The sequence below is a fragment of the Pseudoalteromonas sp. B62 genome (genome assembly GCF_037162565.1).
GTDB lineage: Bacteria > Pseudomonadota > Gammaproteobacteria > Enterobacterales > Alteromonadaceae > Pseudoalteromonas > Pseudoalteromonas fuliginea.
Genome location: NZ_JARLVB010000002.1, coordinates 3,862,773 through 3,978,115, shown reverse-complemented (window position 1 = coordinate 3,978,115; position 115,343 = coordinate 3,862,773). Strand labels below are relative to the sequence as shown.

The 115,343-nt window shown below is 38.1% G+C and carries 91 protein-coding genes and 10 pseudogenes (2 of these 101 cut by a window edge); 61 read left to right on the top strand and 40 right to left on the bottom strand.

Features of this window, described 5'->3' with window-relative positions; all coding sequences use genetic code 11:
* The 3 genes from P4S71_RS22510 to P4S71_RS22500 form a co-directional block, all read left to right on the top strand.
* On the top strand, positions 1 to 467 hold the end of the coding sequence (locus P4S71_RS22510) for a DNA topoisomerase IB (protein WP_337151565.1). Its footprint begins 502 nt before the window's first position; 467 of the gene's 969 nt are visible here — the last part of the coding sequence; the start codon falls outside the window, past its left edge; the stop codon is at positions 465 to 467.
* Positions 468 to 685: 218 nt separating this feature from the next.
* Positions 686 to 2,011, top strand: a complete 1,326-nt coding sequence (locus P4S71_RS22505) for a L,D-transpeptidase family protein (protein WP_337151564.1) — start codon at positions 686 to 688, stop codon at positions 2,009 to 2,011.
* 11 nt (positions 2,012 to 2,022) lie between these two features.
* Positions 2,023 to 3,024, top strand: coding sequence for a D-Ala-D-Ala carboxypeptidase family metallohydrolase (locus P4S71_RS22500; protein ID WP_337151563.1), 1,002 nt, complete (start codon positions 2,023 to 2,025; stop codon positions 3,022 to 3,024).
* A 110-nt stretch (positions 3,025 to 3,134) separates the two neighbouring features.
* Here P4S71_RS22500 and P4S71_RS22495 read toward each other — a convergent pair whose 3' ends face one another.
* The 10 genes and pseudogenes from P4S71_RS22495 to P4S71_RS22450 form a co-directional block, all read right to left on the bottom strand.
* The gene (locus tag P4S71_RS22495; RefSeq protein ID WP_337151562.1) at positions 3,135 to 3,452 is read right to left on the bottom strand and encodes a hypothetical protein; all 318 of its coding nucleotides are present in this window, start codon (positions 3,450 to 3,452) and stop codon (positions 3,135 to 3,137) included.
* 88 nt (positions 3,453 to 3,540) lie between these two features.
* Entirely contained in the window at positions 3,541 to 4,905 is a 1,365-nt protein-coding gene (pelG, locus tag P4S71_RS22490) for an exopolysaccharide Pel transporter PelG (RefSeq protein ID WP_096793578.1), read from the bottom strand.
* Positions 4,893 to 6,409 (bottom strand): annotated as a pseudogene (gene pelF, locus P4S71_RS22485) (GT4 family glycosyltransferase PelF). The gene pelG and the pseudogene pelF overlap by 13 nt, the downstream one beginning before the upstream one ends.
* Positions 6,402 to 6,650, bottom strand: a complete 249-nt coding sequence (locus P4S71_RS22480) for a hypothetical protein (RefSeq protein ID WP_337151561.1) — start codon at positions 6,648 to 6,650, stop codon at positions 6,402 to 6,404. Before P4S71_RS22480 ends, pelF begins: the two are co-directional and overlap by 8 nt.
* On the bottom strand, positions 6,647 to 7,384 hold the full coding sequence (locus P4S71_RS22475; protein WP_337151560.1) for a HEAT repeat domain-containing protein: 738 nt from the start codon (positions 7,382 to 7,384) through the stop codon (positions 6,647 to 6,649). The genes P4S71_RS22480 and P4S71_RS22475 overlap by 4 nt, the downstream gene beginning before the upstream one ends.
* Complete coding sequence (locus P4S71_RS22470) at positions 7,377 to 8,024, bottom strand: PelD GGDEF domain-containing protein (protein WP_337151559.1); 648 nt, start codon at positions 8,022 to 8,024, stop codon at positions 7,377 to 7,379. The genes P4S71_RS22475 and P4S71_RS22470 overlap by 8 nt, the downstream gene beginning before the upstream one ends.
* Positions 8,021 to 8,677, bottom strand: a complete 657-nt coding sequence (locus P4S71_RS22465; protein WP_337120682.1) for a hypothetical protein — start codon at positions 8,675 to 8,677, stop codon at positions 8,021 to 8,023. The genes P4S71_RS22470 and P4S71_RS22465 overlap by 4 nt, the downstream gene beginning before the upstream one ends.
* Positions 8,674 to 9,189, bottom strand: coding sequence for a hypothetical protein (locus P4S71_RS22460; RefSeq protein ID WP_008134575.1), 516 nt, complete (start codon positions 9,187 to 9,189; stop codon positions 8,674 to 8,676). The genes P4S71_RS22465 and P4S71_RS22460 overlap by 4 nt, the downstream gene beginning before the upstream one ends.
* Positions 9,190 to 9,203: 14 nt before the next feature.
* Entirely contained in the window at positions 9,204 to 12,488 is a 3,285-nt protein-coding gene (locus P4S71_RS22455) for a tetratricopeptide repeat protein (protein ID WP_337151558.1), read from the bottom strand.
* The gene (locus P4S71_RS22450) at positions 12,488 to 15,196 is read right to left on the bottom strand and encodes an endo alpha-1,4 polygalactosaminidase (protein ID WP_337151557.1); all 2,709 of its coding nucleotides are present in this window, start codon (positions 15,194 to 15,196) and stop codon (positions 12,488 to 12,490) included. The genes P4S71_RS22455 and P4S71_RS22450 overlap by 1 nt, the downstream gene beginning before the upstream one ends.
* A 448-nt stretch (positions 15,197 to 15,644) precedes the next feature.
* Between P4S71_RS22450 and P4S71_RS22445 the strand changes: the two genes are divergently transcribed.
* From P4S71_RS22445 to P4S71_RS22425, 5 genes and pseudogenes are all read left to right on the top strand, one after another.
* The gene (locus P4S71_RS22445) at positions 15,645 to 17,312 is read left to right on the top strand and encodes a methyl-accepting chemotaxis protein (protein WP_337151556.1); all 1,668 of its coding nucleotides are present in this window, start codon (positions 15,645 to 15,647) and stop codon (positions 17,310 to 17,312) included.
* Positions 17,313 to 17,420: 108 nt separating this feature from the next.
* Positions 17,421 to 17,870, top strand: coding sequence for a MarR family winged helix-turn-helix transcriptional regulator (locus tag P4S71_RS22440; RefSeq protein WP_337151555.1), 450 nt, complete (start codon positions 17,421 to 17,423; stop codon positions 17,868 to 17,870).
* A 170-nt stretch (positions 17,871 to 18,040) separates the two neighbouring features.
* Positions 18,041 to 18,790 (top strand): RIO1 family regulatory kinase/ATPase domain-containing protein, encoded by a 750-nt coding sequence (locus tag P4S71_RS22435; protein WP_337151554.1) that lies wholly within the window; start codon positions 18,041 to 18,043, stop codon positions 18,788 to 18,790.
* Positions 18,791 to 19,082: 292 nt separating this feature from the next.
* A complete protein-coding gene (locus tag P4S71_RS22430; protein ID WP_008134566.1) occupies positions 19,083 to 20,435 on the top strand; it encodes a magnesium transporter in 1,353 nt (450 codons plus the stop codon).
* A gap of 22 nt (positions 20,436 to 20,457) precedes the next feature.
* Positions 20,458 to 21,519 (top strand): annotated as a pseudogene (locus tag P4S71_RS22425) (DUF21 domain-containing protein).
* 32 nt (positions 21,520 to 21,551) lie between these two features.
* Here the strand turns inward: P4S71_RS22425 and P4S71_RS22420 are convergent.
* A complete protein-coding gene (locus P4S71_RS22420; protein ID WP_008134564.1) occupies positions 21,552 to 22,157 on the bottom strand; it encodes a TIGR04211 family SH3 domain-containing protein in 606 nt (201 codons plus the stop codon).
* Positions 22,158 to 22,370: 213 nt separating this feature from the next.
* Between P4S71_RS22420 and P4S71_RS22415 the strand changes: the two genes are divergently transcribed.
* The 4 genes and pseudogenes from P4S71_RS22415 to P4S71_RS22400 all read left to right on the top strand — a co-directional run bounded on the left by P4S71_RS22415 (position 22,371) and on the right by P4S71_RS22400 (position 27,664).
* On the top strand, positions 22,371 to 23,894 hold the full coding sequence (locus P4S71_RS22415) for a CYTH and CHAD domain-containing protein (protein ID WP_008134563.1): 1,524 nt from the start codon (positions 22,371 to 22,373) through the stop codon (positions 23,892 to 23,894).
* Positions 23,891 to 24,561: pseudogene (locus tag P4S71_RS22410) on the top strand (START domain-containing protein). The gene P4S71_RS22415 and the pseudogene P4S71_RS22410 overlap by 4 nt, the downstream one beginning before the upstream one ends.
* A 78-nt stretch (positions 24,562 to 24,639) precedes the next feature.
* Positions 24,640 to 25,449, top strand: a complete 810-nt coding sequence (locus tag P4S71_RS22405) for a phosphate/phosphite/phosphonate ABC transporter substrate-binding protein (protein ID WP_007376105.1) — start codon at positions 24,640 to 24,642, stop codon at positions 25,447 to 25,449.
* Positions 25,436 to 27,664: an ATP-binding protein gene (locus tag P4S71_RS22400; RefSeq protein ID WP_337151553.1), complete on the top strand. Its 2,229-nt coding sequence runs from the start codon at positions 25,436 to 25,438 to the stop codon at positions 27,662 to 27,664. Before P4S71_RS22405 ends, P4S71_RS22400 begins: the two co-directional genes overlap by 14 nt.
* 37 nt (positions 27,665 to 27,701) lie before the next feature.
* Here P4S71_RS22400 and P4S71_RS22395 read toward each other — a convergent pair whose 3' ends face one another.
* A complete protein-coding gene (locus P4S71_RS22395; RefSeq protein ID WP_008134559.1) occupies positions 27,702 to 29,219 on the bottom strand; it encodes a S10 family peptidase in 1,518 nt (505 codons plus the stop codon).
* A 279-nt stretch (positions 29,220 to 29,498) separates the two neighbouring features.
* On the opposite strand from P4S71_RS22395, the pseudogene P4S71_RS22390 reads away from it, so the two are divergent.
* The 4 genes and pseudogenes from P4S71_RS22390 (at position 29,499) to mrcB (ending at position 35,010) form a co-directional block, all read left to right on the top strand.
* Positions 29,499 to 30,719 (top strand): annotated as a pseudogene (locus tag P4S71_RS22390) (response regulator).
* Positions 30,720 to 30,926: 207 nt separating this feature from the next.
* Positions 30,927 to 31,265: a P-II family nitrogen regulator gene (locus P4S71_RS22385; RefSeq protein ID WP_004587162.1), complete on the top strand. Its 339-nt coding sequence runs from the start codon at positions 30,927 to 30,929 to the stop codon at positions 31,263 to 31,265.
* 9 nt (positions 31,266 to 31,274) lie between these two features.
* Positions 31,275 to 32,504 carry an ammonium transporter gene (locus P4S71_RS22380; protein WP_337151552.1) on the top strand — a complete coding sequence of 410 codons (1,230 nt, stop codon included), beginning with the start codon at positions 31,275 to 31,277 and terminating at the stop codon, positions 32,502 to 32,504.
* Positions 32,505 to 32,668: 164 nt separating this feature from the next.
* Positions 32,669 to 35,010 (top strand): annotated as a pseudogene (gene mrcB / locus P4S71_RS22375) (penicillin-binding protein 1B).
* 66 nt (positions 35,011 to 35,076) lie between these two features.
* On the opposite strand, the gene P4S71_RS22370 reads toward mrcB, so the two are convergent.
* The 5 genes from P4S71_RS22370 to P4S71_RS22350 all read right to left on the bottom strand — a co-directional run bounded on the left by P4S71_RS22370 (position 35,077) and on the right by P4S71_RS22350 (position 41,728).
* Entirely contained in the window at positions 35,077 to 36,918 is a 1,842-nt protein-coding gene (locus tag P4S71_RS22370; protein WP_033023282.1) for a methyl-accepting chemotaxis protein, read from the bottom strand.
* A gap of 179 nt (positions 36,919 to 37,097) precedes the next feature.
* Positions 37,098 to 38,378, bottom strand: a complete 1,281-nt coding sequence (gene hemL, locus P4S71_RS22365; protein WP_008133947.1) for a glutamate-1-semialdehyde 2,1-aminomutase — start codon at positions 38,376 to 38,378, stop codon at positions 37,098 to 37,100.
* Positions 38,379 to 38,411: 33 nt separating this feature from the next.
* Positions 38,412 to 39,428 carry an aspartate carbamoyltransferase gene (locus tag P4S71_RS22360; RefSeq protein ID WP_007376115.1) on the bottom strand — a complete coding sequence of 339 codons (1,017 nt, stop codon included), beginning with the start codon at positions 39,426 to 39,428 and terminating at the stop codon, positions 38,412 to 38,414.
* A 167-nt stretch (positions 39,429 to 39,595) separates the two neighbouring features.
* Positions 39,596 to 40,030 (bottom strand): CopD family protein, encoded by a 435-nt coding sequence (locus tag P4S71_RS22355; protein ID WP_007376116.1) that lies wholly within the window; start codon positions 40,028 to 40,030, stop codon positions 39,596 to 39,598.
* A gap of 15 nt (positions 40,031 to 40,045) precedes the next feature.
* Positions 40,046 to 41,728, bottom strand: coding sequence for a chloride channel protein (locus P4S71_RS22350; RefSeq protein WP_007376117.1), 1,683 nt, complete (start codon positions 41,726 to 41,728; stop codon positions 40,046 to 40,048).
* Between the two features lie 475 nt (positions 41,729 to 42,203).
* On the opposite strand from P4S71_RS22350, the gene P4S71_RS22345 reads away from it, so the two are divergent.
* From P4S71_RS22345 to erpA, 3 genes are all read left to right on the top strand, one after another.
* The gene (locus P4S71_RS22345; RefSeq protein WP_337151550.1) at positions 42,204 to 45,242 is read left to right on the top strand and encodes a M4 family metallopeptidase; all 3,039 of its coding nucleotides are present in this window, start codon (positions 42,204 to 42,206) and stop codon (positions 45,240 to 45,242) included.
* 5 nt (positions 45,243 to 45,247) lie between these two features.
* Positions 45,248 to 48,481, top strand: a complete 3,234-nt coding sequence (locus P4S71_RS22340) for a PKD domain-containing protein (RefSeq protein ID WP_337151549.1) — start codon at positions 45,248 to 45,250, stop codon at positions 48,479 to 48,481.
* Between the two features lie 453 nt (positions 48,482 to 48,934).
* Entirely contained in the window at positions 48,935 to 49,273 is a 339-nt protein-coding gene (gene erpA / locus P4S71_RS22335; protein ID WP_007376119.1) for an iron-sulfur cluster insertion protein ErpA, read from the top strand.
* Positions 49,274 to 49,322: 49 nt separating this feature from the next.
* Here erpA and P4S71_RS22330 read toward each other — a convergent pair whose 3' ends face one another.
* Positions 49,323 to 49,511 (bottom strand): hypothetical protein, encoded by a 189-nt coding sequence (locus P4S71_RS22330; RefSeq protein WP_033014996.1) that lies wholly within the window; start codon positions 49,509 to 49,511, stop codon positions 49,323 to 49,325.
* Positions 49,512 to 49,923: 412 nt separating this feature from the next.
* On the opposite strand from P4S71_RS22330, the gene P4S71_RS22325 reads away from it, so the two are divergent.
* Positions 49,924 to 50,163: a helix-turn-helix domain-containing protein gene (locus P4S71_RS22325; protein ID WP_007376121.1), complete on the top strand. Its 240-nt coding sequence runs from the start codon at positions 49,924 to 49,926 to the stop codon at positions 50,161 to 50,163.
* Positions 50,164 to 50,241: 78 nt separating this feature from the next.
* On the opposite strand, the gene P4S71_RS22320 is transcribed toward P4S71_RS22325, so the two are convergent.
* The 4 genes from P4S71_RS22320 to P4S71_RS22305 are packed head-to-tail and all read right to left on the bottom strand — an operon-like array spanning position 50,242 to position 53,986.
* The gene (locus P4S71_RS22320; RefSeq protein ID WP_096793562.1) at positions 50,242 to 51,621 is read right to left on the bottom strand and encodes an AmpG family muropeptide MFS transporter; all 1,380 of its coding nucleotides are present in this window, start codon (positions 51,619 to 51,621) and stop codon (positions 50,242 to 50,244) included.
* A gap of 46 nt (positions 51,622 to 51,667) precedes the next feature.
* Complete coding sequence (locus tag P4S71_RS22315; protein ID WP_096793561.1) at positions 51,668 to 52,288, bottom strand: peptidylprolyl isomerase; 621 nt, start codon at positions 52,286 to 52,288, stop codon at positions 51,668 to 51,670.
* A 2-nt stretch (positions 52,289 to 52,290) separates the two neighbouring features.
* On the bottom strand, positions 52,291 to 52,845 hold the full coding sequence (locus P4S71_RS22310; protein WP_337120673.1) for a YajG family lipoprotein: 555 nt from the start codon (positions 52,843 to 52,845) through the stop codon (positions 52,291 to 52,293).
* A gap of 7 nt (positions 52,846 to 52,852) precedes the next feature.
* On the bottom strand, positions 52,853 to 53,986 hold the full coding sequence (locus tag P4S71_RS22305) for a methyltransferase (protein ID WP_096793559.1): 1,134 nt from the start codon (positions 53,984 to 53,986) through the stop codon (positions 52,853 to 52,855).
* Positions 53,987 to 54,027: 41 nt separating this feature from the next.
* Here P4S71_RS22305 and P4S71_RS22300 point away from each other — a divergent pair, with 41 nt between their 5' ends.
* The 19 genes and pseudogenes from P4S71_RS22300 (at position 54,028) to P4S71_RS22210 (ending at position 72,897) form a co-directional block, all read left to right on the top strand.
* Positions 54,028 to 54,636 carry an alpha-ketoglutarate-dependent dioxygenase AlkB family protein gene (locus tag P4S71_RS22300; RefSeq protein WP_096793558.1) on the top strand — a complete coding sequence of 203 codons (609 nt, stop codon included), beginning with the start codon at positions 54,028 to 54,030 and terminating at the stop codon, positions 54,634 to 54,636.
* Positions 54,637 to 54,699: 63 nt separating this feature from the next.
* On the top strand, positions 54,700 to 55,011 hold the full coding sequence (locus P4S71_RS22295) for a BolA family protein (protein WP_096794132.1): 312 nt from the start codon (positions 54,700 to 54,702) through the stop codon (positions 55,009 to 55,011).
* Between the two features lie 106 nt (positions 55,012 to 55,117).
* Positions 55,118 to 56,311 carry an enoyl-ACP reductase FabV gene (gene fabV, locus P4S71_RS22290; protein WP_337151548.1) on the top strand — a complete coding sequence of 398 codons (1,194 nt, stop codon included), beginning with the start codon at positions 55,118 to 55,120 and terminating at the stop codon, positions 56,309 to 56,311.
* Between the two features lie 374 nt (positions 56,312 to 56,685).
* A complete protein-coding gene (locus P4S71_RS22285) occupies positions 56,686 to 58,029 on the top strand; it encodes a Na(+)-translocating NADH-quinone reductase subunit A (RefSeq protein WP_007376130.1) in 1,344 nt (447 codons plus the stop codon).
* A 4-nt stretch (positions 58,030 to 58,033) separates the two neighbouring features.
* Positions 58,034 to 59,236 carry an NADH:ubiquinone reductase (Na(+)-transporting) subunit B gene (locus P4S71_RS22280; protein WP_007376131.1) on the top strand — a complete coding sequence of 401 codons (1,203 nt, stop codon included), beginning with the start codon at positions 58,034 to 58,036 and terminating at the stop codon, positions 59,234 to 59,236.
* A complete protein-coding gene (locus tag P4S71_RS22275) occupies positions 59,229 to 59,981 on the top strand; it encodes a Na(+)-translocating NADH-quinone reductase subunit C (RefSeq protein WP_337151547.1) in 753 nt (250 codons plus the stop codon). The genes P4S71_RS22280 and P4S71_RS22275 overlap by 8 nt, the downstream gene beginning before the upstream one ends.
* Positions 59,981 to 60,613 carry an NADH:ubiquinone reductase (Na(+)-transporting) subunit D gene (locus P4S71_RS22270; protein ID WP_007376133.1) on the top strand — a complete coding sequence of 211 codons (633 nt, stop codon included), beginning with the start codon at positions 59,981 to 59,983 and terminating at the stop codon, positions 60,611 to 60,613. The genes P4S71_RS22275 and P4S71_RS22270 overlap by 1 nt, the downstream gene beginning before the upstream one ends.
* Before the next feature lie 10 nt (positions 60,614 to 60,623).
* A complete protein-coding gene (gene nqrE, locus P4S71_RS22265) occupies positions 60,624 to 61,232 on the top strand; it encodes an NADH:ubiquinone reductase (Na(+)-transporting) subunit E (protein ID WP_007376134.1) in 609 nt (202 codons plus the stop codon).
* A gap of 18 nt (positions 61,233 to 61,250) precedes the next feature.
* Complete coding sequence (nqrF, locus tag P4S71_RS22260; protein WP_149606598.1) at positions 61,251 to 62,480, top strand: NADH:ubiquinone reductase (Na(+)-transporting) subunit F; 1,230 nt, start codon at positions 61,251 to 61,253, stop codon at positions 62,478 to 62,480.
* Positions 62,481 to 62,588: 108 nt separating this feature from the next.
* Positions 62,589 to 63,620, top strand: a complete 1,032-nt coding sequence (locus tag P4S71_RS22255) for an FAD:protein FMN transferase (RefSeq protein WP_337151546.1) — start codon at positions 62,589 to 62,591, stop codon at positions 63,618 to 63,620.
* A gap of 102 nt (positions 63,621 to 63,722) precedes the next feature.
* A pseudogene (nqrM, locus tag P4S71_RS22250) lies at positions 63,723 to 63,934 on the top strand ((Na+)-NQR maturation NqrM).
* Between the two features lie 1,354 nt (positions 63,935 to 65,288).
* Positions 65,289 to 65,708 (top strand): hypothetical protein, encoded by a 420-nt coding sequence (locus P4S71_RS22245; RefSeq protein ID WP_096793555.1) that lies wholly within the window; start codon positions 65,289 to 65,291, stop codon positions 65,706 to 65,708.
* A 318-nt stretch (positions 65,709 to 66,026) separates the two neighbouring features.
* A complete protein-coding gene (cyoA, locus tag P4S71_RS22240) occupies positions 66,027 to 66,986 on the top strand; it encodes a ubiquinol oxidase subunit II (RefSeq protein ID WP_337151545.1) in 960 nt (319 codons plus the stop codon).
* 2 nt (positions 66,987 to 66,988) lie between these two features.
* Complete coding sequence (gene cyoB / locus P4S71_RS22235; RefSeq protein ID WP_096793553.1) at positions 66,989 to 68,977, top strand: cytochrome o ubiquinol oxidase subunit I; 1,989 nt, start codon at positions 66,989 to 66,991, stop codon at positions 68,975 to 68,977.
* Positions 68,974 to 69,642, top strand: coding sequence for a cytochrome o ubiquinol oxidase subunit III (cyoC, locus tag P4S71_RS22230; protein WP_337151544.1), 669 nt, complete (start codon positions 68,974 to 68,976; stop codon positions 69,640 to 69,642). The genes cyoB and cyoC overlap by 4 nt, the downstream gene beginning before the upstream one ends.
* On the top strand, positions 69,642 to 69,998 hold the full coding sequence (gene cyoD, locus P4S71_RS22225; RefSeq protein ID WP_002958101.1) for a cytochrome o ubiquinol oxidase subunit IV: 357 nt from the start codon (positions 69,642 to 69,644) through the stop codon (positions 69,996 to 69,998). The genes cyoC and cyoD overlap by 1 nt, the downstream gene beginning before the upstream one ends.
* Positions 69,999 to 70,007: 9 nt before the next feature.
* Complete coding sequence (gene cyoE, locus P4S71_RS22220) at positions 70,008 to 70,892, top strand: heme o synthase (protein ID WP_007376142.1); 885 nt, start codon at positions 70,008 to 70,010, stop codon at positions 70,890 to 70,892.
* A 422-nt stretch (positions 70,893 to 71,314) separates the two neighbouring features.
* A complete protein-coding gene (locus P4S71_RS22215; RefSeq protein WP_337151543.1) occupies positions 71,315 to 72,364 on the top strand; it encodes an RICIN domain-containing protein in 1,050 nt (349 codons plus the stop codon).
* Positions 72,361 to 72,897 (top strand): pectate lyase family protein, encoded by a 537-nt coding sequence (locus P4S71_RS22210; RefSeq protein WP_337120668.1) that lies wholly within the window; start codon positions 72,361 to 72,363, stop codon positions 72,895 to 72,897. Before P4S71_RS22215 ends, P4S71_RS22210 begins: the two co-directional genes overlap by 4 nt.
* Positions 72,898 to 73,103: 206 nt before the next feature.
* On the opposite strand, the gene P4S71_RS22205 is transcribed toward P4S71_RS22210, so the two are convergent.
* On the bottom strand, positions 73,104 to 73,694 hold the full coding sequence (locus tag P4S71_RS22205; RefSeq protein WP_337120667.1) for an FMN-binding negative transcriptional regulator: 591 nt from the start codon (positions 73,692 to 73,694) through the stop codon (positions 73,104 to 73,106).
* Entirely contained in the window at positions 73,694 to 74,269 is a 576-nt protein-coding gene (locus tag P4S71_RS22200) for a GNAT family N-acetyltransferase (RefSeq protein ID WP_337151542.1), read from the bottom strand. The genes P4S71_RS22205 and P4S71_RS22200 overlap by 1 nt, the downstream gene beginning before the upstream one ends.
* Positions 74,270 to 74,375: 106 nt before the next feature.
* Between P4S71_RS22200 and pdxR the strand changes: the two genes are divergently transcribed.
* Positions 74,376 to 75,833 carry a MocR-like pyridoxine biosynthesis transcription factor PdxR gene (gene pdxR, locus P4S71_RS22195; protein ID WP_337151541.1) on the top strand — a complete coding sequence of 486 codons (1,458 nt, stop codon included), beginning with the start codon at positions 74,376 to 74,378 and terminating at the stop codon, positions 75,831 to 75,833.
* On the opposite strand, the pseudogene P4S71_RS22190 reads toward pdxR, so the two are convergent.
* Positions 75,834 to 76,501 (bottom strand): annotated as a pseudogene (locus tag P4S71_RS22190) (hypothetical protein).
* Between the two features lie 121 nt (positions 76,502 to 76,622).
* Positions 76,623 to 78,587 carry a phytase gene (locus tag P4S71_RS22185; protein ID WP_337151540.1) on the bottom strand — a complete coding sequence of 655 codons (1,965 nt, stop codon included), beginning with the start codon at positions 78,585 to 78,587 and terminating at the stop codon, positions 76,623 to 76,625.
* Between the two features lie 579 nt (positions 78,588 to 79,166).
* Between P4S71_RS22185 and P4S71_RS22180 the strand changes: the two genes are divergently transcribed.
* Genes P4S71_RS22180 through P4S71_RS22170 form a run of 3 tightly spaced genes read left to right on the top strand, consistent with a single transcriptional unit; the run spans position 79,167 to position 81,071 of the window.
* Positions 79,167 to 79,376 (top strand): hypothetical protein, encoded by a 210-nt coding sequence (locus P4S71_RS22180; protein ID WP_337151539.1) that lies wholly within the window; start codon positions 79,167 to 79,169, stop codon positions 79,374 to 79,376.
* Positions 79,334 to 80,086: a GGDEF domain-containing protein gene (locus P4S71_RS22175; protein WP_337151538.1), complete on the top strand. Its 753-nt coding sequence runs from the start codon at positions 79,334 to 79,336 to the stop codon at positions 80,084 to 80,086. The genes P4S71_RS22180 and P4S71_RS22175 overlap by 43 nt, the downstream gene beginning before the upstream one ends.
* Positions 80,070 to 81,071, top strand: coding sequence for a helix-turn-helix transcriptional regulator (locus tag P4S71_RS22170; RefSeq protein WP_096793546.1), 1,002 nt, complete (start codon positions 80,070 to 80,072; stop codon positions 81,069 to 81,071). Before P4S71_RS22175 ends, P4S71_RS22170 begins: the two co-directional genes overlap by 17 nt.
* A gap of 1 nt (position 81,072) precedes the next feature.
* On the opposite strand, the gene P4S71_RS22165 is transcribed toward P4S71_RS22170, so the two are convergent.
* The 4 genes and pseudogenes from P4S71_RS22165 to ettA all read right to left on the bottom strand — a co-directional run bounded on the left by P4S71_RS22165 (position 81,073) and on the right by ettA (position 84,795).
* Complete coding sequence (locus P4S71_RS22165) at positions 81,073 to 81,576, bottom strand: TlpA family protein disulfide reductase (RefSeq protein ID WP_149615289.1); 504 nt, start codon at positions 81,574 to 81,576, stop codon at positions 81,073 to 81,075.
* Between the two features lie 62 nt (positions 81,577 to 81,638).
* A pseudogene (locus P4S71_RS22160) lies at positions 81,639 to 82,545 on the bottom strand (histone deacetylase family protein).
* A gap of 56 nt (positions 82,546 to 82,601) precedes the next feature.
* A complete protein-coding gene (locus P4S71_RS22155; RefSeq protein ID WP_008133974.1) occupies positions 82,602 to 82,967 on the bottom strand; it encodes a PilZ domain-containing protein in 366 nt (121 codons plus the stop codon).
* A gap of 155 nt (positions 82,968 to 83,122) precedes the next feature.
* Positions 83,123 to 84,795 (bottom strand): annotated as a pseudogene (gene ettA, locus P4S71_RS22150) (energy-dependent translational throttle protein EttA).
* 377 nt (positions 84,796 to 85,172) lie between these two features.
* Between ettA and P4S71_RS22145 the strand changes: the two are divergent.
* From P4S71_RS22145 to metH, 4 genes and pseudogenes are all read left to right on the top strand, one after another.
* On the top strand, positions 85,173 to 85,829 hold the full coding sequence (locus P4S71_RS22145; RefSeq protein WP_337151537.1) for an outer membrane beta-barrel protein: 657 nt from the start codon (positions 85,173 to 85,175) through the stop codon (positions 85,827 to 85,829).
* A 181-nt stretch (positions 85,830 to 86,010) separates the two neighbouring features.
* Positions 86,011 to 86,846: pseudogene (locus tag P4S71_RS22140) on the top strand (homoserine O-succinyltransferase); the annotation flags it as partial.
* A 100-nt stretch (positions 86,847 to 86,946) separates the two neighbouring features.
* Complete coding sequence (locus P4S71_RS22135) at positions 86,947 to 88,020, top strand: homocysteine S-methyltransferase family protein (protein WP_008133982.1); 1,074 nt, start codon at positions 86,947 to 86,949, stop codon at positions 88,018 to 88,020.
* Between the two features lie 9 nt (positions 88,021 to 88,029).
* Positions 88,030 to 90,660, top strand: coding sequence for a methionine synthase (metH, locus tag P4S71_RS22130; RefSeq protein WP_096793542.1), 2,631 nt, complete (start codon positions 88,030 to 88,032; stop codon positions 90,658 to 90,660).
* A gap of 108 nt (positions 90,661 to 90,768) precedes the next feature.
* Here metH and P4S71_RS22125 read toward each other — a convergent pair whose 3' ends face one another.
* The 4 genes from P4S71_RS22125 to P4S71_RS22110 form a co-directional block, all read right to left on the bottom strand.
* Positions 90,769 to 91,023, bottom strand: a complete 255-nt coding sequence (locus P4S71_RS22125; protein WP_337151536.1) for a hypothetical protein — start codon at positions 91,021 to 91,023, stop codon at positions 90,769 to 90,771.
* A 55-nt stretch (positions 91,024 to 91,078) separates the two neighbouring features.
* Positions 91,079 to 92,461: a COR domain-containing protein gene (locus P4S71_RS22120; protein WP_337151535.1), complete on the bottom strand. Its 1,383-nt coding sequence runs from the start codon at positions 92,459 to 92,461 to the stop codon at positions 91,079 to 91,081.
* Positions 92,407 to 93,105, bottom strand: a complete 699-nt coding sequence (locus P4S71_RS22115) for an ADP-ribosylation factor-like protein (RefSeq protein WP_337151534.1) — start codon at positions 93,103 to 93,105, stop codon at positions 92,407 to 92,409. Before P4S71_RS22115 ends, P4S71_RS22120 begins: the two co-directional genes overlap by 55 nt.
* Before the next feature lie 1,098 nt (positions 93,106 to 94,203).
* A complete protein-coding gene (locus tag P4S71_RS22110; RefSeq protein ID WP_337151533.1) occupies positions 94,204 to 94,719 on the bottom strand; it encodes a hypothetical protein in 516 nt (171 codons plus the stop codon).
* 439 nt (positions 94,720 to 95,158) lie between these two features.
* Here P4S71_RS22110 and P4S71_RS22105 point away from each other — a divergent pair, with 439 nt between their 5' ends.
* Positions 95,159 to 95,353 (top strand): hypothetical protein, encoded by a 195-nt coding sequence (locus tag P4S71_RS22105; protein WP_157770547.1) that lies wholly within the window; start codon positions 95,159 to 95,161, stop codon positions 95,351 to 95,353.
* A gap of 157 nt (positions 95,354 to 95,510) precedes the next feature.
* Here P4S71_RS22105 and P4S71_RS22100 read toward each other — a convergent pair whose 3' ends face one another.
* Positions 95,511 to 96,143 (bottom strand): RpiB/LacA/LacB family sugar-phosphate isomerase, encoded by a 633-nt coding sequence (locus tag P4S71_RS22100; protein ID WP_007376162.1) that lies wholly within the window; start codon positions 96,141 to 96,143, stop codon positions 95,511 to 95,513.
* Between the two features lie 414 nt (positions 96,144 to 96,557).
* Here P4S71_RS22100 and P4S71_RS22095 point away from each other — a divergent pair, with 414 nt between their 5' ends.
* Positions 96,558 to 97,055 carry a (2Fe-2S)-binding protein gene (locus tag P4S71_RS22095; RefSeq protein ID WP_170072025.1) on the top strand — a complete coding sequence of 166 codons (498 nt, stop codon included), beginning with the start codon at positions 96,558 to 96,560 and terminating at the stop codon, positions 97,053 to 97,055.
* A complete protein-coding gene (locus P4S71_RS22090) occupies positions 97,052 to 99,313 on the top strand; it encodes a xanthine dehydrogenase family protein molybdopterin-binding subunit (RefSeq protein WP_096793538.1) in 2,262 nt (753 codons plus the stop codon). The genes P4S71_RS22095 and P4S71_RS22090 overlap by 4 nt, the downstream gene beginning before the upstream one ends.
* A 61-nt stretch (positions 99,314 to 99,374) precedes the next feature.
* Here P4S71_RS22090 and P4S71_RS22085 read toward each other — a convergent pair whose 3' ends face one another.
* On the bottom strand, positions 99,375 to 99,572 hold the full coding sequence (locus P4S71_RS22085) for a CsbD family protein (protein ID WP_008132353.1): 198 nt from the start codon (positions 99,570 to 99,572) through the stop codon (positions 99,375 to 99,377).
* A 285-nt stretch (positions 99,573 to 99,857) separates the two neighbouring features.
* On the opposite strand from P4S71_RS22085, the gene hrpB reads away from it, so the two are divergent.
* The 8 genes from hrpB to P4S71_RS22045 all read left to right on the top strand — a co-directional run bounded on the left by hrpB (position 99,858) and on the right by P4S71_RS22045 (position 109,937).
* A complete protein-coding gene (hrpB, locus tag P4S71_RS22080; RefSeq protein WP_337151532.1) occupies positions 99,858 to 102,233 on the top strand; it encodes an ATP-dependent helicase HrpB in 2,376 nt (791 codons plus the stop codon).
* Positions 102,234 to 102,417: 184 nt separating this feature from the next.
* Positions 102,418 to 103,872 carry a site-specific integrase gene (locus P4S71_RS22075; RefSeq protein ID WP_337151531.1) on the top strand — a complete coding sequence of 485 codons (1,455 nt, stop codon included), beginning with the start codon at positions 102,418 to 102,420 and terminating at the stop codon, positions 103,870 to 103,872.
* Positions 103,865 to 105,046 carry a hypothetical protein gene (locus tag P4S71_RS22070; protein ID WP_337151530.1) on the top strand — a complete coding sequence of 394 codons (1,182 nt, stop codon included), beginning with the start codon at positions 103,865 to 103,867 and terminating at the stop codon, positions 105,044 to 105,046. The genes P4S71_RS22075 and P4S71_RS22070 overlap by 8 nt, the downstream gene beginning before the upstream one ends.
* A 65-nt stretch (positions 105,047 to 105,111) precedes the next feature.
* Positions 105,112 to 105,708: a hypothetical protein gene (locus tag P4S71_RS22065; RefSeq protein ID WP_337151529.1), complete on the top strand. Its 597-nt coding sequence runs from the start codon at positions 105,112 to 105,114 to the stop codon at positions 105,706 to 105,708.
* Between the two features lie 84 nt (positions 105,709 to 105,792).
* Complete coding sequence (locus tag P4S71_RS22060; RefSeq protein WP_337151528.1) at positions 105,793 to 106,041, top strand: hypothetical protein; 249 nt, start codon at positions 105,793 to 105,795, stop codon at positions 106,039 to 106,041.
* Positions 106,017 to 107,879: a hypothetical protein gene (locus P4S71_RS22055; RefSeq protein WP_337151527.1), complete on the top strand. Its 1,863-nt coding sequence runs from the start codon at positions 106,017 to 106,019 to the stop codon at positions 107,877 to 107,879. The genes P4S71_RS22060 and P4S71_RS22055 overlap by 25 nt, the downstream gene beginning before the upstream one ends.
* Positions 107,880 to 107,908: 29 nt before the next feature.
* The gene (locus P4S71_RS22050) at positions 107,909 to 108,307 is read left to right on the top strand and encodes a hypothetical protein (RefSeq protein ID WP_076920000.1); all 399 of its coding nucleotides are present in this window, start codon (positions 107,909 to 107,911) and stop codon (positions 108,305 to 108,307) included.
* Between the two features lie 307 nt (positions 108,308 to 108,614).
* Positions 108,615 to 109,937, top strand: coding sequence for a hypothetical protein (locus P4S71_RS22045; protein ID WP_337151526.1), 1,323 nt, complete (start codon positions 108,615 to 108,617; stop codon positions 109,935 to 109,937).
* A 412-nt stretch (positions 109,938 to 110,349) separates the two neighbouring features.
* Here P4S71_RS22045 and P4S71_RS22040 read toward each other — a convergent pair whose 3' ends face one another.
* From P4S71_RS22040 to P4S71_RS22025, 4 genes are all read right to left on the bottom strand, one after another.
* Positions 110,350 to 110,805, bottom strand: a complete 456-nt coding sequence (locus tag P4S71_RS22040) for an antitoxin Xre/MbcA/ParS toxin-binding domain-containing protein (protein WP_337151525.1) — start codon at positions 110,803 to 110,805, stop codon at positions 110,350 to 110,352.
* A gap of 64 nt (positions 110,806 to 110,869) precedes the next feature.
* Entirely contained in the window at positions 110,870 to 112,294 is a 1,425-nt protein-coding gene (locus P4S71_RS22035) for a DEAD/DEAH box helicase (RefSeq protein WP_337151524.1), read from the bottom strand.
* The gene (locus P4S71_RS22030) at positions 112,291 to 112,464 is read right to left on the bottom strand and encodes a hypothetical protein (RefSeq protein ID WP_337151523.1); all 174 of its coding nucleotides are present in this window, start codon (positions 112,462 to 112,464) and stop codon (positions 112,291 to 112,293) included. Before P4S71_RS22030 ends, P4S71_RS22035 begins: the two co-directional genes overlap by 4 nt.
* Positions 112,465 to 112,496: 32 nt before the next feature.
* Positions 112,497 to 112,808 carry a hypothetical protein gene (locus P4S71_RS22025; RefSeq protein WP_337151522.1) on the bottom strand — a complete coding sequence of 104 codons (312 nt, stop codon included), beginning with the start codon at positions 112,806 to 112,808 and terminating at the stop codon, positions 112,497 to 112,499.
* A gap of 107 nt (positions 112,809 to 112,915) precedes the next feature.
* On the opposite strand from P4S71_RS22025, the gene P4S71_RS22020 reads away from it, so the two are divergent.
* The 3 genes from P4S71_RS22020 to P4S71_RS22010 all read left to right on the top strand — a co-directional run.
* The gene (locus P4S71_RS22020; RefSeq protein ID WP_076920003.1) at positions 112,916 to 113,131 is read left to right on the top strand and encodes a helix-turn-helix domain-containing protein; all 216 of its coding nucleotides are present in this window, start codon (positions 112,916 to 112,918) and stop codon (positions 113,129 to 113,131) included.
* A 324-nt stretch (positions 113,132 to 113,455) separates the two neighbouring features.
* Entirely contained in the window at positions 113,456 to 115,222 is a 1,767-nt protein-coding gene (locus P4S71_RS22015) for a hypothetical protein (RefSeq protein WP_337151521.1), read from the top strand.
* Positions 115,223 to 115,320: 98 nt separating this feature from the next.
* Positions 115,321 to 115,343, top strand: partial view of a hypothetical protein gene (locus P4S71_RS22010; protein ID WP_337151520.1) — the 5' portion only. Its footprint extends 325 nt past the window's final position; 23 of the gene's 348 nt are visible here — the first part of the coding sequence; its start codon is at positions 115,321 to 115,323; its stop codon lies beyond the right edge, outside the window.

Here is a 115,343-nt window from a genome sequence, read left to right as displayed (position 1 = left end):
TAAAGTACCGTGCTAAATCAGGCAAGGAACGTGAAGTAAACATAACCGATAGGGTGCTTAGCCATGTAATAAAAGACTTACAAGATTTACCCGGGCAGCATTTATTTCAGTATATAAATGAAGGTGAGCGCACAAATGTTACATCAAGTGAAATAAATCAATACATTCAGCAAATAATGGGCGAGGAGTTTAGTGCAAAGCACTTTAGAACTTGGCGAGCAAGCGTTATTGCATTCAAACAATTAGCTAAAGCTAAAGGGGCGCTTACTTTAAAAAACATGCTTGATAGTGTCTCCCAGCAACTCGGTAATACTCCAGCTATAGCACGTAAATCGTATGTGCATCCCGATTTAATTACGCTGTGTAAAGAAGATGAAGATACTCAAACTGCGTGGAGGGAGTCCCTTTCATTACCACGAAAAACGAAGTACTTGAGTCGTTATGAACGTGGTTTTTTAGCTTTTTAAACGATTAATTGCCATAGCAACTTTACACACTTGGGCATATTAATTACATATTCTCTAATTTTATTTATTAACGTTTAGAATAAGTTATTTTAAAAAGTCATTAAATTTCAATTGTTTAATTTAAAAGTTTAATTTGGCATTACCGTTGCACCTTCAAAGCACTACTTAGTGATAAGTACATAAGCATTTATCAACGATATTTAGCGAGGAGGTACACAGTGAAGGGGTCATTTTCAAATCAAGCGCTTACTAAAGCAAAGGGTATTACTTTAAAAACAGCATTGTTTATTGGCATGGGCGGCTTATGCTCAGCACCAACACTCGCTGCTAATGAGCTTGAAAGTGTGGTACTCGCTAACTCTTCACTAACTACTTACAACTCACAAAAGTACATGCAAGCTGATGACACCTACTACTTTGACCAATATTCAGCGAAGTTAATTGAACGTACAGAAAAAGCAATTAATTGGTATCAAGAAATAGTTAACAAAGGTGGTTTTACACACTTATATAACGACGAATTGCTTGAACTAGGCAGTAATAATAATCAGGTGAGCTTACTTGCACAGCGTTTATATCAAGAGCGTGACTTAAAAACTAATGTGTGCGACGAAGCTATATGCACGTTTGATAAAGATTTAGAGCAAGCTGTTAAGCAATTTCAAAGTCGCCATGGTTTAAAAGTTGATGGCCGAGTGGGTAAGCGTACATTTGCATCGCTTAATGTGCCTGCACAGCAAAAACTCGATAAATTAAAACTTAACTTTTATAGAATAACTAACTTTGCAGGCGCAAGTGATGAGCAATATGTGTATGTAAATATTCCAGAATACAGCTTACGATTTGTAAAAGCGGGCGATGTAAAATTAAAAAACAACGTAATTGTAGGTAAACCAAGTTGGGAAACACCTGCATTTAGCGACGAAATAGAAAAGTTTGTAGTTAATCCTGAATGGCGTATACCCACCTCAATTGCCACTAAAGAAATTGCACCAAAGGTAGCCGAAGATCCTGACTACCTTGTAAAAAATAATATTGAAATTAGAAAAAACAGTTACCTAGATTCACAAACTGTTAATCCTAACAATATTGATTGGGATTCTATTAAGCCGTACCAATTTGATCACTTTTTAGTAAAACGAGCAGGGAGCCAAAACCCTCTAGGGGAGGTTAAGTATTTATTCCCCAATCCCGAAGCAATTTATGTTCACGATACACCAGCAAAGCACCGTTTTAGCCAAGCAAACCGAGCCTTATCGCATGGTTGTATAAGAATAGAAAAGCCTTTTTCGTTAGCGCGTGAGATTATTAAGCACGAAGGAGAAGCGCAAACACTCAGTCATATCGATAGCGCTCGTGACCAAAATAATACTCAAACGTTTCATTTAGATGAGCCTCTTCCTATTCATTTAGTCTATTGGACTGCATGGGTTGATGAAAACAAACTGGTTAACTTTAGAGATGACATATATCAACGTGATAAAAAAGCACTTTTAAACAATAGTAAGCAGTCGGTAATTGCTGCTTTGTTAAAAAATAAATAATGAGAGGGTTTATGCAATTTATTCATTATATTTCTATCGCCATATTCACAATTATATTTAGCAATAGTGTATTTGCTGCAGCGCCTACAAAGCCTGCGCATCAGGTAGTTGAGATAAAAAACAAAGCCAATTTTGAAGATGCAGAATTTAGCCTAAAAATTAACGATATAGTTATGCCATATTCGGTGTTTTCAGTATTTGTAATGCCCAAAGAGCAAGTTGAGTTTGAAGTGCTTTTTGCGCAATCAAAAAATGCTTACACACTAATTAACACTCAAGGGAAATCTAAGCTTACAGATACCAACCGTTGGCAATGGCAAGCACCCAAAGAGCCTGGTTTAACAACGGTAATTATTGAGTCGCCCGATAAAAAACAGCGTATGAAAATCAACGTATTTGTAAAAGTACCGGCAGACAATGTTGAAGGAGGAAAGCTCAAGTATTACCACATTGGGCACTATCCTAAACCTTCACAGATTAAAGACGTTTCACACTACATAGTGCCCGATGGCTTTGTTAAGGTAACGCCTGAAAATGAAAACGTAAAAATATCACCTCACTTTGCACTAAAAGAATTTGTTAGTAAGCAGCGAAGTAAGCACCCAAAGTATTTATTTTTACAAAATAAGTTGTTACTTAAACTAGAAAAAATACGCAAAGAACTGATTTTAGAAGGGATACCGGTTAGTAATATGGTGGTTATGAGCGGTTATAGAACTCCGTACTACAACAAATCAATCGGCAATGTAAAACTTAGTCGACATGTATTTGGTGATGCAGCCGATATTTTTATAGATAACGATGGCAACTACCGTATGGATGATATAAATAATGACGGTAAGCATTCAATGGGTGACGCTAAAGCTATGGCCGATATAGTGGAGTCGTTAGCTAGACGTGAATCATTTAAAGGTTTACTAGGTGGTTTAGGTATTTATGGGCCTAAGTCGCACAGAGGCGCATTTATACATGTTGATACGCGTGGCTTTAAAGCGCGTTGGGTGAGTAAATAGTTATATTAATAAATATATTAGCGCAATTACCACCTAGCATATTTAAAAAGTGCTGGTAAAACTCATATTACCAACACTTTTTGAGACAAGCTTATCAAAAGCTAATAGAATTAAGATAACAACGCCCATGTCATTAAGATGCTAAATGCGTACGATTCGCTAAAGTTAATTTGGCGAACATTAAAAATATCTGAAAATAAACGATTCCAAATTTCGTTAAATAACTTTGATAAAACTAACGCACTAGCGATCCATGTTGCTAAAAGTAATATCGTTTTTACAATCAAAGAGTCAATATACATATCTATAAGGGCATTTGACTCGTGTGTACTTCCTACTTCATAATTAGTTAATGCAAAGACAAAGCTTATAGCCCATAAGGCTATTGTGGCTAAGATATTAAAACGTGTTGTAATTCCTTTTTCCATTTAAATACTTCCTTTTCATTATTATGTTTAAGCTATAAGTGCTTGTGCTGATTTAGTCTATCCTCGCTCTTATTAAGTATATAATATATTACTGCAGCATGAAAGTTTCGTATTCTAAGTTTTCAAATTGTCTAGACAACCAAAATAAACCAATAACGGAGCTAATTATGGTCGCTAAAGCAAAACCATAACCGTAAAATTGTGGCCCAAATGCAATTGATAAGTAAGTTAAAACAATATTAGTGAATAAAAACAGACCCGCCAGTATCATTACCGTAATACGTTTATCTAAATAAAATAAAATGTTTAAAATAGATAAAAATATAACTTGTACGCCTACACCAACTACATCAATAAATAAGAGGGTTTTATAGTTTGGATCAATACCAATAAAAGTTAGTATTTGCTCTCCCCATAATAATAAGCAAGCGACAGTAATTCCTTGAATTTTAAATATGTCGTAAAGACCACTGCGCGCAGTGCGGATCATATTATCTTTCAAATGATAAATTTCTTGTAACGTTGAGCCGTCGCGAATTGCAGAGTAAAAACGGTCATATTCTTCAACAAAGTCAGTTTCCATCCTTACTAAAAATACGGCCATACCTGGGATAATAGATAGGTAGGCTAAAAATATAGGTAAATCATAAATAGGGCTGGCTCTGAGGGTTCCAATAATTTGGATTGATGTACTTGGTGAATACCAAAAAATGATTTTATCGGCCCATACAGCGATGTTATAAAACAGGCCGCATAAAAATAGGCTGTAATACACTTTTTTATTGCTTAAAAAGTCAAAGCTTATAAGTTTTTCACCTGGGTAGCGGCGAATAATCATAAATAGAAAACTGAAAAATAATAAGGCTTCACCAGCAAAAAAGGCAAAAAACAACCCGTCTAACTGCCAGTCCCTAAGCAAGTATGCCAGTAATACCATGAAAGCATAGCCGCTCAGCATCGTGACTAAAATAAGCCTGTATTCTTTCATACCTGATAAAAATATTGCGCCAAGCCATTGATTACATAAGCTAATAAAGGCACCTAAAATAATCACTTTAGTCATAATAGGTAAAGGTAAAAATGGCCAAACAGCAAGACCGACCAATAGGGCACCAATTGTAGTAATTAGTTGTGCGCCAAGTAGGTTTGGTAGCACTAATCCATCATCTTTTGTAAAAAATAAATCGGCAATAAAACGGGTTAGCATCAATTGCAGGCCACCCGTTAAAATAAGCGATGCGGCCATCATATAGGTTACAAGCGTTAAGAACTGAATGATCAACACTTTCGGTAGCACAATACCTAAACTTAAAATGCCAATCAGCATAAGCGCAATAATTGACAGTAGCCACGGGCCAGAACCAATTAATCCAGCGTAACTATAAGCTTCAAATACTGAAAGTAGGGTGTTTTTTTTGAGAATTTTTCGTATCTCAAAACCTATTCCGGCCATGACATTGCATCCTTATAAAGTGTGTCGTATTGCGCAAACATATGGCTTTCGTCATAAAACGTTTTTACGCGCTTAAGACCACTCGATTGATACTCATGCCACTTTTCGTCGTTATTTAAGATATTTGATATTTGCTTTGCTGTTTCGCTAGGAGAGGCTATTGATACCACTTCTCCGGCTTTGCCAAGTGCTTTGTCTTCGTCAGTTGCGCCTTCAATAATCTCCCGGCACGAACCAACATCACTTGCAAGGACTGGAACGCCAGCTGCCATCGCTTCTAGTAGTACTAAAGGTTGTGCTTCAGAAATAGAGGTTAGTGCAACGATACCTAATTTAGGCAGTATTTCAGCTATATTTTGCATACCTAAAAACGTAACGTTATTTTCTAAATCTAAACTGCTGACAAGTAATTGACATTCTTTATAATATTGAGGGTCTTCTTCGTATGGGCCAATAATCCAGCCTTCAATTGTAGGTATACTAGACTGAACCTCTTTGATTGCACGGATAAAAGTTTTAATATCTTTTATAGGCACTACACGACCAATTAAGCCTACCGTGAGTGGAATCGTTTTTGGACGCTGTGCAAGTGCTTCAATAAAACGCGATGTTTTAATACCATTTGGCACTACGCGTGTTTTTTCTGGTGCGGCGCCATCTTTTATTTGTCGTTGTCTATTACCATCGTACAAAGAAATTATTTTATCGGCTTCTTGATAAGATGTTCTGCCGATCTGCTCAAAGAAACTAATCCACATTCTGCGAATAAAGCCCATTTCGGTATTTAAATTTTTACCTAATACTTGCTCTGACTCTTTGATCCAGCTGGCTTGAATAAGGTCTATTTTACGCTCTTTGGTATAAATACCATGTTCGGTTAGTAAATACGCAGTGTTGCTAATTGCGCTAGCACCAGAACCTAGGAATCCCGCATAGCCTGTTGATATTGAATGTATAAGTTTAACATTAGGTAATTCGCGAGCTATCTCTGCTATTTTAAACAGCGGTTTGTATAAGTTACGATACGACCAAAAGAAATCGATAAATGATGATTCATCACAGTAGGTTAAATAATATTTTGCGAGAACTTGCCATGAGGATTCACTATACAAAAAGTCGGCTTCGTTTATGCCGTCTTTTTGGGCAAGCTTTTTAAAAGCAAACTTTAGTAACTCGCTAGGATCGGTTCTTTAGAGTCACGGAAATAGTTTTGCAGTTGTTGCCAAAATTCGAACAACTCTTTTTTATACTTTACGCCATGTTTTGCTTTTATTTCAGAGGCGTTGTTTTCAACTAAATAATGAACATGTAATTTGGTTACATTTTTAGGTAATGTATATTGAATTTCACCATAATGCTCAGGTGCACCGCCCAAAAAAACCAGCTCAAAGTTATAGTGTGGTAAGCCTTCAATAATTTGATGGACCCAGCTCGATACGCCGCCTCGGACATAGGGGTAAGTGCCTTCTAAAAGCAGTAATACATCAGCGTTTGGTTTAGGCATTCCAATACTCCTGTAAATGGCGTAACTCGCTACCCTTTGGTTGCTCTGGTAGTTCTTTTAAATAACGTTTACAGTCATCGAATTTATTCATACAAAAAGCAACTTCAGCTTTATAGGGCAAAACATGACGACGTGCCATACCAAGGTCTGTGGCTTGTGCTAAATGACTAAGTGCAAGTTCATATTTACCAAGAGCTAAACAAAGCCGGCCCAAAAATACAAAGGTTGCAGGCTTTTTCACATATTCGATGCTTTGCAAGGAAAGTGTTTCTGCTTTTTTAACACGTATTCTCGCAATGCACCTTGTGCCAATCCTAAGTAACTAAGTTCCCAATATATTTCAGCTAATTGTTGTTGCAAGTTACTCAGTTTTGGTTGCTGAGTCGTTAACAATATCTCTTGCTGATATAGGCCTATTTTTTCGTTTAACTTAGTTTCTTTAGCATCGAGAGTGGAGTAAGCAAGCAGACGAATATCATCTTCTAAGTCTTTAAGGGCGAGTTTTAAAATAGGAATTGCCTGCGTATCACTCATGTGACGTGCAGCCATTACTGCACTAAGACGTTTGTTTGGCTCACTTGCATACTTGAGGATCGCTTTCAATCCACCCATCGAATAGGTTGGATTAGCTGAAATACTACGAACTTCAAAAGGGAGACCTGGGATTTTGTGTTCTTGTATTTCAATATCATTATTTTTAAGCGGTTTACACAAAGCAAACGTGAGTGCGAACATAACGCCTAAAATACCAAATAGAGGAAGCGTAAACAGTAGTGAAAATAACAGTAATAGGGCACCAAATAATGTACTTTTGTATTTAGCTGGGATGACAATATAGCTTACAAAAGTAAAAAGCATACTTGCTATAGCATGTAATAAAATAGCGATAAGCCAATTGGGTGTATCAAGTGTTTCTATTAAAGCAAAATATTCATATATAAATCCCACTATTACAGCAATGACAATTCTAATCATGAAGTGTTACCAGTGGCTTAATCGCATCTTTACTAATTGGCAAAGCAATTTGTTGTTCAATAACGATATCTAATTCAGCTAAATTTTTACCTGTACGTTCTTTACTCCACCCATTTATACGCGTTATAAAACCGTCTTTTTCTAATTCATCAGTAAGTGGCATAAGTATTAACAGAGTTTGCTTCTCATCATCATATAAGTAAATATCTAAGCCTCGACGGGCTTCCGTTAAATACTCCATAAGTCGACGGGATTCGTTGGTAATATTTAATGTTTTAACTTTTAATAAATGTGCAGGAATTTTGTAACGTTTAGCTTCTTTGTTAGCTCGTTTTACTTGGCGAACAAAGTACGGAGATTCTTCGCTAGTCATTATCGGGTTGGTTATTTCATGTCGAAGTAAGTCTCCAACGTGTCCGGCCATTACGGCAAGTAAAGTAAGCGTGTTTTCTTTGAGCGCAAAAAACTGTACTTTTTCGACTAAAATAGCGCCATAAATGGTATCGTTTACATCAATAAGTGGAATTGCGATATGGTATTTACTGCTGCCTAAATAAACTTTAGAGCTTTTAACCGACACCAGTTCTTTTTCTTCAAACATAGCAAGGATTAGTGGGTCAGATGTTATTGGCGAAGTCATTTTACCAATAACAGCAAGAGGGGCTCCACTATATTATTGTTTTCCACTTTATATAGCCCGGCTTTTTCTAATGCTCCATACTCTACAAATAAATTGATAATCACTTGCGCTGCACTATCTAAACGTCTTTCTTTAAGTTGGCCTATAGATGCTCTTACAGCTTGCAATGACTCCCTTAAACTCAATGTATGCCCAGCTAACATTTGTTCTATTCGATCGTGTGAAGAGCTAATTAAATGATATTGACGAGTGAATTTTTCAAGCCGATCAGACACATACTCTAGTTGAATAGTCTGTTGTTGATTAGTACGCTCCCAAACATCCCTAAATTCACCCGCGATCATAATTACAATAGTATAGCCAATCATGGCGTTGATATTGAATTCGCTTTGAGGTGCCAAAATATCGCTTTGCAACAACAGTAATTGGCCTACGAGTAAAGTTAAAATGCTGATAAAACCTTTAGAGAACCCATAACGCAAAGCAACCAGTAAAGGCCCTAATACAGGCCAAGAAAACCCTCCTTGCGTCCAAAAAGGATCCTCGGCATTAAACAGAACAGGCAGGCCTAAAGCCAATGTGGTAAATATAATTACCTCAGCCCATGTCTGTAGCTCAGGGACTTCTCTTGGGCGAAAGAAATGTGTTTTCACTCACTAACCTCTATATAAGAAATTAAGTCGGCAATTACATCTTGTGCCGTTGCTGCAATGCTATCGCGTCCCCAACCACTTTTTGCAATTGTTCCTGTCCATATCGGCGTGGTTTGGCCGTTCGCAGTTAACGATAAAGTAAGAGCAACAACGGGTTCGCCATCAAGACCAGCTTTGTAGCGCCACTCTTCAATGCTACCGGTGAGTAGATAATCCGCTTGTTGAGTGCTTAGCCATTGCATGGCGTTATCTAAACGATATTGATCGTCAAGTGGTGGTAGCTCCTTATTGCTATTTCTGGGTGCGCGAAGAAGCGTTGGTAATTTATTTTGTTGCCAAATACTTGTTAAAATGTCTTCAGCACGCTCACCAGCGAGAGGTGTTTGAGCATGATTTACTAGCGGTAATAAGGCAACTGTTGTTGATGGGTTTATTTCTACATCATCAGCAACTCTACTCGTTGTACAGGCTGATAGTAATAAAACTAGACATGGTATAACTAAGCGAAACATATTTTCTCCTAACATTAAAAATGTACGTAATATCCTAATTGTAACTGTGTATCTGAATTACCAACCTTATTACTACTTTGGTAACCCAGCTGTAATTTAAATAAATCATCACCTAAAATAGACCAACCAGCGCCACTTGAAACAGACACATCAATATCATCGTTGATAGTCTGGTAACCGGTGCTTATATCAAATAGCCATGATGGGCTAGTACCTAAATAGGGCGGTTCTAGTGAGCTGGTTGAGGAAAATGAGGTACCGAGCGCAAAGCGTCTAAATGGCTGAAGTTCTATATTTAATGCGGCATCGTTACCTGTATTTATAAGCGTGTTCACTTGTTCAAAATCTTGCCATTGCGCGCTAAAATAAGCAGTCCAAATTGGCCTATCTTTTAAAATACGGTATTGGTATCGGGCGTTATACTCTTGCCCGTTGATGAGTGAACTTCCACTATCTCGTCGTAAAAAAGACATTATAGCGGCCGATAATTGCACGTTTTGTCGACCATCAATATTATAGTTTACATAGGCCGTAGCTTTGTTAAGTTGCGCAAAACTAAGTAAGGCCTCTGACTGGCGATTTTCAACATTGTGTTCAAGCTTTAAACCAACTTGTGTACGAGAATCCCATTGATAGCGAGAATCTAAGCTAATACCCTGACGATTTGCTAAACGACCTTGGTGGGAATCAATTTTTGCATGGAAATACCAGCGACCCCATGTCATTTTATTTTCTACAGCAAACAGTAATCCATTATTATTAAAGTTTTTCTGATTACTTAGGCTTAGTTTCCACTGGCCATTGGCATAAGGAAAATAAACATTTACATCGTATTGGCTACTGTTTAATCCGGCCTCAGGCGATAAATTAATTTCAAGTGCTCTAAAGTATGAGCCTCGGGCATTACGAACCAAACTTAATTGTGATTCGCTCGGCTCAGTTGTTAGTTCTTCGTACCAACGCTGCATTGTTGCGTAGGGTTGCCTGAGGTAGAGAAGTGCATTTAACTTATCTTCCTCGGTTAGTGCATTTTGCGTTATGAGCTGTTTAATTTTATTAAACTCGCCATTAGTCATGTAAAGTTGTAGTTTTTGCCAAGGAGCTAACTTTTGTGCTGCTCGTCGTGCTAACCACCAGTTTGTTTGAGGCTCGCCAATTGTCTCGGGTGCTAGTTCATCCATTGAATTAAGTTGCATTAAATGTGGAATAGCCATCGCACCTGCCCAGCGGTACATTAAGCCTCGGTAGGCGTATTTATCTTTAGGTAAATGTTGTAATAAATAATGATTAAGTTCGGTGGCATTTGCGTAATAACCAAGCTGTTTCATTACATCAGCTAAGTTAACCAGGGTTGTTAAGTCGTTTGGATCAGCCAGTGCTAACTTTCGTAAGTAAAAGTAAGCGCTATTATATGATTTTTCATGAATCGATAAGCTAGCTAACAGTTGCGTCCAGCCGTGAGTAGTCTCATCTTCTGAATGATTATCTATAATACGTTTTATCATTACTGTATCGTGCATTTGCAGTGCTAACCAACCTTGTGCAAGTACCACGTCTGGATTGTACTCGCTTAGTTTTGCTGCGCGGTTTAAAGTGGTATAGGCTGAATTTAAATCGCTTTTGTTTTGATACCAGTTTGAGAGTATTAACCAAGCAGGATAAAGTGCTTTATTATAGCGCTGCTTTTCGAGTTCTTGGTAGATACGTTTTATCGATTCTTCATCATCAACGTGTGAACTCAATAATGCAACTTGGATTAATTGTCTAATTGTAAGTGATGGTTGCTGCCATAGGTAATCGAGAAGGCCTTGAGGATTGTTCTCAAAGCGCAGTTGTTGATAGTGTAACATATCACCTACACTGAGCTCACTAATGGTCATTAATTGTTCGAACGCATAAAGCTCTTCTTTTTTATTTTGAACTCGTAATGCCATATCAACGCGTGCAGTCCAAAATTCAGTGTCTGTACTTTGTTGTTTTTGCTTTAAAATGGTAAGTGCGGTTGAAAAATCATCGATAAGCCAAAATGATCGGGCAAGCCATAATAGATCTTCTTCATTTTTTGGACCTTGGTATGTTGGCCATAGTGACCTTAAGCCTTTTAAGTTACCAGTATCGTGCAGTACTTTAGCTTTCCAGTATTGTGATAACACACTTTTACCACTAATTTGTTCAAATCGTTCAATATGATTTAGCTCTTTTTTTGCATTGCCGATGAACTCATTGGTTTGCATCCATTTAGCAAAACCATTGCCTTTTAACTGCCTATTTTGCGCTTTGTATTCGTAAATATCATTTGCATCTTGATACAAATAAAGAGAGGTTGCATCGTTTATGCTATCACTGAGCATGGCTGGTGTTACTGCATGATTTGCCATTAACCACTTAAATTCATTAAGTGCTTCGCTGGGTTTATTTTGCCAACGTTTTACTTTCCAATTTAGTAAATGGAGTTCTTTGTTATTTGGACTTTTTATTAGCAATTTTTCGAGTAATTGTTCGGCACCTTTTGCATTACCATTGGCTAAGCGTAAATACATTGCCTTAGTTAAATAGTGTGTATTATTAGGGGTAGCTTTTAGTAGAGCTTCTACCGCATCTGCAGCATCTTCTGTATTGCCGGCTAAGTCAGCTAAATAAAGAGTACGTTCAGTGTTAGCTTGGTCGCCATACTTTTTCCACCAAATATAGGCTTGCACAGGATCATTTGCGCCAAGCGCTGTTTCAATTGCTTTTTCAGCTATATTTGCGTGTATACCTGCTTTATAAATGACTAATGCTTTAACTGGTTCGCCTGCACTTAACCAGTAATCAGCGGCGAGTAATGGCTTGTTTTTTAGCTGGTAGTACTGTGCAACACTTACATTTAAGCTCAGAGCTTTAGCTATGCTCAGCACTTGTTCATTCCAATTTTTATGGGCCTTTATTTTTAAAGATAATTCTTCAAATCTATCATCTATATTTGCACCACTTGCTAACCATAATGAGTAAAGTAGTTTGATTTCAAGTGTCGCTTTGCGCTCACTTTTAGGTAACTTTGCAAGCTCAATTTTCGCTTGTGCGTATTCGCTTAGCTCTATGTGTAGCTCAATTAGCTTAGCGCGTAGTTTTTCATTGTCAGGGTCAGTATTAAGCGCTGCATTTAGGTACGATGTTTCAAAAGTATAATCTTGTGAAAGCGTATCATCTTCAAAAAATAGGGTATGCGGAAATAACGCATAAAGTGCAAAGCAACTTACGGCTAATATCGTTAATATTGTTTTTATAGATACTAACTGAGGGCGTTTTTTAGAATTCATTATGGGGCAGTCCCAGCACAGTTAAGGTAGCCATAAAAGTCACCCATAGGTATTTTGAAATGCGTTAATTTACCGTGAGTGATACCTTTAAAGTGCTCTCCCAAATGAGATGTAAATTGACATTCACGTCCATTCATTAAATCAAGTGAAGCGGGTACCCAAGCTTTAAAGCTTACTGCGCCATTTACCTGCCAATTATCGATAACCACATTAGCAGAAGCTAAATAAGGCTTACTATTATTTTGGCTGTGATCAAAGCTAAGGCGGGCAATATTATTGATAATATGTACGTAGTCGCCTTTTTGAGTTACACCAGATATCCCTTCACTTTGGGCTATATTTGGTATATCAAAATCGCTAGGTATTCGTAAAGTACGAATATATTTTGAGCTAAATAGCCATTCATCGTCATTATTTTTTGCTAATGCAGAGAAATAAAAATCTTTTGCAATTTTTGCAAAATGACTCAAATGTACAGGTGTATTTGGCCTTGCTAAAACATAGTCTATATTGTGTTTTAAGGCATCGAGACCAGCAGGTATTTCCCCCGAATAAAAATGATAATAAATAGTGTAAGGCTTTAATCTGTATGGTTTTTCTGTTATTTCAAATGTTTCGGTTAAACGTTTAAACCCATAATAAGGCCCGTGCCATAAATTAGTGAATACATTTTCATTCAAGATAGGAGCATAAATTTGATATAACAGGTCGCGCTCAGGTCGCCCAATTGGTGATATATGAGACAGGCTAGGGTTATCGGCATTTGCATCGGTGTTGCCGCCATTAATGTTTAATACACCCGCGTCACGGGCAAGTTCAAGTGCTTTTGGCCCAGGTGTTGCGTCACCAGACCACAGCATTAATACTGTTTTTTTATTTTTTGGTGCCAGCTTTTCGTCAATGTATTTTATAGAGCCCGTAATTTCTTTTTTTAAACTTATAGTGTCGTATCCTGGCACATCAAGATGAAAACCATAGTCGGTGTCATCCTCATCTATTTTTTTCCGACCAGAGAGTGCGGTCCAAAAATAAGGGTGGCTATAAGTATGAGATGCAATTTCAACATAGGGTAAATCGAAAATACTGCGCGCAATACGTTCTAATTTAGGACTCGCTTTTGAGTGAAGTCCAGTAGCTTCAATATCTGCTTGAATAATTGATGATGTTAAAGGGAGTTTATAGCGTTTAATTATTTCATCGCGGATCACTTCTGCCGAATAAGGTCTACCTGTAAAATTTGCAATACTTGAAAAACCATCACCATCAATATGTAGAGTAAGCATGCGCCTACCACTTTCAGTTGTTGTATCGGGGACTAAGATAGGCGGGAGCTCCATCGCCTTTGTCAGCAATGTACGAGGGTCGATAACCCACTTACTACCTTCCATCGGAAAAGTATCAATTAGCCAAGGGGCAACCACCACAGCACCATATTTTGTTTTTGCACTTTGTACAACAATGCTGCCATCAGCCGCTTTTATATTAATAAGCGCAGTGGCATTTGGCGCTAGTTTCAGTAAATATGGTTTTACTATTGGTGGTGGTGTCGCGGCTTCACCTTTGAACCATGGGGCAAAGTAATTTAATTCATAAGGAGCAGGAGGTAATACATTGAGTGCTTCTACACCTAGTTTGATTAGTAGTGTAGTCGAAAGCGGTAATTCTCCCATAACTAACAAAGGGACAGCGCCTAAATTTGTTTCTAGCCAATTAGTTATCGCCGGGGTATAAAAAGCATCACTGGTAGTCCACGAAATAACGCCAGCATGTAAACTTGGATCTATGAGAGGAAGCGCTCTTTTTGCTACATCAATGTAATCAGGGATATACCCCAAATACTCAATCATGGTTGCAAGTTTTAAGTGCACCGTAGTATAGATAAGTGGCTTAATATCACTATTGTAAGGAATTAGAATACGCCTAGCTATTGGTGTGATATTTGACGTTCCCCATGTTTGTAGGTGTCCGTCAGTTATCCAAGGTGCATAACCGTTTTTTATTATTTTTTGAGCCATAGCAAGGCGATTTTTGGGTTTTGCATAATCAATCACTTGTACATTAAAGCCCAAGTTTTTTGCTGTATTTAATTGTGCAATTAGCCATGTTTGATCACTTTCGGCAGTGAGTTTGTAGCTATTATCAAGAGGATTGTAATGGCTATATAACCCCTCCGCTACTAAATCAGTTGCGAACCCTTTTAACTTGGGAAGTAGTTCAAACCCACGATTGAGTATTAAATGTTTATCAAATGAGCTTGAGAGGTCCTCAATAATTGAAATTAGCCCAGCTTGTTGGTATGCTTTATTGCTTGTTGTATCTAATAGCTGATAGCTATCTAGTGTATCTAAGAATAAGCCAGTGAAACCACGGTCTTTTAAATCATTAGCGCTGTTTTTTATGTGTTTATGCCAATACGTAGAAGTTAAATCGGAAATATGACTATTCCAATTGGGATTAACAACAAGTGATGACGTGTTTTTTTCGAATGACTCACCCACACTAAGATAAGCATAAACAGCAATGTTACGCTGCGTAAGCCAATTAAGCTCATGCTCTGTGATTAATTCTGGTTGCACTACCACACGAGAATAAAATGTCATTTCAGCAAGAGGCATCGGTGCTGAATAATAAAAAGCAGTGCTGTTGTTTATTGGCTTGGCGAATACATGAGCAGAAATTAAAAGCGTAAAATATAGAATGTACTTCATTGATGATTCATTTTGGTTGGGATTAAGCAGAGATAAGAAATGACGTGCGTTCCGATTTTATGCTAGGTAATTCGTATTAGTAATATAGGGTGATTATATGTTAATAAAAATAAAAAAACTACATGATTGTTCCTAAGTTTCATCTTTGTTTTTCGTTGTTTTACTTATTGGTGGGAGTAATTGGTTAGGTTCATTATTTTGCTTACTACTAAGGTCGCAATGTTTTAAGTATTAAAATGTATGCCTTACAACTATAATATGGACAAAATCGCCAAGGTTGGTTTGGCTCTTACCTCGACATTTACCTTTAATATTTACACGCTTCGTAAATATTAAGTTGTATGTAAATAAACTAATTTACCTTTATCAGTGAGCATAAAATAAAAAGTATCTTTTGTTATTTTATGTTGTTGCTGTTTAAATTTACTGCCTTAGATTTGGAGAAATAATGAGTAATTTAAGCTTAAAAAACAAATTGTTGTTATTAGCTATTTTGCCACTGATGTTACTTTTAACTAGCTTAATGCTGAGTTCTTATTATTTAGAGTCTAAAAATCAGCAGCAAAATTTTGATTCATTTAAGACTAAATTGATCAAAGATAAACAGAACTTATTAAATACAGAAATCGAAATTGCGAGCAAAATTGTTCGTCACCAATTAGATACTGGCTCTGCCCAAGATGCTAAAAATGCGCTTAGAAACTTAACCTTTGGTCAAGGGGGTTACTTTTTCATCTACGATACAAACGGTGTTAGTGTTTTTCATGCGTTATTAGGTGATGCCATTGAAGGGCAAAATAAAATAGGGATGACAGACCCCAATGGTAAAAAAATTATAGTCGGGTTACTCGAACAGGCTCAAAAAGGTGGTGGCGCATTTAACTACCACTTTCAAAAACCTAATACGACAGGCCTAGTAGAGAAAATGGGCTATGCTGCCATGATCCCAGGAACTAATTGGATGGTTGGCACTGGCGCATATATGGATGATATAGAAGCAGAGCTAATTAAATACGAAGTAACGATGCAAGAGCATATGAATGATAAAGTAATTACCTTACTGCTAATTGCTTTATTTTGGGTTGTTTTAACGATTGCATGTGCATTGGTTGCGGCGAATACCATGGTTAAGCCAATTCAAAGAATGGTGCAAAGCCTTGACGACATAGCAAAAGGTGAAGGTGACTTAACTAAGCGCTTAGAGATAGACACGAATGATGAAATTGGTCAATTAGGTGAAGCATTTAATGTTTTTGTCAGTAAGCTACACGGTATTATTGCGAATGTGGTTGATGTTACACATGATGTGAAATCAGCATCCAGTGATATAAATAAACAAACACGACTAATTGAGGGCAAGCTACTCAATCATAATCATGAAACAGAGTTAGTTGCGACCGCCATTACTGAAATGTCTGCCACATCACATGAAGTTGCACAAAATACTACGCAAGTTGCTGTATCAACTCAGGCTGCAACACAGGAAGTTGCTAAAGCACAAGAGTGTGTTGATATTTCACTCAGCGAAGTATCAAAATTAATGGATGAAATAAACGTCGCTGCTGAACAGGTTGATTCACTGAGCGAGCAGTCTAAAAAAATTAATAGTGTGCTGAGTGTTATCGGCGGTATTGCAGAACAGACAAACCTATTAGCACTTAATGCCGCAATAGAGGCCGCTCGTGCTGGTGAATACGGTAGAGGGTTTGCTGTTGTTGCAGATGAAGTAAGAAGCTTGGCGAGTCGTACGCAAGTGAGCACACTTGAAATTAATGAAATGCTGAGTGAACTACATAATCTAGTGTCCTCAGCGGTAGGTGCAATGCAAGCAAGCCAACAAAGCTGCAATCGTTCAGTTGAGTCATCACGAGCTATATCCGATAGTTTAGGATCGGTTACCAATTCAGTGACATCAATTAACGATATGAGTACGCAAATTGCGACAGCCGCTACGGAACAAAGTAGTGTAACAGAAGAAATAAATCGCAATGTATATGCTATCCAAGAAATAGTTAATGAGCTTACAGTGTCGAGTAAAACAACGTCATCAGTTAGTGAACACTTAGCCGGAAGAGGTGAAAGTTTAGGGCAATTAGTTGGGCAGTTTAAAATTTAGTACTTATGTATTTACCGTTATTAAAGCCGCTAACTGCGGCTTAACCTTATTGGTAAGTTTTACAATTTTTTAAAGTAGATCATAATAGACTAAATTGAGTGGATTTTAATGCAAAGTATGACATCAATTAAACCCTGTACTCGCGATGAATTGGTCCCTGAAAAAGACCTAGGACGTTTGGTATCTTTTTTACGCTCAACGCTGGTTACGCATATTGATACCAAATTACTTCCTATGGATTTAACTTCGGCGCAGTACATAGTTGTTGTGTTGCTAGCTAAAGAGTCTGTTAATACGCTTGCTGGGCTTTGTGAGCATATGGTTTATGACCGAGGTGCAATGAGTCGACTATTAAGCCGTCTTGAAGAAAAAGGCTTAATAGCTAAAACACAATGTGAGTTTGATAAACGCTCAACCATTTTATGTTTAAGTGAAAAAGGAAAAGCACTTTACCCAGAAATAATGCCAGTAGTAAACGAAGTCTATACTCAGGCATTAACTGGTTTTTTAGAATCTGAAAAAACAGTTAATGGATTTGCTGTTCAAAGCAATAAATAACCTAGAATCACTGCCTCAAACAGCCTCTAAAAAATAGATTATCAATAAAATAGCGATACTGTTTCAATAGAAAATCAAGACCCTAAACATGTGATTCCGTTGTAGGTAAAATCGAACTTTGATAATATAGTTGCCTAGGCAATCAAGGTTATTATCTTGTGAGGTTTGTTATGATTGAAAATGATTTGTTAGCGCAATTACAGCAACAATTTCCAGAGCACACTTTTGTGCAACATCGTTTAAGTGTTGTTCATAAAGGACGTTTTGCTAATGCTATTGTTTATCGATATAAAGATGATGGATTTGATTTAATAATAAAAGACTTTAGCCAAAGTCCTTGGTTTATTCGTAAATCGTTTGCACGTATTTCGGTTAACCAAGAATATAAAGGTTTGAGTCGATTATCTGAGTTGGACGCGGTAGCAAATCGTTTTTGCCGTTTATCGCCGATTGCAGTGGCTTATAACTATATAGAGGGCACGTCACTTCGCTCTTTAATTCATCAAGGTAAAAAGCTTCCAGTTGATTTTTTTAGCGAGCTTGAGCGTCAAGTCGCAAAAATGCATCGCAAAGGGATAGTGCATTTAGATTTACGTAATATGGGTAATATTCTATGTGGTGCTGACGGTAAACCTTATTTTATCGACTTTCAGTCAACTATTAGCTTCGCTCGTTTTCCTCGATGGCTACAGCGCTTTATGCGAGGCTCAGATATGTCGGGTGTCTACAAGGCGTGGAGTAAACTTGCTGAACACCCTATGCCCCAAGCTAAGCAAGATTATCTGGAGCATTTTAATCATGTACGTAAACGCTGGATTTTTAAAGGTTACCCAATTCAACGGACGTATGCCTGGGGAGCTGCCTTGGTAACTCAATTCTTAGATTCTGAACTTGTACGCAGCATTACCGACCGCCTTTAAATGTACGCACCTATTTCATTCTTGTTTGCCTATATTAGTTTTTAATATGAGCCTTTTTTTGTAGCAAAAGCAATCTATTTGGATTGTTTATTGTGTTGACTCTCTCCTCAAAAATAATCCCTTTTACTGTTTTTTTAATTTTTTAAAATAAACATTAGTACCGTTTTTATTTTGCCCATACAATGCGCAAAAATAGCCTGTACATGCTTAATAAACTCAAGTTTTCTCAGCAAATTTTTGTTGTCAGGATAAACTGTAAGTAACGTGCATTTTTAAATTTTAAGGTTTTAAAATGATTGAGTATCCGGTTGATCAACTTCCACAACTAATAAATGATTTACTTCAATGCGATACAACAGAACGCAAAAATAAATTATTAGCTGATGCGCAGGTAACACTCTCTACTGAGCATTTATCTTTACTCTTTGAGGCGATACCAAAAGAGCAACGCCTTGAAATTTGGCTATTGCTTGATGAGGACACGCAACATGAAATTTTTGTAAATTTAAGTGAGGATAGCTGTCTATGGTTACTGCAAACGTTAGATGATAACGATGCATTTAAATTATTAGATGAAGTTAATGTAGAAGAGCTGCTTGAACTAGAAGAAGTTATTCCAGAACGCTTTGTTGAGTATGCTAAAAAACAACTCGACGAAGCGCAGATTAAACAATACGAATTAGCACAGCAATATCCACCTGAACAACTAGGTCATTGGTTGGGGTTTGATTTCTTAAAAGTATCAGAGAAATTAACCGCTGGTGGGGCTAAAAAGCTGTTGCATAAAGGTTTGCCACAATACAGTGAAGTTATCTATTTAGTCAGTAGAAAAGGCAGCTTAATAGGTGAGGTTGCTGTTAACGATTTAATAAAAGCGAGTGACACTGACAGTTTAATAGCTTTGGCTAATCATGATTTCTCATCATTACATGCAGATGATGATTTATATGAAGCGGCAGAAGTCGTTATTCACTCAGAGAAAATGGCAATGCCAGTCGTAAACGCAGATAACAAGTTACTTGGCAGATTAACGATTGCCTCAGCGTACGAATTGCGCCAAGAAATTACCGATGAAGCGGCAGCTAAAGCGGGTGGTTTAAGAGAAGACGAAGATTTGTTCGCAAGTGTGCGAAAAAGTGCTAAAAACCGAGGTATTTGGTTGGGCATTAATCTAGCAACGGCGTTTTTAGCATCGTGGTTTATAGGATTATTTGGGGCAACGATAGAGCAAGTGGTTGCGTTAGCGGTGTTAATGCCAGTAGTGGCTTCTATGGGAGGGATTGCAGGAAGTCAAACATTGACCGTTATTGTTCGCGGCTTGGCACTGGGTCAGGTTACCGACTCCAACCGTAAAGCGTTACTTAAAAAAGAGCTGCGCGTGGGGGCTGTAAATGGGTTGGTGTGGGCGTTTGTTATTGGTGCACTTACTTATTTATGGTTTAGCGACATTATGCTAAGTATTACGATTACAGTCGCAATATTATTAAACTTAGTTGCAGCGTCGTTAGCGGGTGTTGTTATTCCGTCTATTTTAGACAAAATGAAAATAGATCCAGCATTGTCGGGCTCGGTAATTTTAACAACCGTTACTGATATTGTAGGGTTTGTAACCTTTTTAGGTTTAGGCAGCTTGTTGTTGCTATAAGCTTTTTTAATAGGAAAATATAATGACTTTTGATGTCATGATTTGGTGTGCAATTGGACTGTGTATTTCACAGTCCGCAATGTTTTCTGGTTTGAATTTGGCGTTTTTTTCGCTAAGCCGATTACAACTTGAAATGGAAAGTACGAAAGGTAACGAAGCCGCTATAAAAGTAATGGCGCTGCGTAATGATTAAAATTTTTTATTGTCGACTATTTTGTGGGGTAACGTAGGTATAAACGTATTACTTACTTTGCTTTCTGATTCGGTATTAATGGGGGCAAGCTCATTTTTGTTCTCAACTATCGCAATTACTATCATTGGTGAAATTACGCCCCAAGCTTATTTTTCGCGTAATGCGCTTAAAATGGCGAGTATGTTGTCACCACTTATAAAATTTTACCAGATACTGTTTTACGTTGTAGCTAAACCAACTGCTTTGGTGCTTGATGCATGGCTTGGAAAAGAAGGTATTACGTACTTTGCTGAAAGCGAATTAAGAGGCATTATTCGTAAACACATTGAAGCCGAAGAGGCTGATGTTCAGCATGTGGAAGGAATTGGCGCACTTAACTTTTTTAGTTTAGATGAGATCAGTGTAACCAAAGAAGGTGAGGTGATTGACCCTGATTCTATAATTGCATTGCCAACAAAGCTAGATTTACCGATATTTCCTGATCTTACGTTGACTGCCGATAATGAATTTTTACGTAAGTTACATAAATCAGGTTATAACTGGGTGATCATTACTAATGAAGATGGTTGGCCGTTATTGGTGGTTGATGCAGATGGCTTTTTACGTTCAGCATTGTTTGAATCAGAGGCTTTTGACCCATATCACTATTGCCACAGGCCAATCATTGTTACAGATGAAACTATGCGTTTGAGTGAAGTTATTTTAAAAATAAGAGCAAACCATTCACTTGATAAATCGTTTGATGGTGCCATTGATCACGACGTTGTATTAGTGTGGAGTGATGAAAAGCGTATTATTACTGGCGCAGATATATTTGGTCGATTACTCAAAGGTATGAGCGCACCTAAACTTGAACTGCATGAAAATACAGAGAACAAAAAGCCGCTATAAAGCGGCTTTTTTGTATACACTCAGCTGTGAGTTTATGCCCAACCTTCGTAACGTTTACGACGCGACAGCACAATAGTTAAAATAATACCAAAAAACAGTCCTAAAAATGCAATTGCGCCACCATAAGTAAGTAGCTGGCGTTTTTCTTTAGAGCTGGCAGCTTCTTTTTGAGTCCGCTCTATCTCCAGTGTGCTCTTTAATTTAGTTATTTGCTCAGAAAGTTGTTGGTTTTGATCTGTTAATTTTTGATTCTGCTCTTGCAGCTGCGGTAATTCTATTTGAGCTAGGCGTAACTTTTCTTGCATTGTGCCCATTTCACTACTCAGTGTTTGGTATTGTTGATGTAAACCAGCAGTTTGGGTAACAAACTTGGTTTCTATCCAGCCTTCGCGATCTTTATCGTCTTTAATTTTGATAAAACCATTTTCTTCAGCTGATAATAAAGTTAACTTTGTTCCTGCATCTACAGAGCCAAGAAGGCGATAATTTGTACTCGCTCCAGAGCGCATAAAAGTATATAAATTATCGATGATATAAGCGGTTTTTGCATCAGTGGAATTTGCCGCTTGGGCTTCTTCTGCATGGCTCATAAATGTGGTGGCTGTTAAAAGTAGCCCTAATAAGCAGTGTTTTAGCATTTATCTACCTTGTTAATCTAACTGCGTCCATGATGAACGTGATTTTTATTTCACATAAGTAGCCAGATAGTATGGATTTAAGCGCTTAATAGCAAGACTGATATTGTAACCCAGTCATGATTTTAGGCATAAATAAGACTAAAAAATTTGCATTGTGGATGCGCTTTGTTTATTTTGAGCACTTATTTATTTTAAAGGTAATCCGCAGACCAAATGGATACTGAGATAGAACTGAAGTTTTTGGTATCAGATGCCGTAGTTCCACTGATCCCCTCTTTAATTACTCAATTTGCAAAAACGGTTATAAACAAGCCTTCACGCAGTTTGCAAAACTCATACTATGATACACCGAACCGTGAACTTAGAGCGCTTGATATCGGGTTTAGAACGCGTTGTGCGGATACCCAATGTGAGCAAACTATAAAACTTGCAGGTGAAGTTGTTGGTGGGCTGCATCAACGCCCTGAATATAACTTACCACTTGAATCAAATCGTCCTAATTTGATGGCATTTAACGCCAACATCTGGCCTCATGGTATGCAAGTTGATTCAATTTCACAAAATTTATACCCCATTTTCAGTACTAACTTTATTCGCCGTACTTGGTTAATAGAGACTGAAACAGGGGCCAAAATTGAAGTCGTACTTGATAAAGGCGAAATTGCAGCGGCTGGTAAAATAGAGATTATTAGCGAACTTGAGATTGAGCTGGTTGAAGGCAGTCGCAACGAACTCTTTGCTTTAGCTGATAAGTTGGTGAGTCAAAACTGTATTCGTTTAGGTTTATATTCTAAAGCGGCACGTGGCTATCGTCTGGCTGATGAAAAACCATTAAAACCAAGTAAATCCATTGGCTTTGTGCAATTGTCTAGTTCACCAAGTCAAGAAAGTGCATTAGTTGCAGCAATGAATTTTGGTATCCGGTTTGTACAAAAACATGAGCAATGTTATTTCGATAAACCAAGTTTAAAAACACTGAAAAGAGTAACAGATGGTATTAGTTTAATCCGGCATACTTTTTGGTTGTATGACGATATTGTATCTAAAGAAAGCACAGACCATCTTCGCACTGAACTTAAATGGCTATTAAGTGAGTTAGCATGGGTTGAAAATGCAATTCAGCTTAAAACCTATACCTCTAAACGCCATGCTTTTTATAGAAAAATAAATGCAGCGCCGGCACTTGCACAAGTTATTAATGACTTAAAAGAGCTTCAACCCAGTATTGATGATATCAATGCGCTGTTTCATAGTGCGCGCTATAATCGATTACTATTATCGTTAACAACTTGGTTAATTGATAAGCACTGGCGTAAAGATTGGGGGCAGGTTGAACTTCAAGCTGCAGAAAAGCCAGTTTCATCGATTGCTAATCGTCTGTTTAATAAAGATTGGAAAAACTTGCATCATATGCTCCCAAAAGAGCAAACTCTCAGTATTACTGATTATTTAAGCTTGCGTACACAGCTTGAAAATAGCCTACTAAGTGGCAATTGCTTAGGTGCTCTATTTGATAAAGAGGAGCGATTGGAATTTAGGTTGCCTTGGTTGGATATTTCCCATGGAATGTATGAGTTAAGTACATTGGAGTATTTAAAGCAGTTATGTGCTGGGCAAGAAGATGAGCAACTCGCTAAAATTCAGTTGTGGCTTGAGCAAAAATCTGAGTATTTGGTAAATGCGATGGAGCAAAGCCGACTCGCGTCATTTGATATAGAACCGTATTGGCAAAAATGATAACAAGGCACTTTTGTAAGCCAAACTTTATTCAAAAGTGCACTTGCTTCTTTTTTTAATGCAAGCCTTTAATGCGTATGCTAATCCGATTTGGCATTTGTACAAAAATGAGAAAGGGGTAAGCGTATATTATCAAATTCATGATGATGATACGTTTGAAGTTAAAGGCGAGCTAGTTGTAAATGGTGTCACCACTGAGGATTTTTTAGCGTTACTTAGTGATACGCAAGTGGCGCAAAAGTGGATAGAGAACGCCTCGAAAGTTAGTGTTATTAAAATACTGAGCCCCTCAGAAAACCTCGTTTACAGCTATTTTGACTCCCCTTGGCCTGTTGCAAATAGAGACGCAGTCACGTATTCGTGTTATTCACAATTAACACCAAATCAAAGCCAGCTAGTTATTAAAGCGCGCCCAAAAGAGCTGCCACTTTATAAAAATGTGGTCAGAATTAAAACTTTAAATGCAAAGTGGTTATTAACTCAGCAAGGCAACAATTTAAGCATTGCTTATCAAGTTTATGCTTTATCCGCAGGCATGATCCCTACTTGGCTTAATAATAAAGTAGGTCTGAAAAGTACCTACAAAACCCTGCTCAATCTACATGACATTCTTATTCATCAGAGGTATCAAGTAAAAGCGCCTCTGATTAAAGCTGGTAAATGCTGAACAGATAAGAATTTTATGGTGACTTACTCAGTCTTTAACTAAGCTAATAGTAATAACACACTCATATTAGGAGAGCTGATGAAGTATGTCGTTGCTATGTTATGTTTATTGCAAAGTTCATGGTTGTTTTCTCAAGAATATACTTTTGGTGTTGTACCTCAGTATGAATCGCAAAAATTGAATGCTATTTGGCAGCCTTTACTCAAACAAGTGAGTGAGCAAACAGGTGTAAAAATTGAGTTAATTACGGTTAAGTCTATACCTGTTTTTGAACAGGCTTTTGCTAATGGAGAATATGATTTTGCTTATATGAACCCTTGGCACAGTGTTGTAGCACATGAAAAACAAGGTTATTTACCCTTAATAAAAGATGCAGGGCGATCACTCCAAGGTGTTTTAGTTGTTAATAAAAAAAGTGGTATAGATAATTTAAGCCAGTTAGAGGGAGCTGAAATTGCGTTTCCTGCACCAAATGCACTAGGTGCTTCATTGTTAATGCGCGCCGATTTAGCCTTACTGTATGGACTAAAAATTAAGCCCGTTTATGTACAAACACACTCTTCGGTGTACTTAAACGTAGCACTGAACTCGACTAAAGCGGGAGGTGGAGTTTTAGGTACATTAAAACAGCAACCTAAAAATTTACAACAAAAGCTCAAAGTTATTTATAAAACTCGTGAAATTAGCCGCCATCCAATTGTTGCTCACCCGAGAGTTGCAAGTGAAATACAGCTTAAGGTACAGCGTGCTTTTTTAAATATAGGCGAAAGTGATGAGCATAAACACTTATTTGCAGGGATCCCAATTATAGAGCCCAGTATTGCGACCTTAGCGGAGTATCAACAATTAACTGAATGGGGGCTAAGCGCATTTTATGTTGAGAATTAATTGGTGGCGTAGTCTGCGAGTACAAAGTTTTGTTGCTGTAATAACATTTGGTTTTTTATTGGTTTGTCTTTTTATTTTTTACGCACTACCAGAGCAAGCTCGTTGGGTTAACGAAGGACTTTCTAAAACCGCACAACGGTCACTGCAACAACTGTCTACTTCAGTAACAACTCCTTTGCTTACTCGCCAATATGCTGAACTTTACGAGCAGATTGATAGCCAGCTAGAAATTCAACCGAATTGGAAAAGAATCCAAGTTATAGATGAGGTAACAAAAAACCAATTGTATCCATTGGACACTTGGCAGGACACAATTGAGCGTAGTGATGTTGTACTAAGTCAGCAGGTTTTATTTTTAGATAAACCTCTAGCAAAAATTATTTTAGTCGCTAATTTCACTAACGAAATAAATGAATCCTCAAAGCTGCATTACACACTAATATACAGTCAATTTACCATACTCGTTATTTTTTTCATGGCGCTTGCTTGGTTAGTTGATTATCGAATCACAACGCCTTTGCGCAGACTGGAATTTGCTTTTTCCAAGCTCGCAAAAGGCGATTTTAATTGTCATGTTGATAGGCAACAAAAGAATGAAATTGGCAGTGTTATCAATGCATTTAATAAAATGGCTATTGAAGTTCAAAGTAATCATCAAAAATTGAATAGGCTGCGCATTGAGGCGGAATCGGCAAGTAAAGCAAAGTCTGATTTTATGGCAAGTATGAGCCATGAATTACGCACTCCGTTAAATGCTATTTTAGGTTTCGCTCAGTTATATGAATATGACGAATTTGCTAATAATATACAAAAAGGTAACGCCAAAAGTATTTACCGAGCTGGTGAACACTTACTCTTATTGATTAATGATGTACTTGATTTAACGGCTATCGAGTCTGGAAATATGCAATTTAATTTTGATTATGTGCCTATCAAACCACTTATCGAAGATTCTGTGGAGCTTGTAAGTGAATTAGCAAAAGCACAGTCAATGACTCTGTACACTGAAGGGTTCGATTTACTTAAAGGACTAAATTTTTATATTGATAAACGTCGCTTTAAACAAGTAATGTTAAATTTACTCTCTAATGCGATTAAATATAATAAACAAAATGGTGAGATTTACATAAATTGTAAAATTTTAAATAATCAGCAGTGTGAAATTAGCGTTGCTGACACAGGGTGTGGCTTTGCAAATGATGATATTTCTCGATTGTTTAAACCTTTCGATCGATTAGGTGCAGAAACGAGCAAGGTCCATGGCACAGGTATTGGACTGGTCATTACCAAGGAGTTGGTTGAGCGCATGCAAGGAAAAATATCAGTACAAAGTGAATTAAATAAAGGATCGTGCTTCAGTTTGACGTTTAATACTTTTGAACAGGCTGGTTTTTCTTCTAATTCAGATGCTTGCGTAATCAAAGATAAAAACTTTTCAGCAAATTCTTTGCCTATTTTAGATGTATTAGTTGCTGAGGATCAGATTACCAATCAACAAGTATTAAAGCAGCAATTAACAATACTCGGTGTGCGCTCAACTTTTGTAAGTAATGGAGAGCAGGCTTGGCAAACATTACAAAACAAGCACTTTGATGTTTTACTTACGGATATCCAAATGCCTCTTTTAGATGGTTTTGAGCTAACGACAAGAATACGAAAAGATAGTCGTTTCGAACCTTTGATCATTATTGCCATTACAGCCAATATTGTTAAAAAGAATTTAGACGATTGCCATAAAGTAGGTATGAATGGTTTTTTAACTAAGCCTGTTGAGTTAGTGAAACTTAAATCACTTTTAATTAAGCACACGAAAACAGTGGTTAATTCTGAGGTTAAAACCAATCAAAAGCCTGAAACAGCGACCCATTCGTTTGATCAACTCGACTTATCTGTGTTGCGTGCAATGCTCGGAGATGATCCCGCAGTACATTGCATGGTATTTAATGCATTTTTGCAAACAGCAGGGGAGCAAGTTAAGTTGATACGTGAGTATGCAAGCTGCGATGACTTTACTGGCATAGCATTTCAGGCCCATGGCTTAAAATCATCATCAAAATCAGTGGCGACGATACGACTTGCAGATATATGTCAGGAAGTTGAAACTTTGGCAGAAAATAAAAGTGTCCAAAGCAACTTAATTGAAGAGTTAGAGTTATGTTTTAACGCTGTGATAGATCAGTTAAGTCGTTATTGTCAGCAATATGAAAATAAATAGGTGGCTCAATAAGAGCCACCTCTAGTAAATTTAGAGATTAGTATTTTGCAGCTTGGCCTTCTTTAGGCAAGGCATTTTTAATAAAGTTACGCAGGTCATTATTGGAGCTTTCTAGATCAGCATGGCGAAGGTACATCATGTGCCCGCTTCTATAGCCCTTAAAACTCAAACGTTCCCTCATTTTTCCGCTAGGATCTAACTGCCATAACGTGTATTTAGCATCAAAGTAATTGGTTGCGCCATCAAAGTACCCTGATTGGATCATAACGTTTAAATAAGGATTTTGCGCCATTGCTAAACGAAGGTTTTCGCCAGTATTGTTACCCGTTCTATCCCAAGGATGAACATTACCGAATAAGTTATATTTTACATCTGTTTTATAGTTTAACTCTTCACGTAAGTAGTAATTAATTGCAGGGGTAAAAGAGTGTAACCATGACGTAAGTTCAGCCCAGTAATCAGGAGACTCACCTGCGCCTCGTTTATCCATCCCCAAATAGCGAGAGTCTAGACGCCCTAAAGTTTGACCACGTTCACGTAGTAATTCTTTCCAGAAAAACTGGGTTGGAATATCTAAGTTATTTTGCTCAACAAATTTTTCTGACAAGCCAGCATAGTGCGCCATTTTTGTAATTATACGACGTTTTTCATCTGCATTAATAAAGCCACCTTTAGCAAGGGCTGGGATTAACTCATTTACAGTAAATAGCTCAACTTCTGGTAATAGCTCGTCTAAGTCTTTAGCTTGTAAATCGGCTTTAAGTGCTTTGTGATACCAAGCAGTTGCAGCGAAGTAAGGTAGGCGGTTGGCAGCTTTTATTGGGCCATCGCGCTTAATACCAATATCGGTAGGTGATACGAGTACAACACCGTTAATATACATCCACTGACTGTTTTGAAGCTCATGAGCTAAACCCGATACACGTGTTGTGCCATAGCTTTCGCCAATTAAAAATTTAGGCGAGCGCCAGCGCTCTGCTCTATTTACAAAAGTATTTAACCATTCAGCAAGGTATTTAATATCGGCATTTACACCAAAAAATAGCTCTTTTTGCTTTGCTTTAGAAAGGAGTTCGCCTTTCTCATTTTCAAGTACGCGAGAATAACCGGTATTTACCGGGTTTACATAAACAATATCGGCAATATCAAGCACTGAGTAAGGATTATCTTTTACGCCATAAGGCTGAATAGGGTAACCTTCGTCATCAATTTTTAATACTCTAGGCCCAGTATAGGCAAGGTGCATCCATACTGATGCAGAGCCGGGACCACCATTAAAAGAAATGAGTAGTGGGCGAGTTGTTCTGTCGTCTACTTTGTCACGGGTATAGTAGGTATATTGAAGCGTTGCAATCGCATCGCCTTTATCATCCCACACAGGTTGCGTACCTGTGGCAACTGTATAGCCAAAACGTTGGCCGTTAATTTTGGCTTTGTGTTGAGTAATTACTTTACTGTCGACATCTATACGGCGTTGGTTATCTGCAAGTGAGGCAGTACTGAGGACTAAGGTGATAATAGCGATTGGTAAACTGATAATCCGACAAAGCGTCATGAGGTATCCTTATTATTGTTGATAGGCTATTAAAAGCAATTACTAGCTAAATAACAAAAGTATTGAGACTAGTGACCGATATTTTTGGTTGAATAAGTAATAATGTGCTTTTAGGTTAATTTATAATTTATTTATTTAGCTACTTATAAAAATCCGGTATATTTACGTGCCAGCTTATTATTGACTCTTTTGTATGATTTTATACCGTGAGAATGAAGTGGTGATATTTTGTACTTGCGGCTATACCGCAAAATTAATCAGAAGTTAAGAGAAGGGTCTATGCAAAGAGTATTAGTGGTCGAAGACAGTAAAGTAGTACAGCAGGTTCTACGCCACTTAACTGCACATTATTTAGACGTTACTGTCGATTTCGCTTGGTCTTTAGCTGAATGTGAAGCGAATGTTGAAAAACATAAATACTCACTTGCTCTTGTAGACTTAACGTTGCCTGATGCACCGAACGGGGAAGTTGCAAAATATACCTTATCTAAAAAAATCCCAACCGTTGTACTGACGTCAAAAATTGATGAATATAAACGCCAGCAAATGCTTGAGTTAGGGGTTGTCGATTACGTAATAAAAGATAATCGCGATTCATATCACTACGCGGTGAAGTTGGTAGCACAGCTTCTGCGAAACCAAGGGTGTAAAGCATTAATCGCAGATGATTCTGTATTGAGTCGTTCCTTGATGAAGCAAATGCTCGAAAAGCAATTATTTGATGTAACAGCGGCACACGATGGTCAACAAGCGCTTGATATATTAAAGGCAGACCCTGACATTAAGTTACTGATGACTGATTATGCAATGCCTACAATGGACGGTTTTGAACTAGTTAAAGCGGTGCGAAATTTTAGAGGCCGTGATGATTTAGCGATTATAGGATTATCGGGGGCTGGAAAACATGGTTTATCGGCCCGCTTTATCAAATATGGCGCGAACGATTTTTTAACAAAACCGTTTATGAATGAAGAGTTTCATTGTCGGGTGTTACAAACAATGGAACAGCTTTCGTTAATTGCAGATATCAAAGAGAGTGCTTTTAGAGATCATTTAACGGGTCTTTATAATCGACGTTATTTTTATCAATATGCAGAAAAATTATTAAAAACTAAAAATCAAAATAACACCTTAGCTTTACTCGATATCGATCTTTTCAAAAACATAAACGATACATTAGGACACGAAGGTGGTGATCAAGCGTTAAAGCAAGTAGGAGCACTGATTCGTTCTGCATTTGCTAACTTTACTGTTGCGAGAGTTGGGGGAGGAATTTGCCATTATTTTACCTGATATAGGGCTAGCTAGAGGGCGCGAATACCTCGAAGCATTTAGAAAAAAATGGCAACGTATGATTTTTCTATCAGCGATCGGTCATTCACTATTACTACTAGTATTGGTTTAGCCGAATTTCAAAACACAAGCTTAAGCGATGCAATGCGCGTTGCAGACACTGCTTTATACGAAGCTAAAAATAGAGGACGCAACTGTATTGTATAAATGCATTATTGCTTTTAATTGGTGCAGAATCATCTAATGCACCAATGTAGCTGGCTTGTTAAAAAAACGCACCTAAATGGTGCGTTTTTTTTGTCTTTTTTTGGGTTTTGTAGTTAAGTTATTGTTTAATAATACTATAAAATAGTGGCACAAAGGTTGGATTGTATTGGCTAACAGGATAACAATAAAGAGTCCGAGGGGGCCGCTATGAAAATGATTAGTGCAATCATAAAACCATTTAAGTTAGATGATGTGCGTGAAGCACTCGCTGATTTAGGGATTGAAGGAATGACAGTAGTTGATGTTAAAGGTTTTGGGCGTCAACGAGGTCATACAGAATTGTATCGTGGAGCTGAATACCAAGTAGATTTTATTCCAAAAATTAAACTTGAAATTGCGACTCGTACTGAGAATTGTCAGCGTGTTGTAGAAGCAATTACTAAAATTGCATCAACAGGTAAAATCGGTGATGGTAAGATTTTTGTATACGACTTAGATCAAATTGTCCGTATCCGTACTGGCGAACTTGACGAAGAAGCAATTTAAGGAGGTCTCATGGAAAATACAATAATAGAACTAAAGTTTTCACTCGATACCTTCTATTTTTTAATATCAGGTATATTAGTAATGTGGATGGCAGCAGGTTTTGCCATGTTAGAAGCGGGCTTAGTTCGCTCTAAAAACACAGCTGAAATTTTAACTAAAAATGTCGCGCTGTATTCAATTGCATGTACGATGTTTTTATTAGTTGGCTACAACATTATGTATGTAGACAATGCCGAAGGTGGTTTTATTCCTTCAATAGGCGCTTTAATTGGCACACAAGCTGCTGATGCTGACCATTCTTTAGAATCTGACTTTTTCTTCCAAGTAGTATTTGTTGCAACGGCTATGTCGATTGTATCGGGTGCAGTTGCTGAGCGTATGAAGCTATGGGCTTTCCTTGGCTTTGCTGTAGTACTAACTGGTTTTATTTACCCTATTGAAGGTTACTGGACATGGGGTGGTGGTTTCTTATCTGAAATGGGCTTTGTAGATTTTGCAGGTTCTGCAATTGTACATGGCGCAGGTGCAGCTGCTGCACTAGCTGGTGTATTAATCCTAGGTGCTCGTAAAGGAAAATATGGTAAAAACGGTGAAATATACCCAATTCCAGGCTCAAACTTACCACTTGCTACACTCGGTACATTTATTTTATGGATGGGTTGGTTTGGCTTTAACGGTGGTTCTCAATTACTACTTTCGGATAAAGAAAACGCAACTGCGGTAGGTCAAATATTACTTAATACTAATGCTGCAGCTGCAATGGGTGCTATTGCTGCACTGTTTGTGTGTAAGATACTTTGGGGTAAATCAGATTTAACCATGGTATTAAACGGTGCATTAGCAGGTTTAGTTGTAATTACTGCTGACCCACTTTCACCTTCTCCATTAATGGCATGTTTACTAGGTTTACTTGGTGGCTCATTAGTTGTGTTTAGCATTATAGTACTTGATAAAGTTAAGATTGACGATCCAGTCGGTGCTATCTCTGTACACGGTGTATGTGGTGCATTAGGTATTATGTTAGTGCCGCTAACCAATGGTGATGCAAGCTTTGTTAATCAGTTAATTGGTTTAGTGTGTATTCTTGCCTTTGTATTTGTAGCATCATTTATTGTTTGGACAGTGCTTAACAAAACAATGGGTATACGAGTAACTGAAGAAGAAGAGTTAAATGGTATGGATCAACACGATTGTGGAATTGAAGCCTACCCAGAGTTTGTTTCTGTTCGAAATAGCTAATAGTTTATTTAAATAATAGTTTATTTAAATAATAGTGTGTTTACACAAAGCCCTACTTCGGTAGGGCTTTTTTTGTTTCAGGGGGTTAACTTTTCGGATGTTAGGGTATGCCCAATATGCTAAGCTCACACTCGTGAATAACCCTTGGAATAAATTACACTTAAATGGCCGACAATAACAAAACACCTACCAGCAAACCTGCAGTTAAACGTGCAAGAAAATCATCAAGCACAACAAAAAAAGCACCTCAAAGGGGCGTAAAAAAACAGTTAAATCCACTGTTAAGCGCTCTTTTATGCGAAAAACATGGTCAGTGTTTTGGAAATTAAGCTTGGCTGTTTTCATTGCTATGGCAATGTATTTAATTTATTTAGATTCAAAAACAACACGTATATTTGAAGGTAATAAATGGCAGTTACCAGCGCAGGTTTATGCTCGTTCAATGGCGTTTTATCCGGGGCAGTTTTTATCAAGTCAGGAAGTAGTGTTTGAGCTAGAGCGTTTAAATTACTCATCAGTTAATAGGTTGAGTCGAACAGGGCAGTTTGTTAAGACTGCGAATAGCATCAAAATTTATCGTCGTGATTTTGAGTTTTATGATGGCCTTGAAGAGTCCCATATTATTGAACTTCGTTTTTCAGGGCAAAAAGTGGCTACTATTAAAGATAAGTTTGGTAGGCGTTTAAATAGTGCTCGCTTAGAACCGGTGCAAATAGCTCGCATTGGTAACGATTCTAAACAAGATAGAGAATTTGTGCCATTGGATAAGTTTCCGGCAATGTTAAAAGATACTTTACTCGTTGTTGAAGATCGTAATTTTTATGAACACCATGGTGTATCTGTTTTTTCTATTTTACGTGCACTTTATACTAATATTAGAGCTGGGCGTACAGTGCAAGGAGGTAGCACACTTACCCAGCAGTTAGCTAAAAATATTTACCTAACGCGTGAGCGTTCTTTAATGCGAAAAATAAATGAGGCATTCATTGCACTTATTTTAGATTATCGTTATTCAAAAGATCAGATTCTTGAAGCTTATTTAAATGAAGTCTATTTAGGGCAGTCATACAACCAAGGTGTTCATGGGATGGGATTAGCTTCAGACTTCTACTTTTCTAAGCCCGTAGACGAGCTTGAGTACGATCAAATTGCTCTGCTAGTGGCAATGGTTAAAGGCCCTTCTTATTATAATCCTCGTCGTTACAAAGAGCGCACAATGGAGCGCCGTGATTTAGTACTTCGCCTTATGGTTGAAAGTAAACTGCTTAGTACAAAAGAATATCGCGCATCACTTAAACGTCCAATTGATATTGCACCAATGAAAGCTAGTTTGCAAAAATCCTATCCGGGCTATTTAGAGTTAGTAAACAGGGAGCTAAATAAATTGTTGCCAGATCAACAAACACTAGATGCAGGTGTTAGGGTGTTTACCTATTTTGATCTACAAAAACAAACAGCAATGGAAGAATCTATTGAAAAGAGCTTACCGTATTTAGAAAAACGCCCAAAAACTGAAAAATTAGAAGCCGCCATGATTTCAGTTAATGTCGAAAAAGGCGGTGTATCGGCACTTGTTGCTGGGCGCGATGTACGTTACTCAGGGTTTAATCGTGTTTTAGATACAAAACGTAATATAGGCTCGTTAGTTAAACCAGCCGTGTATTTAACGGCGCTTCAGTTACCACATTATAATTTATCAACACTGCTTGATGATTCACCGTTGCAAGTAACAAATGAGCAAGGGAAAGTGTGGCAGCCTGAGAACTTTGATCATCAATACCGTGGTGCAATGCCTCTTTACAAAGCATTTAGTAACAGTATTAATATTCCTGCAGTAAATTTAGGGCTTGATGTAGGTGTTGATCAAGTGGCAAAAACATTAAAAGGGTTAGGTGCTACCGGGTCTATAGACGAATACCCGTCTCTGCTTTTAGGAGCTGTTGAAATGTCGAGTCTTGAAGTCGCTCAGCTTTATACAACAATTGCTGCTGATGGCGAATATAAAAAGCTCACTGCAATTTCGGCATTAACTGACTCGGTTGGTAAAGTACTTTATAAGCATAAAGTAAATGCAGAGCCTCGTTTTGATAAATCAGCAATGTATATGACTAAGTACGCAATGAAGCGCGTAACGAAAGACGGCACAGCTAAACGCTTAAATTTACACTTCCCGTCAATTCAACTAGCAGGTAAAACTGGAACCAGTAATGATTTACGTGATAGCTGGTTTGCAGGCTTTGATCAAAATACAGTGACTGTTGCGTGGCTTGGTCGAGACGACAACAAAAGTACGGGGTTAACAGGCAGTGTGGGAGCGCTTGAAGCCTATATACGTTACCTAAAGCCACTTAACCCACAAGCAATAGCTGATACTCGTCCGCCATCAATACGCTGGGCATTTGTAAATGAGCAAACGGGTAAGCAAGCGCCACCAGGATGTGGCAAGGTGATTCAGCTACCGCTTAGAGCGAGTGAGTTTGAGCCAAGACCACAATGCATTCGTTAATCTAAGACTACCTTAAACAACAAAGCCGCTTATTTAGCGGCTTTGTTGTGAATTAAAGTCAATTAATTATGATTTAAAAAAGCTCATAGACTTAGTTAGGTCATTAGATAAACGGCTTAACTGCTGGGCATCCTGAAGTGTTGATTGTGCCGAGATCAAGGTTTGATCCGCTAAGTTACTGACCGCTTGCGAGTCATTTAATGCTTGTGTTGTAGCATTTGATTGCTGTTTAACTCGTTCTGCAATAACTTCGCCCTGATGTTTAATATCACCCATGCTTTGTTCTGCACTTTGCAATACTTCGTTGGTTTGGTTGGCTGCTTTTACTGATTGTTCCATCTTCTCAACACTTGAACGCATTTTCTGTTGTGTGTCGTCAGAAGCTTGTTGCAATGAGCTAATAATTTGATGAATTTCTTGGGTTTGTGTTTGTGTGCGCTGCGCTAAGGTTCTTACTTCATCAGCTACAACAGCAAATCCTCGACCATGTTCACCAGCTCTAGCTGCTTCAATAGCGGCATTAAGGGCTAATAAATTAGTTTGATCGGCGATTTCACTAATCCCTTTACTTACTTTACTTATTTCTTGGCTATCTTGCGCTAATCTGTCGAGTGCTTGCTGGCTTTCTGCAAATTCAATTTGCAAGTCTTGCATATATTTAGCCAGCTCCATTGTATTGTCTGAGCCTTGTTTTACATGTGAAGCGGCATCTTGAGCTGTCAGTGTCGCTTGGTGAGCTGACTCTTCAACAGTATGTGCAGTTTGTGCCATATCACTTAAAGCATTATGGATAGCATTTACACGTGTTTGTTGTTTAGTAACATCGTCACTTGTTTGGCTACTTGCATGCGATAGTGATTTTGTGGCATCACACAGTTCTACCGTACTTGCCTTTACATCTGACAATAAATGCGAGAATGCATTTAACAAAGCATTATATCTCGAAGCAATAATACTCATTTCATCACTACCAGTTGAGTGAAGAATTGCTTTTAAATCCCCATTAGCAGCTTTATTTGCGGCTTCAGCGAAGCGGTTTATAGTATCAACCACAGCAAAGTAGAAGCCGACCATTAAATAAAAGGCAAAAATTAAGCTACAAACTGAAGCAGCTAATACAATGTTACGTGTCCATTGTTGCGTTTTCAGTTTATTTTCAACTAAAGATTCTAGAGTTGGAATACTCTTATTTATCAATGTACTGATACTGTTATTAACATCATTTGTTAGCTGTTCAAATTTACTTTTACTTAGTTCTATATCATCTGGCTCAAGTAACTTTTTGTCTATCGCATTTTTGAATGCATACACAGTTTCTTGTAGTTGCTGTAGAGCAGGGGTAAGTATTTTACTAACTGATTTGTCTGCTGCAGTTGCTACGGTTAAAGTTTTTTCTAATTGCTTTTCATACAGAGGCAATGACTTACTAAGATTGGAGAGAGCAATAAATGTATCGGGTGTAAATCTGTTACTGGTTAGTACTGTATTTGCGCTTTCGGTCGTTAAATTTATTTGCATTATAAGTGCAGGGATCGGGGTGACTAATGCGCGATTTACATAAGCACTGGCAAGTTGGCTATCAAGTGCTAAATTAGACTCAATTGAAACAAGTTCTAGCACATCATCAGCTTGACCATCTTTTATTGTGAAGCCTAGTTCGCGAGCAACTTTTATATTTTTACTGCTTGTTCCAAGCATTTGATTATTAAGTATGGCTTGATAACCTTTTAAGCCTTGCTGCTGCATTTTAGATACGTTAATGCTATCACTTAATAGCGACACTAGAAAAAACAAACTAATAGCAAGAGGAACTAACAATATACCAAATGTAAGGCTAATTTTTGTTTTGTACTTTAAATTAGCCATTAGCCTGGTGGCAGGTGCTGTGAATTGTCGTAATCCTGACATAAGACTCTCTTGTATTATTGAATAGGGAATTAATGCTAACTAGACCTTGTTAAGGTTAATTATCATTCATTTAAATTACTTTACAAATAAAAAAAGCCCTTTTGGGCTTTTTTTAATCATTTATATTAATTATACGTATTAAAAACAGGCGTTTAATTAATACAAAAGTAATTTTTAAGTTACAGTTTGGCAAATGAGCGTTCGGCAGCTGCGATGGTCTCTTTTACTTCCTGAACAGAGTGTGCAGCACATACAAAACCGGCCTCAAACGCAGATGGTGCTAAGTAAACACCTTCTTCAAGCATAAGGTGGAAAAAACGTTTAAAACGCTCTAAGTCACATTCAGTTGCTTGTTTGTAGGTTGTTACTTTTTCCGCATCGGTAAAAAAGAATCCATACATCCCGCCTGCGTAATTAGTCGTTAACGCAATACCTGCTTTTTTAGCGCCTGCTTCAAATCCTTCACAAATTGCTTTTGAAATTGCTTCTAGCTTATCGTGCAGGCCTGGCTCACTTAATAGCTCCAGTGATTTTAAACCAGCAGCCATTGCGATAGGGTTACCAGAAAGAGTGCCCGCTTGATATACAGGGCCAACAGGTGCAATGTAATCCATTATTTCGGTTTTACCACCAAACGCGCCAACGGGCATGCCGCCGCCAATAACTTTACCTAGACATGTAAGATCTGGTTTAATGTTGTAATAAGCTTGTGCGCCGCCAAGTGCCACTCGAAAACCCGTCATTACTTCATCAAAAATAAGTACTGATTTATATTCGTCACACACATCGCGTAAACCTTCTAAAAAGCCTGGCACAGGTGGTATGCAGTTCATGTTACCGGCTACTGGCTCTACAATAATACAAGCAATTTCGTCTGCGTATTTTGCAAAAATAGCCTTTACTTCATCTAAGTTATTAAACGATACCGTAAGCGTATGCTTTGCAAAGTCTTCTGGAATACCTGGAGAGTTCGGTACGCCCATTGTTAGTGCACCAGAGCCTGCTTTAACTAATAACGAATCTGCATGGCCGTGGTAACACCCTTCAAACTTTAATATTTTATCGCGACCCGTAAAACCACGTGCCAAACGAATTGCACTCATAGTTGCTTCAGTACCTGAGCTGACCATACGCACTTTTTCGATTGATGGGACTAGCTCTTTTACTTTTTCAGCCATTAAAATTTCGGCTTCAGTTGGCGCGCCATAACTGAGGCCGTTTTCTACTGCTTCGTGAACGGCTTGTTTAATCGCAGGGTGGTTATGCCCCATAATCATTGGCCCCCAAGAGCCAACGTAATCAATGTAACGATTACCATCAGCGTCAAATGTAAACGCACCTTCTGCTTTTGTAATAAATAGCGGCGTACCGCCTACACCATTAAAAGCACGAACTGGCGAATTTACGCCACCTGGAATAGAGGCTTGAGCGCGTTCAAATAAGTCTTGGCTAATTGTCATGAAAAATCCTATAAATTGTCACTTAAAAGGGGCTTAGCTATCGCGTTTGCGGCTAAACCAAGGTACGTCTACTTCATACTTCTCAACTTTGTTTTCTACGCCGAGTGTTAAAGCAAACAGTGCCATACGAATTAATACACCATTTTGTACTTGGCGAAATATAGCTAAATTGTCGTTAGCGTTTAAGTCATTATCGAGCTCGTTGGCTTCAATACGACTGTCACGCGGAAGTGGATGCATAAGAACAGAGTTAGGTTTACAGTGTGCACTGTAAATTGATTGGCTAATTCTAAATCCACCTCGGTATTTATTTGCTTCTTCTTGTGAAGGAAAGCGTTCTTCTTGAATACGTGTTTGATAAACGATGTCGGCCGCTAAATTGCCTTCCATCTTGTCTACCAATTCAATTTTGTGACCCGCGTTATCTACTGCGTCTAAGATGTAGTCAGGCATTTGTAAGCCATCGGGAGCAACCATCGAAAATTTTACATTTTTATAATGGCACAATAGTTTTGAAAGCGAGTGTACGGTGCGACCATATTTTAAATCGCCCACTAAGGCTATATGCATACCATCAATGTTTTGATCAAAACGGCTGAGTTCACGTTCAATAGTGAGTAAGTCAAGTAAGGCTTGAGTGGGGTGCTCATTTGGGCCATCGCCACCATTAATTACTGGTACGCTACAGCCCGTAGCAAACTCACTGACCGAACCTGAATCTGGGTGACGCATAGCGACAGCATCAGCATAAGCTGAAATAACACGTGCGGTATCGTAAAGTGATTCCCCTTTTGCAAGGGCTGAGCTTTGCATACCGGTTGTTTCACGAACTAAACCACCGAGTAAGTTAAAGGCTGTACCAAAGCTTACACGTGTTCGTGTGCTTGGCTCAAAAAACAAGTTAGCTAAAATAGCACCTTCAAGTACGTTGGTACGTTTTTGTTTTTTAGCATAAGGCTCCATTTTTTTAGCAACTGCAAAAATGCGTTCAATACAGTCCCTGTCTAGTTGACTAACAGACAGTATATTTTCACCTTGGAAACTTAACATGGGGTTATTCCTAGTTTTTCAAAAGGGCGCGATAATCCAAAAATGGGGCACGCAATCGCGCGTATTAAAACAAAATTAAAATGTGACTTAACCTGAACTTTGGTTGGGTTGCTCACTAATGCATTGATAAATAATATTTAAATTTATTCATCTCTAGCCAGAGGTTTTCACAAGCTAGGCTTTATTACTGCTAATGCCACAATTATGAGTAGCGCAATAACAGGTAGCTCGTTAAAAATTCGGTAAAAACGATCCGTTTTAGTATTTCGGTCATGCTTAAAGTCGCTCAATAATTTAAAACAGTAGCCGTGGTATATATACAAAATAATAACGAGTACAAGTTTGTAATGTAGCCACATGCTGTATCTAAACCAATCACGACCATACTCAACAATGGTTAGTACTCCAAATACAGCCGTTAAAACAGCAAATGGGGTGACAAAATAAAGTAGTCTGCGCTCCATAACTTTAAGCATAGAGTTACACGACTTTTCTTCGCTCATGGCGTGATATACAAATAATCGAGGTAAGTAAAAAATACCGGCAAACCACGCAATCATAAAAAATATGTGGAGTGTTTTATAAATCAATAATGCGCTCATAATAATCCTTATTGTTTAAAGTAAGCTGTTACGAATGGTCAAAATATGATGAATTTGGTCCCAACGTAAAAGCCCCATAATTTGTTGATTATCTAAAAGGTTGTAAACGTACAGTGCGCCACTTCTTTTGTCTTTTAACATATCGAATGCATCGGCTAGTGTTGCTTGGCTACTAATTCCCTGCAGGCTAATGTAGTTTAAATTGATGGCCTGATCAGACATTAGACTTAAATCGTATTCAGCAAGCCTGTAGCCATTCTCCTCATCAAATACAATAAGTGGTGTTTGGCTATCCATAGCATCAAGGGTATTTTTTATTTGCTCTTTATCATCTGAATATAGCAATTTGAAATTTTCGTCCATGTCATCCATTATCCCTACTTTTTGTAGCGCTTCTGTGGCTGGAGATACATGATAGGGAAGTCCCTGAAAATCTAATTGCTGTAAAAATATGGAGCGATTTCCAAAAAATTGTAATGCAGTTACATAGGCTGTCGTTATAACAAGCATGGCAGGCACAATAATCTCAGGCGATGATGTTAGCTCCATAACGGTTGTTAAAGCAGCTAATGGGGCATGCAACGTTGCAGCCATTAATCCCGCCATTCCTAAAACCCCATAAGTACCTGCTATATCAGTTCCAGGACTAATAAATTGTGCGCAAAAGGCCATAAGAGTACCAATTAATACGCCAAGTCCGATCACTGGGCCAATTAACCCACCAGGAATACCCAAACCAATCGCAAATAAAGTGGCAAGTAATTTGGCAATTAAAATGGTGGTAAGTAATTTTACGTTCTCAGGGGATTCTACCGCAATGGTAATTGCACTCATACCTGACCCCATTGCTTGTGGTACTGCGTATGCAATTAAACTGGCAATACAGCCTGCAATCAATAGGCGAGGGAACATACTCAAAGGCTTAAATGTTTTAATAATTAACATTAAATTTTGATTAAAGCTAAATGCAATTGCACCGAGTGCCATGCCGCACAATATTAAATATGGGTAGTGCCAACCGCTAAGTGGCGCTATTGTAATAAGAGCAAGTTCAGAGCCTTCACCAAAAACAAATTGAGTAGCGAGTGCACCGGTAACCGCAGCAAGCATAATGGGCACAAATATATGTACTTTATATTCCCTAAGTACTACTTCCATTACGAAGATAACGGCTGCCAGTGGGGTATTAAATGAAGCAGCAATCCCAGCTGCAACACCACAACCCGTTAATGTACGCATCGCGTTATGAGGTAAGTGGAGCTTGTCGGCTAAAATGCTTGCACCAGTGGCGCCCATATGAACAGAAGGGCCTTCGCGGCCGACCGAAAAACCACTTATAAGTGCTAATGCACCACCAACAAACTGATTTACCGTATTATAAAGAGGCATTTGTCCGTAATGGCGCTTAATACGGTGAATAACAAAAGGAATGCCTAAACGGTAATGTTTAAAGCCAGTAAACGCAGCAAAACACGCAATTAATAGTGCGGCTATTAGCGGCATTAAAACACGTTCAAGAGTGGGTAGGGTAGTAAAGTCGTCAGGGGTTTCTAAAAATAAGCTTTGGAAAAATAAAATAGTTAAACGAAATAAAATAATAAAAAATGCAGCAATCAATCCGGCAACTACGCCTAATAAGCATAATTGTACAGATGTTTTAGGTTTTGCCAGCCGACGCCTGAGTTGCTCAAGCCACATGCATTATTTCCTCGTCATATTTTTCAGCGAGCAGTTTAGCAAATGCTAACCACTAAGTCCTTGTGATTTTGTAAAATTAATAACATAAATAGATTCACATAACTGATAAGGAAGTTGCTACTAAATTAACTTTATTTCCTTCAAAAATTTGCCTGAAAAAATATTTTGACATGTAAATTAACCTGCACTTTGGATAATAAATCTATCTCAAGCGGTTACTTTTAGCACTGACTGCGTAGAATCTACTCGCAATGAAAGTCTCTGGCTAGGGAAAATAAATTAAAATATTATATAATTCAATTTTTTAGTGTGTCACTTGAACAGTACTCAGGTTAAATTAGTTTTAATATTTATGGTGGTGTTCGTTGATACTATTTATAAACTTAAAATGAGTCGTTTTTATTTTTTAAATGGTTTACTTTTGTTAATATAAGGTATTAACAACTAATTATAATGCGTTAAGCATAGGAAATTTATGTATAAAGGACTAACTGCAGGGATTACTGCGTTATGTGTTTTTAACTCGATGGTAGCCCATAGCGCTGTTGTTGAAAGAATTACACCTGTAAATAAAGTGGAATTGACGGCACTTCTTAATAATTCATCTACAAGCAATTCAAAAAATATAAATCCAGTTTATTTCTCTGAAATATCAAAAAATAGCAGTATGTTATCTAAAGGGATTAATGGCTCTAAAAAATCTAAAAAGATGCAACAGTATTACGCTGGGGTTCCTATTTGGGGGCAGCAAATTAGTGTACAAAATAAAACAAACCATATCAGTGGTTTTTTTGCTAAGAACATCAGCGATGAACAGCTTAAAAAAACAATAAATAATCAGTTCAAGCCTGAAGATGCTGCTAAAGCAATATTAGCAAAGTCAAAACTAAATATAGCTTCGCGTTTTGATATCACGAGTAATGATCGTTACATCTACATAAATAATGGTAAAGCGCGCTATGTTCGACTTATAGAATTGCTTGTTAATGATCAGTCATTGGAGAGCCAACCAGCAGCGTTAATTGATGAGTCAGATTATTCTCTAATTAAAGTATGGAATAATATTCAACAAGCGCAAGCTTCAGGACCTGGTGGTAATACGAAGACTGGCCAGTATGAATATGGGACAGATTTCCCTGCGCTAGAAGTTACTCAAAATGGCACAGCATGCTTTTTAGAAAACGACAAAGTAAAGACAGTGACAATGGAGTCAGGCCAAGAACCTGTCGATGCATTTTCGTTCCTTTGTGATAGAAATACTCATAAAGAAATAAATGGTGCATATTCTCCTTTGAATGATGCGCACGCGTTTGGTACCGCTGTTTTTGATATGTATGAGCAATGGTATAATACGGCCCCATTAACATTTAAATTGTTAATGCGTGTTCATCAAGATAATGGCTGGGAAAATGCCACTTGGAATGGCTATGCGATGACATTTGGCGATGGGGCAGATCGATTTCACCCTTTAGTGTCATTAGATATTGTTTCTCATGAAGTAAGCCATGGTTTCACAAATCAAAATTCAGACTTGATGTATTTTGATCAGTCGGGTGGTATTAATGAGTCATTTTCTGATATGGCAGGAGAAACAGCTGAGTTTTTTGTTCGAGGCGAGACTGATTGGTTATCTGGCGCAGATATAACGAAACAAGCGACTGCTTTACGTTACTTTGAAACACCTTCTAATGATGGTGTCTCTATTGATCATGCTAATGATTTTTACTACGGAATGGATGTGCACTTTAGTAGTGGCGTATTTAATCGTGCTTTTTTCTTACTAGCGACAAGTGAAGGTTGGGATCCAAAAAAAGCATTTGAAATTATGCTTAAAGCCAATCAAAACTATTGGATTTCTTCATCGGATTATATTGATGCCGCATGTGGTGCAATAAATACAGCAATAGACCTTCGCTACAATGCAGGTGATGTTGTTAATGCATTTAATGCTGTTGGTGTTATCTGTAATAACATTCAGTTCATCGATAGTGATTTAGATGGAATGGATGATAACTGGGAGCGTGTTTACAATTTAGACCCCAGCTCAGCAGGTGATGCAGATCTTGATTTAGATAATGATGGTCTAACTAATTTGGAAGAATACAATGCAAATACTCTTCCTAACAACGAAGATTCCGATGGGGATACGTTAACTGATTTTGCTGAATTAAATGAACACAATACTAATCCTATAAGTTCAGATTCAGATTTAGATACGATGCCTGACAACTGGGAGCTTACATATCAGCTTAATCCGTTAGATGGGAGTGATAGCCAACTAGATTTAGATGGGGATGGAATAAGCAACCTGATTGAATATTTAGCCGGTTCTGACCCATCTGATGCTAGCTCAACACCAGATGTTCCATCCACTACCACGATAAATTTTGATGACGGACTTGTACCAGAAAACTTTATTTCATCTGTACCTAGTACTCCTTGGTTAGTAGTGCAGGATGTTGAGACCAATAGTTTTGTATTAACTAATAATGATATAGGCGACTCCCAGCAAACGAGTGTTGAATATTCAGTACTTATTGATAGTGACAAATTTTTAAACTTTAACTACAACATTAATTCAGAAGAAAACTTTGATTTTTTCACTGTTTATATTAACGATGAATTGGTTTTAAATAAATCAGGTGTTTCACTGCAATGGGAAACATTTACTCATCCAATTTCTGCTGGTTTGAATAAGTTAACTTTTGTTTACAGTAAAGATATGTCCGTATCAACTGATTCAGATGCCGTATTTATAGATAATATTTATATTGGCGACGAGTTTTCTGACATTGACGCAGACGGTATCGCTGATTATTGGGAATTGCAACACGGTTTAAATATTAATGACTCAAGTGATGCATTACTCGATAATGATGAAGACGGGCTGTCAAATTTACAGGAATTTGAAAACCAAGGCTTACCGAATAACGCAGATACTGATGGCGATAAAATGCCGGACGGTTGGGAGTTTTACAACGGTTTATCTCTAACAGATCCTAGTGATGCGACGAGCGATCACGATGGCGATGGTTTTAGTAATTTAATCGAATTTATAAGTGGTACAAACCCACAAGATATAAGCTCTTTCCCTTTGCATTTAGATATTACGGATTCATTTGAAGGCAGCGAACTACCATCATGGCTAGTGGATAATGAACAGAGTAATTCACCATGGTATATTGATACAACTTTTGCGACTGATGGTGCGCAAAGTATTCGGTCAGGAGTATTATCTGATAATGAAATTAGCCAATTTGATGTGACGGGGTTATTTAAGTCGGGTTACTTACTGTTTGATTTTAAAATAGAATCTGAAAGTTGCTGTGATAATTTACATGTGTATGTAAATGAACAACGAATATTTGCATCAGATTCCTCTTTAAAAGAAGGCCCACTGCTGTTAGAGATTGAAGAGGGGTTCAAAATATTAGCTTCAAATATAGTAAAGACGGCTCTGCTAGTTATGGTCAGGATACTGTATGGATTGATAATTTTGTATATTTACCATTAGATGATATGCGTGATTCAGACGGTGATCTGTTACCCGATGTTTGGGAGGTCAAATATGCTTTAGATCGCCTTGACAGTACTGATGCGCAATTAGATTTAGATAACGATGGTTTAAGTGCTTTGCAAGAGTATGAATTAGGCACAAACCCTAATCTTGGTGATACAGATAACGATGAGCTAAGTGATGGTTACGAAGTAGATAATGGATTATTACCTCTAGATTCAACGGATGCATTACTCGACACCGATAATGATGGTTACTCAAATTACCAAGAGTTTTATGCACAAAGTCGAGCAGATAGTTCACAATCAATTCCTTCGACATTCTCTAATTTAAGTGAAAGTTTTGAAGGTAATTCATTACCAAGTTATTTAACACCCCTTGCGAATAGTCAAAAGGAGTGGAGTGCTTATCAAAATTGGTTTACTGACGGCGCTCAAAGCATTTCAATCATAGACGTAAAACAAGGTGAGCAAGTTGGGTTTGCACTCGCTGGTGTGTTTGAACAAGGCTATTTGAATTTAGATTATTCTTACTCTTACTCTGGCGTCTTTGCAGTTATTGTCAATGGTAATAAGCTCGATTTATTCACTAATGAATCAAGACTTCTAATTCCGATTAATGCCGGTTTCAATATAATTAAAGTCTCATTTATTCCAAACCACGATATACAATTCGCTTTAGCTGTAGACCAATTGCAATGGATTTCTGAAGTTGATCCGACGCTAGACACCGATAATGATGGCATTCCCGATTACTGGGAGTTTGAGCATGGTTTAAATGTACTTGATAGCTATGATGCATCCAATGATAACGATTACGACGGCTTAACTAATTTAATCGAGTTTGAGTTAAATACAAACCCTCAATCAAATGACACAGACAGCGATGGTGTTATTGATAATGAAGATAGTGCCCCAACAGACCCTACTCAGGGTGAGAACCAAGCTCCTACTTTTACAGATTTATCCGCTGTTACGATTGAGGCTGAACGTGAATACACATATTTGCTTGATCTCTATAGACCCGATGTAGTGGACAATGGCTATTTTACGCCAGAGGTTTACATTTCGAATGGAAGCAGGTTTGATGTAGGTGAACATCAAGTTACATGGATTGCGCGTGATAGGGCTGGGAATGAAACTCAAGCTGTGCAAACCGTCTTCATTGTTGACACCGTTGCACCGACTTTTGAAGCAAATAGTACACTTCATTTTTATGGTAATACAATTGATGGAATTAAAAATGAGCTACTAAACGGTTATGTCATTCGTGAGAATGTATCTGGTCTGAGTTCAGTAACAATAGATAATGATTTTGTTTTTCGTACTGGTTTAGTTAACGTTGCTGTTACGGCTGAAGATGGAGCTGGAAATAAAGCATCCGGGGTTGTGAATGTGCAAATATACCCAGAGATCGCGATTCAACCATTTACGCTTTCTGATTCGATTCATAAAATAGTTGTTAAACTTTACATATCAGGCGAAAGCCCTACAGGCTATGCTCGCTTTCAGTTACGAGCAGGTAATAATTATAAATCATTTAGTATAGATGAATCTGGCTCTATTGAAGTTGAACTAGATCCTAGCTTCATTGGTAATTCAACCCAGCTAGAGCTTGAGCCTAATTATAGCGTTTTTGTTACCGACAAAGCTCAAAGCAAAATTTTATTTCATGATGAGTTGATTGAGCCTTATATTTCTTTACTTTATAAACAAAATAATAAAGTAGTAACATCGATAGAGCGAAGTAACTCGCCTACTTCAGTGGTTGTAAAGTTAATGGGGACTACACCTGAATACGCGCAGCTGAACGAAAACACTGGCAGTGACTTAGATTTTTATAGGCTGAGTGATACGAGTTGGGAAATGACTTTTGATTCAAAAAGTATTAGCTCGGATGTATTTGAGTTGTCATTTTCAGCGACGATAAACGATGATGTTGTTGCGACAACTACACAAACAATCCCTGTTATTGATGAAGTAGTATTTAATGATCCACTAATAGATACTGATGGTGATGGTATTCCCGATATAGAAGAGGGTATGAGTGACGCTGACAGAGATGGGATCCCTGATTATTTAGATAATTCATCAATAATGAATATCGGTATTTTAGAATCGGGTAAAGTACTCCATAGCGTCAATGAGTTCAATTCAATTCGTGTTGGCACTATTGCTCGTTTGAGCAACAGTGATGTTATCCATAGTTTGACAATTGATGAGCAACAACTTGAAAATCACTTATCTGATTTAGATATTTTTGAGCCACATTTTCAAGCTAAAAGTGACTTAGTTAATCTAAACGTAAAATTAGCAAATGAAGCCGATTATGTTGAAATTGCTCTACCACAGTTAGATAACGCGTTATTGAGCTCGGATTTACAAGTTAGGTTACTTTCAATCTCTGGTTGGAAAACGGTGCCTAAGTTAACAGGGAATGTTTATCAAGAAATATGCTCGCAATGCACAGCTTTTGAAGTACTTGATGGTGGCGAATTTGATTTAGATGGTCAAAAGAATGGATTTGTGGAATTAGTTGCAAAACTTGCACAAGAAAGTTTGAATCAGGCACCTGTTTTAGCGCTTGAATTACCGGATCAAATGAATGAACTCGAAACGTTTAATTTAGATGCATCAAGCACAATTGACCCTGACGGAGATATACTTAGCTACAGTTGGTCTGTTGCAAACGAAGCCGTGACAATTAATACACCGGAACTCGATATAGCGACACTTACGGTAGGTGAATTAACGCAAAGTGTTGATAGTGTAATTACACTTATTATTGATGATGGCTATGAAGAGTTTACGTATACGCACAATGTTAAGTTTTTACATATCAACCAATTGCCAGAGATTACACTCGCGAGTACATATTCTGTAAATGAAGGTGATAACGTTGTTATTATCGCTGAAGCTACAGACAAAGAGTCTAGCGACTTAAGCTACTCATGGGTGCAAGTTCAGGGAGCCCTTACTCAACTAGACTCGGTAACTACAAATACGCTTAACTTTACAGCACCAGACGTAGCTCAAGATACTGCTTTGGTGTTTAAACTTATTGTTTCTGATGGTGAAGATCAAGCTGAACAGCTGGTGGAAGTTAATGTAAAAGCTATCATTACTCCAGCAAAAGCTAATTCAGATAGCGGTAGTGGTGGCGGTTCATTAGCGATGCTACTTATCTTGCTAGGTATGTTTATAGCTTATAAAAGATCATACTATTTCAATAAGTAGCACACAGGCTTAGCATTGAAAATACGGAGTCGATCATAGCAGCTGTTATGATCGATTTTTTAGCAGTATGTTTAATTTTTAGGCTGAGTAGAATATATGTAGTGTGGTTATTTCCATAAATAGGAGATCATGACGCATAAATATCAAATATGTGCAGCCCTTTCTAAGCAGTATTGATTAACAGAAGTTTTAAGTTTTAAGTTGTAATTAAATTGTTCGTAAATTGAACTAATTATAATTCGGAAAAGTCAAAATGCTCCTAAAATCCAAATCAATCAGTCTATTAGATCTTTTTAGAGCTCAGTTTTGTATCAATTTTTTTAGCTTGGTTAAAGCTACGCCAACTTCATAATACATGCGACATTAGATTAGGGTAAAGAGTTGTTTTACTATACTTGATTAAAACACTCGGGTATTAGATAATCACGCCATTACGATATTGAGGGTTTTAAAATGTCAGAAGAATTACCAATTAAGTTCAGCGATGCAGCAGCTGTTCGCGTTAAACAGTTAATCGACGAAGAAGAAAATCCAGAGCTAAAACTGCGTGTTTATGTCACAGGCGGTGGTTGTTCAGGTTTTCAATATGGTTTTACTTTTGATGAAAAAGCAAACCCCGGCGATTTAGAAATAGTAAAAAATGGTGTAACCCTAGTTGTTGATCCTATGAGTATTCAATATTTGGTTGATGGTGAGGTTGATTACACTGAAGGATTAGAAGGCGCACGCTTTTTTGTATCTAATCCAAATGCAACAACAACCTGTGGTTGTGGTGCAAGCTTTAGCGTTTAACAGCCAAACGCTAAATAGATTAAAGCCGCTTTTGCGGCTTTTTTAATGCCTATAAATCAGTTGGTGCGTATTCGGTTATTTGCATAATAAATATAAAAAAGCCGAGCACAAACGCAGAAAAAGCTAAAATATACATAAAGCCTTTTTTACCTTGTTTAATTGGAACCCCGTTATTGCGCAAAAAAAGATACCAACCTAAGCACAGTAAAATTGGCAATAAAAATAGTATCCTGAACATGACTCAACCTTTTTAAAATTAATAAGACTCAATAATAAACATGTCGCATTAAAATGAAACAAAATCATAAAAAATTCAATTTTTGATGAAAATGGATGGATATTCAGTGTTTATAAACATTCGCTCAAGTTAATTTTGTACCGAACAACGCAATTAATCATTCAACCAAAGTATTAATAGTATATAATGTATCCAAGAATGAGACGGGCAAAATTTCATTCTCAATAAAAACAAACTTATACCACATTATTAGCGTAGCTTTTAGCTAAGTGGCTAGAAGTAAGTGGCAACAGTGCTTAATTGCAACACCTTGCTATTGAAGTGAAATTAAGTAGCGCTGCTTACTTACCTACAGCTATTGATAGGCTACTGCTTTAATGGGTATGTCAAATCATCGAGTAGGAGATGTAAAATGATGGGCAAAACCGTTTCTTCAGAAGAAAACGCAAAGCTAACAAAGTGGCTTAAGAGTAAGCGCCATGAAAAAGGGCATACAATGCGCAGCCTTGCACAAGTGCTAGGTACACCTCATTCGTTTATCGGTAAAATTGAAAATCAAGAGCGCCGTTTAGATGTTATTGAATTTGTTCGCTATTGTACTGCACTAGACGTTGATCCACATGAAGCATTAAATTTGCTGAAAGTAGATTAATTATGTTATTGTTTAGTTCATTTATGAGTTATATAAATGTTCTAGGCAGTAAATTAATGCAGGGATGCATTATATTTCTTAATTTTTTTGATGATAATTTCGCTCAAGTTCATACAGCTTGTGCCTAATTAAGTACAAAAATAGTAACGATGGTAAAACCATTAACGCTGTAAGAATAAAAAATAGCGACCAATTACCTGCCAACCAATCATCTATTACTACACCACTATAACTTGAAAGCAACGTTCTTCCTAAGTTCCCTAATGATGCTAGCAACGCATAGTGAGTTGCGCTAAATGCCCTATCACACAGCATTGATATAAACGCGACCATTGCCACTAACGACCACGCTTGTGTAAACCCATCAATAACAATAGCAAAGGCATACAGCCTTAAATCAGGCCCAACTAAAGCAATCCATGAAAATGCTAAGTTTGATGCTGCCATTGCAATACCACTTATAAATAAACCTTTAACAATGCCATATTTTTGATTAAATAAGCTGCCAACAAAGGTAAATATAATGGTAAGTACGGCAGTGCCTACTTTTGAAAATGTAGCAATATCGCTATTACTAAAACCAATTTCTTTATAAAACACAATAGACATGCGGCCCAAAAACGCTTCACCTATCTTAAATAAGAAAATAAATGCAAGTAACGCGAGTGCAGTTTTAACGCCGTTTTTAGTGAAAAAGGCTCTAAAGGGATCAATAACGGTTACCGCGAGCCACGCAACTGTTTTTGTAAGTGGGGTTTGTTTTGTTGATGAAAGTTTTTCAAGGTATACACGCTCAAGTTCAGCATGCACGGCTTCTCTGTTTGACTTAGGCTCTTTTGCGAACAAAGCTCCACCCATTAACAGCAAAATTATAGCGGCTAAAAAATAATATATTTGGGGCCAGTCAAGCGACGGGATATCAGCCATATAAAATGGAATAGCGCCTAAAAGGGCATAACCTGTCCACCAACCAGATGTTGCCATTGCGGCGGCTGCCGTAGCTTTATGAGATTCGTTTTCACTGAGAGTGTCAATTCTAAATGCGTCAATTGCAATATCTTGCGTAGCAGAAGCAATGGCGATTAATAAGCAAATTACGGCAACAAGCGCTAAGTTAGTTTTTAAATCAAGTCCAGCTAATAGTAACGTGCCAATTAAGATAAAGCTTTGGCACAATAGTATCCAGCTACGACGTTGGCCAAGCCATTTATATAAAATAGGGAGCTTGGTCCGGTCAATGAGTGGCGACCATAAAAAGTTTATACTGTAAGCCCCAAATACAATGCCAAATAGGCCAATCATACTGCGACTTAGGCCTTCATCCTTTAACCAAGCCGACAGCACTGAGCCAATTAAAACCCAAGGAAAACCACTGCTCATACCAAATATAAAAATGTGGATTAAGCGTTTGTCTTTAAAGTAAGAAAAATATTCGCTAATAGAGAGAGTTTTGCTCATAGGGCCTTCATTGGCGATTGGGTGTAGTTAAACTACAGCTCATTAATTATAATGGTACTTGCTCAAGGACTTTTATATTTAAGATAACAACAGGTACTTTTGGCACGAAATCGTAACCAATCTTTTCGTTAAAGCCTGTTTCGACAACCATTATTTTATCAAGTGTGTCGTAGCCATCCATTACATTACCAAATACGGCAAATCCCCAGTCTTTATCTGGATTTAAATGGTCGTTATTGTCCATATTAAAAAAGAATTGACGAGTACCAGAATGCGGCTCTCTGTCCTGATATGCCATGGCTATACTGTACATGTCATTTTTTAAGCCATTACCACTTTCGTTAAAAATAGGAGCGTTTTCATGTAAACCATCGTAGTCTTTGTCGTACCCGCCACCTTGAATAACAAAATCGCGATCATTTTCTACATCACGCTCAATACGGTGGAAAACACTCCCCTGGTAACTTTTATCTGACACGTACGTTAAAAAGTTATTGACTGTAATAGGGGCTCTTGAGCGATCAAGCTCGACTACGATACTGCCCATTGAGGTTACGATTTCGACGCGCGGAAAAATATTATCTTTTTGCACAAAGCGGCCTTCTTGGGCTGCTAAGCTACTTGCACTAAAAAATAGGCCGAAACAGATTAAAAAAAGTCGTTTCATGTTTAACCTTCTAAAAATTCTATTAATTCAGGATCTGATACAATGCGGGTAATAATTTGCTCAGTCAACTTATTGAGCTGGCCTTCTACTTTTGCTCGCTCGTGACTAAATGGGCCTTCTAAATTAGCACTACCTCGGTACACCTTACTAAAATTGCTTGAAGCGCGAATAACACGAACACCAAGCTCTATCTGAGCTTCACTGGTGTGGCTTACTAGTTTTTCGGTTACCACAGCTTGCAGTGCGTGAATATCTACTTCAAAACGCACAGTCGCTAGGTTTGAAATACCTGCTCCGTTTCGACTCAGCGCGCTATCTAAAACGCTTTTAACTGACTCTGTAATACCTTGACTTGCAAACGTTTTGGTTTTATCAGATTCAATCAGCTTAAGCGTTGCAGTGTCACCACGTAAATCAATCACGCTGGTACTTAAACTGCTGTTAATTGTACTAATTTGGCCATTTTTATAAACAGGGTTAAGGATCACTTGATTAGGCTGACTAGCACAGCCAGCTAGTACAAGTAACGCACATAGGCTAAAAGTAATTTTAATCATTAAATTCCTAATAATTTTTAGTGGCACTTAGTACTACAAATTTCTTGTTGGAGCCAAGTAGTTTACAGTTGCCAAACATACGGTTTAGTTTGTCGTGATAATCTAAATGACGGTTACCAATAATACGTAATTCGCCACCTTGTTTTAAGGTTTCTTTTGCTTGTTTAAACATTTGCCACGCTATGTGGTCTGTTACAGCTTGCGCTTGATGAAATGGTGGGTTACATAGCACCATATCCACACTGTCTTGATCAAAGTCGGTCAAGCAATCGTTTTCAATAAATTGGCAATTATCAAACTGCTCAGGCATGTTTTGTTCTACATTTAAACGTGCAGACTCAACCGCCATGTATGATTCATCAACAAATGTGACAGATGCTTTAGGGCAACGAGCAAGCGCCATAACACCTACAACACCATTACCACAACCTAAATCGATTATGCTAGTTTCTTTCTTGGTTTCTGGTAAATAGTTGAAAAAGAATCGAGCACCTATATCTAACGAATCACGTGAAAACACATTTGCATGATTTGTTATATTAAATTCAGTGCCTTCAAGTGGCCAAGTAATAGGGAAATCAGCTGCTTTATACCCACCTTTTGCCGTGCTTAATATAAGACGTGATTTTTTAACCGCTAAACTTGTTTTTGTTTCACCAATAAATTGCTCAAACGATTTTATTGTTGAATTATGAATTTCTTTTGTTTTACCGGCTGCAATTACGGGGGTACCAGGTGCAAGTATTTCGCTTAATTCACTTAGTTGAAATTGCAAAAAACCTACGTTACGCGGTATTTTTATTAGCACTAAATCTATGTCTTCAGGCAATGCAGACAGGCTATCTATTTGGCTAAATTGCGCTGTGGATAGTTTGTTTATTTGTAAGTTATATGCCACTGCTTGATGGCTAATATAAGAATCATTAACTGAACAAACCGTTAATTGATTAAAACTACAAGCAAGTGCACCAAAGCTATCGTTTAAAATAAGCAGTGAGCGACAATCAGGGTAATGTTCGTTAACATAATTGATAAGGTACTCATCGGCTGAATCCCACGCTTGTAAACTGCGGTTTTTTTGATCCAAAGGAAAGCGTTCAAGAGTAAAGGTTTTATCGCCTAGCTGGGCTTGCGTCGTCATAATGGTATTTGATCAGTAAACTAATGTAGGTAAATTCTAACATGCAACGGCAAAACGCCAACCCCCAACAGTTACCAAATGGCTTTTCTTATCAAAGTAGGGCACTTAGCGCGCAAAAAAGCCTCGATTTATTTTATTATTTACAAAAAAACCTAGTTTGGCAGCAACCCGACGTCACCGTTTATTCTAAAACAGGCCCAATTCCCCGACTTCAATGCTTTATTAGCGAGCATAATTTCGAATATGGTTATTCGCATAGTAAGTTAATAGTAGAGCCTTGGCCTGATATTTTATTAGCAATGCGTAAGCGCTTAGAAAAACATTTAAATCAGCCATTAAATTCTTTATTAGTTAATTATTACCGAGATGGTAACGATACTATGGGTTGGCACAGTGATGACGAAATAGAGCTGGGCCATCAACCTACTATTGTGTGTGTATCACTTGGAGCAGAGCGTGTTTTAAAGCTTAAACAAAAATCGACAAATAAAGTAACCGATTTAAAGCTGCAAAGTGGTAGCTGTTTAGTCATGAGTGGCGACAGTCAGCGTGATTATCAACATGCAATCCCAAAGCAAACTACATTGGCTCACCCACGAATTAGCTTAACGTTTAGATACATAAAGCAAATCAAGCAAGCTCAATTTTAGTTAGCCAATAGGCTTGGCTACTTGTTATGATAACAACATAACTTAACTACAAAAATGGTTTTTATGTCAATGCAGCAACAAATTCAAGAAAAAATCAGCAGCGCAATTGCCTGTAAGCATTTAAATGTAATTAACGAAAGTCACATGCACAGCAAAGGCACCGAGTCACATTTTAAAGTTATTGTGGTAAGCGAAGAATTTGCTGGCAAACGCCTATTACAACGCCATCGTCAAATTAATGAAATTTTAAAAGATGAGTTAGCAAATTATATTCATGCACTCGCTATCCATACTTATACACCGGATGAGTATACCGAGCAGGGCGGAGAAGCACCTGATTCGCCTAATTGTATGGGCGGCTCTAAAATTAGCTAAGTATTTTTTGAAGTATCTGATTAGTGATTAACTGATCAGATCAGTGTTTTTAGTATTAGCCTTTAAACTAGCGCTAATTTTTATTGTAAAAGATATAGGATCATCAATGGTCATTAAGCCTAAAATTCGTGGATTTATCTGTACCAACGCACACCCAACGGGATGTAGCGAGCATGTTCAAGAACAAATTAACTATGTAAAACAACAAGGCGTGTTAAAAAACGCACCAAAAAATGTATTAGTTATTGGCGCATCTACAGGCTACGGCTTGGCATCGCGTATTACAGCTGCATTTGGTGGCGGCGCTAAAACACTCGGTATTTTCTTTGAAAAAGAAGGCACTGAACGTAAAACAGGTTCTGCTGGTTGGTACAATACTGCAGCATTCCAAGAAGCAGCTGACGAAGCGGGTCTTTGGTCTAAAAATATTAATGGTGATGCGTTTTCTAACGAAATCAAACAAAAAGCAATCGACACTATTAAAGCAGATTTGGGTAAAGTAGATTGTATTATTTATAGCTTGGCGTCTCCTCGTCGTACTGATCCAAATACGGGTGAAGTGTTCTCCTCTACACTTAAGCCAATTGGTAACGCAGTTACAACTAAAAACCTTAATACGTCAAAGCGTGAAATTGATGAAATTACTGTTGAAGCGGCAAACCAGGACGATATCGACAACACCATTAAAGTAATGGGCGGTGAAGATTGGGAAATGTGGATTGACGCATTAAAAGAAGCCGACGTATTAGCTGATAACTTTAAAACTACGGCCTACACTTATATTGGTAAAGAGCTAACATGGCCAATATACGGACACGCTACTATTGGTAAGGCTAAAGAAGATTTAGACCGAGCAACTGCTGCAATTAAAGAATCTACAAAAGATTTAAATGGCGAAGCCTATGTATCGTCTCTTAATGCTGTGGTAACACAAGCAAGCTCGGCTATTCCTATTATGCCTTTATACATTTCAGCATTATTTAAAGTAATGAAAGCAGATGGTACTTATGAAGGTACAATTGAGCAAATTCAGGCTTTATTTAGTGAGAACTTATATGGTGATAACCCACGCTTTGATGAAGGTGGCCACTTATTTCAAAACTACAAAGAATTAGAAGACGATGTGCAAGCACGTGTTCAAGCTGTTTGGGATAGCGTAGATACAAGCTCAATTGATGAGTTAACCGATTATGTGGGTTACCATAACGAATTTTTACGTTTATTTGGCTTTGGTATTGACGGAGTTGATTACGGTCAAGATGTGGATTCGGTCAAACCAATTGCAAATATGATTGATTAACCATATTTGCAAATATGTAATTAAAAAGTCGCTGAGTGCGACTTTTTTGTTTTGCGGGCTTTTTTGAACAATTGTGATTAAAAAATGTCATTCTTTGCTTAAGCTACCACTTTGGTCTAACTTAAATTTTATTAAATACACATAACAAAACTAAATAAGTGTTTCTGTCGTATAATTTTCATAATTAGACTCGCATAGTCGCCCACAATGATGTTAAAATTAAGGCAATATGTGAAGAGTTTTTACCGCGTTGCTTGTTTAGTATTCATAGCAAGTTGTTCTTTGTATACATAGATATAACTTGGGATAGCTCAAATGGCGACGTGGTTGGTACGATTTTTCAGTTTCTTTCCGTTAATGTAGTGCAAGTGCGTATGATCAACATAAAAAAAGGTCTGGATTTACCCATAGAGGGCGCACCTCAGCAAGTTATTCACGACGGTTCTCCCGTCAAACGTGTAGCTGTGCTAGGTGAAGAGTTTATTGGTATGCGTCCAACCATGCATATCCGTATGGATGACCAAGTTAAAAAAGGCCAGGTACTTTTTGAAGATAAAAAGAACCCCGGCGTCCTATTTACCGCACCAGCTTCTGGTGTTGTAAAAGAAATAAATCGTGGTGCTAAACGTGTGCTGCAATCTGTTGTTATTGAAGTAGACGGCAGTGAGCAAATCACCTTTGACTCTTTCTCTGACACTGAGCTTACGAGCTTAGATCGTGAAAAAGCTAAAGAAGTACTTATCCAGTCTGGTCAGTGGACGGCACTTCGTGCTCGCCCATTCAGCAAAGTTGCGGCTGTGGATGCAAATCCTAGCTCTATCTTTGTGACCGCTATCGACACTAATCCTCTTGCTGCAGATCCTGCGGTAGTTATTGCTGATAATGCGCAAGCATTCGAAGCGGGTTTAGCCGTTGTATCGCGTTTGACTGATGGAAAAGTATTTGTTTGTAAGCAAGTTGGCAGTCAAGTTCCTAGCTCATCTATAGCTCAAGTAGAAGTACATGAGTTTGGTGGTGTGCACCCTGCTGGCCTTGTAGGCACTCATATCCATAATCTTGACCCTGTATCTGCTAGTAAACAAGTTTGGCATATTGGTTACCAAGACGTTATTGCGTATGGTCACTTATTCCTTACGGGTGAAATTTACACAAACCGTGTTGTTTCGCTTGCAGGTCCTCGTGTTAAAAACCCACGTTTAGTGAAAACACAATTAGGTGCTTCATTGGATGATTTAGTTGCTGGAGAATTAGAAGACGGTGATAACCGTGTTATTTCTGGTTCTGTTTTATCTGGCGCTACTTCAAACGGTGTTAATGCGTTCTTAGGTCGTTACCACGTTCAAGTATCTGTATTACTTGAAGGTCGCGAAAAAGAACTATTTGGCTGGATTGCACCAGGTAGTGATAAATTCTCTGTAACGCGTACATTCCTTTCTCACCTTACACCAAGTCGTTTATTTAAAATGACAACGTCTACAGGTGGTTCAAAACGTGCCATGGTTCCAATTGGTAGCTACGAGCGCGTGATGCCGTTAGATATTTTGCCTACACTATTATTACGTGACTTAATTGCACGCGATTTAGATAGTGCAATTTCACTGGGCGCGCTTGAACTTGATGAAGAAGATTTAGCGTTATGTACCTTCGTTTGTCCTGGCAAATACGAGTATGGTTCTATCCTACGCGATTGCTTAACTACGATCGAGAAGGAAGGCTAGAGAGATGGGTTTAAAAAAATATCTAGAAGATATCGAGCCGAATTTTGAAGCCGGTGGAAAATATGAAAAATTTTATGCACTGTATGAAGCAGCTGCAACTATTTTTTATACACCAGGCTATGTAAATAAAGGCAAGACACACGTACGCGATAATATCGACCTAAAACGTATGATGATTTTAGTGTGGATGGCGACGTTCCCAGCTATGTTTTTTGGTATGTTCAACATCGGTCACCAGGCCGCAGGTGCTTTAGCACAAGGTTTTGAACTAGCAAATTCGTGGCAGGTTGGTCTGTTTCAGTTCTTTGGTGGTGAATTAACCGCTAATGCAGGCTGGGGCGCTAAAATGTTCTACGGAGCATGTTTCTTCCTACCAATTTACGCAGTCACGTTTGCTGTAGGTGGTTTTTGGGAAGTGATTTTTGCTTCTGTGCGTAAGCATGAAATTAATGAAGGTTTCTTCGTTACTTCTGTATTATTTGCACTTATTTTACCTGCAACAATTCCTTTATGGCAAGTTGCACTGGGTATCACGTTCGGTGTAGTAATCGCTAAAGAAATTTTTGGTGGTACTGGTCGTAACTTCTTAAACCCTGCTTTGGCTGGCCGTGCGTTCTTATTCTTCGCATACCCGGCACAAATTTCGGGTGACACAGTATGGACTGCAGTAGATTCTTTCTCTGGTGCGACTATGCTAGGTCAAGCTTTTGTTGGCACACTTGATTTTTCAAACATGGAATTATGGTGGAATGCATTTTACGGTTTCATTCAAGGTTCTGTTGGTGAAACATCGACACTTGCATTACTTGTAGGTGGTTTATTCTTAATTTACGTTCGCATCGCTTCTTGGCGTATCGTACTAGGTGTATTCCTTGGTATGGTAGCAACGGCATTCTTATTAAATGCTGTTGGTTCAGAAACTAACCCTGTATTTGCAATGCCTTGGTATTGGCATTTAGTGCTTGGTGGTTTTGCGTTTGGTATGTTCTTTATGGCTACAGACCCTGTATCGGCTGCATTTACTAATAAAGGTAAATTTGCATACGGTTTACTAATTGGTCTTATGGTGGTTCTTATCCGTGTTGTGAATCCTGCTTTCCCAGAAGGTATGATGCTAGCAATTTTATTTGCTAACTTATTTGCTCCACTGTTCGATCACTTTGTAGTGCAAGCTAATATCAAGCGGAGGTTGGCACGTAATGTCTAGTAATAACGAATCAATCGGTAAAACGTTAGCAGTTGTTGTAGCACTATGTTTAGTGTGTGCAATCATTGTATCGTTTGCTTCTGTACAGCTTCGTCCTTTACAGCAAGCTAATAAAAATAAAGATATTCAAAGCAATATCTTAGCAGCGGCAGGCATCGATAAAGTTGAAAATGTATCTGATACATTTAATGCTAAAATTGAAGCGCGCGTTGTAAATATGACCACAGGTGAGTTTGTAGACACAGACCCAACAATCTTTGATTTTGAAAAAAGCAAATACGATGCAGCGCTAAGTGTTTCTCTTCAAGAGAAAGGCGTTAAAGACATTGCTGGTATTCAACGTGTGACTAAAGAGTCTCCGGTGTATATCTCGAAAAAAGAAGATGGCTCTATTGATGCAATCATTCTTCCTATTCAGGGCTATGGCTTATGGGGCTTAATGTACGGTTTTATCTCGCTTGAGAGCGATGGCGAAACAGTTAAAAACATTATCTTCTACAAACATAATGAAACGCCTGGCTTAGGTGGTGAAATCCAAAATCCACAGTGGACTGCTACGTGGCAAGGCAAAGAGCTACCAATTCAAATTGTTAAAGGTACTGCTAACGGCAATGAGCATAAGATCGATGGTCTTTCAGGTGCTACATTAACGTCTAACGGTGTTGAACATGCAGTTGACTTTTGGACTGGCGAAAACGGCTTTGGCCCTTTCCTTGCGAAAGTACGTAAAGGAGCATTGAAATAATGGCTGATACTAAAGAAATGAAGGCGGTCCTATTTGGTCCGGTTTTAGCTAACAACCCAATCGCACTACAAGTACTGGGTATTTGTTCTGCGTTAGCGGTAACGTCTAGCTTAAAAAATGCGTTAATCATGTCAATAGCATTGACCTTGGTAACTGCGTTTTCGAGCTTCTTTATCTCGACTATTCGTAACCAGATCCCATCGTCAGTACGTATCATTGTACAAATGACGATTATTGCATCATTAGTTATTGTTGTTGACCAAGTACTGCAAGCGTTTTCTTATGCTACGGCTAAAGAGCTTTCAGTCTTCGTTGGTCTAATTATTACTAACTGTATTGTAATGGGTCGTGCTGAAGCATATGCGATGAAGTCGCCACCACTAATGTCATTCCTTGACGGTATTGGTAATGGTTTAGGCTATTCTGTTGTTTTACTTACTGTTGGTTTCATTCGTGAGCTATTCGGTAAAGGAACACTATTCGGTGTTGATATTATCCCATTAGTACAAGATGGCGGTTGGTATCAACCTATGGGTCTATTGATATTACCACCGAGTGCATTCTTCATCATTGGTTTATTCATATGGGTACTTCGTACTTATAAGAAAGACCAAGTAGAAGCTAAAGCGTAAGGGGCACACAGTGGAACATTATATTAGTTTATTTGTAAAAGCCGTTTTTATTGAAAACTTAGCGTTATCATTTTTCTTAGGCATGTGTACTTTTTTAGCAGTATCAAAAAAAGTGACTACTTCAATTGGCCTAGGTGTAGCGGTTATCGTTGTTTTAGGTATTTCAGTACCTGTTAATAACTTAGTTTACCATGCTGTATTAGCACCAGGTTCACTTACGTGGCTTGGTTATCCTGATGCAGACCTTAGCTTTTTACGTTTCTTAACTTTCATTGGCGTTATAGCAGCGCTAGTGCAAATTCTTGAAATGGTATTAGATAAGTTCTTCCCAGTACTTTACAACGCATTAGGTATCTTTTTACCATTGATCACAGTTAACTGTGCAATCTTTGGTGCGGTATCTTTCATGGTTGAGCGTAACTATAACTTCGGTGAGTCTGTTGTTTATGGTATTGGCGCTGGTGTTGGTTGGGCACTTGCAATTACATTACTTGCAGGTATCCGTGAGAAAATGAAGTATTCAGACGTGCCAGACGGCTTACGTGGTTTAGGTATTACCTTCATCACTGTTGGTTTAATGGGACTTGGCTTTATGTCATTCTCTGGTATTTCACTGTAAAGGTAGCGAGGATAAATCATGGATTATCAGATTTTCTTAGGCGTTGGTGTTTTTATCGCTATCGTTGTACTACTGGTTTTAGTCATCATTGGTGCTAAATCTCAGTTAGTTGCAAGTGGTGATATTATCATTAGCATTAATGGCGACCCAGATAAAGCCATTAAAACATCAGCAGGTAGTAAGCTTTTAGGCGCGCTATCTGAGTCAGGTATATTTGTATCATCTGCATGTGGTGGCGGTGGCTCTTGTGGCCAGTGTCGTGTACACATTAAAGAAGGTGGTGGCGATATTCTGCCAACTGAGCTTGATCACATATCTAAAGGCGAAGCCCGTGAAGGCTGCCGTTTAGCGTGTCAGGTAAATGTTAAAAACGACATGGAAATTGAGCTTGAAGAGTCAATTTTCGGTGTTAAGAAGTGGGATTGTGAAGTTATCTCTAACGATAACAAAGCAACATTCATTAAAGAACTTAAGCTGCAAATTCCAGATGGCGAGTCAGTGCCGTTCCGTGCGGGTGGTTACATCCAAATCGAAGCGCCACCTCACCATGTTAAATATGCAGATTTCGATGTTCCTGAAGAATATCGTGGCGACTGGAATCATTTTGGTTTCTTCGATCTGGAGTCAAAAGTAGACGAAGAAACTATTCGTGCTTACTCAATGGCTAACTACCCAGAAGAAGAAGGCATCATTATGCTTAACGTGCGTATTGCTGCTCCGCCGCCAAGAAACCTTAGCTTGCCATGTGGTAAAATGTCTTCGTACATTTGGTCACTTAAAGAAGGCGACAAGGTAACTATTTCAGGTCCATTTGGTGAGTTCTTTGCTAAAGACACCGATGCAGAGATGGTATTTGTTGGTGGTGGTGCTGGTATGGCGCCAATGCGTTCTCATATCTTTGACCAACTTAAACGTTTGAACTCTAAACGTAAGATGAGCTTTTGGTATGGTGCACGTTCTGAGCGTGAAATGTTCTACGTAGAAGATTTTGACGGCTTAGCCGCTGAAAACCCTAACTTCGTATGGCATACAGCACTTTCAGATCCACAACCTGAAGATAACTGGGAAGGCTACACTGGCTTTATCCATAACGTGTTATTTGAGAATTATCTTAAAGATCACGAAGCGCCTGAAGATTGTGAGTACTACATGTGTGGTCCTCCAATGATGAACGCGGCAGTTATTACTATGCTTAAAGATTTAGGTGTTGAAGACGAAAATATCTTACTAGATGACTTCGGTGGCTAACACTAATACCAAAACAGTTTAGTTTTGGTTAAAATACCAGCCTCGTAGCACTTGTGTTACGAGGTTTTTTTATTCTTTAATTTTATCAATCTATTAAGTAGAACAGTTATGAATCGAGTAAGTACTTCACAAGGCATAATGGCCTTTTTACTAATTACACTGACTTTATTATTGTCTGGTTGTGGTGAAAAGCCAGAGTTAAAAGAAACCTTTTTAGAAGGTAAGACTATGGGCACTACTTATCATATTAAATATTATGATGAGCAAGCCCAGCTATCGGCTTCACAACTACAGCTGCAAATAGACGCTGTTTTAAAAGATGTGAACCAATCTATGTCTACTTACATAGAAGACTCTGAAATAAATACATTTAACAGATTACCTGCAAATCAAGTCATGCCAATTAGCGAAGATTTTAGGGCTGTTATAAGCGAGTCTATTCGCTTGGGTGAATCAACTAAAACACTCGATGTCACTATGGGGCCTTTAATTGATTTATGGGGTTTTGGCCCAGATAAAAAACCAACTAAACGGCCAAGCGATGAAGAGCTAGTAAGTATGATTAAAAATATAGGCCTTGATAAACTTACTCTAACAGCTCAAGGTTTAGCTAAAACAGTGGATGGTTTAGAGCTTTCGTTTTCGGCAACAGCTAAAGGCTATGGTATTGATAAGGTGGCGCAGTTATTAGAAAACCACAATATTACCAACTACATGGTTGAAATTGGCGGTGAGCTTCGAATTGCAGGCGAAAAGCCAAATAATAAAGATTGGGTAATAGCTATAGAGCAACCAGATGCACAACCTGGAGAGCGTAAAGTACACCGTATTTTAACGCCTGGTACTAATGGTATTGCAACGTCAGGTGATTACCGGATTTTTTATGAGATGAATGGTGAAATTTATACTCATTTAATTGACCCAACAACAGGAATGCCAACTAAGCATGACCTAGTATCGGTAACCGTGCTTCATCCAAGTGCTATGACAGCTGATGGTTTAGCGACAGCATTAACCGTTATGGGCATGGATAAAGCGCAAGCTTATGCTCAGGAGCATGACTTACCTGTATATTTAATCGCTAAATCGAAAGACGGTTTAATAACATACTCAAGCCCTGCATTTAAACCTTATTTATAGTAAGGCGCGGGCTTGTTTATTTCCACGTTATTTGGGTATATAATAGCAGTCGCTCAACAATGTTTTGAGCTTAATTTATTGCTGATCAATAGGGGCTAAGCAATGTCACTTTTTCTTCTTACTTTTGGCTTACTAATTTTGATAGTTTCGGCTATGGCCGTTGGTATGATCGTGCAAAAAAATCTATGGCAAGCAGCTGTGGTGGTTTAGGTTCGGTTGGTATTGATAAAGCCTGTGATTGCGATGATCCATGTGATAAACGCAAAAACCGTTTAGCAAAAGAGCAAGCCTGGAAAGAAAACCAAATTATTTAAGTCTGTCTTAAATATTAAAAAGCGCTTTATAGCGCTTTTTTTGTGTCTGTAAAACGCCTCAACATCATAGCTTCCAAAGCAATCCAATCTAAATGTATTAGACAAAGGTATATAGTTTAGTTTTTTCACCTATTAGGTTTATTTTTCTCGTTTGTCAAATTGGAGCTAACACTCTAAAGTTTAATCATAGACACAGAGCAAGGCTCTAGTCATAAGCTTGAGGCAACTTAGCCTCGCTTAAAAGAATCTTTATATTGTGTGTGAAGATGTTGTCAGTGTGAAAGGCAACTCAAGTTCGGTGGATTCACTTCCATAAAGAACGAGTTTGGGTTGTTTTTATTTCCTTTCAATTGCCACGCAGTGTAAGCCAAGAATCTTTATATTGTGTGTGAAGATGTTGTCAGTGTGAAAGGCAACTCAAGTTCGGTGGATTCACTTCCATAAAGAACGAGTTTGAGTTGTTTTTATTCCCTACAATTGCCACGTAGTGTAAACCAAAAATCTTTATATTGTGTGTGAAGATGTTGTCAGTGTGAAAGGCAACTCAAGTTCGGTGGTGACTGAATTTGGGTTGTTTTTATTTCCTTTCAATTGCCACGTAATGTAAACCAAGAATCTTTATATTGTGTGTGAAGATGTTGTCAGTGTGAAAGGCAACTCAAGTTCGGTGGTGACTGAATTTGAGTTGTTTTTATTTACTTTCAATTGCCACGTAATGTAAACCAAAAATCTTTATATTGTGTGTGAAGATGTTGTCAGTGTGAAAGGCAACTCAAGTTCGGTGGTGACTGAATTTGGGTTGTTTTTATTTCCTTTCAATTGCCACGTAATGTAAACCAAGAATCTTTATATTGTGTGTGAAGATGTTGTCAGTGTGAAAGGCGGCTCATGTTCGGTGGTGACTGAATTTGGGCTGTTTTTATTTGTGCCACACAATTATTACTCCCTCCTAAAAACCTAAAAACCTAAAAACCTAAAAACCTAAAAACCTAAAAACCTAAATACCTATAATCCTATTAAATATTTCTCTTTAAATTGTTTTTTATTTTAGCTAACCAAATGTTTTTTATCGTGTTATTTTTTATTAACAAAATAGCTTCGAAAGCTTAACTCAAATTAATTGATTTTTAGTTGAACAGAAAATTCTCTTTGTTATACTCACGTTCGAACTTTCAGTAAGTTTTGAAAGTTTGGTTGATACGGATCAATTTTCGCTAGGTAAATATGTGCTAGCTGGATTTGATTGTATTTAGCACCTAGTTTTAGGGTTTACAACAGCAATGTTTTTTAAATTTCTCCATTGCAAACTGTATTACTCTAATTTTGTTATAGTCATTTTAGTAGGTTAATGTCTTTGAACACACTTTCGTTGCATCATACAAATACGGAACTTGCCTCTGGCGAGCCGCAGACGTGTGAACGCTTGAATAAAGCAGGCAAGGGCGTGTGTGTAGCTATAACTTTATTAGTGTTTAACACTGTAATGTTGCTAAGCGGTGCATTAGAGGATGTCTTCAAGCTTGAAGCGCTATTAAGTGATGGGTTTATTGTAGAGCCACTGTTACTTAATCTTGCGCAATTTTTAGCTCATCCGATCATATCAAGTCAGTTACTTATTGGCCTTTGTTGGTTATTGTTCCATATTTGTCCAGCACGTCGTGCTGGCATAATCCTCCGTAAAGCAGCCTTTGCTTTTAGCGAGGCTAAAGTTCTTCAGCCTGTGATCTCTTCACATGGTTGTCGTGCTCCACCTAGCTTTACAGGTTGCCTGTAACGCTGCATCTTGTTGCTGGTTTTAATTATTTGTTCTTGCTGTAAATAATTAAGGTTAGCTAAAACAAAGTAGCTCCGTGTTTTTTAAACACATTTCAGCCAACCACCACTCACCCAAGTTAATTTTTATTACGTTATATAAATGCGTTTAGAAAGCTGGGTTTGTTGCTAGGTCATTAATGGCATGAGCTCTAGGTTTTGAATAGCCCCCTTATTTTTATAATTTAATTCTAGTTAACTTGGGTTTTTATTGAAAAATCGTTGCTTTGGTTTTTATTTTAAGCAGCAAATTGAAACTCTAGGTTTGTAGGATACTCCCTTGTTAATTCGTAACCTTTGTAATATTGCTTTAGCTAGTACAGTGCTGGCGTTGTCAGGCTGTAAAGGCGGGATACTCGATCCAAAAGGGCAGATAGGCATAGATGAGAAAAATTTAATCATCATTGCAACCGTGCTTATGTTGCTTGTAGTCGTTCCCGTTATTGTGATGACTTTGTATTTCGCATGGAAATATAGAGACACACAAACTCATGAAATTTATGCGCCAAAATGGGCTCATTCAAATAAAATTGAAGCCGCAGTTTGGGCTGTTCCTATTGTTATTGTGATCATTTTAGGTGTTATTACCTGGCAGTCTACCCAAGAGCTAGACCCTTACAAACCAATTGAAGGTAAAGGTAAGCATCTAACTGTTGAAGTGGTTTCATTAAATTGGAAATGGCTATTTATATATCCTGAGCAAGGTATTGCTACGGTTAATGAATTAGTGTTCCCAGCAAATGTACCTGTTGAATATAAAATCACCTCAGAGAGCACAATGAATTCATTTTTTATTCCGCAATTGGGTAGTCAAATATACTCAATGGCTGGGATGGAAACCAAGCTTCACTTAATTGCAAATGAGCCAGGTACGTTTAAAGGCTTTTCAGCAAATTACAGCGGCGCAGGTTTCACTGGCATGAAATTTAATGCCATTGCTACACCTACACAAGCAGACTTTGATAAGTGGGTGAGTGATGTGAAAGCGAATTCAAGCGCTAATAACCTGACTCATGCAAATTATGTTGAGCTTGCAAAAGCAAGCGAAAATAACCCAGTAGCATATTACGGAAAAGTTGATGACGGCTTATTTCATACCATCGTGATGAAATACATGCAGGCGCATGGCGATATGAACAAAAAACACCATGCAATGGGCGAACATGGGCAAATGAGTAAAAAGCATCATGAAATGAGTGAGCACTCAATGCCTTCATCTCACAGCCAAGGCGAGGAATAATAATGTCGTTATTAGGTAATCTTTCACTCGACGCAATTCCGTTTCATGAGCCAATTCTTGTGTTCACGATGTCGGTTATTGCGATAGCTGGGCTTATTATTGCCGGGCTTATTACAAAGTATAAAAAATGGGGCGTGCTTTGGCGCGACTGGATCACGTCTGTTGATCACAAACGCTTAGGCGTAATGTATATTCTTTTAGCACTAATAATGCTGTTTCGTGGTTTTTCTGATGCAATAATGATGCGTGCGCAGTTGGCACTTGCTACTAGTGGTGCGCCCGGTTATTTACCACCTGAACACTACGACCAAATATTTACTGCCCACGGCGTAATTATGATCATATTTATGGCTATGCCATTTATGATTGGTTTAATGAACATTGTTCTACCACTGCAAATTGGTGCTCGTGATGTTGCTTTCCCATTTTTAAATAATTTAAGTTTTTGGTTTACAGCCAGTGGTGCAATTTTAATTAACTTATCACTTGTGTTTGGTGAGTTTGCAAAAACAGGTTGGGTGGCATATCCGCCGCTTTCGGAGTTGACCTTTAGCCCTGGGGTGGGGGTCGATTATTATATTTGGGCCTTGCAAATATCCGGGCTCGGTACACTTTTAACAGCAGTAAACTTTTTAGCAACCGTGTTTAAAATGCGTGCACCAGGTATGACCCTAATGAAAATGCCAATTTTCACATGGACATGTACGTGGGCAAACATCTTAATTGCAGCATCATTCCCAATTTTAACTGCTGTACTTGCAATGCTAACGCTTGACCGTTATCTCGACTTTCACTTCTTTACCAATGAATTGGGCGGTAACGCCATGATGTACATCAACCTATTTTGGGCATGGGGTCATCCTGAGGTATACATATTAGTATTACCAGCGTTTGGTATTTTTTCTGAAATTATTTCGACCTTTGCAGGTAAGCGTCTATTTGGTTACAAGTCGATGGTTTACGCCAGCGGTGCAATCTCAATTTTAGGCTTTATTGTTTGGTTACATCACTTCTTTACCATGGGGTCGAGTGCTAATGTTAACGCGTTCTTTGGGGTAATGACCATGGTTATTGCCGTACCAACTGGGGTTAAGTTGTTTAACTGGTTATTTACTATTTACAGAGGTCGTTTACGTATTAGCGTACCGGTACTTTGGACACTTGGCTTTATGGTTACCTTTACCGTAGGCGGTATGACCGGTGTATTACTTGCCATTCCTGGTGCTGATTACGTACTGCATAACAGCTTATTCTTAATTGCACATTTTCATAACACCATTATTGGTGGTGCTGTATTTGGCTACCTTGCTGGTTTTGTATTTTGGTTCCCTAAAGCAATGGGCTTTAAACTTAACGAAAAATGGGGCAAAGCATCATTTTGGTGTTGGATTATCGGTTTCTTCGTTGCATTTATGCCGTTGTACGTACTTGGTTTCTTAGGTATGACACGTCGTTTAAACCACACTAACAACCCAGATTGGAACATATGGTTATACATTGCCGCAGGCGGTGCTGTAATTATTATGTTTGGTATTGTTAGCCAAGTAATTCAATTATATGTGAGCTTTAGAGACCGTGAAGCGCTTGACGATACAACAGGCGATCCGTGGAACGGCCACACACTTGAGTGGGCTACAAGTTCACCTCCGCAAATTTATAACTTTGCAACAATTCCACACATCGATGATATTGATGCATGGACCGACATGAAAGAAAAAGGCCAAGCATATCAAGATAAAGCAAACTACAGCCCTATTCATATGCCTAAAAACACATCAGCTGGCGTGTTCATGGCAGCAAGCTTAACAGTATTTTGTTTTGCAATGATTTGGCATATTTGGTGGTTAGCTGTTGTTGGTCTAGTGGGCGGGATTGCCATATTTATCAAACGTTGTTACACCAGCGATGTTGATTACTATATACAACCTGATGAAATTGCACGCATTGAAGCTGCATATAATTCAAGTGGCATTAAGGAGCTAAAAGCGTGAGTACACTTTCTGCAAATTTAGAATCAGTATCGCATGATGCTCATGCCCACGCGCATGATGCTCATGCCCACGCGCATGATGCTCATGCCCACGCGCATGATCATCACGACACATCTGGCGATACGATATTTGGTTTTTGGTTATACCTAATGACCGATTGCCTACTGTTTGCCTCATTTTTTGCCACTTACGCTGTGTTATTTATGAACACAGCCGGTGGTGTATCGGGTAAAGATATTTTTGAACTCGACTTTGTAGCAGTAGAAACTGCAGCACTACTGATTAGTAGTATTACCTTTGGTTTTGCCATGATTGCCGCTCAAGGGCAAAAAAAGGCACTAACACTGACTTGGTTATTTGTTACGTTTTGTTTAGGTGCAGTGTTTATTGGTATGGAAGTATACGAATTTCATCACCTAATTGTGCATGGTAATGGCCCACAACAAAGTGCCTTTTTAACATCGTTTTTCTCATTGGTCGGCTTACATGGATTACATGTAACTGCTGGGCTGATTTGGATGACCATAATGATGATAGAAGTTGCTAAACGTGGTTTAGGTAAAGCAACCGTAACGCGTTTAAGCTGCTTAAGCCTATTTTGGCACTTCTTAGACATTGTTTGGATTTGTGTATTTACCGTTGTTTATTTGATGGGAGCAATGTAATGAGCCACAGCGAAACGCATGCGTTAAAGCAAACGCAAAGTGATCATCATGATGAATCTCATGGGAGTGTTAAAACTTACTTAATTGGCTTTGTACTATCGGTAATTTTAACTGCTATACCGTTTTATATGGTTATGGAAGGTGACTTCTCAAAAGCAACAACGCTTTGGAGCATTGTTACTTTAGCAATCGTACAAATTTGGGTGCATTTAAAGTACTTTTTACACCTTAATTTTACCACCGAAGATGGTCGTGCAAGTACATTCTCATTCCTATTCAGTGCTCTGATCATCGTAATGGTTGTTGGGTTATCTGTTTGGATCATTTATGAATCTAACGCAATGATGATGTACTAGGAGTTGAAGATGTTTCGTCGTTATTTATCAGTGACAAAGCCGGGTATTATTATGGGCAATTTGATCAGCGTAGCGGGTGGGTTTTTACTTGCCTCGCGCGGTGATATAGACCCATGGTTAATGATTGCCACATTAATTGGTTTGTCACTAGTGGTTGCATCAGGTTGTGCTATCAACAATGTTATAGATAGAGATATAGATGTAGCCATGGCGCGTACTCGTACGCGAGTAACAGTAACAGGCGAAATGTCGGCCTTTGCTGCACTTAGTCACGGTATTTTATTGGGTGTTGTGGGCTTTGGTTTACTTATCGCCTACACCACTCAAGCCGCAGTATTTTTTGCAGCCTTTGGCTACGTAATTTATGTAGGGGTTTATAGCCTCTACATGAAACGTAACTCAGTATATGGCACATTTGTAGGTAGCCTTTCAGGCGCTGTACCGCCAGTAGTAGGTTACTGCGCCGTAACAGGGCAGTTCGATATGGGCGCATTAATACTGCTTGTTATGTTTAGCTTGTGGCAAATGCCGCACTCTTACGCCATCGCTATTTTTCGCTTTAAAGATTACCAAGCTGCAGGTATTCCTGTATTACCCGTTGCGCAAGGTATTGATAAAGCAAAGCGCCACATTGTGCTTTATATTGCTGTATACGCCTTAGTGGTGATGTTACTGCCTATTAGTGGATACACCGGCGTGGCCTTTATGGCTGTTGCGTGCATCACCAGCTTTTGGTGGTTGCTAATGGCGCTACGTGGTTATCGTCGTAATATTGATATGAGCAGTTGGGCACGTAAAGTGTTCGCATTTTCAATTATTAATATTACAGCGTTAAGTATTGCTATGGCTGTTGACTATCATAGCGTTGCTCCACAGCTATTAACGCTTACCTAATTTAAAAATTTTTAACTATTCCAAAGTTAATCCAAAGGCTCGAAAGGGCCTTTTTTTATATTTATAGCATGTTTTTATAGGCGTAATTAGTAATAAACTTGCTAGAACTTTATTTCAATCATTTCAATTTAAGAGCAAGTATCACCTTAAGTCGATTTCAAGACCATTTTAAATAATACGACCCTCGTAGTTTGAATAAATAAAACACACGTTCGGAAGAACTCGCATTTAAGAAGAGCGTTTAAAATAGTTGGGTACAGATTGACTATTTAAACCTAACTTTAAAAAGATATAATGACAGTGAATGTTAATAAAATGTTGACGTTTGGTTTTGTTGTGCAATTATGCTACCGGTGGCATTGTTTTTTTATTTTCTTGCTTTGCCTAAGTTTTCGTTTATATCAAAAAGTATGAGGAAAATTATGAAATTCTTGAATATAAAAAATGTAAGTAAAATTGCACTTTCGATGATGTTGTTAAATTTAATATCAACACAGGCAAAAGCAGAAAACTGTAAAGCTCTACCAAAAAATAATCAACGGTATCAAATTGTTAACTTTAGTTCAGATAAAGCGATTGATGTTGATAAAAAATCAAGAGAGTCTGGTGCTAATATCATCTCTTATGCAAAAAATAGCGGAACAAATCAGCAATTTATCTTTAATGATTTAGGAAATGGTTTTTGGACAATTAAAGCTTCACATAGTGACTTGTTTTTGGATGTATCAGAGCGCTCTCAAGCTAATGGTGGCAATATTATTCAGTGGGCAGCGTCTGGGCAATCAAATCAACAATGGCGATTGTTACAAGATTCTACGGGGGCATTTAGTATTCGTTCCGCTTTTAGTGATAAGGCAATTACGGTAGCGGGGAGTGATAATGGGGCAAACATTTATCAAAATGATGATTTAAATGTTAGTTCGCAACGTTGGTACTTAAACCCAGTCAATGGAAGCTGCGATAGCGCGAACGATTCAAATATTGATGTAACGGGCTTTGCATCACTTCCAGGCAGTGATGGTTTAGCAACAACGACAGGAGGCGCAGGAGGGTCTTCAATAACGGTAACGAGCTGTAGTGCATTAAAATCAGCATTGGTATCGTCAAACACAACGATTATCCAAATTCCAAATAATACACACATTGATTGTCGTACCGGCGGTTCAACCGTAGCAGCATGTGCTATTGAGTGTCCTGAGTATCAGGATCCAGGAGAAATATTTTATCGTATACCTAATTCGGGACAAAGTTGTACATCATTAGGTGGTACAACAAATACGACCGTAAACAAGGTACGTAATGATATTTCCATTAGTGTTAAATCAAATAAAACCCTAATCGGTTTAGGTGACAATGCTAAAATTATTGGCGCGACATTAGATCTAAGCAATAGTAAAAACATTATTGTTAAAAACCTCAATATTGACAATATCAATCCTCATTTGGTTGAGGGGGAGACGGCATCAGTTTGAATAGTTCAAGCCATATAGTTATTGACCATGTTAATTTTTCTAATATTTCTGATGGTTATGTCGATATCAAAAACAGTAAAAATATTACGCTAAGTCACAATGAATTTGACGGCTATAACCCATTCGTATGTGGTAACCAGCATTGGTATACTAATGCGGTCACTGATTCAGAAGTTACATTTCATCATAACTTTTGGAATTACACTGCAGGGCGAAATCCTAAATTAGATGGCAGTAAAACACGTGCCCATTTATATAATAATTATTGGCTCGAAATTACTTATTTCGCGATTAATACGACAAATGAGGCGCAAGCACTTATTGAATCTAATTATTTTGATGATAGCAGAAGACCACATTGGAATGTGTCAGGCTATATGAAAGCGAGCAACAATGTTTACGCTGCACAGTCTGCAACTGATCCGCAAAGAGATACTGGAAATAGTGTGTTTACTGATGTGAGTATGTATATTTATCAATTGGATGATGCTTATCAAATGCCACTATTGAATGGAGAGTCTGGCCCTGAGTAATAAATGCTATTGCTAATAATCGGGTTATTTAACTATTCATTGTTTAGATTAAGTTCGGGTTTAAAGGTTAATTGATATGTAAATTATAATTTTAAGTTAACCTTATTTTAGCTGAGATTACTTGAATTTTCTGAGTTTGATTTTTAATCAAGGGGCTCTTTAATGGCCCCTAACAAGAATTATTAGAATGCGAGCAAGGTTTTTTGCTAGTTAAATAACGCTGCAATACTACCTTTATTTTCACGTGCTAAGCTGTTTTTTATAGCTGCTCTTACATCGACTGGTTTGTTTTGATTTAATTTAAAGTTTCCTTGCCAGTGAATAGGAGTAAACGTTATAAAACTAAGTTGTTGATACATAGCTTCACGGTGATTTTTTGGCACCTCATCAATACTCCACATTGGCGTAAAGCCTTGCTCAAAATAGCTCGTTAATTGCCGCATTATTTTTTCTTTCTCAATGTCGCTTTTAATAATATCTACTTTTGCGGTTACTTGTACTGATGAGTAAAGCCAGCTCGGCAGTGTTTTATTATTACTATACGAGGGAGATAGATAACAGTTATCGCCACTAAAGAGTAATTTTACTGACTGTTTATCACATTGCGTTAGCGGGTTATGTTTTGCTACGTGAGCAATAAATACATTACGTGAGGGCTCATATAATACAGGTACTTGGCATATATTATTTAAGTCACTTTGCGAGCAGGGCATTAAAATAGTTGCAAGTGGAAATTGCTTTACTAAAGCCTGCAAACGTTCAATATTATGTTCTTGAAAATGTATTGGTGGGTACATTAAAGCTTCTCCTCTAACTGTAATTTAATACTCTGCCAATGCTCGTCAATAATGCTAAATTTTGCAGTGCTTCTGTAACTCCCATCACTAAGGAGTCTGTCTTTATAAGCTACGCCCTCAAATCGGGCGCCTAGTCGAGTAATTGCATTTCGAGATTTTTGATTTTGTTCGTGAGTATTAAATGTTATTCGCACTAAATTCAACGCGTCAAAAGCATAGCTAAGCAGTAAATATTTAGTGTGAGTATTAATATAAGTTTGCTGCCAGTGATGGCTTATAAATGTATGACCAATTTCAGCACTTAAGTTATGTGTATCTAATCTAAATAGTCGTGTAGTGCCTACAACCTCTTTGCTGGCTATGTCTATTATGGCAAATACAATTTGTTCTTTTTTATTAAATTGTGCACTTGTGGTAAACCATTCCTTTAACTGTTTGGGTGTTTTTGTATAGTTGCTTAATACCCATTCCCATATTTTTGGATGTTGCCCAGCTTTATATAAGCCGTTTAAGTGCTCATAATTTAATGGCTCTAAAATTACCTTATTTGTTTTATGTATCTGTTGAGTAAACATGTTGCCTCTAAGCTTTGCTATTTACGAGCAACAAATGTACGCTAATTTGGCTTGGTAAAAACAACCAGAATTGGCTTTTTAGCTATACCAGTTATAGAGGGATAACATGCAACCGCTTAATATTGAATTTAATAACTTAAACAAAGCTAAGTACTTACAAGTTGCAGATGCTCTGCGCGGTTCTATCGTAAAAGGAGATATTGCACCTGGTGCAAAACTTAGTTCTGCTCGAGTTATGGCGCAAACGTATCAGTTAAATCGCCATACAATAATGAACGCATTGCAGTTACTCGTAGCCGAAGGATGGCTAGAGTCCCATGAACGCTCTGGGTATAGCGTCACTCAAACACTGCCAATTCAAAGCAGTGCTAACTGTGAGCACACGCCAGTTTTAACACCAAAACCTTATAAATTTGCTACAGAGTTAGCCGTGCCTATTCCGGCAATGAATTTAAAAGACTACGTATATAATTTCGCAGGTGGACTTCCTGATTTAAATAGCTTTCCCTATAAAGAATTTAAACGCTCTATGAGCCATGTATTTAATCATTTAGACACCAGTAAACTTCATTATGGCGATATAAGTGGAGTGAGTGAGCTAAAAACTCAGATAAGCAATTATCTACATAAAACTAGAAGTTTAAAAGTATCAGACTTACTTGTATGTAATGGCTCACAAGAAGCTTTATTTTTAATTTCAAAGGCGTTTATAAATAAAAGCGATTTTGTCGCTGCCGAAACCTTAGGTTATCCGCCAGCACGTAAAGCGTTTGCAGCTTGTGGTGCGCAATTAATAGATATAAAACAAGACGAATATGGGTTGTGTGTAGATGATTTAAAAGCGCAACTTAAACGATATCCAATAAAAATGTTGTACTTAACGCCGCTGCATCAATATCCAACCACCGTTACGCTTTCGCCCACACGGCGCATGCAAATTTATCAATTATGTTATGAGTATGGCGTAATGATTATAGAGGATGATTACGATCACGAATTTCACTATCGCTGTCAGCCATTACAACCTATGGCTGGGAACGATCCCGCTGGGATTATTATTTACTTATCTACATTTTCTAAAATTATGTTCTCAGGCGCTAGAATTGGCTACATTTGCGCAGCCCCTGAAGTATTAACACAGTTAATCGCATGGAAGCAGTTAGTAAATCATAAAAATGATGTTGTTATGCAGTTAGCTGTAGCGCATTTTATGCAAGAGGGCGGGTTTGAACGCCACTTAAAACGCATGACTAAGCACTATAAACAACGTTATGAAGCAATGGGCAATACGTTAACGTTACTGCAATCACAGGGTTTACCAATAGAGTATAAAAAGCCTGATGGCGGCATGGCAATGTGGGTTAACTTAAATAAAAATACGAGTAATATAAAACAAGCAATGCAAAGTAAAGGCGTGTATTTACAAGCAGAATTTGAATTTTATTTTGCTAATTCAGTAAGAAGTTTAATGCCCGAGCAACCTAGCCATGTTCGTTTAGGTTTTGCAGGGCAATCAATCGATGCTATGCAGCAGGGGCTTAAGCTTATAACTGATTATAAGTAACTATTTTTTAAAATCATTTGCATTGTAGTAAAGTGGTTTGAGTGTCCCGCAATTAACAAATTTATAGGTAAGCTCATTTACAGGTGGAACTCGTTTTGAGGTGCGGAATTTTTGCATACACGCATTAACTAAATCGACAAAAATAAGATGGTTATAGCTCGGCGCTTGTTGAATTTTATGAATATAAATACGCTCAGTGCCGCCTAGGTTAATTATGTCGTAGTCTTGCCATTGTGATGATTCACTTAACCCCTTTAGTTCTCTGGCATACAACTGTTTACCTAGTACAAGTTCTTTTTGTGAGTAAATTAAACTACCACCTTGTTGGTAATCGCCTTCAAAAATATCGGCAATAATCGTAATTTCTTCACCACGCATTAAATGTTGAATATTAAATGCTTGTGGTTTTACGGTGATTAATTCAGCATTTCTGACAAAGCCTAAAAACGCCACATCGGGGTTACCTATTTTATAAACAACTTGTACATCATGAGGTGAATTATAGGTAGGCAAATTCATCGCGATGATAGACGAGCCTTTATTAACTAACACCATTGGATGTTTAGCTTTATAAGCAGGATCGACAGGGGGAGTTCTACTTTTTTCTCTTCTTCCGCTGTTACAAAGCCACTTATAGTAATTAGTAATAAAGTAAGTAGTAGGCGCATAATAATCTCAATTAATTTATGAGTTTAAATTGTAGTATAAAAATGTATGCAATATTTATCTAATTACAAGATCAATTTAAAGGCTCAAGTGAGCCTTTATAAAATGATTAGGTAGCGCGTATTATCTGATGGCTTTTTTAACTTCTCGCCAATCAATTATTTTAAAGTTTTGTGGTTGCTGCGGCATTCGATTATAACCATCTTGTACTATTAAAATACCCTCAGGGTAACCTGGTAAAGGTTTTGCTGTAACAGTTAGTCCATCGGTTTCTGATGTGCCATCAATACCTGAGTTTAAATCAGCAATAACGCTAAATTTACCACTAAATTTGAGTGATGGCACTTCAGTGTTTTGAGTTATATTACCTATTTCGTATAACACATAGCTATTATCGCCTTGACTTGAAACAACTAAATAACGTGCGTTATCTGCATGATAAATTTCCATCCCTTCTACATCATCAACTAATTGCTTATTAATGTGTTGTAGCATGATAGGTGTTGTTCCGGTGCTTGGCTCCGCACCTATAAACCAAATACCGGCATCTTCTTCGCCTACAAATAATTGTCCTAGTTCATCATCTGCACTACAGCCTTCTGGCTGGCTTGGAAGGTTAAACTCGCGAACAAGTTTGCCTGTTATTTTTTCGTTATTCTCACTGATTTTATATTGCTGGTACAGCCCCGATTTATCATTTACAAAAACATAGTTCCCCGTATTTGACGAGTACATACATAAGCCATAAATTTCATCAAGATTGGTAGGAATATCAGCAATGTACTTCACATTATTATTAGCTTGTACTGTAAATACACTAATACCGTTAAGTGTTCGATTACTGGCTGTTATTAATGTATTGGTACTGTTTTTAATGGTGCTATTTTGTCGTAGGTCCACGTTATTTAAACGACCAACTTCAAGTGACTGTTCAAGCTTGCCATTTAGGCTATATACCATTAGTCCACGACGTTTATCAGTGCCTAAAATAAGGCTGTTTTCAGCATCACTAGGGTTTACCCAAATGGCAGGATCGTCGGCGGCATCACCAAATGCGTTTACAGGTGTAGTTTGTGCATTTGCATGTATTTGCGTTATGTTTTGCCTATTTTTTTGAACCGCTATTTTTTTCACGGATAGTTGGCTTTGCATATAAGCCCCAGTCGTATCATTATAAATAACCGCAGTCGCTGTATTATTACTGGTGTACTTGATAGCGGCTGATTCAGGGTTTAAATTAGTATTTAACCTCCAGTGTTTTAATTTATTACTAATTGGGTTGTAAGCATATAAAAGGCTATTTTCAGTGCTTGTAAACCATATCATGCCATCACTTGAGGCAAAGAGAGCGCCAAGTTCATTTTTAAGTTCGCCAAAGGGTGCAACAAGCGCAATTGGTTTTTTATCAGCTTGCGATTCAGCATTTGCATTTATAGCCCAAATCCCCACGTTGGATTCGCTAATAAACAACGTGCTTGTAATATCACTTACAGCACAACCCGCAGCTTCACTTACGCCAGGGAATTCTCGTATACTGACATTGACGGGCTGATTTTTAGCTGTATCAAAAATAGCCGTTTCGGTAATTAAGCCGCGAACATCGGCTATAAATGCAGTAACTGTCTGCGTGATATTATTAGCAAATAAACAAACTGTGTCGGGCTGAGCCTGTGGTGATATGATTCGGGTTAGCTCAGATAACTGCCATGTTTTATTTACATGTTGAAGTTTAAAAATAGCTACATTGTCTTGGTTGTTATCAATACTCGCCACTAAAAAAGCGTTGCTTGATAAAGCCCTAACTGAAAGAGATTCAAAATTTCCGGGCGCAATTATTTGGTTTGTATCTGTTTGGCTATTTACAAGTACTAGCCCTTTGCTTTCACTTGCTAATAACCAATTATTATTGCTTAGCCACGCGCCTTGTGAGCCTTGCATATTTTGATTTGGACCAAGCTCTACAGTGCTAACTATTTGCTTCTCAATGCTTACATTCTCACTTACAGCACCGTTACTACAGGCGGTTATGGCGCTAATCATTAAACAGCTAGCAAGTAAGCTAAGTGTTTTATTTAATCTAAAATTCATAATGGTTCCTTTACTGAACACAGCGTTATATTTTCTCAGTCTCTTCTAAAAAATCATGAAGCGAGTGTTGTAATAAATAGCTTTTCTTTATTAAAAACCATGCTTTATAGACCTTGGGCATGCTGACCTTTTTGATTGAAATTCATTCTATCTATGGTCAATTTAATCGCGGTGCGAGGCTTGTAACCTAGAAGGTTTAGTAAAAGCCGAGCAAAGCTGCTTCGCCCCTAGTCTAAATCCGTCTTTCAAGTTGCTTCTGATTCTAATATAGAAATATCTAATTTATTGTTAACGTTAAAATCTGCATTGATTTTTGGCATGACGAGCAAACTAAAGTTATTTTATGACGTAAATGTGACAGGGGTTGCTTTAAACATATACTGTGAGCTGTGTTTTACTGTTATGAAAGGCTTTATGAGCTACTAGCACTCCTTATAAAGTGAGGTTTTTTGTGTGGTGTAAGATGGTTTTGAAAATGGTGATCATCTTGCTGTCATATAGTTGAGCTAATATGACCCTGCTGGCAAATATAGATATGAGTTAGCATAAAAATAGACTCTACAAAGAGAAGATTAATTAATGCGATTTAACCCATTTACCAGCCACCGATTATTAGTTAATTGTATTATTGCGATGTTTTTCAGTGCCTGCTTTTTAAGCGCTTACCTAGGTGTACTTAAAACGTATGCTGATATTCAATGGCTAGATATTATGGGCGAGGGCGGTATTGTACTCATGGCTCTGGTATGGATCACGGTGTTATTAATTTCAAGGCCCCTAGTAAAGTAACAACTTATTTAGTGATTGGCGTAGGGTTGTTTATGTTCTCAGCTACTTTAGATTTACTCGATGAGTGGTTAATGCACCCAGCACACAAATGGCTAAGTTGGATTGAGTCATTACCAGCCCCTGTAGGCATGCTACTAACTAGCTTGGGGTTGTATTATTGGCATCAAGAGCAATATGTATTAAATCGCCAATTACGCCGCCGTGAAGCTAACTTGCGTGAACACAGTAAAGTTTGTTCTGTAACAGGGCTTTATAAAGCGCAGTACTTAGATTTAGCCATTAAAAATCAGCTTTTAAGCACACAGCCTTTGTGGCTCGGTGCTATTGATATACGCGACTTCTCGCATTTTAATAGCGAATTTGGTTTTAAAGAAGGCGATAGGTTACTGCGTGAGGTGAGCGAGTTATTGCTAATGAACTGCCGGCTAAGTGATGTTGTGTGCAGGTATGCAGGAGACTGCTTTATGGTGTTAATGCCAGAAACCACAGAACAACAAGCAAAAGAACTTATGATGCAAATTAAAGGGGCATTGAGATATTGCGCATTTAAAGTGGAAGGCTCAAAAAAAGCAAAGTTTCAGCATGTAACAACGGCTTTAATTCAAGGTCATGAACGTAATTACACAGGTACATTAACAAGCCAATTGCATAGCCAGTTACAACAAAAAAAGCACCAACAAAAAGTAGCGCAACGTGCACACCTTTGTTAATCAAGATGATAAGTTTGTAAGTGCACAAGGGCTTATAATTGCGATTGTTGAATTAACACAAAGTCGAGGTATTGAACTGCATAAACTACTGCGTGGTACGGGAATATTTGAGCAAGATTTATTTAACTTTCAACATGCGTTTAGTTTATCTCAGCAGGTGCGTTTACTAGCACAATTTAAACTGTTAATGAAAAGTACCGACAGTGGTTTTTTACTTGGTAGCCAGCTAATAAATGATACGCGAGTTGAAGTACAAGCGCTTATTTACAGTGCTGATTTAGGGCAAGTACTAAAGCAATTAGCGCATTTAAGAATGCAGTTAGCGCCTTTATTATTTAGCCAAACATACATTAAAAGCGAGCAGTATTATATTTATTTACAACCTGCTCATGGACTCAATGAAGAGCTGCACCACTACGTATTAGAAATATACAGCACCGCTTTTTATAGTTTACTCAAACGAGTAAGCGAAAGTTACCCGCATTGTCAGTTTGACTTTGCTTTTAAGCGCCCTCGGCATATTCAAGAGTACGAACAAAATTTAGGGCTAAAGATAAGTTTTGATAGGCCATGTACTCGCTGGGTATTAAATAAAGCCATGTTAAGGGCTAAGAACCCGTGCGCTAGTCAATTACGATTTATGCAAGCGCAGTCTCAATTACATAATAAAAATTTAGTTAGCATGACTTTTATTGAAGCCGTTTGTAGGTATTTATACTCTCACCCAAGTGCTAATTTAGAGTGTACCGCAAAGCACTTTGCTATGAGTTCAGCTACATTTAAACGAAAACTGAAAATTAACGGAGTAGGCTTTTCAGCGCTAATTGACGAGCAAAACAAACACAAAGCAATTTACCTACTTACCTTACGTGCTAAATGTAATGAACAAGTTGCTGAGCGTCTAGCATTTTATGACATCCCAAATTTTCGGCGTGCTTTTAAGCGTTGGACGGGTTTAACGCCAAGTCAGCTAAAAACGCAGTAAATTACTCTGTTTTTAGCTCCATAGAGTGAAGTAACGTACGTGCATTTAAATGCAAGTTTGCATCTTCTGGATTTGAGGTGTTAGTGAGCCAAATCACATCGCCCTGTTTATTAATAAATAACGTAGTAGGCGTACCTCTGATCCCTAACTGTTTAGCTATCGCATCAGCCTTTATTGCTGTTTTAAAAGTATAACCTCTGTCGCTAAGAGCTTTGGCGGGAGCAGCATCTTCATCTTCTTTAAAACTAACTGCAATGACCTTTAAGCCCATATCATCAATTTTTTGAAGTGCCGGTTGCAGCTTTTTACAGTATGGGCACCAAGTGGCCCAAAAATGTAAAATATAAGGCTGGCCTAGTAAATCGTGGGTATTAATTATAGAACCGTCGGCCATTTGTAAATTTAATGTAGGTAATTTAGGGTGGATGGTATTTGTTATTTCCTGTTGCGCATGCGCTGTAAAGCTTAACAAAATGAGTGTGATGGCGATAAATAGCTGTTTCATAGTATTTTCGTTTTTATTATATGTATTAAATAAGAACGAGAATTTAACATTTTTATTTCACACTAAAAGCGAGCCGCTTGTTCAACAACAATAGCGTGGCGTTTAGGAAGACGAAGATGGTCTTTATCATAACCTCCACCTATTACTGTCGCCACTGGTGTGTTGTGCTCAAGACAACGTTTTAACACTAAATGGTCGCGTTTAATTATACCATCCCAGCTAATGTCTAATTTACCCAAACCATCGCCTTGCCAAATATCAACGCCAGCATCATAAAGTACCAAGCTTGGGTTTAGCTCTTTAAGTAAATAACTCAAGGTGTCGTCAACTACGGCAAGGTATTCGTCGTCTTTCATATTATCGGCTAAGCCAACATCTAAATCGCTAGCGGATTTTCTAAAGGGAAGTTTTTTTCACAATGGATAGAACAAGTATAAGCGTATGCCTGATGCTGTAACATGGCCGCAGTGCCATCACCTTGGTGCACGTCTAAATCAAAAATAAGTACGTTAGTTACTTCACCCGATTCAATTAAAGTTTGCGTGGTAAAGGCAAGGTCGTTAACCATGCAGTAGCCTGAGCCAAAATCGGTATGTGCGTGGTGTGTCCCACCAGCAAGGTGACATGCTATGCCATGTTTTAGCGCTAAACGAGCCGTTTGTAATGTGCCTTGAGGGGCTGTAAATGTGCGCGCCATGAGCTTTTTGACCAAGGTAGGCCAATGCGGCGCATGGCTTTTTCATCTAAGCGGTTGTTCCACAAATCGTGTATGTTATTTTCGCAGTGTATTAGCTCAAGTGGCGCTGGCGTGCCTAATATTGGCTCAACTAGGTTATCGCCAATCAAACCAAGCTCTTCAATATGCTGATATAAATGTGCAAACTTACTCATTGCAAAACGATGCTTTGGATCAAAGCTAAACGAATAGTTAGGATGATACACCAAAGGTAAATGTGGATTTAAAGTCATGTATTCACACGTTGAAAAATTTGCCCTATGGTAATCAACTAATCTAAATGAGTCTATTATTGTGCGTCGTGAATCAGCATAGTGAGTTCGCGATGCAGCAGCTCGTCATCGGCTAAATTTAATTCAATTAATCGCTTTAGATAAGTAATGCTATCTATATCAATATGACGGCACTTTAAACCGATGTGATCTGCTTCTATATGACACACAACTACTTCCATTTTTATTTCTATGTCGCTTTGAGGGAGTGTAAAACGCAGTATTGCATCGTTATTGGTGCAGCCTGTCAAAGCATCGCATTTGTTAATCAATGCGCCATGTAGAGATATATCAAGCAATTTACATGGGTATTGATGATCATTAAAAATTACCTGTGCATCGGTTGAAAATAATACACGAGAAAACTGACGACGATTTTGCATATCCTAATTTAGCCTTATTGTTTTTATAATAAATTAATCATAGCGGGTAATTCTCTACATGCTAGAAAATAAGTGCTTAGAATGCTGGTGGCATAAAAAAGCCCCGCATAAATGCAGGGCTTAGTGTTACTGTAATAAGTCAGCTACAGTGAAGATTAGCCAATTTTTTTGTACTTAATACGTTTAGGTTGAGCTGCTGCTGCACCGAGTGTCTTTTTAAGCCACTCTTCGTATTCAGTATAGTTACCATCAAAGAAGTTAATTACACCTTCGTCGCGGTAATCTAAAATGTGCGTTGCAATACGGTCAAGGAACCAACGGTCATGCGAGATACACATTACACAACCAGGGAACTCTAAAATAGCATTCTCAAGTGCACGTAGGGTTTCAACGTCCAAATCATTGGTTGGCTCATCCAGAAGTAACACATTGCCGCCCGCTTTTAATAACTTAGCAAGATGCAAGCGGTTACGCTCACCACCAGATAGGTCTTTAACAAACTTTTGCTGATCGTTACCTTTAAAGTTAAAGCGACTTACATACGCTCGGCTTGGGAACTCAAAGTTACCAATTTTTAGTACGTCTTGACCGTCTGATATTTCTTGGAAAACAGTTTTGCTTTCATCCATACCGTCACGGAACTGATCAACAGTAGCTAGGTGTACTGTTTCACCAACGCTGATACTACCGCTGTCTTGTTCTTGCTCACCGCTTATCATTTTAAACAGTGTTGATTTACCCGCGCCATTCGCACCAATAATGCCCACAATGGCACCTTTTGGCATGCTAAAGCTTAAATCGTCAATTAAAACGCGATCGCCAAAACTCTTACGAAGATTAGTTACTTCAAGCACTTGGTCGCCTAAACGTGGGCCAGGTGGAATAAACATTTCGTTAGTTTCGTTACGCTTTTGGTAATCAGACTGCTGCATTTCAGTAAACTGAGCCATACGTGCTTTTGACTTAGCTTGACGACCTTTAGGGTTTGAACGAACCCATTCAAGTTCTTGCGCAATTGATTTTTGACGTGCTTTTTCAGATTTTTGTTCTTGCTGTAAGCGCGCATCTTTTTGTTCAAGCCAAGAAGAGTAATTACCTTCCCACGGAATACCTTCACCACGGTCAAGCTCTAATATCCAGCCAGCTACATTATCAAGGAAGTAACGGTCATGCGTTACTGCCACAACAGTGCCTTCGTAATCGTGTAAGAAGCGCTCTAACCATGCAACCGACTCAGCATCCAAGTGGTTAGTTGGTTCATCGAGAATAAGCATGTCTGGTTTTTCAAGCAATAATCGACATATAGCAACACGACGGCGCTCACCACCTGAAAGGTGCTCAATTTTAGCATCCCATTCTGGCAGGCGAAGTGCATCAGCAGCACGCTCTAAAACGTTATCAATGTTGTGACCATCGTGCGCCTGAATAACCGCTTCAAGCTCTCCTTGCTCTTTTGCAAGTGCGTCAAAGTCAGCACCTTCCATTGCGTACTCGTTATATACTTCGTCAAGACGGCTAAGTGCATGTTTAACTTCGCCAACGGCTTCTTCGACAATTTCACGGACTGTTTTGCTTTCGTCCAGTACTGGCTCTTGCGGCAAGTAACCAATTTTTGTACCAGGCTGAGGATGTGCTTCACCTTCAAAGTCTTGGTCAACACCGGCCATAATGCGTAGTAACGTAGATTTACCAGAACCGTTTAAACCAAGCACACCAATTTTAGCGCCAGGAAAAAGTGCAACGAAATATCTTTTAAGATAGTGCGCTTAGGTGGCACAACCTTAGATACTCGACTCATCGAGAATATAAATTTATCAGGTAAAACCATTAAAGGAGCCTTCAAATAATAATAAAAATTTCAATGTTGTATTGTAGTGGCTGACAGGTGAAACAGTCAACGAATGGCGTAGTTTTTCAAAAATAAGTAGGCTGTAAGAAAGTGTAGTAAATTGTTTTATATTGTATTGATCAATTGTATGGGTATTTAAATAACTGCATAGTGTTAACAGTTGTTTAGAAGAAAAATATAATGAATAAGTTTAACTCTAACTTGATTTGCGTTTTCTTGAAAGCGCACATCTTAATTTTAGAGCTGCAATTTGGTTTCACTTTTGTCGTAACACAACTTGAATTTTTATATTGAGCGTTTAGGCGTTTATAGAAGGTATTTAAAATATCACCAGATACTAAACTAAAGGAATAATTATGAAATTAAAATGGCTTGTATCCCTAAGCGTAAGCGCAATAATTTTGGGAGGGTACTCAGTTGCGAGTAACGCTAAGATAATGCGAGTGAATGGACCTTATCAAGGGCTCGGTTTAGGCTCTACCGAATTCGATATTTACGAAGGGTATAGCCTGCAGTTTACAACGATTTATACTCAAGTAGGTTATCAGTTTTCACCGTATTTTGCACTAGAAGGGCGTTTGGGTATTGGTTTAAATGAGGAGCCAACGCCATTAAATGGGGATGTTTATACTCAAGAACCATTAACAGGAAAAATTACTTCCGAACCTGTACATACTCAAGTTGGTTCCGGCTTACAATTACAAACAAGCATATTTTTAAAAGCTAATTACCCAGTTTCTTCCCGAGTTGGTGTATTTTTATTTGCAGGATACGCTAGAAATAAGTTGAGCTATAACGATGATTACAGCCGTTTTGCAAAAGAAGTTATTGGCTCAAACACAAATCAGTTTCTCATTACAGAGGAAAACTACGATAAAGATGGCAAAACATTTGGGGCGGGGGTTGATTACATGTTAAACCAACGCTGGCAGGCAAGTGCAGAATACCAGTATTTTGATGCAATTGAAGGTAATATCTATGCTCTTAACTTTTCTATAAATTATCGTTTTTAAAACCGCATGCGCTACTGACTCTGGTAGCGCAACTCAAAAAGTATTACTTAATAATTTTAAGCGCTTCTATAAATTTCGTTTACTATCTTAAAGTTCATTTGGACATCTATACATCTAGAGGTTGATATTTTTTACTTTCAGTTCATAATTAAGCTTCGGTTTTTATGAGCAGGAGTAAAGTATGCCAATTACAGTAAAAGACGAGTTGCCGGCAATTGCACGTTTACGTCAAGAAAACGTATTTGTAATGCCAAAAAGTCGTGCAAAAACGCAAGAAATACGCCCAATGCGTTTGGCTATTTTAAACTTAATGCCTAATAAAGTAGAAACCGAAGTTCAGTTTATTCGCTTACTTGCCAATTCGCCTTTGCAAGTAAACGTAGAACTACTGCGCCTCGACACTCACCGCAGTAGCAGCAATTCAGAAGAGCACCTTGATACCTTTTACCGTTATTTTTCTGAGGTTAAAGACAACAATTACGATGCATTAATAGTAACCGGTGCGCCACTTGCGCATTTAGAATACGACGATGTAGCGTATTGGGATGAGCTAAAAGTCATTATTGATTGGGCTGAGCAACACGTTACCTCTACGTTGTTTTCGTGTTGGGCAGCGCATGCAGCGTTATATCACCGTTACAATTTAAAACGCGATTTAAAAGACGATAAACTGTGTGGCGTATTTACTCACCAGTGTTATTTTGATCACGGTGCACTGACTCGCGGATTCGACGATACCTTTTTGGTACCGCACTCACGCTACGGCCATATTGATATAAATAAGATAAACGCCTGTGAAGAACTCGTTGTACTGGCAGGTTCTGAGCGAGTAGGGGCTTACTTACTTAAAAATAAATCAGGTAGCCAAGTGTTTATAACCGGCCACCCAGAGTACGACGCCGACTCGCTAAAAGCAGAATACGAGCGCGATTGTAAAAAAGCCCTAATGCACCAAAGCCCGAAAATTACTTTCCGGATGACGATGCAACCAAACAACCTTCAAAAACGTGGCAAAGCCATGCTTTTTTACTTTTTTCGAACTGGTTAAATTACTACGTGTACCAAACCACACCGTATGATATTAATTTAGTTAGCCAAGACGTGAGGACTAACAACTATGCCGAATAACGCGCCTACAAATAATAAGCAAGCCGAAATAAGTGCTGCATTAAAAGAACGCATCTTAATTTTAGATGGCGCTATGGGCACCATGATCCAAGATCATAAGCTAGAAGAAGAAGACTATCGCGCAGAGCGTTTTAAAGACTGGCATGTATTAATTAAAGGCAATAACGATTTATTAAGCCTAACTAAGCCCGACTTAATCACTGATATTCATCGTGGTTTTTTATCAGCGGGCGCCGATATTATTGAAACCAACACGTTTAACTCGACCACTATTTCGATGGAAGATTACGACATGGCAAACCTAAGCCGTGAAATAAACCTAGAGTCGGCTAAATTAGCACGCGCCATTTGTGATGAATTTACGGCTAAAACGCCAGAAAAACCACGCTATGTAGCGGGTGTTTTAGGGCCGACATCTAAAACCTGTTCAATTTCGCCAGACGTAAACGATCCGGGTTACCGAAATGTCACCTTTGATAAGCTGGTTACTGCGTATATTGAATCAACCCTTGCATTAATGGAAGGCGGCGCCGATTTAATACTAATCGAAACTATATTCGACACGCTTAATGCAAAAGCCGCCTCGTTTGGCGTAGAAGAAGCCTTTGAGCAGGCAGGGCGTAAATTACCAGTTATGATTTCGGGGACTATTACCGACGCCTCTGGCCGTACGCTTTCGGGGCAAACAACCGAAGCATTTTATAACTCTATTCGCCATATTAAGCCTATTTCGATAGGTCTAAACTGTGCGCTTGGCCCTGATTTACTGCGCCAATACGTAGAAGAGTTGTCGCGCGTGTGCGAAACCTTTACATCGGTGCACCCTAATGCGGGCTTGCCTAATGAGTTCGGTGAATACGACTTAGAAGCGCCTGAAATGGCAACCGAAATTATCGATTGGGGTAAATCGGGCTTTATTAATATTGTAGGTGGATGTTGTGGCACCACGCCTGCGCATATTCGTGCTTTTGCAAAAGGTCTAGCGGGCGTTAAACCACGCCAACTGCCAGAGCTTGAAGTACGCATGCGTTTATCAGGCCTTGAAGCCTGTAACTTAAATTAAGGAGCCAACATGACCCAACAAATAGCAGTATTTACTAATGTCGGCGAACGTACCAATGTAACCGGTTCTGCCATGTTTAAACGTTTAATCATGGAAGAAGACTTTGAAGCCGCGCTAACAGTGGCCCGCGAACAAGTAGAAAATGGCGCACAGGTTATTGATATAAACATGGACGAAGCCATGTTGGACTCAAAAGCCGCCATGGTTAAGTTTTTAAACTTAATAGCCTCAGAGCCTGATATTTCTCGCGTACCAATTATGGTCGACTCCTCAAAATGGGAAGTAATAGAAGCAGGCTTAAAGTGTATTCAAGGCAAGGCAATTGTTAATTCTATATCGCTAAAAGAGGGCGAAGAGCCATTTATTCGCCAAGCTAAAATAATAAAGCGCTTTGGTGCAGCCGCTGTTGTAATGGCGTTTGATACCGACGGGCAAGCCGACACGGCAGACCGTAAGTTCGCAATATGTGCGCGCAGTTATAAAATATTGGTAGAAGACATTGGCTTTGCGCCAGAAGATATTATATTCGACCCTAATATATTTGCCGTAGCCACCGGTATTGAAGAGCACGACAACTATGCCGTAGAATTTATTGAAGGCACACGCCGCATTAAGCAAAATTTGCCGCACTGTAAAGTGTCGGGCGGTGTATCAAATGTATCGTTTTCGTTTAGGGGTAATAACCCCGTACGTGAAGCCATTCACTCGGTATTTTTATATCATGCTATTCAAGCCGGTATGGACATGGGTATTGTAAATGCGGGGCAACTCGCCGTTTACGATGATATACCAGAAGAACTACGCAAAGCCGTTACCGACGTAATACTTAACACAGACCCATGTGCAGGCGAGCGCTTAGTTGAGCTTGCACCAAAATACTCGGGTATGGCGCAAGCCGAGCGAGTAGAAGATTTAGAGTGGCGCACATGGCCTGTTGCAAAACGCCTTGAGCACGCGCTTGTTAAAGGTATTACTACCTTTATAGATGAAGATACCGAAGAATGCCGCGCCGCAGCAGCTAAACCTATTCACGTAATTGAAGGGCCGTTAATGGACGGCATGAACGTAGTAGGAGATTTATTTGGCGCAGGTAAGATGTTTTTACCACAAGTGGTTAAATCGGCGCGCGTAATGAAGCGAGCTGTAGCCTACCTAGACCCATACATTGAGCTTGAAAAAGAAGAAGGCTCAACTAACGGTAAAATAGTGATGGCGACCGTAAAAGGTGACGTACACGACATAGGTAAAAATATTGTAGGCGTGGTACTACAATGTAATAACTACGAAGTTATTGATTTAGGCGTAATGGTACCTGCCGATAAAATACTGCAAACCGCCATCGACGAAAAAGCCGATATTATTGGTTTATCGGGCTTAATTACCCCATCGCTTGACGAAATGGTACACGTAGCAAAAGAAATGAAACGCCGTGGTTTTGAACTGCCGCTACTCATTGGTGGTGCAACTACCTCTAAAGCGCATACAGCAGTAAAAATTGAGCCGCAATATGACAAAGGCGTTGTGTATGTAAATAACGCCAGCCGTGCGGTGGGTGTGGTTTCGAACTTATTATCGAAAGAGTTTAAACCTGACTTTTTAGCTAAAACACAAGCGGAATATGTAAAAGTACGCGAGCAACAAGCGCGTAAAAAACCACGCTCTAAGCCTGTTACAATCCAGCGCGCACGCGATAACGCAGCAAAGCTTGATTGGGATAACTACACACCCCCAGTGCCTAAAAAGCTGGGCGTGACCGAGTTTAAAAATATATCAATCGCGACTTTACGTAAATACATAGATTGGACGCCATACTTTATGACGTGGTCAATCGCCGGTAAATACCCGCGCATAATGGACGATGAAGTAGTAGGCGAGCAAGCGCAAAGCTTATTTAAAGACGCTAACGATATGTTAGACGACCTTGAAAAAGCAGGCAGTTTGCAACCACTTGGCGTAATAGGTTTATTCCCTGCTAACCGCGTTGGTGATGACATAGAAATATACACCGACGAAACACGCAAAGAAGTATTAACTACTTCGTGCCATTTACGTCAGCAAACCGAAAAAACCGACTTTGCTAATTATTGCCTAGCCGACTACATAGCACCCAAAGGCACGCCTGATTACTTTGGCGCGTTTGCAGTAACGGGCGGCCTAGAAGAAGACGACTTAGCAAATGCGTTTGACGCACAGCAAGACGACTACAATAAAATAATGGTAAAAGCGGTTGCCGATAGGCTCGCTGAAGCGTTTGCAGAATACTTACACGAAAAAGTACGTAAAGAGTATTGGGGTTTTGCACCAGACGAAAACCTAGCAAACGATGAGCTAATACGCGAAAACTACCAAGGTATTCGCCCAGCGCCAGGTTACCCTGCGTGCCCAGAGCACACCGAGAAAAAGAAAATTTGGCAGTTGCTCGATACCGAAAAGCGCATTGGTATACAGCTAACTAGTTCGTACGCCATGTGGCCAGGTGCTGCTGTTTCGGGTTGGTACTTCTCACACCCTGAGGCTAAATACTACGCAGTAGCCGCAGTACAACGCGATCAAGTTGAAGATTATGCTAAACGAACCAATATGACGCTTGAAGAAGCTGAAAGATGGCTATCGCCTAATTTGGGTTATGAGCCGGAATAGAGCTAAGTGGTTAATTAGCTAAGCGGTCAGCTGTTAGTAAAACAGAAACGAGCCCAAAGTGGCTCGTTTTTTGTAGCTTTAAATTATAGGTATTTATGATAGAAATAATTATTTACCCAGTAAAAAACTGGGTACTGTAGGCATCGCACATAGCTCTGCAACTTTATTGTATTTGCTTGCTAAAGATTGCAGTTTCTTTATACCTTCCCCCGTCTTATCTAATAGCTCACCAGTTTTATTTGTTTTATTTAATGCATCTTCAAGGAAGTTTTTAACCCTAGAAAAATTATCAGACTTATTTGATGCTTCCTCTTTATTTTCAATATCCTCAATTTCATCTAGAGGTGCAGAAAGTCTTTCCATTTCTTTTTGAGAGCGTTTTAAGAGTTTAGCTGTGTCATTATTTGAAATTACATCCTCATCTTCTACTAAATCTTCTGAATAGGTCTTGGCTCCAGCTTTTCATATCACTACTAAAATCCTTTAGCTGGATGTTTATACTAATATTTGATGTCAAGGTAGAACTTTGTTCATTATGTTGAGATGCGGTATTTGTTATTACAGGGTTTGCAGTCTGATTTTGTGTAATATTCACGGTAAGCCTCTCTTCTAAATCTTTATAACTTTGATGTCTACTTTCAGGCTTCTCAATGCCATCCAATATTTTTGCAACTGAATAATCAATATTTAATATATGGTCATACTGAATATCACTTCCAATACCTGTAAGTAAACGCTGCTCAATTTTTATTAATCGTTCGTAAGGAAGGTAACTTTCTTTATTGGTTTCAGTACATCTAAGCGGTAAAAGCTCTTCTAGACCAATGTTTTCAGTTTTATAACTTGAATGTATTTCAGAAAAATAGCTACGTAATACAGCTAAAAAGCTACGTCTCTCGGCTCCATCTACTTTGATTTTTATTATTCGGTCTTCTTTATCTTGAGTAATTAGCGCGGAAGATTTAAATGCTTTGTGTTTCAAAAGAACGCCGTATCTCCAGCACTTTTTAGGTATTTGATAGATGTGACTTTTAACTATAAAGCGCGCCATTAATTCTGGAGGCATATAGTCATTGTATTTATAAATAAATTCAATACCATCATCTACAGTCGGGTTTCTAGTCAGTTCTGTAGGTAATAAATCTGGAACCAAGAATTTTTTGTCATTTCGTTTAGTGTCTATACTGTAGCAAAGTTCGAACTGTTCCATCACTTGCATTAGATAAACAGACTTTCCTCTATATCTGGAAAAGTCTAGCTTTTCCTCAAGTATTTTTTCAGCTTCAGCGATAGTTATAACACCGTCATTTTTAGCTAGCTCATCTGAATTTAAAAGAGTGTAAATCCCTTCCGTGATCCAAGTCGGATTCAGGACTTGAGTTTGTAACTCTTGCAACTCTTTAAAATGAATTATGTGGCCTAAATCGTTTAAAAGTGTTAGAAGAATATTTTGTACTTGATGATCTTCAATCGAATGTTTTGTACATATTTTGGTAAAATCTTGGTGAGATATATGGTCAGACTCTTTTTTTAATTCTCCCAAATCGTCTTTTATTGCAAGCCAGTTTTTAGCTAATACAAAATTTCTCATTTCAAGCTTAGCGACTTCTTCTTTTATAGTATTTTTGAGCTTGGCTATACCAGTGCCTGATTTACATGACGCTTTATAAAAACCAAGAATATTAGGGTACTTTTCTTTTAAATGCTGTCTTCGAATGTTGTCATCATAATGGTCGTCAATTTTATTCAAAACAATGAGAATGGGGAGTTTTTGCTTACAGCTAAGACTTGTTTCAGCCAATGCTCAGGGTTCTCATCTTTTCTTCCATCTAATACTATGACGTAAATACTTCTCTCAGAAAGGAATAACTGATGAGTCGCTCTCATTATTTCTTGCCCACCAAAATCCCAGCAGTGAAGAGTTATTTCTTCTTTATCTACATTTATTTTCCATGGAGTAATTGAAATACCATCCGTTTTGTCCTCTCTAGGGTTAAATTCATTTTTGGTAAAGCGATTTATGAGTGATGTTTTACCGGCTGCACCTTCACCGACTAGAACCAACTTAGCTTCGTTTAATTTTGATGTTTCCCCTTGTAATGACTGATAATACTTTTTCATTACTAGGTTTCCTTGCTTCACTATTTCTATTGGTGGAATAGTCAGGTTATTTCCGTAAAAGTTAGCTAATTTATCTTCATTGGTGAAGTCTAGGAAGTGAAAATCTATGCGTTGGTCCAAATGAACTTCGTAATTTAGATCTATAAAGCTTTCTGGAATTCTTTTTATATTACAATCCGCCAAATTTAACTTAGCTAAATTTGGAAAACCATTACTAAACAACTCTAGATTATTTATCTTGCTGCCAGATAAGTTTAGCTCTTTTAGATTTTTCAGCTCTTTGATGGGAAACAAAACGGATTCATCTTCGACGGTAACACTCATTTTCTCTAGGTTAGTTAGATCTTTTAAGGGGACTAAGTTTGATTGAAAGGAAGAGTTTAATTCTAATGTGTTTAAGAGTTTTAGCTTTCCTAGATCATTTAAGTGAACTTCATTGTTTGTAATAATAAAAATTTCTTCTAAGGATGTGAGATGAGATAAATATTCTACAGTAGCTAATTTATCTACTATAAGAACAAATCTTTTTATGTGGTTCAGCTTAATAGTTTTAAGAAAATCAAAATTAAAATCATCCTCACCTTCATGGACATAAGAAAATATACATATGTATATAATTTCTCCATCCTTATCTACATAATAATTAGTACCCTGTTGAAAGGAACCATTTTTTTTGATTGTTTTGCTTCAGTTCTCCCTTGACTTGTGAGAGCTTCATTTATTTTATCAATTACTTTAGCATTGTACTCGTTAAGGGTGTACAACTCCTGAGTAGAGTCAATATTGTTGGAGTGATTATTCATTTTAGTCCCTTAAATTCATGATATTGATTTTCTATAGGTATCGTTTTCAAGTAGATATAGGTTAACTGATTTAAGAAATTAATTAAATTTTATTAGTAGGATAAAAATCAGTTTTACGCTTTCTGTAAAAAGTGAACTTTAATAAAGGTTATAAATGAAGTTTATAGACTACATTTGAGCGGAAAAGCCAAAAGGGTCACCCATTAGAAAGTTCCGGTCAAGCAGGCAGCTGTGTTTCCTTGATCTTTTTATTCAAAAACCAAGTGTTCTTATTATTTAAACTCAATTTAAATATGACTACGCACCTAGTAATGACGTCGATTGGTGTGAATATGCACCAGTCACCCATATGAATTTAGGCAGTTTAATTAAGCATTATTGATGATTAATTAAGGCCATTGGCTTTCGCCTCAGTCATCGTTTAGTACCATGTCAGTCCAGTTTATGGCTGTGTTTACACACTGCGCTGTAACAAGTCTGTGGTTTATGCTTACACATAACCAACCCTTTGTGGCTCAAACATTGGGCATATCCAGTATTTAAAATATGAGCGGTTAACGTGCAGGCTCAATCAAATCTAATGGTTTTACCAACCCCATTACTAGCTCAACACGTTAACCTAATTTGTATCAAATTGTGTATCGGCCAATTTATTCAGGTTTATCATATTCTCTTTTTGATGCTCAAGTTGCAGTTGTTTTAATGCGACCTTCGCGCTATTTTTGACCTGTTTCGCTTGTAATACTGCCTGATCTATCTCCGGGTTAGACATGCGTAAAATAACACTATCCGGTTTTACCGTCGCGCCAGGCTTCAACAGGACTTCTTCCACTACAGCTGAAAAGGGTACCGTGATTAGGCGTTTTCTTTCAGATTCCAGCACGCCAAATCCTTTGACTTCTAAAGGTAAATCACCTCTCTTTACCTCAGCAATAGAAAGCGATGACGAATCTACTTTGTGATTTTGGCTCGATTGAAATTTGAATACTATCCAGATTACTAAGAAAATTAAAACGGCTACTAACAGGTAACGGCGATTTACCGTCTTCTTGCTTGATGTGTCACGCTTTATGTCCATGTGAACTCTCTTTTTATAAAAATACTTAGCATGGATTAGCAATAAATCTGCCAACATTTAAGTTGTTGATTTTGCAATTTAAAACTGTTTTTAGATTGTTGTTCTATATTTAATTCTCGAAATCGTAAATTTTTTATTTGTGATTTCGAGAAAAACATATATGTAGCGGGCAAGATACCGTATTTTTTCGGATTGCATAATTTTTTGCATGAATACGCTTTACGTTGATACCAATCTGCTTAATTAAGTGAGCTATTTTGAGGTAAGAAAATCGTGTCGATAACACGGCAAAAATTTCGTTATTTAGTTGTTATCACTAATTGCTCCTGCATTGCTCTACTTCTTGCATCCGTGCAGTCGTATATCAGAAATTTTTGACACAGTTAGCGTCAGGTTTAAGCCCTCAAATTGAATCGAGTATTACTGCGGATTAGTATTAGTCATATTTCACTTGTGTGAGTTTAGTTTACTTTACTTACAGAGGTGTCCAAAATTATTGGATCAGAGCAATACGGTGTGGGGTATTAATAAAAGAGCAAAGGATAAGCCTGATATGGTTTTATTTAACGGCGATGTAACGGTTAGTGGCGCTGGCGGTAATCACCATTATACGTTTAAAAATGGGCGTTATAGTTACATACTACATGTAACCATTATTGGCTGCTATTACCTCACTGCAGGTTGGCTTTAGGTCTTAAAGACGTGAGTAGTTGTTATCCCAAGATGATGCAGAAGCTGCTATTAGAGGTATGTAACCTGAACTCTGGATAATAAATCTAAATATCATTATGGTTCAATATATTAGTAAATCTCTTAACCAGAGCTCAGGCTATGTGACAATTTTATTATTAAGCTCTAGCTTTAACAAATGCTGCTATTGCTTCGTCTTTACAATGCTTAAAGAAACAATCTTGAAACCGTGAGCCGCCAATAGCTTGTTTAATAAGGTCGGGGTCTATCGATTCAAGTGCCTTGAGATAATCTTTAGCTATATCTACTTTTAATTGACTTAAAATACCAGCGTTAGTCACTTGAGATTCTTTACGATCAGCTGGATAACCTTGACCTTTTTCACCTGTAAATGCTTTTTCGAAAATGTATTTTATATTTAGCTCAGCACCCCACCCAAAACCTTTTGCATACGGTAAAGCCAGTGCATTACCATTGTTTATTTGTGCAAATAGATATGCATCAGAAGGGTCAATACAATAACCACATGCAACACCCGGAAAAGCATTGCTAGCCATAAGTGCACCTTGGCCTGTGCCACAACCTGTTACAACAAAGTCCACAGCTTTAGAGTTAAGCAATAGACTGGCGATAATTCCTAGGTGGATATATGTTAATCTATGGTCGTTGTCACCATCCATGCCAACATTAAATACCTGATGATCTTGGGCTTTGGCCACAGTATTAAGTTGCTCAAGTACAATAGGGTTTTTTGCTGCTTGACTAAATTCATTCATTAATGCGATTTTCATAGATTTTACCAAATTAATTAATATTAAATTTATTCTACATTCAATTGCCACCGGTGGCAATTGTGGGTTGTCAGAACAGTAATTTATCCATTATAAAGTTTTGGATAGCTACAGTGATGCACTACTTTAGTTAAAATGCTTATAAATTAATAACCTTTCTCAACTCATTTACTTTTCTTGGTTTAGCGTATTGTTGCTCAATTTTACCAACAAGCTGTTTACGGCTACCTAAATTTTATCTAAATTGTGGTTAGTTGGTTGTCCTATTTTTACTAACGTTCTAATAATTAGTATTTTTATAAAACAGATCTAAGTGGTAGGCTAAAAGTAGTAAGTATAAAATAGTAAGTAATTAAAAATAGTTCTCGCGCGACAAGGAACCCTCCTGTAAAGCGCTTTGCCAAGGAGTTTAGTATGATCACGCTTACCATTAATGGTAATAAACATGAGTTTTCTGGCGATCCGTCAACGCCAGTATTATGGTATCTCCGAGACGAATTGAATTTAACCGGCCCTAAATTTGGCTGTGGTATGGCTCAGTGCGGTGCGTGTACTGTGCATATTGATGGGGTAGCTCAGCGCTCGTGTGTATTACCTGTAGCGGCAGTAGCGGGTCTTTCAATTACTACAATTGAAGGGCTAAGTGAAGATGGCGACCATCCAGTGCAACAAGCATGGGTTGAGCATAAAGTACCGCAATGTGGCTTTTGTCAGTGCGGCCAAATGATGCAAGCGGCGAGTTTATTAGCTGCCAATCCAAACCCAACCGATGATGAAATAGTAAGTAACATGTCGGGAAACATTTGCCGTTGTGGTACATATCCGCGCATTCATAAAGCAATTAAATCAGCCGCTAAAACTATTGCGGGCGTGCAGTATTTTGACCCAAATGAGCAAGGGGAAGAAGTATGAGCCAAGATAATAAATACTTTGATTTAAACCGCCGTCAATTTTTAAAAACCAGTGCAATAGGTGCGTTAGTACTCGGTACTTATTTTGTAGGCCGTGCGCCAAGAGCATTTGCGGGTGTGTTAGAACAGCCATCTGAGCTTGCAAAACGCGCAAACTTATTTATTGCACTGCGCCCTGACGGCATGGTTGAAATAACGTGTCATCGCTCTGAAATGGGTCAACAAATTCGCACCGCGATTGCACAAATAGTTGCCGATGAAATGGAAGCCGCGTGGGATAAGGTTATTGTTATTCAGGGGAAGGGCGACCCTAAATACGGCGATCAAAATACCGATGGCTCGCGCAGTATCCGCTACAACATGCAGCGCCTGCGTGAAATGGGCGCAAGTGTGCGTTACATGATGCAGCATGCTGCTGCTAAGTATTGGAAAGTTGAGCCACAAACCTGTACTGCTAATCAACACGTTGTTACACACAGCTCAGGTAAATCGCTTACTTATAAAGATTTAATCGACCTAGCGCTTACAATAACGCCACCAGAAGCTGACAAACTAACACTTAAAACACGCAAAGAATGGCGCTATATTAATACCGGCATGGCGCACATAGATTTAGCCGACTTAGTAACAGGCAAAGCTATATTTGCAGCCGATGTACGCGAACCACAAGCGCTGGTGGCTATAATTGAACGCCCGCCGGTAGTGGGCGGTGTTGTTAAGTCATTTGATGCCAGTGCTACAAAAGCGATAAACGGCGTTATAGATGTTATTGAAATACCTGCACCAAAAGGCGCACCGCAGTTTCAGCCAAAAGGTGGCATTGCGATTATAGCTAAAAACACATGGGCTGCATGGCAAGGGCGTAAAGCATTAAAAGTCGTGTGGGATGATGGCAAAAATGGGGATTACAATTCAAAAGAATTTAAAAAGTCATTATTAAAAACAGTACAAACTCCACAGGCAAACATACGTGATAAAGGCGATGCTATGGGCGTGTTGGCTAAATCGAGCAATAAATTGGTAGCTGATTATTACGCGCCGCACCTTGCTCAAGCCCCAATGGAGCCGCCTTGTGCAACGGCTATGTACAACAAAGACAGTATTGATATATGGGCTGCTACGCAAAATCCACAAGCCGATATGAAAACAGTGGCTGCAATGCTTGGCATGGATGAGAGCAAAATTAATGTTCACGTTACTATGCTCGGCGGCGGTTTTGGGCGTAAGTCAAAACCTGACTTTTCAGCAGAAGCAGCTTATCTTTCAATGAAAGTAGGCAAACCCATTCGTGTGCAGTGGACGCGTGAAGACGACATACAACATGGCTTTTACCATGCAGTTTCAGCTCAGCACATTGAAGCATCGCTAGATAAAAATGGCGCTATAGAATCGTATTTGCACCGCACCGCATTTTCACCAATTACCTCTACCTTTTCAGAAGGGGCGACTACGCCAGGGAGCTTTGAACTGCGCTTAGGGTTTACCGATAACCCAATTAACACACCTAACATGAAGTTAGAAAACGGTGATGCGCAAGCCAAAGCACGAATTGGTTGGATGCGTTCTGTATCAAATATTTTTCATGCCTTTGCTATTCAGTCATTTATTGGCGAAGCGGCGCACAAAGCTGGCCGTGACCAAAAAGACTATTTACTAGACACTATAGGTCCGAGTCGTATTGTTGATGTAACAGAGCAAAATGCTACATACGATAATTACGGTGGCGATAAAGCGGTTTATCCGTTAGATATTGGCAGGCTGCGCCATGTTATTGAAAAAGTAGCTGACATGAGTAAATGGGGTCGAGAACTTCCTAAAGGACGAGGTTTAGGTATAGCAGCTCATAGAAGCTTTTTAACTTACGTAGCGACGGTAGTTGAAGTAGAAGTATCGGATGCTGGTGATTTAAAAGTAATTAAATCGTGGGTGGCTATTGATGCGGGTACGGTTGTAAACACCGACACCGTTAAAAATCAAACCCAAGGTGGCTCTATTTATGGGATTACAGCTGCAATCAGCGATGGTATTACTTTTGATAAAGGCCGCGTACAGCAAAGTAACTTTCATGATTATCGCGTACCGCGTATGAGCGACTCACCTCTTGAGATTGAAGTTGAAATTGTACAAAGTGATGCACCACCAGCAGGGGTAGGCGAGCCATCTACACCAGTTTATGCGCCAGCATTATGTAATGCTATTTTTGCAGCGTGCGGAAAGCGCATTAGGCAGTTACCAATAGGTGACCAGTTAAAAGCGTAGCTAAATAACTACAGCTTAAACAAAAAAACCGCCATTCGGCGGTTTTTTTAGAAGTTAGCGATTAGTGAGTTTTTTCAAACTCATCAACTTCACGCTCTGCTTCTTCTTTAGATTTACCATACTGCTGTTGGATTTTACCAACTAGCTCTGTACGGCTACCTTCAATTTTGTCTAAATCGTCGTTGGTAAGATCGCCCCATTTTTGTTGAGCCTTACCTTTAAGTTCGTTCCAATTACCTTTCATACGATCGCTGTTCATAAGTTTCTCCTTACTTAGATTTAATTAACGTTCAGTATAAAAGGAGCAAGGCGTGTACCAATAAGTTAAATTTTTATTTTGCATTTATAATCATGGTGTTATGTTTTTATTGAGGCAGTAATGATTAATGTTGTGAAAACATCCTTAAAAAATGTACAGAGCGGTCTGTAATTATTTCTGATTATGTAACCCTTTATTAAATCCCTTATAACCACATAGCTTTAGCGGCGCGTTTATTTTTGGTTTTTGTTACAATGCACGCAAAGCAATTTTGGGTAAATAGCAGTGCTGCCGGTTCAAGACATATATCAACAACTCGTTACTACATTACAAAGTAATCCTATTACGTTATTACAAGCGCCGCCTGGTGCGGGTAAATCTACGTGGTTGCCGCTGCAGCTTATGCGCGATGGGCATTTTAAACGTATTGTAATGCTAGAGCCTCGCCGAATAGCTGCACGTAATATTGCCAGCTACCTAGCAAAGTGCCAAAACGAGAGTGTTGGGCAAAGTGTGGGCTTGCGGATTAGAGGCGAGAGTAAAGTAAGCGCTAATACGCGCCTCGAAATAGTCACCGAAGGCATGCTAACGCGCATACTGCAAAACGACCCCGAATTAAGCGATGTTGATTTACTGATATTTGATGAATTTCATGAACGTTCAATTGCAGCAGATACCTCACTTGCCTTTGCGCTTGAAACCCAAAGTGCGCTACGTGAAGATTTAACCATTATGCTTATGTCGGCAACGCTTGATACAGAGCGTTACACTGCGTTTTTTGACTGCCCTGTAATTCAATCAAGCGGTCGCAGCTATCCAATAGACGAAGTATACATACCCATAAAAGATGAAAGTCGCTGGCTTGATGCAATTCCTAACATAATAAAACAAGCACTTAATGAGCAAACAGGCAGCGCATTGGTATTTTTACCTGGGCAGTTTGAGATACTACGCGTGCAACAAGCACTGAGCGATTTACCCAGTAACTGCCAAGTTACAACGCTATTTGGCGAGCAAGATAAGGCCAATCAGCAAGCTGCTATTGCTCCTGCACCAAACGGCATGCGCAAAGTAGTGCTTACCACTAATGTAGCCGAAACCAGTTTAACTATTGAAGGTATACGCATTGTAATTGACAGCGGCAAGCGCCGTGCAGCCACCTTTAATTTAAAAACAGGGGTTACAGAGCTCACAACACAAAGTATATCACGCTCCTCTGCTGTGCAGCGTGCAGGACGTGCAGGGCGAATAGAGCCTGGTATTGTTTATCGAATTGGCTCAAAGCAAACCTTTGAGCGACGTAATAGCCACGACAATCCCGAAATACTCACATCAGACATAAGCCAGCTTATGCTTGAGGCAAAGCAATGGGGAGCCAGTATTGATGAGCTAACCTTGCTCGATAAGCCCACTGAGCAACAATGCGAGCAAGCAAGTAACCTGCTTAACATGCTAGAAGCTATTGATAGCAAAGGTAAGCTCACACCGCTTGGCAGTAAAATGTTAGGTTTTGGTGCTGATATTCGTTTGGCGCATATGCTATTAAAAGCACAAATACTTGATGACCAACTCTCTGGTATTTTTAGGCTCGCTATTTATTTAGTGGCATTACTTGAGAGCCGAGTAAATAGTGCAAACGAGTTGAGTTTAGCGCTACATAGCCAACAGCAACGTCCGCATCCGGTATTTAAACAACAGTTAAAGTATTGGCAAAGCCGCTTAAAAGTAAAAGACGAAAACAGCGAATTAAATACGCATTATATAAGTTTGCTGGTGGCATTGGCATACCCCGATCGTATTGCTAAAAAACGTGGTAATGGTTATTTACTTGCCAATGGTGCTGGTGCTGAGTTAAATGCCGATTACTGGCACAACGACGATTACTTAGCCATAGCAACCATGGGCGGGCACAAAGGCGGGCGTATATTTGCAGCCACCGCGCTTAACCCATTTGAGTTACAAGAATTTTTACCGCATTTATTTAGTGAACTTACTCGTTGTGAGTTTGATGAAAAATCAGCGCGCTTTATTCACCAAGATGAAGTAAAGCTCGGGGCTATAACGCTCAGCAGCCAGCCTAGTAAACAAAAACTAGATAAGAGCGAGCGTGCTAAAGCGTGGCTCAGCTTATTTGCTAAACACGGTTTTGCATTATTTAACGAGCAACCTGATGCGCAACAATTGCTGATACGTATGAGCTTAGCAAGTAATTTAATGCCCGATAAATTTCCGCAAATAAATGAGCAACAACTTATTCAAAATGCAGCGCAGTGGCTAGGTGTGTTTTTAGAAGATATTAAAACGCTCACGCAGCTTAAAAAGTTTAACTACTTTGAAGCATTACAAAACTGTTTTGATTGGCAACAACAAACCGCGTTAAAAGCATTGTTACCACTGCGCTTAACGGTACCAAGTGGCTCAAATATAAAAATAGAATACCAGCTTGATGGCCCCGCAAAGCTAAGCGTGCGTATGCAAGAGGTTTACGGCTTGACCAGTACGCCTATGCTTGCCAACGGTAAGCTGCCACTGCTTATGGAGTTGCTATCGCCAGGTAAACGCTCATTGCAACTTACTCAAGATTTAGCCCACTTTTGGGCTAGCAGTTACCGCGATGTGCAAAAGGAAATGAAAGGCCGCTACCCTAAGCTTGTGTGCTAAGATCGATATTGACGCCTTGTGTGTTAAAACATAAGGTTGACACATAGGTAGTAAATTAAAAAGAGTGCTTCTTTAGAGAGCAGCTCCAGTTGTTGAGCGGAGATAGTTTTATTTACCCGTTGTGGGTTTCTGAGTCACTCGCTAACTTCCTTTTGAGAATAACCATAATAGTAAGGCTACATAAATGGAGCTTAGCAAATTCGATAGGGTTACTGTGATTACTCATATCAGAGACTCATATGCAGAAATAAGCACAAATCCAGTAGATAAATCTTCCTCAGTTGTATTGTGTCATGATGGTGTTACCAAGTACTTTGCAACACCTTGTGTCGCCTTTAATGAAAACCATGATGTGTATTTGTTTCCATTTACTTTTGAAAAAGATGGCACACCTTGGGAAGATGCAAACCATTTCTTATTCGAATCCGCTCGAAATAACAAACCAGGTTACAGAACAGATACTGCGCTGAAAGAGAAAGCTAGTATGTTATTGGATTATAAAATTTTCTGTGAGCAGCGAAAAATTGACTTACTGAAGTTTATTGGAAGAAAACCTAAACGCCCGACCTATATTTATTTCTTCGATTTGTTGAAAAAGGTTAATGATGGCGAGTTAGCTCGAACATCTCTAAATAAAAAGACAAAAGTTGTCTATGATTTTTATGAATTTATATCCTCTAAGCCAAACTCGAATATTGATTTACGAAAAGTTGACACTGTTGAGTCTGTCACAAGGTTCTTCCAAAACTCATACGGGCATAGTTATTCAAAAAAAATAGTAAAGAGAGGACAGAGTTTGGCTGTAAGTAGCTCTGCAAGCCCTATACCTATAGGCTATGTTCGTGAATCTAGTGAAGACTTACGACCACTTTTGAAGCCTGAGCTAAATGAGTTACTATTACTTCTAAATACAAAAGAGTTTTCTGTGGATGAACGGTTAATGCATTTCATTGCCCTGCAAACAGGAGCTAGAAAGCAAACAATCTTAACAATAAGAATGAAGCATTTAAATCTGTTTAAAGAAGAGAGTGTTTTAAAAGATAGAACTTTCAAAGTACATGCAGGGCCTGGAACGAGTATAGATACTAAATTTGATAAGCCACAGGTTCTCTATTTCCCAGAACAATTAGCGAATCAACTCCTCACCTACTCAAAATCTACAAAAGCTAAACAACGACGAGATAAATTTATTGCTAAGAATGGCAGCATTCTGAGTGATGATGATATGTATTTGTTCTTATCACCTCAAGGTGAACCACACTACATGGCAAAGTCAGATCCTCGCTATAAAATAACTAAAAGTAAACCGCAAGGACGAAATACTTATTATATGAAATTAAAGTGGAAAAAGTTTGCTGGTTCTAACTATCCAAGAAACTATTCATTCCATTGGCTAAGAGCAACCTATGCATATTACTACTACCAAAGATTACAACCTCTCGCTGCTAAAGGGGTTCTAACGAATGGAGATATTATATCTATGGTTCAAAAGCGCTTACACCACGCCAGTCGTGAAGTGACAGAGTCTTACCTTCGACTATTTGACATGGTTGTTGATTCTAGAGTTGCCGCACAATCTATTTATGAACAGCAAGTTTTTGGCTTATATGATTTAGAGATGGATGCTTACAATGAATAGTTATGTCGTAAGAGACACTATTATTGTTACGAAAACGGAGCTGTTCGAAAATGAGTATCTACATCCTGAAAAGTTAAGACTTTCACTATCGGGTAAAAAACACCCTCTTGATCTAGGCCATATAGCCTATTTAAATTATAGATTTTGCACTTCATCCGCTGCACACAAAGATATGCCGTTTCTTGTTGATGAATCTAGTCTCTCAAAACACAGAATTGATTTTATCAGAAATCTTATTGAGTATGTAGTTACAAGAGGGTTCAGGGATTCTAGTATTCGCACTGTTATACAAAAGACTCGAGCTGGACTGGCTGTATTGGAAGACTATGGTTATAAGGCCAGTTTCTTACGAGACTTTGAAAGCACTAAGCAAGCTTACAATGCTATTTCCCTTGAGTTGAATCATAAAGTACGGTCTGTTGATATTGACTTTACTCCACGTGATGCTGAATTAAAGCAAATCGCATTATCATTTCTTATTTTTATTCACTACGGTAAGCCAGCACAGTCACATATAGTAAATAACATTGTAAAATTTAGTGGCAAAGCAAGCAAAACTCAGCCTCGGGAGATACAAGACCTTCAAACAGCCTTTAATACTTATAAAAGTATAGCGTTATGTTTAACTGAATTTTTAATTGAAAAGTCAGAATTTCCATGTCGTTTGAAAATGCCAAATTACATCACTTACTTATTCCCGTATGCAAGTCATCGGGTTACACCTTACACATACCGACCATCTAATATATACAACCATGTTGAAGGCCGATTAAGTACGTTAGATGAGAAGTATAAACTCTCCTCAACTCAAAATAAGTCAAGTATCAAGAGTGATTACGCTCGAAGTGTTAAAAGGTTCAACGAAGCAAACTCTAATCCAAGGTGTAAGCCTCGACGAGCTTTTGCTTGTACCGCAATGCAAGCATATCAAGTACTTTTTATTATGTTGTCAGGAGCTTATCCTGATGAAATAGCTCAGATAGAATTTGACGGTAAGATGGAAATAAATAAGTCTTTAACTAATAAAGGGTATCGGATCATTAAATTTAGAGCTGCAGGTAAAGTTGTTCAATATGAAATTGCATCAGGCGCTGTGAGCATTTTTAAACGATACCTAAAACTACGTGAGTGGCTTTTGAGAGGTAAAAAGGTAAAAACTCTTTTTTTGGAATGAAGGTAAAATCGTGGGAACCAACTGTTATATCTGAGACTGCCCTTAGGAAATTTCAGCGTGAAAAAATGATTGGTGTTTTTATGCCTAGCCACTTTAAACCTATTACTGCAAGAGAAGTACGTAAATCAAAAAGTCTGTTCCTACACGAACACCCTGATATTGAGAAAGATACAGTTGCAAATGTACTCGGGCATTCCCAATCGACTAATGAAAAAACTTATATGGAAGTGTCACCTGAAAAGTCAAATTCCGAGTTATCATTATTTTGGGACGCTGCTAATGAAGCTGCAATGCACGTTTCAAGTGGTAGCAACACGGATAAAAAAACTGCGTCGGGGCATTGTGGAAAGTATTTGCAACCCGAAGTAGCTATCCCTCATCCACCAATTAAACCTAATTGTAGAACCCAATATGGGTGTTTATTTTGCTCTCATTATATCTGTCATGCTGATGATAAAGAAGATTCCCATAAGCTTGTTAGCTTGCAGTACATTGTTGATGGTGTTTTAAGAGCTAGCCTCGAAAGAGAAAAGGCAAAAGAGCTTTTTGAAAAGCTGTCTGTTAGGGTTAGGAGCATTCTACATCAGATCAACATAAAATCTGAGCAGGGGGAAAAAATGTCAAAGAGTGTATTGAGCTTGTTTATCATCGTGGAGAGTTAACACCATATTGGGAAAGCCGTTTACAGCGATATGAACAATTAGGCTTAATTTTCATTGACAGTGCTGATGGGGCTATTGAATAACATGAAAAAAACAAAAAACTATACAAACCCACAATTTTTATCCTTGCTCTCGGATGAAAACACTTTATTTACACAAGACTGTAATCCAGATGAGCTTAGTTTTGATAATGGGGTCACTATTCCTAACGACTTTGTGTTATGTCGCAATGCAAAAGGTGCAGTAACTGCCATTTTTTCTGGGCTAACATGGGACTTTACGCCCTACAGACTATCGACCAAAGGGACGTGTTCAATTTTTGGGGAAAACTAGCTGTTAGTGGTGATGATAAGTTTGATAAAAGCACGCTTATAGAGGTGAAAAAGATATATGTTCTTCTAATGTTTTTGGCTAAAAATGGTAAAGCAGGTCCACTTTCAGTAACTACGTTGAAAAGTTATGCGAGTGAGTTGTTCTCAATAGTTGAATTCGTAGTGAAATTACAAAAAAATAGGATGCTGGGGAAGATCAGCGTTCAGGACATATTATCAAACAAGAGCTATCTTGCGCATTATGCAAAAACGTTGACGAAGAAAAATAAGCAGCGTTTGCATGCATTACTAATGCAGTTGAAAACAATCGGTGAGGAAAATATTGGTTTTGATGTTGTTTATGATAAAGGCTTACACGAAACAATACCGTATAAGCAGCATCCTATTATTCCGACTAGAATCTATCTTGAACTTATTAATCATTTAACAGATGAAAGACAGTATATTCATAAAAATATTGAAAAATTAGGTCGGTTTATACGTGAATTTAAAGATCCCCACTACGGTATAAATAGAAAAGAGCAGAAAAAGCAGGCTAAACTAAATAATGTAAAAAATTTTACTTGTCGTGCCACGTTTCCTGAGGCGGTGGCAAGGTATAAAATGAAAGATGTGTTTAAACATTTTGATGTTGAAATCAGAAGCCGGGCTTCACTTGTAATGCTGATAGGGGTTATCCAGTATAAAATGAAGTTTCTCATCCATTTATATACTGGCATGAGAAATGATGAAGTTAACAGGTTGCCGTATCAGTGTGTGCACGAAGAGGTTTTGCAAGCTGAAAAGCTAGGTGAAAATGGAGAATCTTTAGCTGCATCCGAACTTATCCATGTACTCTCTACGACAACTAAGTTCACAGGGTATCGCAAAGAAGAGTCTTGGCTAGCGCACAACTCTGTAGTAAATGCTGTTTCATCGCTTCAAACTATTGTTAGGGCTTATTCTGATATAGTGGGCGGGACGCCTGATAGTTACCCTTTACTTATTAGTACGGTTAAAATTTTTATGAAAAATCATTTTGATACTGATAGGTCTGAGGTTATCTCTTTTAAACCTCGCCACTATACTTTCCTTTCAAATCCTGAATTTCTAATAACAGAAGACGATTTCGAAGTCTTGCAGGCTAGTGACCCTGACCGAAGCTTTGCGAAAGAAAAGAAATTTAGCATAGGTATGCCATGGCCCCTTACTTCACATCAATCGAGAAGATCTCTGGCTTTTTATGCGCTGAATAGCGGTTTTGTGTCGTTGCCAACGCTTGCAAAACAATTTAAACACCTCAGTCAGGAAATGAGTAGGTATTACAGTCGCAATTTTGAGAATGTGAAAACAATTTTTGGTCATTACGATGTAAAAACTAAGAAGTATGTTTTGCCCTTAAACCATATTGCTTTAGAAGTGCAAGTAGGAATGTCATTGGAAACTGCAGAAGCCATTTTGAACGATCTCATGAATGAAGATACTGAGCTACACGGAAAAACAGGTGGTTACTTAGAAAGACAAAGAAGCAGGCTTAACACTGGTGAGGTACTTGTTGAAGAATTGAAGAGTGAAACAGTAAAAAAGGTAAATAATGGTGAGTTTAATTACAGAAAAACATTGCTAGGAGGATGCACTAACGATGATATTTGTGAATGTTCAATTTTAGGAGAGTTTGCTGATTGTTTAACTAGTTCATGCGCGGTTATTAAGTTTGAAAACGTTGATAAATTGATAATCTCAACAACAAAAGAACTATCGTCCTATCATCCAGACTCGGTTGAGTACTTAGCCACTAAGGAAGAATTAGATGAATTGGTCAGATATAAAAATAATAAGAAAAGTTTGATCAAATCTTAGATAAAGTTAATTAAGCAAGGAGTAATACCATGGCTTTAAAAGATTGTTATGAAGCATTTGAGCGACTTAAGGTAGGAAAAGGTACAAAGGATGGTTGTATAGGTCTTGCTCCAGAGTTAATTACTCCTGCGAGAGTATCCATTGAAGCTGGACATGACGCAGGTTATCTGAAGAAAAGTCGTAAACAACACACCGGCCTTATCAGTGCAATTTTGGCTTATCAACATAAAAACACCTCAACAACACTGTCCAAAGCAGAGACTAAAAGGCGCTCAGTTCAAAGAATTAGTAGGATAGAAACTGAGTTAAAACTTACAAAAAAACGACTAGAGGATTCTTTAGCAAGAGAGCTAAAATTGGTTGCTAAAATTCGAGAGCTTGAAGAAGACTTGTATAAGCAATCTAACGTCGCCCGCCTCAACGTCTAGTTTGGGTTTAAACCACTAATATTAATCTTTCAAGACCAGTATAAAAATAATCTGATGGATGGTTTGTGAATTGTCATTACTGTAAAGTGGCTATCAGATAATATTGGATTGTGTTTGGTATTTAAATGGATGTATCAGGTTTCTTAACATATTTTGCCGTTTTAGCGGCCCTTTTAGCGTTATCATCAGAAGAAAAAAATTAGAGATAGCGATTAAGCTTAAATTTAAAAGGTGGGTTGTTAGTTGCATAATTTTTTTATTTTTGTCTTTGTACTTCTTATTTTATGATGTATTAGCAGTATCCGGGTTGTTACTGCCTTATTCATGGATACCTGGTTTTGATAGTAACTCAACATTATTGTTACTATGCATCTTTGTTAGTATAGTTTTTTACTTTTTTATATTTAATGGGGCAGTCAGTAGTGGAAAAGTATCGCAATTACTTGATGCTTTAGCTGAGGTTAATCAAAGTGATAAAAAATTAGAACATATAGAGTATGTATTAAACAAAAATATCAATGTAATAAAATTACAAACCACCAAAAAGAAGTTGTTGGAAATAGTCATAGATAAATTGACTACAGATAAAATAAGGAAGAAACAAAACCCATTCAATGAGTTTTCAGGTGAAATTGTAACACTTGATGTAAAAGAGGCTGCTGTTTTTCGTTTCATAATTGAACCACTGACTCCGTATTTAATTAATCAGCCAAATACAATAAGAGAGACTATAAGAACAAAGCTAATGACTTCAAAAATGAAGTCTTATCTTTTTATTAATAATCCTTCTTTAGCGTTAGATTTACTATTTTTAATAAGAGAGCCTTTAACTGTCGCAGACATTGAGAAGTTAACTGACGAAAATTCAAAGTTTAGATTTGAATCAGATACCTATTTCGTTGATCATTATTCTTACAACAGTATTGCTGATTTTTCGATACTTTTATCCAAAGCTATTGGTAATGTTGAATATTTGGGTAGTAGTAACTTTTTCGAAAGTTTAGAACAATATAACAATATTCATTTGAATAAAGAAAAGTGCAAGCTACTTGAACGTCATGACGATCTTCAGGATGATACTTTTATCAAAAATTCATTTTTTAATTTTTATTTAAATTGTATCAAATGCTCATCATTGGAAATTATAAGAAATAAACAATCTTATCCATCGAAGTTTCCTACTTGGCATCTTACAGAATTACTTCAGAACTTAGTAATTATCAGTAATGAGGAAGTTGATAAAGATTGCGAATTTGGTTCAAGAGCAGGTTACTATATCTGGGAGTCTTTAAACTACCAAACGATTGTCTATAAAGAGGCACTGAGACTAGAAGAAACTGATAAATACAATGCAACTTTTGAGTCACTTGGCCATTCTTTTTACTATATCTTAAAAAATTCTAAATCTCGTAAAATTAGAGTTACTGCTTTTGAAATGTTGGCGAGTGTATATTTTAAAAACCATGCCCAAGGAGAATTGTTAGAAGCAGCATTACATGGCATATATGGTAATGGTGTGAAGTCAGCTTTGATTGATGCTAAATATCTAAATGATTTATTACCTTACAAAGGAGATAATATTTACTGCTGTATGCTTTCTAGAAATTTAACTGATAAGCTTTTATCATAAAATTCTGCATAAATATCATGAAATCGTTAGACCAAAACTTTTAAAGTTGGTGTATGCTAAAACTCCATTTGGGTCTTTAGCAAGCAGTTTTTGTTGGCGTAGAAAATCATTCCAATTTTAGCAAGAAGTTTGCCGAAGCTAAGATATACTAATATTATTAGTCCATTAGACCTAATCTATTGGGTGAAACAACAAACTTATTCAAAGTCAGGTTATTGCTCATAACCATTTGTCAGATAAATATAAACAGATTCTTCAAGAACTGTAAGGTCAGAGGGGAGCTACTACACTTATGATAATCACACTCATTCATAATAGGAATATCGAAAGAGAGCATATAGTAGGTCAGAAGTAATTTTTATTAATATCAAATTACTATCAATAAAACCTCATAATTGAACTTCTTCTAGTTTTATGCTGAAAAACCCTGTTCAAGCCCACGAATAGTCCGTTTAATTAGCTCACGTCCACGTATAGTATTTATAACAGAAAAAGGTTTATGGCCATCAAATTGGATATGTGGTGTGCTTAACCAATAATTCCATCTATTTACGTTATAAAAATAAGAAACACCAAATAATGATAGTTTTGCTAGCTCCAACATGCTCTGAGTTGTCGATAGGTTAAAAGGTTTATTACTCTTTTGATGGCGCTCTATTGCCTTAACACTAATCCCTGTTGCTTCAGCAAGTAAAGTAACGTTCCAGTGCAAGCTTTGTCTAAATAGTATTGCGTCATTAAACATTACGCCAGAACTAATAATTTCCATTTCATCCAGCGGATTAGAACTATAGGTTATTTTTCCGCCTGTCACTATTTTTATGAAATCGATATAGGAATCAGCCTTCTTCAAATTGCACTTATTCATAGTAAATACCATCAATTATTAAATAATACATAGACTTTTGCGTCGGCGGTACTAAGTTAAATAGTTACTTTAATTCGCTAAAACCTAGAGCTAAAGTCTCTTGCTTGAAGCGTCCAAATATATTAACTACCTGTTCGTAAGATTTAGTTAAAAAGTGTGATTCATTTTGCTCTTTAATATTTGAATTGCTAGATATGTCATTGTCAGCCTCAAAATCTGTTATATGGATTAAATGTTTAGTTTTTTTATCACATAAAGAAACTTTGTTTAAAGTAATCGCTGTTACATCATTCATGATGGGTGATTTCATCTTATCAAATTTAACAACATCAGCCTCAAAAGGGACGTCTTGTTTAACACGGTAAGCATATTCTAAGAGCTTCGGTTGTGCAGGCATATACAAAACAGCATTTTGATTTTTTGAAGAGGTAACTCTAAGGATTCGACCTAATATTTGTCTGAAATGCATTTCTGTTTTGATATTAGTTAAATGACAGCATACTTGTAACCTCGGTATGTTTGTACCTTCGCTAATCATACCTACCGAAACAATCCATTTGCTGGAACTATGTCTGAATCGTTGAATAATTTCAGTAGGTTCACTTTCTCGATAGGTAACAACACTACACTCTTCATTAAGGTATGATTTAAGTAGGTTTGCGATATTATTTGCGTGTTCAACTGAACTGGCGACAATTAAACCTGCAGCACTTGGAGAAGATGAGCGAATATAGCTTAACTTTTTTTGCGCAGACAAAAGTATATATTTAATAACCTCCTCATTTTCTATGACGCTTTGGTAAGACACCGCAGACTCAGAGAGTAAGCTTTTGAAACTATGAAATCTTTTTGTTTCTTCATCTCCAACAATCGAAATATTGCTATTATCAATTGCTACTATTTTAGGGATTCGGCAAACATCGTCTTGAATGGCCTCTGCAAGACCGTAGACATAATCACACGAAATCTTATTGCTAGGATATAAATAATTTGAAAGAGTAATTGGCGCAGTATCAGATCGCCAAGGTGTTCCGGTTAACGCCAATGTATAAGTAGCTTTGTCTTTGATGTTTCGTATTATTTGTTCACCCCAAGCGTTAGCATTTTCGATATTTGAGCCTGCACAATGATGAATTTCATCAAAAATAACAAATACACGAAATCGAGAAAATAATTGCCAAAATGTCTTATCTAAGTACTGCAAGCTTTGATAAGTTAGTGAGCTTCCTTTAGCACCCAATAGTCCATCAAAGCGTTCTTTGGTTATTGTTTGTAGGCTCTCACAAAAATCATTTGCGACGATAGATGCAGGAGAAAAACATATAACCAAATCAATACGGCCATCGCTTAACATTTTGTTTGCTAATTCAGAGGCCATAACGGTTTTACCCGCACCAGGAGTAGCCAAAGCTAAAAAATGTTTTTGCCCACCTAAGTATTTATTAAGTGCTAGATTTATACATTCAGATTGCCAAACTCTTAACTTCATGTGTTTTGCTGTTTCTCTTGGTTAATTAAGCTTTCTATGGCTTTAATTTTTCCTAAAATTTTAGTGTTATTATCTCTAGCTTGGTTGTACTTACTTTGTATTTCAGTGACTAATTCTGGGAATTCGTCGTAGAGCTCCTTGTAAGCTTCCGTCTCTCCGAGGTTTAACAATAACTCGGCTTTATAATGGTTTAACTTTGTTGTTAATGATTTTTTATTTCGTCGCAGAGTTTTATCTGTTGATAATTATCAGTGGCATACACGATTAGCTTTTGAACATCAAACAGCTCAGTTTTAATAAAGCGGGTGCCTTTTCTCTTATTAGATAATTGTTTCCTCAACCACCCTTTGTTGACAAGCTTTAGAAGCTCAGCATACAACTTCCGACGAATTATTACAGGGTCTAAAAAAGGATCTTTACTGATAGCGATATAAGCTGATCTGACATCACTTGTTGTAAAGTTATTAAAGTTGGGAGCTTTAATTATTTGAACTACCAAATTGTCTATTTTCAAAAGAAATTCCAAACTACGTTAACCAAAAACCGACTGCTCCGCTAGCGGAGCAATTCTAGGCCTTTTATCTGTGACAATCAAGCTCCGCTAGCGGAGCAGGTCGGAACATGAATATTATTGGTAAGAACGTGAAAGTAATTAGGGAGAAGCTTGGCTGGACACAAGAACAACTTGTAGCAAAGTGTAACCTTATTGATTGGCAAATTAGCAGGAGTACTTTAGCTAAAGTTGAGGCTAATGTTAGGAGGGTGACAGATATTGAAGTTCTGAAATTATCGATAGCACTAAATGTTTCTGTTAATGATTTGTTTGATATTTCGTGAATTTTTGATAGAAATTTGATGTATGCCAACAATAAAGTTTGAAACCTTAGGCGACAACTAGCTTGAGAAATGCCGTTTGGAAATTAAAAGAGGATAGGTAGCTTTGAGTATTTAAACTGACAGCGAAAACCAGTCATTAGCTAAGTAATGAAAGCTTTCCCTTTTTCACATGGATAAAGAACCTACAGTAAGCATAATATTTATAGCTGGCGATAAGTTACACTATTTGCTAATAATAGAAGCTCATAAATAAGGACATTTTCGCGTAAAAATAGGGAAAGTGTACTCTGATAAAACTGTTAGCACTACAAGGAGGTGTCAAGCGTGCCTGAAAGATTAGAACTTACAAAAAATGCTCAATTCTATGTGCCTAAAAACTCCATTGATGATTCAATCATAAATGATATTCTCGGTGCTGCTGTGGAAAATATGGATACTGGTACTCAGTTTGTTGTTGACCTTTTTAGATCTGATAAGAGAGTTGAAGAGTCAGAATTGGAATACAAGTGCTCAGTTAAAGTATTTCCCTCTGTTAGACCTGTATATTTTATTAATGAAGCTCTCGAAGATAGGGTATACGCATTTATTATATTGATTGAGTATCAGAACTATTTAGCAATCTTTAAAAAAAGTTGCGCAAATATATCTGAATTAATAAAAGAGCATTTTACATTAGTTGATAGTAGAGATTTAACCAGCACATTTGGCGATAACGATGTTGAATTTCAAAAAATTGCGTTGAGAAATATGACTATTTCAGATAGGGCAATGAGAGCTAGGTCTTATGAGGCTGCAGACTTAAAAGGACTTCTTTCGACTCACTCTGCAGGAAGATCGATTCCATTTTACTTAAAGTTACGTCAAGGTGCTATTACAAAAAGTATTTCTGGGACCGGTCGATTAATTGAGTCTTCTCAGAGAAAGTCTCTCGACGAGATAGCTGTTTGGGTGAAGGAGCAAGTCGAGCTTATTGAAAGCCCTTCGAGCGATAATAATTTCCTTGATTCATTTGCCAAGAAAGTAGAATTAAGCGATGTTCTAAGTGCATGTGAGCCTAATGCGATTTTAGTTGAAAGTACTCCTCTACAGGAAAGAATTGAGCGAGATGGACTGATTTTAAAATATAAGACAGCTAGATCTGGAAATGTAGTTATTTCTTCGCGGGTAAAGAATAAGCTATTTGCTGCTCTTGAAAAAGTATATGAGCTTGATTCAGATTGTAAGGTAATTGGAAAAGAAGCCTGTACACGTCTTAGAAAGAATGAAAAAAGCTTAACATTAACGTCGAAAGCACTGACAAAATTTCGAGTGATTGAAAATGGAAAGGAAGTAACCCTACAGAAATTTATTGTGAAAAATGGTTACTACAGTGTCACGTTTACTGATCCAAAATACATGTACTTTATGGGAGCTTGTTTTGAGGATTCATCAGGGGTTTCAGAGATAAATAGCATATTAGAGATAATGCATCCTAAAGCTGAAATGCCTACCGTAATCTCTGAAAAAGGTAGTTTTACTAGTACCAGTACGGCATTTGAGAGTGACTCTATGTTTGCTGTGGTTGAAAACATACATCAAAATGATGACTACATACTATGTGATGATTTAGGCATTGAATGGGCGGATCACATTACATTTAATCGTGCAGACTCTAACATAAGTTTTATACATTCAAAGCATGGCAGTCCTAGCACCTCTGCAAGTAACCTTCATGATGTGGTTGGTCAAGGAATAAAAAATCTTGGAAATATGTACTTTACCAAAGAGAAAATGCTCGAGAGAATAAATGATAAGTTCTCGGGTATGTATATAAATAGTAGGCACGAAACAAGTATAGCTAGAGTTAGAAAAGGAAATCCAGCACTAGCTGAAGATTATCTAGAGGGGTTATTAAAAGATTACAAACTTCATAGGAAGTGCATTCTAAGCTGTTCTTTTCTATCAAAGTCAGCTGTGATAACTGAATTTTCTAAGATTCAGCGTGGTGAGCCTGTCCGAGGGCATATTATTCAATTGCTCTGGATTATTTCATCATTTGCTCATGCTGTTAGAGATATGAATGCGATTCCAATAATTTATTGTGCAGATTGATAGTTCTAACAAGCCACTGCACGCTGAGTTTTACTCGCTTTGCTCCCTAAATATAGGCGAGAGGGCGTTAGCTTTCTTTTAAGTTTTGGAGTAATAAATTGGAATTGGATATTAAATCTTT

What these genes read in the sequence shown, in the direction of transcription:
- P4S71_RS22500 (WP_337151563.1), top strand. Translation starts at nt 2,023, where the DNA reads ATGCAATTTATTCATTATATTTCTATCGCCATATTCACAATTATATTT.
- P4S71_RS22495 (WP_337151562.1), bottom strand. Translation starts at nt 3,452, where the DNA reads ATGGAAAAAGGAATTACAACACGTTTTAATATCTTAGCCACAATAGCC.
- pelG (WP_096793578.1), bottom strand. Translation starts at nt 4,905, where the DNA reads ATGGCCGGAATAGGTTTTGAGATACGAAAAATTCTCAAAAAAAACACC.
- P4S71_RS22475 (WP_337151560.1), bottom strand. Translation starts at nt 7,384, where the DNA reads ATGATTAGAATTGTCATTGCTGTAATAGTGGGATTTATATATGAATAT.
- P4S71_RS22470 (WP_337151559.1), bottom strand. Translation starts at nt 8,024, where the DNA reads ATGACTTCGCCAATAACATCTGACCCACTAATCCTTGCTATGTTTGAA.
- P4S71_RS22460 (WP_008134575.1), bottom strand. Translation starts at nt 9,189, where the DNA reads ATGTTTCGCTTAGTTATACCATGTCTAGTTTTATTACTATCAGCCTGT.
- P4S71_RS22455 (WP_337151558.1), bottom strand. Translation starts at nt 12,488, where the DNA reads ATGAATTCTAAAAAACGCCCTCAGTTAGTATCTATAAAAACAATATTA.
- P4S71_RS22450 (WP_337151557.1), bottom strand. Translation starts at nt 15,196, where the DNA reads ATGAAGTACATTCTATATTTTACGCTTTTAATTTCTGCTCATGTATTC.
- P4S71_RS22445 (WP_337151556.1), top strand. Translation starts at nt 15,645, where the DNA reads ATGAGTAATTTAAGCTTAAAAAACAAATTGTTGTTATTAGCTATTTTG.
- P4S71_RS22440 (WP_337151555.1), top strand. Translation starts at nt 17,421, where the DNA reads ATGCAAAGTATGACATCAATTAAACCCTGTACTCGCGATGAATTGGTC.
- P4S71_RS22435 (WP_337151554.1), top strand. Translation starts at nt 18,041, where the DNA reads ATGATTGAAAATGATTTGTTAGCGCAATTACAGCAACAATTTCCAGAG.
- P4S71_RS22430 (WP_008134566.1), top strand. Translation starts at nt 19,083, where the DNA reads ATGATTGAGTATCCGGTTGATCAACTTCCACAACTAATAAATGATTTA.
- P4S71_RS22420 (WP_008134564.1), bottom strand. Translation starts at nt 22,157, where the DNA reads ATGCTAAAACACTGCTTATTAGGGCTACTTTTAACAGCCACCACATTT.
- P4S71_RS22415 (WP_008134563.1), top strand. Translation starts at nt 22,371, where the DNA reads ATGGATACTGAGATAGAACTGAAGTTTTTGGTATCAGATGCCGTAGTT.
- P4S71_RS22405 (WP_007376105.1), top strand. Translation starts at nt 24,640, where the DNA reads ATGAAGTATGTCGTTGCTATGTTATGTTTATTGCAAAGTTCATGGTTG.
- P4S71_RS22400 (WP_337151553.1), top strand. Translation starts at nt 25,436, where the DNA reads ATGTTGAGAATTAATTGGTGGCGTAGTCTGCGAGTACAAAGTTTTGTT.
- P4S71_RS22395 (WP_008134559.1), bottom strand. Translation starts at nt 29,219, where the DNA reads ATGACGCTTTGTCGGATTATCAGTTTACCAATCGCTATTATCACCTTA.
- P4S71_RS22385 (WP_004587162.1), top strand. Translation starts at nt 30,927, where the DNA reads ATGAAAATGATTAGTGCAATCATAAAACCATTTAAGTTAGATGATGTG.
- P4S71_RS22380 (WP_337151552.1), top strand. Translation starts at nt 31,275, where the DNA reads ATGGAAAATACAATAATAGAACTAAAGTTTTCACTCGATACCTTCTAT.
- P4S71_RS22370 (WP_033023282.1), bottom strand. Translation starts at nt 36,918, where the DNA reads ATGTCAGGATTACGACAATTCACAGCACCTGCCACCAGGCTAATGGCT.
- hemL (WP_008133947.1), bottom strand. Translation starts at nt 38,378, where the DNA reads ATGACAATTAGCCAAGACTTATTTGAACGCGCTCAAGCCTCTATTCCA.
- P4S71_RS22360 (WP_007376115.1), bottom strand. Translation starts at nt 39,428, where the DNA reads ATGTTAAGTTTCCAAGGTGAAAATATACTGTCTGTTAGTCAACTAGAC.
- P4S71_RS22355 (WP_007376116.1), bottom strand. Translation starts at nt 40,030, where the DNA reads ATGAGCGCATTATTGATTTATAAAACACTCCACATATTTTTTATGATT.
- P4S71_RS22350 (WP_007376117.1), bottom strand. Translation starts at nt 41,728, where the DNA reads ATGTGGCTTGAGCAACTCAGGCGTCGGCTGGCAAAACCTAAAACATCT.
- P4S71_RS22345 (WP_337151550.1), top strand. Translation starts at nt 42,204, where the DNA reads ATGTATAAAGGACTAACTGCAGGGATTACTGCGTTATGTGTTTTTAAC.
- P4S71_RS22340 (WP_337151549.1), top strand. Translation starts at nt 45,248, where the DNA reads ATGCGTGATTCAGACGGTGATCTGTTACCCGATGTTTGGGAGGTCAAA.
- erpA (WP_007376119.1), top strand. Translation starts at nt 48,935, where the DNA reads ATGTCAGAAGAATTACCAATTAAGTTCAGCGATGCAGCAGCTGTTCGC.
- P4S71_RS22330 (WP_033014996.1), bottom strand. Translation starts at nt 49,511, where the DNA reads ATGTTCAGGATACTATTTTTATTGCCAATTTTACTGTGCTTAGGTTGG.
- P4S71_RS22325 (WP_007376121.1), top strand. Translation starts at nt 49,924, where the DNA reads ATGATGGGCAAAACCGTTTCTTCAGAAGAAAACGCAAAGCTAACAAAG.
- P4S71_RS22320 (WP_096793562.1), bottom strand. Translation starts at nt 51,621, where the DNA reads ATGAGCAAAACTCTCTCTATTAGCGAATATTTTTCTTACTTTAAAGAC.
- P4S71_RS22315 (WP_096793561.1), bottom strand. Translation starts at nt 52,288, where the DNA reads ATGAAACGACTTTTTTTAATCTGTTTCGGCCTATTTTTTAGTGCAAGT.
- P4S71_RS22310 (WP_337120673.1), bottom strand. Translation starts at nt 52,845, where the DNA reads ATGATTAAAATTACTTTTAGCCTATGTGCGTTACTTGTACTAGCTGGC.
- P4S71_RS22305 (WP_096793559.1), bottom strand. Translation starts at nt 53,986, where the DNA reads ATGACGACGCAAGCCCAGCTAGGCGATAAAACCTTTACTCTTGAACGC.
- P4S71_RS22300 (WP_096793558.1), top strand. Translation starts at nt 54,028, where the DNA reads ATGCAACGGCAAAACGCCAACCCCCAACAGTTACCAAATGGCTTTTCT.
- P4S71_RS22295 (WP_096794132.1), top strand. Translation starts at nt 54,700, where the DNA reads ATGTCAATGCAGCAACAAATTCAAGAAAAAATCAGCAGCGCAATTGCC.
- fabV (WP_337151548.1), top strand. Translation starts at nt 55,118, where the DNA reads ATGGTCATTAAGCCTAAAATTCGTGGATTTATCTGTACCAACGCACAC.
- P4S71_RS22285 (WP_007376130.1), top strand. Translation starts at nt 56,686, where the DNA reads ATGATCAACATAAAAAAAGGTCTGGATTTACCCATAGAGGGCGCACCT.
- P4S71_RS22280 (WP_007376131.1), top strand. Translation starts at nt 58,034, where the DNA reads ATGGGTTTAAAAAAATATCTAGAAGATATCGAGCCGAATTTTGAAGCC.
- P4S71_RS22275 (WP_337151547.1), top strand. Translation starts at nt 59,229, where the DNA reads ATGTCTAGTAATAACGAATCAATCGGTAAAACGTTAGCAGTTGTTGTA.
- P4S71_RS22270 (WP_007376133.1), top strand. Translation starts at nt 59,981, where the DNA reads ATGGCTGATACTAAAGAAATGAAGGCGGTCCTATTTGGTCCGGTTTTA.
- nqrF (WP_149606598.1), top strand. Translation starts at nt 61,251, where the DNA reads ATGGATTATCAGATTTTCTTAGGCGTTGGTGTTTTTATCGCTATCGTT.
- P4S71_RS22255 (WP_337151546.1), top strand. Translation starts at nt 62,589, where the DNA reads ATGAATCGAGTAAGTACTTCACAAGGCATAATGGCCTTTTTACTAATT.
- cyoB (WP_096793553.1), top strand. Translation starts at nt 66,989, where the DNA reads ATGTCGTTATTAGGTAATCTTTCACTCGACGCAATTCCGTTTCATGAG.
- cyoD (WP_002958101.1), top strand. Translation starts at nt 69,642, where the DNA reads ATGAGCCACAGCGAAACGCATGCGTTAAAGCAAACGCAAAGTGATCAT.
- cyoE (WP_007376142.1), top strand. Translation starts at nt 70,008, where the DNA reads ATGTTTCGTCGTTATTTATCAGTGACAAAGCCGGGTATTATTATGGGC.
- P4S71_RS22215 (WP_337151543.1), top strand. Translation starts at nt 71,315, where the DNA reads ATGAAATTCTTGAATATAAAAAATGTAAGTAAAATTGCACTTTCGATG.
- P4S71_RS22205 (WP_337120667.1), bottom strand. Translation starts at nt 73,694, where the DNA reads ATGTACCCACCAATACATTTTCAAGAACATAATATTGAACGTTTGCAG.
- P4S71_RS22200 (WP_337151542.1), bottom strand. Translation starts at nt 74,269, where the DNA reads ATGTTTACTCAACAGATACATAAAACAAATAAGGTAATTTTAGAGCCA.
- pdxR (WP_337151541.1), top strand. Translation starts at nt 74,376, where the DNA reads ATGCAACCGCTTAATATTGAATTTAATAACTTAAACAAAGCTAAGTAC.
- P4S71_RS22185 (WP_337151540.1), bottom strand. Translation starts at nt 78,587, where the DNA reads ATGAATTTTAGATTAAATAAAACACTTAGCTTACTTGCTAGCTGTTTA.
- P4S71_RS22180 (WP_337151539.1), top strand. Translation starts at nt 79,167, where the DNA reads ATGCGATTTAACCCATTTACCAGCCACCGATTATTAGTTAATTGTATT.
- P4S71_RS22175 (WP_337151538.1), top strand. Translation starts at nt 79,334, where the DNA reads ATGGATCACGGTGTTATTAATTTCAAGGCCCCTAGTAAAGTAACAACT.
- P4S71_RS22165 (WP_149615289.1), bottom strand. Translation starts at nt 81,576, where the DNA reads ATGAAACAGCTATTTATCGCCATCACACTCATTTTGTTAAGCTTTACA.
- P4S71_RS22155 (WP_008133974.1), bottom strand. Translation starts at nt 82,967, where the DNA reads ATGCAAAATCGTCGTCAGTTTTCTCGTGTATTATTTTCAACCGATGCA.
- P4S71_RS22145 (WP_337151537.1), top strand. Translation starts at nt 85,173, where the DNA reads ATGAAATTAAAATGGCTTGTATCCCTAAGCGTAAGCGCAATAATTTTG.
- P4S71_RS22135 (WP_008133982.1), top strand. Translation starts at nt 86,947, where the DNA reads ATGCCGAATAACGCGCCTACAAATAATAAGCAAGCCGAAATAAGTGCT.
- metH (WP_096793542.1), top strand. Translation starts at nt 88,030, where the DNA reads ATGACCCAACAAATAGCAGTATTTACTAATGTCGGCGAACGTACCAAT.
- P4S71_RS22125 (WP_337151536.1), bottom strand. Translation starts at nt 91,023, where the DNA reads ATGGAAAGACTTTCTGCACCTCTAGATGAAATTGAGGATATTGAAAAT.
- P4S71_RS22115 (WP_337151534.1), bottom strand. Translation starts at nt 93,105, where the DNA reads ATGAGTGTTACCGTCGAAGATGAATCCGTTTTGTTTCCCATCAAAGAG.
- P4S71_RS22110 (WP_337151533.1), bottom strand. Translation starts at nt 94,719, where the DNA reads ATGTTGGCAGATTTATTGCTAATCCATGCTAAGTATTTTTATAAAAAG.
- P4S71_RS22100 (WP_007376162.1), bottom strand. Translation starts at nt 96,143, where the DNA reads ATGAAAATCGCATTAATGAATGAATTTAGTCAAGCAGCAAAAAACCCT.
- P4S71_RS22095 (WP_170072025.1), top strand. Translation starts at nt 96,558, where the DNA reads ATGATCACGCTTACCATTAATGGTAATAAACATGAGTTTTCTGGCGAT.
- P4S71_RS22090 (WP_096793538.1), top strand. Translation starts at nt 97,052, where the DNA reads ATGAGCCAAGATAATAAATACTTTGATTTAAACCGCCGTCAATTTTTA.
- P4S71_RS22085 (WP_008132353.1), bottom strand. Translation starts at nt 99,572, where the DNA reads ATGAACAGCGATCGTATGAAAGGTAATTGGAACGAACTTAAAGGTAAG.
- P4S71_RS22075 (WP_337151531.1), top strand. Translation starts at nt 102,418, where the DNA reads ATGGAGCTTAGCAAATTCGATAGGGTTACTGTGATTACTCATATCAGA.
- P4S71_RS22070 (WP_337151530.1), top strand. Translation starts at nt 103,865, where the DNA reads ATGAATAGTTATGTCGTAAGAGACACTATTATTGTTACGAAAACGGAG.
- P4S71_RS22065 (WP_337151529.1), top strand. Translation starts at nt 105,112, where the DNA reads ATGATTGGTGTTTTTATGCCTAGCCACTTTAAACCTATTACTGCAAGA.
- P4S71_RS22060 (WP_337151528.1), top strand. Translation starts at nt 105,793, where the DNA reads ATGAAAAAAACAAAAAACTATACAAACCCACAATTTTTATCCTTGCTC.
- P4S71_RS22050 (WP_076920000.1), top strand. Translation starts at nt 107,909, where the DNA reads ATGGCTTTAAAAGATTGTTATGAAGCATTTGAGCGACTTAAGGTAGGA.
- P4S71_RS22040 (WP_337151525.1), bottom strand. Translation starts at nt 110,805, where the DNA reads ATGAATAAGTGCAATTTGAAGAAGGCTGATTCCTATATCGATTTCATA.
- P4S71_RS22035 (WP_337151524.1), bottom strand. Translation starts at nt 112,294, where the DNA reads ATGAAGTTAAGAGTTTGGCAATCTGAATGTATAAATCTAGCACTTAAT.
- P4S71_RS22020 (WP_076920003.1), top strand. Translation starts at nt 112,916, where the DNA reads ATGAATATTATTGGTAAGAACGTGAAAGTAATTAGGGAGAAGCTTGGC.